The organism is Actinocorallia aurea (genome assembly GCF_054783995.1).
This window is the reverse complement of the sequence record NZ_BAAGPQ010000014.1, coordinates 258,267-371,683: the sequence shown is the minus strand read 5'-3', so window position 1 is coordinate 371,683 and position 113,417 is coordinate 258,267. Positions and strand designations below refer to the sequence as shown.

The following is a 113,417-nucleotide window of genomic DNA, read 5'->3' as shown; positions in this document are numbered from 1 at the left end:
TCGTCGGCCGCCTGCTGTGGGTGATCGGGCTGTTCGCCGCGGCCTACTGGATGCTCATCCCGCTGTCGCGGCTCGCCCTCATCGAGGAGTGGCCCGGCGCCGTCCTGCTGCGCTGGACGGCGAGCTGGCTGTTCCTCGTCGAGTTCCTGCCGCTGCTCATGATCGTGTCGCTGCTCTTCCCCGACGGCAAGCCGCCGTCGCGCCGGTGGCGGCCGGTGCTGTGGCTGTCGGTCGCGTTCATCGCCTACAACGTCGGCTACGCCTGGGTCCGGCCGGTGGACTTCGGCGTGGGGCCGTACCGGGCGGTGAACCCGTTCGGGATCGAGGCCGTCGGGCGGCTCGACTGGATCCACCCGAACGTCATGGAGCCGATCACCGTCGCCGTCGCGTTCCTGGCGATCGGCTCGCTGGCCGCCCGGTTCAAGGCAGGCGACCCTGTCGCGCGGCGGCAGATCGCGCTCATCGCCTATCCGCTGCTCGGCACCGCGGTCGCCGGGTTCGCCGACATGCTGTGGCGGGACATCCCGTTCTGGCTGTTCGCGACCCTCACCTGCACGGCGGTCACCCTCGTGCCCGTCGCGCTGGCCGTCGCGATCCTGCGGTACCGGCTCTACGACCTCGACGTGATCGTCAACCGGACCCTCGTCTACGCCACCCTCACCGTGATCCTCGGCGCCGTCTACTTCGGGCTGATCTTCGTGGTGAGTCTGCTCGTGGCCACCCAGGCCGCGGGCCTGTTCGGCGCGCTGACCGTGGGCGCGCTGTTCCAGCCGGTGCGCAGCCGCGTCCAGCTCTCGGTCGACCTCATGCTCGGCATCGAACGCGATCCGTACCGGCTCGCCGACCGGCTGAGCAGATCCGTCCAGCGCGCCGAGGACCCGTCGGCCGCGCTCGCGGCGGCCGTCCGGTCGGTGCGGCGCGGCCTCGGCGTCTCGGGCGTCGCCGTGGAGATCGACGGGGTCGTGGCGCACACCGACGGGCTCCTGGAAGGCGGGCCGAAGGAGGTCCCGCTCGTCTGGCACGGCGAGCCCATCGGCCGGCTGCTGCTGTACGGGCGCGGCAGCTCCGACCACCGGCTCGTCGGGGTGCTCACCAGGCATGTCGCCGACCTCGCGCACACCGTGCGGCTGCTGCGGGTCTCGCAGCAGACGGTGATCGACACCCGGGAGGCCGAGCGGCGGAGGCTCAGCCGCGACCTGCACGACGGCCTCGGCCCCACCCTCGCGGCGCTCGCCCTGTCGGTGGACACCGCCCGGGTCAGGCTGACGACCGACCCGGAGGCCGTCGAGCCGTCCCTGACGGCCCTGCGGGAGCGGATGACCGAGGCGATCGGCGACATCCGCGAGCTGGTGCACGGCCTGCGCCCGCCCGCGCTGGACCGGCTGGGCCTGCTCGGCGCGGTCCGGGCCCTCGCCACCGACCTGCCCGAGCCGCGGGTGGACGTGGCGGCCGACGACCTCGGCGAGCTGACGCCCGTCCTTGAGGTGACGGTCTACCGGATCGTGCAGGAGGCGCTGACGAACGTGCGCAGGCACGCGCACGCGACCAGCGCCGAGATCCGGCTCACCCGCACCGCCACCCATCTGGAACTGGTGATCAGCGACGACGGGCGGGGCCTGCCGCGCCAGCCGAACTCCGGGCTCGGCCTGACCTCGATGCGGGAGCGGGCGACCGAGCTGGGTGGGACGTTCACGATCGCGTCCCGCCCGACCACCGGCACCACGCTGACTACCCGGCTGCCCCTTCCGGCGTCGTGAGCATGGCGGCGAGCTGCTCGCGAGTCCCCGTGAGCAGCTCGTCCACCGCGTCCGAAGGCTCGGCCGCGGCGACCTCCTCGACCAGGGCGAGGACCGCGCGCATCGCGGCGGGCCCGACCGCGTCCGACGCGCCCGGGTCGGGCGAGCCGTCCAGCTCGTGGTCGACCCAGGCCGCGGCGCGCAGGCACATCACCCGCGGGCCGAGCGCGCCCAGCTCCTCCCACAGCGCCGCCGCACGCCGGTAGGCGGCCCCGGACTCCTCGACGAGCCCGGCTCCGCCCAGCTCGTCGCCCGCGTACCAGGCGAGCTCCGCCTGGAGCTCCGTGCCGTCCTCCGCCTCCGCGGCGGTCGCGGCGCCCGCGAGGAACTGCTCGGCGGCGCGCCGGTGGTCGCCGGTCTCGCGCAGCGCCAGGCCGTACTGGCGCCGGGTGAACGCCAGAGAGCCGCCCTCGTAGGAGACCTCGAACCTGTCGGCGACCTGCTCGAACAGCCCGACCGCCTCGCCGCACCGGTCGAGGGCCAGATAGCCGCGGGCGGCGTTGCAGACATTGTGGACATGGTCGGGCTCGTGCACGCCCTCCCACAGGCGGGCCGCCTCCAGCGCGGCGTCCACGAGATCGGCGGCGCGGCCCTGCTGCGGGGCCAGGATCTCCACGAGATGGGATGCGAGCGGGGCGAGCTCATCGGGGCCGAGCGCGGGCCCCGCCAGCCGCAGCGTCTCCCGGAGCAGCGCCTCGGCGCGCGCCGCGTCGCCCGCGTTCGCGGCCTGGCCCGCGAGGAAGTGGGTCGGCATCGGCAGCAGCCAGTACCGCCCGGTCGCGACGTACCGCTCCCGCGCCTCGGCCAGATGCGGCCCGGATCCGTCGTGGTCGCCCGCCCGAAGGCGGATCCGGCCCAGCAGCTCCGCGTAGTGCGCGGCACGCGCCGCGACGGCCAGCTCCTCCGCGAGCGCCTTCTCGGCCTCGGCGGCGGCCGACGCGCGCGCGACGGACTCGGGGTCCTCCTCGCGCATCTCGACGAAGGCCGTGAACGGCACCGCTCGCCTGACCTCCAGGTACAGCGGAGCGGTCAGGACGCCGTCCTTCCAGGCGGCGTCGGCCTCCGCGGCGACCGCGTGCGCGGCGTCGGAGCCTTCGGGGTCGCCCGCCCGCAGCAGCGCCATGGCCCGGGTGGCGAGGGCCCTCAGCCGCAGCACGGGCAACTCCGCGAGGTCGGGCAGCAGCGCGGCGAGCCCTTCGGCCACCGCTTCGGGGGCCGACTCATCGTCGGTGCGCAGGAGCTCCAGCCGGATCTCCGGCGTCGGCTCCGGCCCGCCGCGCGTCGCGACCCGCCGCCAGGCCCGTCCCGCGCCCGGGTGGTTCAGCTCGCTCAGCCCGCGCGCCTCGGCCAGCAGTTCCTCGAAGGCGTCCGGCGGGACCGGTGCCGCGGGAGTGCGGACCGCGACCGGCACCGTGCTCCCCCGCGAGCCCAGCGGAAGGCGCTCCAGCAGCGGTTCGGCGTCGAACCGGGCGGCGAGCGCGGCCGTGCGGTGGGTGTTGCCGAACCGGGTGTCGAAGCGGCCCGCGAGCTCGAACGCCTCGGGCTCGGCCGCGGCCAGGACCGACCCGACGGTCCCCTCGGCCAGCGGCAGGTCGGCCAGGCCGAGCGCGGCGAGGCGGCGCAGCAGCACCACCGCGCCGGACAGGAACTCCAGGCGCACCCGCGGATCCTCGCCCGCGGCGGTCAGCCACGCGGCGTGCTCGGCGAGGATCTCCAGACCGCGCCCCTCGTTGCCGGTCAGCGCGCAGAACTCGATGTGGCAGCCGACCGGCCCGCGCAGGCTGTCGATCCTGCGGACCATCGGATAGCCCTTGAGGTGCGCCGAGCGGGCCTCGTCGGCCTTCCCCTCGCGCACCAGCGGGAGCAGGGCCTGGCCGAGCGTCGCGTGCGGCTCGGACGCGCACGTCTGCTCACCGTCCAGCACCGGAGCCCAGTACCGCAGCGCCCCGGCGTCGTCACCGGCCCACGCCCGCCAGTCCCCGAGGGCGTTGCTCTCGCAGGCGTGGCAGTCGGCGTAGCCGTCGCGGACCGCCGCGACCAGCTCCTCGAAGTGCCGGGCCGCCGCCTCCTGGTCGCCGGCCGTCTGAGCGAGCTGGCCGCGCAGGCCGTGCGCCGGGCGGAGGCTGATGCCGCGCTCCCGGTATCTGCGCTCCAGCTCCTCCATCCACCGCAGGACCGTCGGGACCGGCACCGCAGGGTTGTTGATCAGCGCCGACGTCATCCACTTGAGGTCCCAGTAGACGGTCCGCTCCAGGCCCGGGATCTCGGCGCCGTGCGCCTCAAGGATCTGGAGCAGGCGGCCGATGTGGACCGGGAGCCTCGCCCGCTCGGCGGAGTACTCGTGCGCGTGGACGAGCGTGACGAGGACGTCGGACTCCAGCTTGCGCGACGGGCACGCCCGCGCGTGCTCCGCGAGCCGCTCCAGCCGCTCCAGCCGCTGGCGGCCCTCCAGTGGCAGGGAGCGGGCCTCGCCCAGCGCGCGGGCGATCTCCTCGACGGTCATGCGTGTCCTCCCTCAGGCCCCGCGGTCCTGGCCGCCCAGCCCAGCAGGGCGTCGAACGCCCGGTTCACGAGCGCGATGTCCGCGGGGCGCAGCGGCCGACCCGTCATCAGCAGGGCCTGCCCGTACAGTGCCTCGACGGCCGCGGTGAGCAGACCGGGTTCGGTGATCGCGGCAAGCCTGCGGACGGCGGGGCTGCGGTGGTTGAGCACCAGGCGGGTCCGGGGCGCGCTGTCCTTGAGCGCGCCGAGGATGTCGGCCCACAGGTCGTCGGACTCGGCCTCGACACCGGCGCGGGCCCGCTCCCGGCGGGCCTCGCGCGAGTCGAGGTGCAGCGCGGAGACCGACACGGGCGCGAACGACCGCAGCACCACGTCGCAGTCCAGCGGATCGAGCGCGGCCCGCGCCGCGGCCAGGAACGGCGCGAGCGCCAGCTCGTCGGCCGGGTCCACCGGGTCGAGGGCAGCGGTCACCGCGTCCGCGCCCAGCTCCCGCACGACGGTGCCGGGCAGCACCCGGGGCAGCAGCGCGACGAGCTCATCGTCGTAGGTGTAGCCGCCGTTGACCACGCCGAGGCCCTGCGCCGAGGCGATCGCGGCGACCTGCCGGAACTCCTCGACGGTCGGGGCGACGTGCACCACGTCCCGGCCCCGGACGAACTCGGGCAGCGCCACCGGCCCGTCGGTGGTCTCGAAGCGCAGGAACGGCAGCATGATCGTCAGCAGTTCGACATCATGCCTGGCCAGCGCCTTGACGCCGAGGCTGTGCACGCCGAGGAACCGCGCTAGGCGGCCGGGCTCCTGGGCCGCCATGCCGGTCAGCCAGTCGCGCAGCCGCGCGCCGAGCGCGTCCCGGACCGCCGCGAGGGTCTCGTCCTCGTACAGGCCCTCGCGGGACGCGGTCGGGCGCAGCGTGTCGGTGTCGATGACGCACCGGACGAAGAACGCCCAGTCCGGCAGGAGGCCGGTGACCGCGTCGCCGAGCAGCATGCCCTTCAGGTAGACCCGGTGCCGTCCGGTGTCCGCAGGGCCCGCCGGGCTCGGCAGCACGTAGGCCGCGCCGCGCACGCCCGCCAGCGCCACGTCGAGTTCGACGACGTCCAGCGGGGCGAAGCCCAGGGTGTCGGCGCCGTACTTTAGCAGCGCCTGCCTGCGTTCGGCCGGCGAGGCGAACGAGCGGTCCCAGACCGCGCCGCCGCCGGTGATCGCCACGGAGCGGCCCGGCCCTTCGAGCGTGACGGGGAACGGCAGCAGCGAGCCGTAGTCGCGCGCCAGCTCGGCCACCCGGTCGAACGCGAACCAGTCCTCGGCGCCCCTGCGCGGGGTGAGGAAGACCGTCGTGCCGGGCTCGGCCCGCTCGGCGGGGCGCACCCCGTAGGTGCCGTCCGATGCAGCCCGCCACTCGACCGCGCCCGCCGCCGGATCGGCCGCCGACCGGGTCACCACCCGGATCTCCTCGGCGACCGTGAAACAGGCGAGCAGGCCGATGCCGAACTGGCCGAGGAACTCCCGGCGGGCGCCCTCGATCTCGTCCCGCTTGGACGAGCGGCCGATCGTCGCCAGGAAGCGGTGCACGTCGGCCTCGGTCAGGCCGATGCCCGGGTCGTCGACGCGCAGGCCCGCCCCGTCGGCGGTCAGCGTGATCGCGGCCGGGGCGTCCGGCTCGGTGCGCCGGCGGGCGGTGACCGCGTCGACGGCGTTCTGGAGCAGCTCGCGGACGTAGACCCGCGGACTGGAGTAGAGGTGATGGGAGAGCAGGTCGACCAGACCGCGCAGGTCGACCTGGAAGGTGTGTCCACCCGACTGATCTAGCGACATAGCGGGCAACTGTAGCGAAGACCCGCCTGCCCGACCGCTGGATTCTCCGCGGGAAACGACGAAGCCCGGCCCCTCGGGGACCGGGCTCGCGACGTGACGCCTCAGGCGCTCTTCTCGCGCGGCTCGCGCTTGGCGCGCTCGCGCGGGACCAGCGTCGGGTTGACGTGCTCCAGCACCGACTCGCGGTTGATGATGACCTGGGCGACGTCCTGACGCGACGGCACCTCGTACATCACCGAGAGCAGCACCTCCTCCAGGATCGCCCGCAGGCCCCGGGCCCCGGTGCCGCGCAGGATCGCCTGGTCCGCGACGGCCTCAAGGGCGTCGTCGGTGAACTCCAGCTCCACCCCGTCCAGCTCGAACAGGCGCCGGTACTGCTTGATCAGCGCGTTCTTCGGCTCGGTCAGGATGTTGATCAGCGCCTCGCGGTCGAGGTTGTGGGCGCTGGTGATGATCGGCAGGCGTCCCACGAACTCGGGGATCATGCCGAACTTCAGCAGGTCCTCGGGCATGACCTCGGAGAACACGTCGCTGTTCTTGGCGAAGTCGACCTTCGAGCGGATCACCGCGCCGAAGCCCATGCCCTGCTTGCCGACCCGGCCCTCGATGATCTTCTCCAGGCCGGAGAAAGCGCCACCGCAGATGAACAGCACGTTGGTGGTGTCGATCTGGATGAACTCCTGATGCGGGTGCTTGCGCCCGCCCTGCGGCGGCACCGAGGCGGTGGTGCCCTCCAGGATCTTCAGCAGGGCCTGCTGCACGCCCTCGCCCGAGACATCACGCGTGATCGACGGGTTCTCGCTCTTGCGGGCGATCTTGTCGACCTCGTCGATGTAGATGATGCCGGTCTCGGCCTTCTTGACGTCGTAGTCCGCGGCCTGGATCAGCTTCAGCAGGATGTTCTCGACGTCCTCGCCGACATAGCCGGCCTCGGTCAGGGCCGTGGCGTCCGCGATCGCGAACGGCACGTTGAGCAGCTTGGCGAGCGTCTGCGCGAGCAGCGTCTTGCCGGATCCGGTCGGGCCGAGAAGCAGGATGTTCGACTTGGCCAGCTCGACCCCGTCGTCCCGGGACTCGCCGGACTGGATCCGCTTGTAGTGGTTGTAGACCGCGACGCTCAGCGCCTTCTTGGCCTTCTCCTGCCCGATGACGTAGCCGTCGAGGAACTCGTAGATCTCACGCGGCTTGGGCAGGCTGTCCCACTTGAGGTCGGAGCTCTCCGAGAGCTCCTCCTCGATGATCTCGTTGCAGAGATCGATGCACTCGTCGCAGATGTACACACCCGGGCCCGCGATGAGCTTCTTGACCTGCTTCTGGGATTTGCCGCAGAAGGAACACTTCAGCAGGTCGCCACCGTCACCGATGCGTGCCACCCGGTTGTCTCCTTTACATGGGGCCGCCTGGGGTCCCGGTGAGCCGCGGGCCTTTCGGCCACGGCCCTCGGGGAGAGAGGCTGCTTCGACGGTACCGTCTCCGGGGCGCCGGGACACATCCCCGACTCCGGGGCGGTGACCACGAAGCCGGGGGGTTCCCGAACTTAGCGCCGTCTTACGAAGACACTACCTCCACTCGACGCTTCTTGCTGACGAAGACGTCGTCGATCAGACCGTAGGCCTTGGCCTCGTCCGCGGTGAGGATCTTGTCGCGCTCGATGTCGCCGCGGACCTCTTCGACGGACTTGCCGCTGTGACGGGCGAGGATGGTCTCCAGCTGCTCGCGGATCCGCATGATCTCGCGCGCCTGGATCTCGATGTCCGAGCCCTGGCCGTAGGTGCCCTCGGTGGCCGGCTGGTGGATGAGGATCCGCGAGTGCGGCAGAGCCGCCCGCTTGCCCTCGGTGCCCGCCGCGAGCAGCACGGCGGCCGCGGAGGCGGCCTGGCCGATGCAGACGGTCTGGATGTCCGGCTTGACGAACTGCATCGTGTCGTAGATGGCCGTCATCGCCGTGAACGAGCCGCCGGGCGAGTTGATGTAGATGCTGATGTCCCGGTCCGGGTCGATGGACTCGAGGGTCAGCAGCTGCGCCATGACGTCGTTGGCGGAGGCGTCGTCGATCTGCACCCCGAGGAAGATGATGCGCTCCTCGAAGAGCTTGTTGTACGGGTTCATCTCCTTGACGCCGTACGCGGTGCGCTCGACGAAGGAGGGGATGATGTACCGGCTGTCGACCGGCTGCACGCCGCCTGCGCGGATGTCCATCTGACGATACCTCTCCATCATCAAGAGACCGGGCCCTCGGAGGGAACCTCGTTGGCGCTGGTGATCACGTGGTCCACCAGGCCGTAGGCGCGAGCCTCGTCGGCGGTGAACCAGCGGTCGCGGTCGGAGTCGGTGGTGATCTGCTCGACGGTCTGACCGGTGTGGAAGGCGATCCGCTCGGCGAGCGTGCTCTTCACGTAGAGCATCTGCTCGGCCTGGATCTTGATGTCCGAGGCCGTGCCGCCGATGCCGCCCGACGGCTGGTGCATCATGATGCGCGCGTGCGGGAGGGCGTAGCGCTTGCCCGGGGTGCCCGCGCACAGCAGGAACTGGCCCATGGACGCCGCGAGGCCCATGCCGACCGTCACGATGTCGTTGGGCACGTACTCCATGATGTCGTAGAGCGCCATGCCGGCGGTCACCGAGCCACCCGGAGAGTTGATGTAGAGCGTGATGTCACGCTTTCCGTCCTCGGCCGACAGCAGCAGCAGCTCGGCGCACAGACGGTTGGCGATGTCATCGTCGACCTGCTGGCCCAGCACCACGATCCGCTTGCGCAGGAGCTGCTGGTGCAGCGCCTCCTGCGCCATCATCGCGGGCACCCCGCCCTCGCGGGCGACGATACCGCCCTCGCGGGCGACGACCGGCTCGTGGAAAGTCGGAGGCTTGCTCACCCTGTTCCTCCGTAGGTGTCTAGCGTTCAGTCCCTGAACATTCGGATGCTTGGACACTAACGCGCCCCGCAGGGGGGCCACGCCATACGGGCGTCCTTTTCGCTGGCGGCGTATCCACGCCTCTTTTACCGTCCGTGTGTTTAGCCATGGGAGCGGCTGAACATCGACGGGCCCACCAATACGGACGCCCCGTGCTCCATTAGCGGAACACGGGGCGGGCGGTGAAGATTCCGGCCTTTTACTGCTCGGCGGCCTTGCCCTCGGTGGACTCGGCGGCTTCAGCCGACTCGGTGGACTCCGCGGCCTCGGCGGCGGGGGCCTCGGCGGCGTCGGCCTCAGCGGCCTCCTCCTGCTCCGGCTCGCCGTTGATCTCGCGGCGCAGCTGCTCGATGTCGAGCTCGTTGCCGGCCGAGTCGGTGATCTTGACGTGCTCGACCACGAGGTTCAGCGCCTTGGAGCGCAGCACCTCGGCGACCAGCGCCGGGATCTGGTTGTTCTCGGTCAGGAACTGCGCGAGCTGCTGCGGCGGCAGGCCCATCTGCATGGCCTGGCTCACCACGTACTCGCTGAGCTCCTCGTTCTCGACGCCCAGCTCCTCGTTCACGGCGAGCTGGTCGAGGATGAAGCCGCCCCGGACCGCCTTGGCCGCGGCCTCGGCGAGCTCGGCCTCGAACTCCTCGGCGGTCTTGCCCTCTTCCTCGAGGTAGGCCTCACGGGTCATGCCGGAGAAGCCGAGCTGCTGGTCGAGCTGCTCGTTGCGGCGCTGCAGCTCGGTGCCGACCACGGACTCGGGGACCGGGATCTCGACCTGCTCCAGCAGGGCCTCCAGCGCGTTGTCGCGCGCCTCGGAGATCTGGTTCAGCTTCTTCTGCCGCTCAAGGCGCTTGCGGACGTCGTCCTTCAGCTCCTCGATCGTGTCGAACTCCGAGGCGAGCTGCGCGAACTCGTCGTCGGCCTCGGGCAGCTCCTTGACCTTCACCGAGGAGACGGTGACGGTGACGTCCGCCTCCTCGCCGGCCCGGGAGCCCGCGACGAGGGTCGACTTGAAGGTGGCGGACTCGCCCGCGGACAGACCGGTGACGGCTTCGTTCAAACCGTCGATGGCGCCCTCGGAGCCCACCTCGTAGGTGAAGCCCTTGGTCGCGGCGTCCTCGACGTCCTCGCCGTCGACGGCGGCCGACAGGTCGATGGTGACGCTGTCCTTCTCGGCGGCGGCGCGCTCGGCGACGGTCAGGGTGGCGAAGCGGTCACGCAGGTTGTCGAGGGTCTGCGCGATCTCCTCGTCGGTGACCACGGCCTCCTCGACGGTGACGGGCAGGCCGTCGTAGGCGGGGACCTCGAAGCTCGGGCGGATGTCGACCTCGGCGGTGAACTCCAGCTCCTTGCCGTCGTCCAGACGGGTCACCTCGACCTCGGGCTGGCTGAGGACGAAGAGTTCCTTCTCCTCGATCGCCGCGCCGTACAGGCCGGGCAGAGCGTCGTTCACGGCCTCCTGGAGGACGGCGCCGCGACCGACGTACTGGTCGATCAGGGCGGCCGGGGCCTTGCCAGGACGGAAGCCCTTGAGCCGCACCTGCTTGGCGAGCTCCTTGTAAGCCTTGTCGAGGCTCGGCTTGAGCTCTTCGAACGGAACTTCGATGGTGAGCTTCACCCGGGTCGGGGTCAGCTCCTCGACAGCGGTCTTCACTGGGGCAGGTCTCCTTGAATCCGGCGGATGCACACGGCTCGGCGCGCCGGGGGCCGTGCTCGACGAGCCCCGCGCGGCGCGAGCGGCCGCCGGTCTCACTCGATAGATTCGGGCGGCAACACATGCCTATGCGGCGTCAAGTCTAGAGGGTGGACACCACCGCACGTAACAGGGAGGTGGTGGCCCCCGCCCGGCTCCGCAGGTCGCCTGGCGCGCGGAGCTTATTGGCCCACCGAACGGCGCACAAGACGGCTAGACTGACGTCTGCTGCCCGAAACGGGCGGCGGCGGGCTGTAGCGCAGCTTGGAAGCGCACTGCCTTTGGGTGGCAGGGGTCGTCGGTTCAAATCCGTCCAGCCCGACGTTAAGGCCCCCGGACCGCAGGGTCCGGGGGCCTTGTCGCGTCCTGCGGGGTGTCAGACGCCCGCGTCGGCGAGGCTGCGGCCCTCCGCGCCGGTCCTGCGCAGGTAAGCCGCCCAGGTGAGGATCACGCAGACGGTGTAGAAGCCCGCGAGGACCAGCAGCGCCGGGACCACCGACTTGGCCTCGGTCAGGGAGATCCGGAAGGTCTGCTGGATCAGGACGCCGCCCAGCGCGCCGACCGCCGAGGAGATCCCGATCGCGGCGGCGGCCTTGCGGCGGGCCAGCGCGACCGCCGACTCGACGGCGCTCGCGTCCTGCCCGTCGACCTTCTCCAGCGCCTTCTTGCGGAAGATCGCCGGGATCATCTTGTAGGTCGAGCCGTTGCCGATGCCCGTCGTGGCGAAGACCAGCAGGAAGGCCGCGAGGAACAGCCCCCAGCTGCCCTCGTTGACCGCGAACCAGACCGCGGCGATGCCGCACGCCATGACGAGGAAGTTGAAGAACGTCACCCGGGAGCCGCCGAGCCTGTCGGCGAGCAGGCCGCCGATCGGGCGGGCCACCGAGCCGACGAGCGCGCCCAGCCAGATGTAGTGTGACGCCTGCACCTCGGGGAACTGGTTCTTGATCAGCACGCCGAAGGAGAAGGAGTAGCCGATGAAGGAGCCGAAGGTGCCGATGTAGAGGATCGACATGATGATCGTGTGCGGCTCGCGGGAGATCCGGCCCATCTCCCCGATCGTGTAGGCGCTGGTCGCCGTCCGCAGGTTGTTCATGAAGAAGTAGGCGCCGGCGGCGGCCACGAGGACCAGCGGCATCCACACCCAGCCGACCGCGACGAGGCCGAACGCGACGATCAGCGGCGGCATCGTCAGCTGGGTGACGCTGGTGCCGATGTTGCCGCCCGCGGCGTTGAGGCCGAGCGGCAGACCCTGCTTGTGGCTCGGGTAGTAGTGCGTGATGTTCGACATCGACGACGCGAAGTTGCCGCCGCCGAGGCCCGTCGTCGCCGCGATGAGCAGCAGCGCCCAGAAGGGGATGTCCGGGTTGCTGATCGCGTAGACGAACAGCGCGCAGGGGATCAGCAGGAGCGTCGCGCTGATGATCGTGAAGTTCCGGCCGCCGAACCTGGCCGGGCCGAACGTGTAGGGGACCCGCATGAAGGCGCCGACGAGGTTCGGGATGGTCGTCAGCCAGAGCTGCTGGCCGACGTCCAGGGTCACGCCGATCGTGCCGAGGTTGATGACGGCGATGCTCCAGAGCAGCCAGACGCAGAAGCCCAGGTGCTCGGTCACGATCGACCAGGCGAGGTTGCGGCGCGCGACGGCCTTGCCCGTGGTGTTCCAGAAGACCTCGTCGTCGGGCGCCCAGTGCTCGATCCAACGCCCGCCGGCGGTAGGCGCCGCCTCGGGCCTCTGTGCGGTCAGAGCGGACATGCCCTGCCTCCCTGCTGCTCGGATGGGGGTGACCCGGATGTTCCGGTACAGGTCAGAACGGTAGGTAGCCTGCAGAAGCCCGCTGTTGCCGGAACGTCAAACCCCGATTACCTGTCGCGCACACCCCGCTCCTCGGCGATGTCAACTCCTCGGGTCGGCCGCGATCCGATCGTGCGTGGGGCTTAACCGTCCCGTTACACGGGTGTGAAGCGATGGCTGTGAAAGCCGTGCAGGGTGGTTGCGGACGCTCCGGAACCCTGCGCGGGGGCGGCGTGATTCGGGACGGGGGCGCTTTGTCCTCTGGCCGATCTTGCGCCAATCTAACCTTTCAGCTCTGCGAACGACCGAGCAGAACCCCGCGAGGAGAGGCGAAGTGGACGTAGAACAGACAGCGCTGCCCGGCATCGGGCTGCGCCACGAGTTCACCACCCAGGCAGGCCGCCGGATCGGCGTCGTGTCCTACCGGACCGGAAGGCGCGACCTCGTCGTCTACGACCCGCAGGACCCCGACCGGGTGTGCGAGACGGTGAAGCTGAACGACGAGGAGGCCGACGCGCTCGTCGAACTGCTCGGCGCGCCCAGGATCGTCGCCCGCCTCAACGCCCTGCACCGCGAGGTCGAGGGACTCGTCAGCCTCCAGGTCCCGGTGTCCGCCCAGTGGGCCGGCCGGGCCATGGGCGACGCCCAGGTGCGCACGCAGACCGGAGCGTCCATTGTGGCCATCGTCCGGTCGGGCCAGGTGAACGCCTCGCCCGCCCCGGACTTCGTCTTCGCCGCGCAGGACGTCGTGGTCGTCGTCGGCAGCCCGGAGAGCACCGAGGCCGCCGGACACGTCCTGGCCGGCGGATAGGAGCGGCGTGCACGAAATCGCAATACTCTTCCTCGAACTCGGAGCGGTGATCCTGGGACTCGGGATCATCGGCTCGTTCGCCCTCCGGGCGGGCATCTCCCCCATCCCCCTGTACCTCCTCGCGGGCCTGTGCTTCGGGCACGGCGGCTTCGTGCCGCTGGCCACCAGCGAGGAGTTCATCCACACGGCGTCGGAGATCGGCGTCATCCTCCTGCTGCTCACCCTGGGCCTGGAGTACAACGCCGACGAACTGCTCACCAGCCTCAAGGGCAACGCCCGCGGCGGCATCGTCGACCTCGTGCTCAACGCGGCGCCCGGCGCGATCGTCGCGCTGCTGCTCGGCTGGGGCTGGGTCGCGGCCGTCGCCATGGCCGGCGTCACCTACGCGACGTCTTCGGGCATCACCGCGAAGGTGCTCTCCGACCTCGGCTGGATCGGTAACCGCGAAACCCCCGTGGTGCTGTCGCTGCTGGTCTTCGAAGACCTCACGATGGCCCTGTACCTGCCGATCCTCACCGCGATCCTCGCGGGCGTCTCCTTCGCCACCGGCGCGGTGACCGTCGCGATCGCGCTCGGCACCGTCTCGGTCGTGCTCGTGGTGTCGCTGAAGTTCGGCAAGTACATCGAGGCGTTCGTGCGGAGCCCGAACTCCGAGGTGCTGCTGCTCAAGGTGTTCGGGCTGACGCTGCTCGTCGCGGGCATCGCCCAGCAGCTCCAGGTGTCGGCGGCGGTCGGCGCGTTCCTCGTCGGGATCGCCCTTTCCGGCGAACTCGCACACGAGGCGCAGGCCCTGCTGGCGCCGCTGCGCGATCTGTTCGCCGCGGTGTTCTTCGTCTTCTTCGGCCTGAACACCGACCCGGCGACGATCCTTCCGGTGGCCGGCATCGCGATCGCGCTGGCGTTCGTCAGCATCATCACCAAGCTGCTCACCGGGCACTACGCGGCCAAGCGGGCCGGGATCGGCAGGGCCGGACGTGCCCGCGCCGGTGTCGCGCTCGTCCCGCGAGGCGAGTTCAACATCGTCATCGCGGGCCTCGCCGTCGCCGCGGGGGCGCACCCTGACCTCGGCCCGCTCGCCGCGGGCTACGTCCTGATCCTCGCGGCCTTCGGACCGCTCGCGGCCAAGATGCTCCAGCCGCTCATCACCGCCGTGGCCGACCACCCGGAGGAGAAGCTCATCGCGATCTTCCGGATGCGACGGAGTTCCGCCCAGGAGCGGTGACGCCCGCGCCACGCGGCCCCGCCTGCTCGGGCGGGGCCGCGGCGCGCCGCCCCTCGTGCCGGGGCAGCAGCAGCACCGTGTACAGCGCGAGCAGCATCCCGCCCGCCAGCAGGCCGAACCACACAGGATCACCCGGCCACGGCTCGCCGAACAGCAGCGTCGCGCACACCACGAGGTGGAGCTTGCCGACGACGTTCATCACCGCGACGACGATGAGCAGCCTCCGCTCCTGGAGGCCGATGTGCAGCAGGCCCAGCCCGAGCGCGCCGGACAGGACGAACAGATACGGGTACGGGGTGGCCAACAGGGTGGGTAGATCGTCCGGGATGTAGGGGATCATCCCGATGCCCATGACCTCGGCGGTGCCCAGCAGGACTCCCGCGCCGATCCCGTAGGCGACCCCGGTCGTCCGCCGCGTGTGCCGCCCCTCGACCTTGCGGTCGCGCATGCAGAACAGCCACAGCGGCACCAGGATCGACACCAGCACCGCGAGCGTGAACGACCACGCCGCAGGGCTCGGCGGCGCCGACGCCCCGCGCGAGGCGAGCGGCCCGAAGCCCTGGGAGACCGGCAGCGCGAGCAGCGCCAGCGTCCCCGCGAGAAGCGCGAGCACCCGCCCTTCCCGCCCGCTGACCCTCTCGCCGAACCCGGACACGCCCACGACGAGCAGCAGCACGAGCCCGCACACGTAAGTGGGCAGCAGCACCGCCACGGGCGAGGTGTCGACGGCGAACGCCGCCACCACCGTCCCGCTCAGCACCGTCACCAGGCCGACCAGCCACGGCAGGCTCGTCACCAACCGCGCAGCCGCCTGGAACGGCCGCCGCGCCGTCAGCGGCGGCAGATCGCCACCGGTCGCCTTGAAGATCGAGAACCCGATCAGGTAGATCACATGAGCACCACACGCCAACAGCACAGCTTGCACGGTTCCTCCGATGGGGGTGGTTCAGGAGGTCCAGAAGTAGCCACATGCTCACACACCCCACCGACAGAACTGCACGCACCCACCCCAAGCCCTCCCCCGCTTTTTCATCACCCCCCGACAATCAACCCGCCCGCAACCCCCCAGTCAGCCCCCGAGTCCACCCCCAACAACGAACGCACCGGTAGCCCCCACCAGCAAAGACCCCTCCGCTTACCACCCAACCACCAACACCCTGTACTCTGTCCCGGTACGCCTCCACGGGCGCACAACGCGGATGTAGCTCAATGGTAGAGCCCTAGTCTTCCAAACTAGCTACGCGGGTTCGATTCCCGTCATCCGCTCCAACGTTGTCCCAGCTCAGAGCCATGATCACAATAAGTGACCACTGGCTCCAAGATCATTTGTCACTGATCTGTCACTGAGACCCGCCACCACAGCCGGTCACCACCCATCACAAACGGGTATGGGTCGGCGTCGGCGGGACACAGGATTCTCCGAGCGCACGGCAAAAAAATCTTGGGCCCACAGACTGTTTGTCCAGCCTGCCCTCCACCCGCCCCGCCGCGCCGTAGCCCTCGCAGGGGACGATGACAACCCGCGATCGCCACCCGCCAACTCGTCGCCACCTCCGGGTTTCAGCTCCTGGAATAGGTGGCGAGGACAAACCGGGCTGACGGCAACCCTGGCATCCCACGTTGTTGCGCCCCTCTGATGAGGCCGATTCGGACATTCCCGATTCCGACCCCGCGCGGCCGCCCTCACCTCTCCCGGATGCGCCGCCACCACCAGCCCGCCTGCGCCACCCACGCGCTATGCGGACCGGGATCGGGCAGTGTTCGGCGCTCGAACTCCTCAAAAATCGGCACCACCTGCCGTTGGAGATCCTTCCTCGCTTCCGGCGGAAGGCACCGCAGCGCCTCATTGAGGACTTCGAGCTGGTCCTCGATCTCCAACCCCGGTTCGTGGACCTCGGAAGCCGCGAGGAAGCGACCGCTCCGCTCCAGGATGGCTCTTGAGCGCAGCAGGGCATCAGCGACCGCGCCACGCCACAGGTGATCGGCCTCGAGACGGCGGATCGCGGCGCGGGTCGCCTCCGAGACACCTCGGATCGTGCTCGTCTGATCATGCCAGGCGAACAATGGCACATGCAGCAGGTCTTTTGGGTGCCTACGCGGCATGGCCCTTTCTGATCGTCATTCCGCCATGATGCCAGATTCGGGTGGGCTGGCGGCCGACTGCTTCCGGACCGGCGAGCGGCCAGATAGCTCCAGAGATCCCAGGCCGCCGCCGGCGCATCTCACACCTAGCCACCAAGCCGAGGGGCTGCGACGATCACGAAATCTGGGCCAGATCCGTGTTGCGACCCCTCCAAGGGGCGATGAGGGCTTGCGGAGCACGACGATGACCGTCATGACCTTGGCGTGTGTCCTCATCGCTGACGTTCTCGGGGAGGTGCGCGGTGATGGTCCTCATCTCTACGTGGGCCGCAGCTATGCGCCAAGAGCGAGAGCTGCACCAAAGATCTTGTCTGGCATCGGGCAGGTCAGCTTGGCTATGCGCAGTTGAAGCGGCACCACCTTCCTTGACCACCGCAGCAAGATCATCTAGCTGGAAGAGTGGGTCGGTTTCTCCGAGATCTCCCATCGCACGGAGCACGCATCCCGGTGACAATGGGTTCATGCGCGTTCTGGTGATCGGTGGGACTTGGTTCCTCGGGCGCGCCGTGGTCGAGGAGCTTCTCAGTCGGGGGCATCCGGTCTGGACTTTCAACCGCGGTGTGACGGACGAAGACGTGCGTGGGGTCACCGCGATCAGAGGAGATCGCGCTGTGCGGGCGGATCTTGAAAAAGCCGCGGGCGCGGGGCCGTTCGATCTTGTCGTTGATCCGTCCGGCTATCTGCCGGAGGAGGTGCGGCTGGTCGCCGATGTGTTCGGGGCTGTATCGCCGCGGCTTCTCTTTGTCTCGACGGTCGATGCGTATGACGGGTGGCCGGAGTACCCGGTGTCGGAGTCGTCGCCGCTTCACTCTCCTGTCGCCGATGTCGAGAACTCTCCCTACGGGCATCGGAAGGCGGCATGTGAGTTGCTGCTGAGGCAGGTGTGGCCGGGTGACTTGTTGGTCGTTCGGCCGGGGGTGATCCTTGGGCCGAGGGAGCCGAAGGGCAGGTTGCCGTGGTGGTTGAGGCGTGTTGCGCGCGGTGGATCGGTCTTGGGGCCTGGGGATCCTGAGCGGCCCATCCAGCCGGTCGACGTGGACGATGTCGCGGCGTTCGTGGTGAGGCTGGCGGAGTCCTCGTGGGCGGGGGCCGTCAATGTGGCGGCTCCTCCTGGGCACACCACGATGGGACGGTTGCTCGCGGCGTGCGCGCACAGGACCGGGGGCGACGTTGACTTCCGCTGGGTCGCGGATGAGGCGCTCGTGGCGGCCGGGGTGCGGGACTGGACGGAGCTGCCGATGTGGCGTCCTGCCGCCGGCACGTGGCAGGTGAGCGTGGATTTGGCCCTGTCGCTCGGCCTTCGGCTGCGTCCGGTCGAGGAGACCGTGCGGCGCACGTGGGAGTGGCTGCGGGCCGGAGGTGAGGTCGCGGCGCATTGGCGTACGGCAGAACACGGAATCGACCCGGTGAAGGAGGCGGCGCTCATTCCCCGCTGGTGAGGCCGCGGCGGACCGGTGGGGCGTCGAGTGCGCGTCCCGCTGGAGCCTGGACGAATTCACGGATGCTCGGCCGCCGTCGGACCGGACGGACAGACCGTGCTCGCGCTCGGGGACAAGGCCGCTGGCAAGACGACGACCGCGTTCCTCCTCTCCCGCTCCAAAGGCTGGTCGCTCCTGGCGAACGACCGGGTCTTCGTCCGCCCCGATGCGCAGGGGCGGATCCAGGTGCTGCCCTGGCCGTCGGCCGCGGCCATCGGGTTCGGGCTGCTGGAGGCGTGCGGCTGGTACGAGGCCGTCCGTGAGCGGGCACGACGCGGCGAGCAGATGCACCCGACACAGAAGCAGCAGGTCACCGACGCCCTCATCGCCGGAAGCCGCACCCCTCTCCGCAAGCCCAACGGACACGAACTCAAGCCCCAGTTCTGGCCCGACCAACTCCGCGACTGGCTCGGCCTGCCGCTCGCCACCACCGGAACGGCCAGCCACATCCTCTTCCCCACCGTCCAACCTCACACAGCACCCGCAAGGCTCAAAGGAGCCCGCGACATCGACACCGCCGACATGTTCACCGCAGCAGGAGACGACCGCTACCCCGACGTCTTCGGCCTCACCCCGACCGACCTCGCCCCCGCCGAAGACCTCCTCAAACCCCTCAACGCCCTCGACCGCCACACCGTCCTCCTCGGCCACGACGTCGACGACAACCAGGCCTTCCTCCAGGACCTGGTTTCACAAGAATGATCTTCGCCCACTCCGAGCGAGAGAGTGCCGTTGTTCGGGATCAAGCCGGAGGCTTCGCCGCCGCCGACTGCCCCCTCACTCCGCTTAGGGCGTGGAGCATGGGCGCCGATCCCTCAACGGCGGACAGAAGGAGCAGCCAAGTTCTTCTCTGAGAAGGCGCGCCCTCTCACGGCATACGCTCAAGTGCATGGCAGAGCAGCTTGAGATCCATGTGACGGCAGGCGACCGGGCGGAGGCCGAGCGGATCGTGGAGGCCGCCGTCACCAGCAGGGCGGCTGCGGGCGCGCAGATCAGCGGACCGATCTCATCCACCTACTGGTGGCAGGGCAAGATCGAGCGGAGCGAGGAATTCCTCGTTCTCATGAAGACGTCGAAGGCACGGCTGGACGATCTCGTGCGCATCGTGAAAGAGGCGCACTCCTACGACACACCGGAGATCGTCGCGGTGCCGATCGAAGGCGGTCTCGCCGACTACCTCGGCTGGATCAGTGAAGAGACAGCTGCTCGCCCTGAGGCCGGCTAGCCGCGTAGTCCGAGCGGAAGTCCCGGGCCGCCTGCTCAGGGGACGATGCGAACTCCGCGAAGACCGTGTCCAGGCGTTCCCAGCCGAGCGGTGCGTTCAGCTCCGCGGTGGCGGCGAAGGCCGACCTCGCGCACTCCACCGCCTCGTTGACATCCCCGAGCCTGTAGCGCGCGAGAGCCAGCTCCGCGTTGACGACGCAGAGCTTCTTCACCTCGGTCTCCGGACCGAGGTAGAGCTCGATCTCGTCGACGGCTCTGACGATCTCGTCTTCGTCGCGAAGCCGGGAGTGGACGGTCAGCCGCATCGAGGCGAACCGGCCCGGGTCCAGGAAGCACGTCCACGGACGGGCCGAAACGTCGGCAGCCGCATACGCCGCCTCGGCGGCCTGAATCGCGGGCTTCGCGGTGCCCGTGTCCTTGAGCTTCGCTGACTCCTCCGCCAGGCGGCCGAGCAACCACGCTCGGGTGGCTGGGTCGGCTGACGTGCTCAAGCCGGCGAGGGCGGTCTGCAAGGAGCCGATGGATTTGATCGTGTCACCGCCGGTCATGAAGGACCGGTATCCGCTCATGCACGCCGCGATCTCGGGATCTGAAGCGTGCCGTGCCGCTATCGTCGCCAGCCGCGAGTGCGAGACCGCTGGCTGCCGGTCGCCTTGCTCCCACGCGAACCACGCGGCCAGGACCGCGCTTTCCCCCGCTACGACGGCCAGGCGGCGCCGGTTCTCGTCGGACAAGCCGCTCTCCAACAGCACGGTCACCTCTTTGAGGTGTTCAAGGACCGCAGGGTAAAGCGCCTTCGCCGGACGATGCTCCTCCAAGCGATGAAGTCCCCGAGTCCTGTCCTCCAAGTGCGCGATCGTCGTCTCGTCAGGCTTGTGCGTCCCCGAGAGAGCCCGAACGAGACGATCGACCGGATCAAGCGACAATCCGGCAGCCGTGGTTCCCGCGAGCTGGAGCAGAGTCCTTCGATCCACTCTCTGATTCAGCCTCCCTACGATCCAGGCCAGCGTGAGGCAGTCGTCCGAGACTTCGGGGGCTGCTGCGGCCGGGCCCGAAAGCTCCGCCGACCACACGCGCCGGTACAGCTCTTCATAGACCGGACCAGGGCGATGAGATCCACTCTCGTGATAGCGAATCTCCCGGACGATCGAAGCCCTGCTCGGCAGAGATGCCCGGGTTTTCGGATCCGCGGCCTGTTCCAACCGCCGGGCGAGCTCGTTCTGGGTCCAGCACAGACGGCGGCGCTTCGCTCGGATGCTCTCCGCCCACAGTTCTTCCCCGAACGCATTCTCGCTCATACCGGCTCACCTTGGGCTCGGACGGACAACGGTCTCCGCTGATCTCCTGCGATCCCACTCAGTCTCCTCCTGACAGCACCGCGTCGCAGCTTGTTCGCTTTAGGTGTCTATCGAGGCGCAAGCCGAGAAACAGTCCGCAATTCGGAGTTCGCCGTCCGCGCCGCTGAACCTCCGTCAAGCACAAGGCCCGGAGGCCGACATGACCGACACCGATCTCGTGTCCGATGACACTGCGCTGCGCTGGATCTACGAACAGGGGGACCTCAGCTGGCGCCGAGTCTTCCGCGGCAGCCCTTGCCAGGTGAAAGAAGCGCGGCGCTTCGTCTCCGAGACGCTCGATGGAAGCGGAAGCGAGACGGAGGCTTCGACGATCGTGGCAGAACTCGCGACCAACGCCATCCGCCACACCCCCTCCGGTGCCGGCGGTTGGTTCGGCGTCGAGGTCACCAGGAACGCCACCCTCGTCAAGCTGTCCGTCACGGACCTCGGCGACGGGAAGGGGCTGAACTGGAACAACTCAGAACTCCTCGACGAAGGCGGACGTGGGCTCTTCGTCGTCCGCCAGATGGCGAGATCCGTCGGGGCGGCAAGGCTCCAGGGGCTCGGACACGTCGTCTGGGCGACGCTTCACACTGCAGAACGGCGAATGTAGCCACAGGCCGGATCCGAGCGATCGCGACGTGTCGCCGACGTCACGACCGCAGCTGGACGTGCACGGCACGGTCGATAGACCGGTCGCGCGGCTTGGTCGGGCCGAGCAGGCCAGGCTCCAGCGAAGATCGGTTCCGGCAGATTTTCCCAGCCCGGCGGGTCGGGCGAGAGGCGTCGTTCGAGCGAAGCCGATTCAGCAGCGCAGTCTGAGCCCGCCCGGCCGGTCCGAAGTTCCCTTCGGGTACCAATTCACAGAACAAGACCGCTTCGCGGGGCAAGAGATAGATAAACCTGGCTTACGCCTTGAACCGCGCGGTTCAACGGACCGGGCGCGGTCTAAAGGAGATGCAGACGGTAGCGGAGACCGGACAGCCCCATCCTGCCCGCCCCAGTAAATATGGCAAATGACCGCAGACCATCCCGAAATACCCCTCTTGGATCAGAAAGGCCTGGCACACCACCCTCTTCTACGCCAAACACCCGATATCACCACAAACGCCGCACTTGGGGAAACGCGATACCAGCTCCCACGGATATCCTTGCCCAACCGCTCCTTGACACCTCCACAACGCCGGATTTCAGCGCCACACCGGCCCCACATGCACAACCGAGGGTCCGCTGAAAAACTCGGCCTCAAAACCCGACAGGCATCCCTTCCAACCAGCGGCTTTACCATGGGGTCCTCATCGCCCCTACGAGGGGTCGCAACGTGGACGCGGATTGGGCGGAGGGTGCAGGGATCGAGTCCTCATCGCCCCTACGAGGGGTCGCAACCCTATTGGACCATCGGTGGCCTCCGCTGGGGCCTCAAGTCCTCATCGCCCCTACGAGGGGTCGCAACAGGGCGTGCGGCACGGCGGTGTGGGCCGTCTTGGGGTCCTCATCGCCCCTACGAGGGGTCGCAACCTTAAGGCGCTCAATGGACGCAAGCCCATCATCCTCGTCCTCATCGCCCCTACGAGGGGTCGCAACATCTCGACGCGGCCGATGAACCCGACCTGGTTCTTCGTCCTCATCGCCCCTGCGAGGGCTCGCAACCTAACAAGGCGTCTCGGGACACCGCACGGCGTGTCGTCCTTCATCGCCCCTGCGAGGGGTCGCAACACGAGCGGCTCCGACGACGGAGACCAGTCCGAGAGGTCCTCATCGCCCCTGCGAGGGTCACAACAGGGAAGCCGGTCCCGAGCGATCAGGGACCGGCCTCGCGGGTGGCCGAACCGCCACGGCGGCTATGCGGCGGTCGGGCCGTGGATGAGCCGAAGTGTTGTTCGATGAGTTGGGTTGCTAGGACGGCGCGGAGTCTGTCGATTTCGGCGTTGGCGGCTTCGAGTTGGGCCTTCAGGTCTGCGGTTGCGTCTTCGGGGATTTCGATGTTGCGGATCTTCTTGAGAGCTGTGAGGGCGGTTTCGTCGGCGGTGGGGAGGGTGTGGAGGTAGCGCTCGGTGGTGGTGATCTTGGTGTGGCCTAGGCGTTCCTTGACGATCTGGAGGTCGGCGCCGCCTGCGAGGAGCCAGGAGGCGTGGGCGTGGCGGAGGTCTTGGAAGCGGGGGAAGAAGCCCAGGGCTGCGGCTTCGCAGGACGGGTGCCAGGTGCCGTTGCGGAACCAGGTGGCGTTCATGTGGGGGTCCAGGTCGACCACGCGGGGCTTGCGGGGGCTGTCCTTGCCGGCGGCTCTGCGGTTGGCGCGGTATTGGGCGACCGCCGCGCGGCAGTGTTCGCAGCGGCACTTGCCCAGGCCGTAGGCCGTGCTCGTGCCGTGGAGGTAGACGCGGCCCTTCTCGTTGGGGTCGGTGTAGCCGAGGGACCTGGGGACCGGGATGATCTCGACGACCGGCTTGTAGTCGAGGCGGCGGGAGAAGAGGTCGTCCTTGCCTAGCTTCTCGTCGTCGGCGTGGGCCTTGAGCTTCGTGACGATCTGGTCGCTGAGTTTGAGCTTTCGCCACTTGCGGCCCTTGGGGTAGTCCTTGACGAAGTGGCGCTTGCCCTCCGGGTGGACTTCGGGCGACAGGTACAGGACGACGCGGCTGACCGTGAGGATGTGCGTGCGGAAGTCGAGGTCCTTGACGCGGAGTTCGGCCAGCTCACCCCAGCGCAGGCCGCTCTCGATGGCCGTCTCGACGAGGAGCCGGGAGGTCGTGTCGGGGAGGGCGAGGTAGATCTGGTCGAACTCGTCGGCCGTGATGATGCGCAGCGGCTTTTCGGGGACCGGGTCGGTCGGGACGCCCCTGCTCGGGTGCAGCAGGATGACCCCGTCGTTCACCGCCGTGGTGAAGATGGCGTTGAGGACCGAGCTCTTGCAGTAGGCGATGCGGCGCTTGCCGACTCCCTTCTGCTTGAGCTCGGTGATCCAGGAGCGGACGTCCTCCGAGCTGATGTCGCACATCCGCATGTTCTCGAAGTACGGGAGGATGTGGGTGCGCAGTGCGCTCAGGTAGTCCTGCTTGGTACTGAGCTCGATCCGGTGGTTCGGCAGCCACGTCTCCATGACGTACTTGCCGAATCTCTGTCTGCCTCGCCGCGGGTCCCATGTTCGACCTTCGGCGATCTTCGCCACCGCGGCTTGCCATGCCCGTTCGGCTTCCTTGAACGTCTTGAAGGTCCCGGCGGTCTGCCGGACCCCCGAGGCGTCGTCGTACAAAGCTTGGAAGCTTACGCCGCTCTTGCCGACTCGTTCTCGGGTGAAGCCCGTGAGAGCCCTCCTCGCACCATGATCATTTGTCACTCATTTGTCACTGGGACTGCCTGCGACCCAGCAATACGATCTTGCTCGTGCACGGTCGACGCGGAGGGCCTGGACCACCCGGTCACCCTGCGGGCCGGTGACGCGTTCCTGCTCACCCGGCCCCGACGGTTCGTGCTGTCCACATCGCCGCAGGCCACCGTGCAGTCGGCGTCCCCCTTCTTCCGGGAGACGGGGGGCAGGACGGCGGAGGTCGGTCCCGTCGACCAGCCGGTGACCGCCCGGCTCATCGGCGGCAGTTTCACCTTCGACCGACGCGCCCGCGAACTGCTGCTCGACTCGCTGCCGCCGCTGATTCATCTGCCCGCCCACGCCGAGGGGGCCGACATGGTCCCCCACCTGCTGAGCCGGATCGAACGCGAGACCGCACGGGGCGGAATCGGCGCGGACCTGGTCACCGAGCACCTGGCTGTCGTCCTGCTCATCGACCTCATCCGCTGCCACCTCGCCCATCAGCGAGAAGGGACGGGGTGGCTGCACGGTCTCAGCGAACCCGTCGTCTCCGCGGCGCTGCACGCCATCCACGCCGACCCCGCGCACCGCTGGACGGTGGCGCTCCTCGCCGACGCCGCGCACGTGTCCCGCTCGACCCTCGCCACCCGGTTCAAGAGGACGGTCGGGCGAGGCCCCCTGGAATACCTCACCCGCTGGCGCCTCGAGTTGGGAGCCCACCGGCTCGCCGCCACCTCGCAGACCATCGCCGCCATCGCCGGGGCCGTCGGCTACGGCTCCGAGGCCGCCTTCTCCCTCGCCTTCAAGCGCGAACTGGGAACATCGCCGGGCCGCTACAGGAAGCAGGCCCGCACGCATGAGGCGCGAACGGGCCGCTGACTCGGCGGCTTCACCGATCGCGCCGTCCCGCGCGGACCTTTCCCGGCCGCCTAGCCGGTGTGGGCCTCTGAAGCGTGCCGGCGGAGTGCTCCGGGGTGCTCGGGGCTGCGGCTATGACTGTGTCGAGGATCGCCTGCGAGGTGTGCAGGGCGGTGATCGCTTCGGCTGTGCGGTCGCGTTCGCGGCGCAGTTCGGCGACGAGGTCGGGGCAGCGCGGGGCGAGGGTGGGGCCGTCGTCGCGGACGCAGGGGAGGACCTCGGCGGTGGTGCCGGCGGTGAGGCCGGCTCCGGGCTCGGCCGGGTCGTGCGCGGCACCGGGCCGGGACTGCTGCTCGCGCACGGCGCGGGCGGCGGGATCGACCCCAACTACGGGGCCGTCATGGACGTGCTCGCCGCGCACCGCACCGTCGTCGGGCCCGACTACCCCGGCACCGGCCGCACCCCGCGCGCGGAGACCCCGCTGACGCTCGACGGGCTGGTCGCCACGGCCGTGGAGGAGGGGGTGGAGACCTTCGCGATCTCCGGCTACTCGCTCGGCTGCCCCGTCGCCGTGCGCGCCGCCACCCGGCATCCCGACCGGGTGACCGCCCTGGTCCTCACCGCGGGCTTCGCCCACCCGAACCCGCGGCTCCTCCTCGCGGCGCGGCTGTGGCGCGACCTGCTCCGGGCGGACGACCTCGACGCGGCCCTTGAAGCGACCGCGGCCTCGGTCCCGCCCGGCACGCCGCCGGCGCGCGCCGCGCCGACTTCGCGACAGGGCATCTGCCGTTCGCCGAGCGGCCCGAGTGGGCCGCCCGCCTCAGTGGTTTCCTCCTCGAAACCCGCGTCTGACGCAGGTTGTGGCGGCTCGGGCGGAATCGTCCGAGCCGCCTTCGTGGCGAAGGGGCCGGCCGGTCGCGCGGCCGGGTGCGGGGTGTGGGGGGATGCGGGCTGATCGGATGGTTCGGTGGGGTTCGGCGGTGTACGGTCGCGAGCGGGCGGCGTGGGTGGAACGCCGGTTTCGGTGGGTCGGTGGACGGAGGTTCGGGGTGGGCGTGTCTCGGGTGCTGGCGGGGCGGTACGCACTGGGGGACGCGGTGGGGAGGGGGGCCGTGGGGGTCGTCTACCGGGGGGTGGACCGGGAGAGCCGGCGGGTCGTGGCGGTGAAGGTGGTGGACGACGGGCTGGTGCGGGGGCTGGGGTCGGCGGCGACCGTGGTGCGCGAGGTGTGGGGGCTGGCGGAGCTGCGGCATCCGGGCCTCGCGGAGATCCGGGACGTGGGGAACGACCCGAAATGCGGCGTCTGTGTGGTCTCGGAGTTCGTGGAAGGGGAGCGCGTCGACTCACTCGCTGAAGGGGCGCTGCATCCTGACGCGGTACTGGAGGTCGCCGAAGGGCTCCTGGCCGTCTTGGCCGAAGGACACGCGCGGGGCATGACGCACGGGGATCTCAAGCCCTCCGACGTGCTCGTGGTGCGGCAGGGCGGACGGCTGCGCGTGAAGGTGACCGACTACGGGCTCGTGCGGGTCCTGTCCGGGACGGGGACGCGGTTCACCCAGTCCGGGGAGATGATCGGCGGGGCGGCCTGGACGCCGCCGGAGGAGGCCGAGCGCGGCGCGGACGGGGCCGCGTGGAACCCCGTGGGGGAAGTGGCGCCGGGCGGGCCCGAAGGCGACGTCTACTCCGTCGGGTGCCTGCTGTACGGGCTGCTCACCGGGCGGGCGCCGTTCCGCGGCGACGTCCAGGGAGTCCTGCACCAGCAGGTGCACCGGACCGCCGAGCCGCCGTCGCACGCGGTGCCGGACCTTTCGCCGCACTGGGACGCGCTGCTCGCGCGGGCCATGGCCAAACGCCCGCAGGACCGCTTCCCCGACGCCGCCGCCATGCGCGACGCGTTGGAGCCGCTGCGCGCGGCAGCCCCCCACCGGCCGGCCGCGGCGACCCCTCCCCCGCCGCCCGCGACACGGGACACGCCTGCGAAGCGGCGCAGGAGCCGTGCGCTCTGGCTGGTGCCGGTCGCCGGTGTCGCCGCCGCGTCGGCCGTGGCGTACGTGCTCACCGCGTCGCCGTTCGGCCCCCCGGCGTCGGGCGGGCCCTCCTCCCCGGCGGTCGCGCTTCCGGTGTCGCCGGCGGCGGGCTCGTCGGTCGTCCTCGCCCACATGACCGCGGTCGGCGACGGGGAGGACGTCAAGGCGGTGCGGCTCGCCGTCGACGCCTACAACGCCACGGGGCCGGACACGCGGATCGAGCTGCGGGTGTACGAGCCGAGCGCCGAAGGGATCGAGGCCGTAACGCGGCGGGTGCTCGACGAAGGGGCGGTCGGCGTGATCGGGCCGGGCACCTCCAGCGACGCCGAGGCCGTCGTGCCCGTCCTGGAAGAGTCGGGTATTCCGAGCATCGCCTACGGGACGACCGTCGCGGACCTCGGAGACCGGGGCTTCGCCTACTGGCACCGGCTCGTCGCAGGAGACGACGCGCAGGGCGACGCCGTAGAGGTGTTCCTCCGGACGGGGTTGAAGGCCCGCCGCGTTGCGGTCGTGCACGACGGGACCGAAGACGGGCGGCCGCTCGCCGAACGGGTACGCCAAGGCGTCGAAGGCCACGGGGGCGCGGCCAAGGCGTTCGCCTACTCGCTCTCCGACACCGGCTACGGCGGCGTGATCGACGCAGTCCGGGACTTCAAGGCGGACGCGGTGTTCGTCGCGGGCCACCATCCGGGGGCCGGAAGACTCCTCAAGGCCCTGCGCGCCAAAGGGATGAAAGTGCCCTTCGTCGGCGGCGACGGCGTTTTCGGACAGGCCCTGATCGACACCGCAGAACGCGACGCCGAAGGCGCCTACGTGTCCTGCGCCTGCCTCGTCGACCCCGAAGGCACCTCCTCACCCCCGGCCGGCGAATTCGTCGAGGCCTACCGCTCCTCGTACGGGCTGCCGCCTTCCGCCGCCTACACGGCCGAGGCCTACGACGCCGCGACGCTCTTCGTCAGAGCGATCAGCGAAGGCGCCTCCACTCCCGAAGACGTCAACACCCGACTCGCCGCCACCGACCTCTCCGGAGTCAGCGGCCCCCTCGGCTTCACCCCCGACGGCGAGCCCCGCGACCCCGCCGTCCACCTCTACCGCGTCGACCAGGGCGCCTTCACCCCTCTGGGCCCCGCACCCGAAGCCCGACCCTGACAAAACCCTTCCTTTGCCCACGCCCCGCAACTACCACCAACAATCACCACAAACCAGACCCTCACCGACCCCGCGACCCGCCACTCCCGCCATAGACTGAAGGCAATCGAAATGAAGGAACGGAACATCAAGCAGTATCCGACGTTCCCTCCCGAATTCCGATTCCCGTCAAGGCACCTCCGAGATGGGCCGCCACGGTCCCTATCGGAAACGGCCAAGGCGAGTGAGAAGGAAGACCGCCGGAGACGAGCAAGACGGCTCGCCTCCGGCGTTTCTTTTGCGCCCATGTGCCGTGGCACAAAGGACGTTGGGGGCGGGGATGTGGTCGGGGCCCGGCGGGGCCGGGAAGATCGGAGGATGGGCAGGTCGGAGCGGGTGCGGGCGGTGTCCGCGGGACTCATGGCCACCGGGGCGTTCGGGGTGTCCGCGGCTGTGCTGGTGTGGGGCGGGGCCGGGGAGCGGATGGTCAAGGCGCCGGTCGGGGTCGAGGACGAGTGGGTGCTCGACGGGACCGGGGAGTACCTGAACCTGGCGGACGGGCGGCGGATCACCGGAGCGCGGGTGCGGACCGAGAGGTCGATCACCGGGGTCTCCTCGCTGAGCACGAGCCGGACCGCGGTCTGGGACTCCCTCACCGAGACCGTCGACGCCCGGCGCAGGACCGTCCTCTCGACCGGGACGTGGCGGCTGGCGTTCGACCGGCGGACGGCGGAGCTGTCGAACTGCTGCGGCGCGTTCGTCGCCAAGGACACCGGGGTGCCCCAGACGGGCCTCGGCTACCTGTGGCCGCTCGACGGAGCGCGGGCCGCCACCTACCAGGTCTTCGACACCGTCACCGGCAGGACGTGGGGCGCGGGCTTCGCCGGCGAGGCGACCCTCTCCGGAATGCGGACGTTCAAGTACATCCAGCGCATACCATCGACCACTGTCGGTGAGCTCAAGGGTGTCTCGGGCTCCTTCCTCGGGCTGAAGAAGGGCGCTAAGTATGACGTCGAGAGAGCCTACGCAGCGGTGATCACGGTCTGGGTGGACCCCCGGACGGGCATCCCCGTCGACCGCGCCGAGGAGACGACCGTGACGCTGCGCGCGCAGGGCGCCGAGCCCGTGGTCCTCTCCCACTTCGACGTCCGGCTCACCGGGGACGACCGTCGCACGGCCCTGCGCCGGGCCGAGGACCAGGCCGCCCATGTCCGCCTGGTGCGGGTCGTCGGGCCCGCCTCGGCGGCGGGCGCGGGCGCCGTCCTCGCGGTGGCGGGCGCGGTGCTCGCGCGCGCGGCCCGCCGAGTGCGGAGGCGGAGCGCGTGAGGCGGTTCCTGCGGCCGGTGCTCGGCCTGTGCGCCGTCGGCTTCCTGGCCCGCCGGATCTACCTCGACCGGGCCGATCTGGCGACCGCCCTCGGCGCCCTGTCCCTGTCCGCGTTCGGCGCGGCGCTGGCGCTGGTCGTGCTCGGGCTGGTCGCGATGATGCTGGCGTGGCGGACCGTGCTCGCCGACCTCGGGTCGCCGCTCCCGGTCCCGGCCGCGGCGCGGATCATGTTCATCGGGCAGCTCGGCAAGTACGTGCCCGGCTCGGTGTGGGCGATGGTCGGGATGGCCGATCTCGCCCGCGACCGGGACGTGCCGCCCGCCCGGACGGTCGGTTCCGCGACGATCTCGCTGGCGCTGACGCTCGGCTGCGCGCTCGCCCTCGCGGCGGCCCGGCTGCCCGGCGTGTTCTGGCCGGTGCTGGCGCTCGTCGTGTGCGGCCTGCATCCGCGGGTGCTGGCGTGGGCCCTCGCGGTGCCGTCGCGGCTGCTGAAGCGCCCGGCGCCCGAGCACCGGGCGAGCGGGGCGGGGATGCTGCGCGCCGCCGCCTGGACGGTCCTGGGCTGGCTGCTGTGGGGCAGCGCCGTGTGGGTGCTGGCGGACGCGGTCGCGCCGGGCGGCACCGCGTGGTCGCTGTGGCCGGTAGCCGTCGGCGCCTACGCGCTGGCGTGGGCGGGCGGCATCCTGGTCGTGCTGGCCCCGGCGGGCCTCGGCGTCCTGGACGGGGCGCTCGTGCTCGGCCTGACGCCCGCGTTGGGCGGCTCGGCGGCGCTGGCCGTGGCCGTGGCGGTCCGGGTCGCGCTGGTCCTCGCCGACGTCCTGGTGGCCGGGGCCGGGGTGCTGGCGCCCGCTCAGGCGCGGAAGAGCACCGAGTTGACGTAGCGGGGTTCGGGCCGCAGCGCCCGCCGCAGGAAGCCCCGGTCGAGGTCGCCGACGTGAGCGCGCTGGTGGCCTTCCAGATCGAAGTCCGCGAGCGGGGTCCATTCCCCCGCGACCAGGACCTCTCCCCGGTAGCCCCAGGACGCGAGCAGGTCGACGACCGGGGCGATCGGCTGGTGGCGCGCCTCGAGTTCCAGCAGGATCACCGGGCGGTCCCGCCGGACGGTCTCGGCCGCTCCGCGCAGCGCGGGCAGTTCGTGGCCCTCGATGTCGAGTTTGAGGAACCGGACGTCGGTGAGCCCGAGATCGTCGATCCGGACGCAGGGCACCGGCTGCCCTTCGGGCGCTTCGAGGACCGCGGTGCCGCTGCGGGCCGTGCTCGTGACCTTGGACGTCCCGGCCAGCCTGCTGCCGGGGGTGGCGGCGAAGGACGCGGTGCCGGGGTGCTCGGAGACCGCCGCGGCGACGACCTCGGCCCGGGGGAAGGTCCGGGCGAGCATCCGGGCCATCGACGGGTCCGCCTCGATCGTCACGACCTTGTCCGCGTGGGCCAGCAGCCGCCGGGTCCAGGGGCCGAACCAGCCGCCCGCGTCCACGGCGGTGCCCCCGCGCGGGACGAACTCGGCGAACCGCGCGAGTTCGGGTTCCAGCCGCGGGTAGAGCGCCCGGACCAGCCGGCCGAGCAGGGGCCGGGGCAGGGCTCGGGCGAGGGCGGGACCGGCGGTCATGGTGCTCCTGGGCGGTTCGGCGGTTCGAGGAGGGCGGCGATCCGGCGGGCGGTGAAGTCCCAGTCGAACCGCGCGGCCCACTCCTTGCAGGCTATGTCCAGCTCCGACCTGCGGACGGGGTCGGCGATCTCCTTGAGGGCGGCGCGGACGGTCTCGGCGAACGCCTCGGCGCTCGGGGCGAGCCAGCCGGTGATCCCGTCCCGGACGGAGTCGCGCAGCCCGTCGACGTCGGGCGCGACCGTGGGAACGCCGTGCGCGGCGGCCTCCACGACGCCCAGGCCCCAGCCCTCGCCCGCCGACGCGGCCACGTGGAGCCACGCCTCGGCGAGGAGTTCGGTCTTGCGCTCGTCGCTCACGAACCCCTCGAAGTGGACGGTCCCGGCGAGGCCGCGCGCGTCCGCCAGCGCCTCCAGGCGCTCCCGGTCGGGCCCTTTGCCGACGATCCGGACGACGAGGCCGGGGAACTCCTCCCGCAGCCTCTCGGCGGCCTCCACGACGAGTTCGAGCCGCTTGTGCCGGACCAGCCGCCCGACGCACACGATCGTCGGCTCCGTGGTGCGCTCCCGGCCCTCGGACGTGCCGGACGCGCCCGCGACGGGGTCGGTGCCGTTCGGGACGAGATGGATCTCGCCCTCCCAGCCGAGCCGCGCCCGCATCGCCAGGATCGTCGAGGGGGACACGGCGGCGGTGGTCCGCCGCCGGTACGCCAGGCGGGCCGCGGGTCCCTCCAGGAACCGGCCGAGCCGCGCGACGGGCGCGGGGAGGTACTCGCCGAACTGCCGGTCGTGGACGTGGTGGACGACGCAGACGACGGGCGTCCTGCGGGGCATGACCCACGGGGTGAAGAACGGGATGCCGTTCTGGCAGTCGACCACGCCGTCGAAGGAGAAGCGCCGGAGGGCGAGCCAGGCGAGGACCCGGGGGTAGACGCCGAAGGTGCCGCCCAGCCTCACCACGCGCACCCCGTCGGCGTGGGCGCCGCGGGTCTGGCCGGGGCCGCGGGCCGTCAGGTAGGTGACCGAGGCGCCTTCGGCGGCGAGCCGGGTCGCGACCTGCCAGGCGTAGGTCTCCGCGCCCCCGGCGTCGCGGTGCCAGGGGTCGCGCCAGTTCACGACGGCGATCCGCCGCGGCCGTAGGGAGGTCACGCGGCGGGCCTGATCAGCGCCGGGGCCGCCGCGCGCTCGTCCGGCGCGCTCGTGCGGGCGGGCTTCGGCCGGCGGGGCAGCACGATCCACATCCGGGCCAGTTCGGCGAGGACGGGCAGGCCGTGGTGGAGCACCGAGAACTTCGAGCCCGGCACGTCCTGCCAGGTGACCGGCACCTCCAGGGGGGCCGCGCCGAGGCGGGCGCACCGGGCGAGGAGTTCGACGTCGAAGGCGAACCCCCGGCTGTGCAGGGTGCGGGCCGCCTCGCGCACGAGGTCGCCGTGGAAGAACTTGAACCCGCACTGGGTGTCGCCGACGCCGGGGACGAGGATCCGGGAGAGCCGCCGGAAGAGCAGCGCGCTGCTGGAGCGGACCCTGCTGTGCCTCGCCTGGACGTCCGAGCCCGGATGGGTGCGGGAGGCGATGACGACGGGGTGGGTGCGCAGCAGCGCCAGGAAGGTCCGCAGGACGGTGGGGTCGGTGGCCATGTCGGCGTCGCAGAACCCGACGATCCCGGCGCGCGACGAGAGGAGACCGGCCCGCACGGCGGCGCCCTTGCCCCGCTCGGCGCAGTGCAGGAGCCGGACGTCGACGGTCCCGGCCGGCCAGCCCCGGACGATGTCGGCGGTCCCGTCGGTGCTGCCGTTGTCGACGACCAGGACCGAGGCGCGCACGGGGAGCTGGGCGAGCCTGCGGCAGAGCAGGTCGAGCCCGCGCGGCAGCCGCTCGGCCTCGTTGAAGGCCGGGACGACGACTTCGACCGTGATCGGGCTCATCGGCGGACTCTCTTCCCTGGGGGCAGCCTGAACGTAGTCACGCGGCGGCGTCGAGGTCACTATGGTGCATCACGAGCAATTTTGGTCGGCTCACCAATGAGCCGGGCGGCCCGGCGGGGGCACCCTGGGCTGATGTCGTCCGGACCTGTCTCCGCAACCCATCAGGACTCCCTCGACGGCGTGCGCGGGGTCGCCGCGCTGACGGTGGTGGTGCTGCACGTCGCGGGCGAGTCGGGCGAGACGGCCGGGCTGTCGTTCGTCCCCCGGTTCCTGGGCCACGGCGACATCGGGGTCGCGGTCTTCTTCGTGCTCTCCGGCATGCTGCTGTACCGGCCGTGGGCGAAGGCGCTGTTCGCGGGGAACGCCCGGCCCGCCACGGTCCCGTACCTGTGGCGCAGGTTCTGGCGGATCGTCCCGGCGTTCTGGCTGGCGGTCGCGATCGGCCTGTTCGCGTTCAACCCCGAGCACGTCGGCGAGTGGCGCACGTGGGCCGAGCTGCTCGGCATGGTGAGCATCTACGACTTCTCGCCCTGGTGGCCCGGCACCGGCCCAACCGGCATCTACCACCTGTGGACGATCTCGGTGGAGATGTCGTTCTACCTGGTCCTGCCGCTGCTCGGGGCGGCCCTCGGCGCCTTCGCCGGACGCCGTGCCGCGCCCTCGGACCGCGCGCGGAGGGTCCTGCTGGGCCTGGCCGCCCTGTACCCGGTGCACCTCGTCTACCAGTACTTCACGTACTTCCCGGAGTGGCGGCCGACGCTCAGCATGTGGCTGCCGCGGAGCCTTCCGTGGTTCACGCTGGGCATGGCGCTGGCCGTGGTCGCGGCGTGGGCCGCCGCCGAGCCTTCCGGGCCCGCCCGGCGGCTGTGCCAGGGCGTCGGGGCGGCGCTCCCGGAGTGCTGGACGGCGGCGGGCCTGTTCTACCTCATCTCCTGCACCGAGCTGACGGGGCCGTTCGGGCTGAACTTCGGCTACGACATGTTCTGGCCGTCGGTCTTCCGGGTCCTGCTGTACGGGGCCGTCTCAGTCCTGGTCGTCGCCCCGCTGGCGCTGCGTCCCGACAACCGCCATAGGCTCGCCGTCTTCTTCGGCAGCCGCCCCATGGCCTGGATCGGACGCGTCTCCTACGGGATCTACCTCTGGCACGCGCTCCTCCTGCTCGTCCTCGTCCGGATCCTTGGACCCCGGCTGCACACGCTGCCCTTCGCCTTCGGTGTCCTGCTCGTCCTCACCCTGCTGGTCACCCTCCCGGCCGCCGGGCTGTCCCACCGGTTCTTCGAGGAGCCGGTCCGGCGGCTCGGCACCCGCTGGACGGTGCGCCGCGGCGGCGACCAGCAGGCCGAGCACGGCGCAGCACAGCAGCTGGGCAACGGTCTCCGCCGGCGCGCGCGCTCCCGTGAGGCCGCCCAGAGCGGCGGAGGCCCCCGCAAGGCCCAGTAGCAGGGCGGCGGCCCAGGACGGGGCCAGGCTCGACGGGTCGAGCCGCGGGAGCCCGAGCCTGGGCACGCCGACCCGGGGCAGGAGGACGGCGAGCGCCCCGATCACGGCTCCGGGCCAGGAGGCCGTCCAGTAGCCCGCCGCCGCGCCGAGCGGCACGGCGGCCAGCGCCGGAAGGGCGACCGGGGCGGCCGAGGTCCCCGCGCGCCGGGCCGGACGCCGCCGGAGCACCGCGATCGCGCCGACCAGGACGAGTCCGGCCGCGCCCGCGAGGAGCGCCGCCCGATAGGCCTTGTCCGGGACGAACTCCAGCGTGACCGTGCCCTGCGTCCCGGCCGGGACCCACCACGCCTGACGCCAGCCGTCCAGCTGCACCGGAACGAGTTCGGCGCCCCCGGCGACGGCCTTCCAGCCGGGATTGAAGTTCTCCCCGGAGACGAGCAGCGCGTCCTTGTCGGCGTTCACCTCGACGGTCCGGGAGGTCGCCTCCCACGACGTGGCCCGGGCCGTCCCCGCCGGTTCTCCGGACGGCTCGGGCAGCGCCTCGCCGCCGACGACGAGCCCGTCGACGCGGTACTGCCCGTAGCGCGAGGCGGTGACGCGGTTCACGCCTTCCGCGAGACCCGCCTTCCCGCACGAGGTGAACCGCAGAGGCCGTCCGGCCAGCACGTCGCCGTAGGAGCCCTCGGCGCGGGTGTTCACCTGGACCCCGTTGACGTCGAGGACCGGGCCGAACCCGCACGGCAGCGCGAAGTCGGCGTCGGGCGTGGTGCGGATCTCCGGCACGCCGGGCACCCGGACGTCGGTGATCTGGACGTTCTCGGCGGCCGTGGCGAAGGTGATCCGCAGGCTGTCGGTGCGCAGCGCCGCGAAGCGCAGCACGCCGGTGTCGTCGAGGACGCCGCCGCGCACCGTGCCGTCGCCGCCGGTGACGTACACCTGCATCGGCACCTCGGCCGCGGGCGGGCGCTCGACCGCGATCCGGGTGATCTTCTTGCGGTCGGCCCAGCGGAGCGTCAGGGTCGGCTCGTCGTCGTCCGGGTCGGGAAGCCAGGTGGTGGAGGGGTCGTCGTCGAAGGCTGCGCGGGCCCAGGTCGCGGCCCCGTCGACGGCCTGGCTGCTCGCGCCGGCCTCGGGCAGCGGCTTGAGCCGCGTGTAGTGGTCGACCAGCTCGGTCTGGCGCAGCACCGCGCGGCCGGTCAGCCGCACCCGCCCGGCCGCCGCGGTGAAGGTCCGGTCGAAGCCGTAGGCCTCCTCGCCGCCCTTCTCCAGCGACCAGTGGCAGATCCACCGGTCCGCGCCGCGCATGCACGCCGACGACTCGTCGGACTCGCGGGAGAACGCCCAGAAGGTCGCGGCGACGTCGGGGGCCTTGAGCGTGCGGGAGGCCTGGACGCCGGGGACCCGCACCTCCGACAGCGCGACGGACGCGCCGAGGTCCGCGGCCTCGGCCTTGGTGAAGCCGACGAACCGGATCCGCAGCCACGAGGTCAGGCCCGGCGGGGTGAGCAGGACCTGCTCCTCCCGGTCGGTGCGGACGGTCTGCTCGCGGCTCCCCGCCTCGGTCTCGACCGCGATCCGCACGGGCGCGGGGCCGAGCGCGTCGTCCGGCACGAAGACGGCCCGGGTGCCGGTGACGTCGCGGGCCGCGTCGAAGTCGGCCCGCCACCACTGCCCGGCCGCGCCGGACCAGCCGCCGGACCGCCAGGAGGTGCGCAGGTCGTCGTCGAGGGCCGCGAAGGGCAGGGACCCGGCCTGCTGCTGGGCGGCCAGCGCGTCGGGATCGGAGGCCGACGTCGACGCCGACACCCCGCGCACCCCGGTGTACCGCGCGGTGGTGCGGTAGGCCGTCCACGACGGCTCCAGGTAGTCCGACGGCTCCTCGTCCTCGGTGAGGGTGGGCGACAGACCGGTCCGGAGCAGGCCGAAGTGGCGCAGCCGGGAGCGCAGCGAGTCCGTGCCGACGGTCGCGGCGGGCTCCCCGGAGGGCAGGCCTTCGGCGTCGTCGCCGAGGACGGTCGGGCGGTCGTCGTCCAGGAGGCCCTCGTCGGCGAGGTCGAGGAGGGCCTCGGGCGCCCCGGCGACGCGCAGGAGGTCGTCGGCGCTCCGGAGGGTGACCGGCGGGGCGTACCCGGCCACCTCGTAGACCTCCAGCGCCGGGTACGGCTGGTCGAGGCCGCCGACCGCGTCGTCGGTGCTGTAGCCGCCGGTGGTGGGCGGGCCGAACTCGGCGACCTTCGCCAGGCCCGGCGAGTCGTTAAGGGCCTGATGGACGCGGGCGGGCCAGGCGCCGGTCAGCTCGACCCGGTCCAGGTCATTGCGGACCACCACGAAGCGGACGCCGAGGCGGCCGAGCACCTCGGCGAGGCCAGTGCCGCCGCGTCCCGTGGCGACGCGCCGGTCGACGGCGTCCAGCAGCCGGGTCAGTCCGGTCGATCCGGCCGCGCCGATCTGCCGCTGCACCCAGCGGACGTGCGAGAACTGCTGGAGCGGCTCGTCCAGGGGGCGGCCCCACAGGTATTCGGCGAACCGCGAGCCGGGCAGCGACAGCACGGCCTGCTGCCCGGTCCTGGCGTTGAGCCAGGACGCCGCGTCGGTCCAGTAGGCGGGGACCTGCCTGACCGGGCCGGGTCCGGCGAGCCCGATCTGGACGGCGGGCGCGGCCGTCGCGGCGAGCGCCACGGCGACGGCGGCGACGGCCTTCGGCCGCAGGTGCGCGAGCAGGTGGGCGAGGCCGAGGGCGAGCGGCAACCGCAGCACCGGGTCGAACTTGCGGAGGTTGCGCAGCGCGGCCAGCGGCCCGTCCAGGAGGTCGCGCACGGGCCCCGCGAGGGCCGGCTCCAGCGTGCCGATGTGGCCCGCGGTGAGCACGGCGATCCCGATCAGCAGGGTGATGGCGAGGAAGAACCGCTCGGGGGCGTCGCGCCGCAGGAGGCCCGCGAGCCCGGCCGCCGCGACGAGCGCGGTGAGCAGGATCATCCACGGCGAGGCCGCCAGCACGTTGCCGACGGGCAGGGTCGGGCCGCCGCTGCCGGCCAGCCAGGCGACCCAGTCGGGAGTGCCGCGCAGCACGTTGAGCAGGGAGGTGACGGGGGTGATCGTCTCGGCGTTCTCGGTGTAGGGCAGGAACGAGAACCCGTACCGGCCCATGACGACGAGCGGGACCGTCCACCACAGGGTGGCCGCCGCGACCATGGCCGTCCACCAGCCCAGGAGCCGCCAGCGGCGGGCCTCACCGTCGCGCGTCACGATGAAGACGAGCGGCACGACGAGGACCGCGACGACCGATGCCGCGTTCACCCCGCCGCACAGCGCCACGGCGAGCGCGGAGCGCGCCGCGCAGCCGATCCGGCCGCCGCCGCGCGCGGCGGTGGCCAGCGGCAGCAGGATCCACGGCAGCAGCGCGATCGGCTGGACCTCCGAGGACAGCACGCCGAGGTCGGACAGGACGCGCGGGGCCAGCGCGTAGGAGAGCGCGGCGATCATCCGGGTGTCCGGGGTGCCGATGCCGAGCCGCCCGGCCAGCCGGTACAGCCCGGCGAAGGCGGTGACGGCGAGCACCGCCATCCACAGCCGCTGCACCACCCAGCCTTCGAGCCCGAGCAGTCTGCCGCCGAGGAAGAACTCGGCCATGGGGAACAGGTAGCCGTTGGCCTGGTTCTGGACCTGGCCGAACTGGTTGACGTCCCAGGCGTGCAGCGACCTGGCGACGAAGTGCACGGGGTCCAGCGCGAAGTCGATCTTGGTGTCGGCGAGCAGCTCGCCCGGACGCGTCAGGAAGACCAGGGTGACCAGCAGGAGGCCCGCCGCGCACAGGCGCAGGCGGTGCCGCAGCGGCGGATCGGCCGCCGGGATCGCGGGTTCGGTGCTCACTCGGTCAGCCCTTCTCGGGGTCCAGCACGTACAGCGTCAGGTCGGGCCCGGCCAGGACGGGGGCGAGCCCCGGGAACCGGTCGCCGAACCCGTCGGTCTCGGCGTCGACGACGACATAACGGAAGCCCGCCTCGCGCAGCGGGTCCGTCAGCGGGGCCGCGGACTCCACCAGCGGGGTCAGCGCCGCCGCCCGCGGGTCCTCGGCGGGGACCGTGGTGGCGCCGACCCGGACCGCGTCGTTGAACACGACCTCGCGCGGGAGGTAGCGGACGAGCGGGTCGAGCGAGCCCCGCCCGCCGTTCCACGGATAGGAGCGGTGGGCGTGCCACGGCAGCAGCAGGACGTCGCCGGGAAGGCGGTCGGCCGCCATCAGCTCCCGCGCCTCGGCGAAGGCCGCCGGGTACGGGACCGCCGCGAGCCTGCCGAGCCCGCCGAACAGCAGCCCCGGCAGGAGCACCACCGGCGCGGCGACGGCCAGCGGCGCCAGCCCCGCGCGGAGGCGTCCGACCAGGGCGGCCATCCCGACCGCCTGGAGCAGGGCCAGCGGCGCCGCGAACTGCTGGGCGTCGCGCAGCACCGCGAAGCCCGGCCAGAACCCGATGAGCGACCCCAGCAGGCCCGGTGCGAGCGGCTCGCACAGCGCCACGGCGAGCCCCGTGCCCGCGGCGACGGCCAGCGGACGGCAGGCCCGCGCGCCGAACCAGGTCAGCGCGAGGGCCAGCGCCAGCCGCGGCACCGCGAAGACGGGAAGTTCGTAGCCCGCCGGGACCACCTCGGCGTTCCAGACCCCCGAAAGGCAGAGCAGGCTGCCGACCACGCCGAACGGGGTGTCCGCCCGGGAGGCGAACACCTGCGCGCCGACGGGATCGGCGGGCACGTCGCGCAACAGGGCCGGGAGCAGCCAGGGCAGGCTGAGGGCCGTCCAGACCGCGGCGGTGAACAGCCGCCGCTTCCCGCACGCCAGCACCGCGGGAAGGGTGACGATCATCGCCATGAAACCGCCCGCCGCCGCCGGCAGCAGCGCCGCGACCGTCGCCCGGCGGCGCCCCCGCCGGGCCGCGTCGACCGCCCAGGGCAGCCCGGCGTAGCCGAGCAGCAGAGCCCACTGGCCCAGCAGCAGGCGCTCGGCGACGAAGGGGTTCCAGCAGTAGAAGACCGCGGCGGCCACCCGGGCCCCGGGCGGCAGGCCGCGCGTCAGCCGGACGGCGCCCGCGCAGGCGAGCACGAAGATCGTCAGGAGGACGAGCTTCTGCGCGAGCGAACCGGGCAGGAGCGCGGTGAGCACGGCGGCCAGCAGATCGCTCGGCACCGCGCGCGGCGGCGCTCCGGCGAGGCCGATCAGCGCACCGTCGAACCGCCACCGGGGCACGAACACCATGTCGTAGGCGAGCGTGAACCCCGGTGCGAGCGCGGGCCCGAGCGCGAGAACGCCCAGGCCCGTGCCCAGCAGGTACGGCCAGATGCGGCTCAGGGGGTCCCGTAGTTGTAGAGCTCCGAGCGCGGCGGTTCGACGCGCTCGGATTGGTAGACGACCGCAGTGGTGGCGCCCAGAGCCAGGGCTATCCCTACCACCCCGGAAATCAGATACGTGGTCATTGACTTCCTCGCCCACTCGGTCCCGACAGGTCCCCCGAGCGTAGGGAAGGCCCGGCCGGACATGCATCGCCGTGCGTCCCAATTCCTTTGTCCGTGATGACAAGCGGCCGCGTCGCGGGCCTCCGGTCGGCCCGCGCCCCCTCACGGGGAGGGGGCCGAGGCGTCGGTGATCCGTTCGTACTGCAGCGCCCACCAGACCGTCACGAGGTCGTCGACCCGCTCCAGGTGCAGGCCGCTCAGCTCCTCGAACCTGCGGATCCGGTACCGCAGCGTGTTCGGGTGGACGTGCAGCTTCGCGGCGGCCTCGGCGATGTGGAGGTCGTGGTCGAGGTAGGCGGTGAGCGTCTCGGTGAACAGCTCTCGCTGCGCCGCCGGGATCGCCCCGAAGCACCGGTCGGTGACGAGGCCGGTGAGGTTGGGGCTCTCCAGCACCGCGGCGAGCAGCGGCACGTCCTCGATGTTCACCACGCCCGTCATGCCGAACGCCGAGGAGACCCGCAGCACCGTCGAGGCCTGCGCGAAGGAGAACGACGCCGACGCCAGCGGCATCCGCTGGCCCATCGCGAGGATCCCGTCGCCGTCCAGGCGCGGCCGGTGCGCGATGAGGCCGACGAGTTCGCCCTGGTGGCTCTCGGCCAGCCCGGCGCCGTCGACGCCCGACTCGAACCTGCGGCGCGCCTCGCCCGCCGGGATCCGCGCCCGGAACGCCGCGTAGTGCTCGCCGGGGTCGAGGCCGAACTCCGCGGCGAGCTTCGTCAGCCGCGCGCCGCCGAGCCGGCTGCCGAACAGGTCGGTGAGGAACGCGGCCCTGCGGTACCTGTCCTCCCGCATGATCTCCTGCTCGACCTGGCGGTGCGCCTCGCTCGCGACCTCCAGCGCCTGCACGACCCACGACCACAACTGGGTCGGCTCGTTCGGGACGAACTCCTGGGCCAGCACCGCGAGGGTGCGGGCGCCGTGCACGAGCGCCGGGAACGGCACGCCCGACCTCGCGCGCGCCGCGCCGATCCGCGCGACGACCTCCAGCTCCGCCGCGGACGGCGGGCGGTTCTCGGCGAACGCCGCGGCGGCGGCGCGGATCGCCTCGGTCATCCCGGCGAGCAGATCGGCCTGCGGGACGCCCGCGTACTCGGGGACCTCCCGGTACAGGACCTCGCGCCCGTGCTCGACGAAAGCCATGAGCTGCGGGTCGCCCAGCAGCCCGCGGGGGGTGTCAGGCTCCATGACCACTCCGTAGTGAGAGCGCGGTTGTGTGCGCAGACAAGCAAGGTTGGGAACAGGGCCGATGGCAGCGAATGAGATCCCCGTCACGATCGCAGGACTCAGACTCATCGCCCCTGTCCCCCCGGAGGTCCCCCGCATGCGCAGAACCATCGGCATCGTGCTGCTGGTGCTCGGTTTCCTCGGTGTGGCGCTCGCGGTGCTGCTGCGCTTCCAGGTCGCCCCGAAGCTGATCGCAGCGCCCAACGACCGGTACGGCGTGGCCACGTTGACCGGCCCTTCCGCGACGTACCTCGACCTCGCCACCGGCCGGCCGGTCAGCGCCCCCATGATGATCACTGCGACCACGCGGTCCGTCACCGACCAGAGCACCGACGAGATCGCCGTCTGGGACTCCTTCACCGCGGTCCAGCGGGTGTCGGACGAGGAGGTCATGTCGGCGAGCGAGTGGCGGCTGGCCTTCGACCGGCGCACCGCCGAGCTGAAGACCTGCTGCAGCGCCCACGTGAACGGCAACACGGCGATCTCGCAGTCCGGCCTCGGGCTCATGTTCCCGACGAACGACCGGCTGGAGAAGAAGGACTACACCCGCTTCGACGCCTCGACCGCGCGGACCTGGAAGGCCGAGTACGTCGGCGAGGAGACCGTCGAAGGCGTCAAGGCCTACAAGTTCACCCAGAAGATCGACGGGGCGGTGCTCGGCGCGCCGTCGGACGTTCCGGCCTACCTCTTCGGCGCGGGCGCCAAGGGCTCGGTCAGCGCTGAGAAGGTCTACTACTCCGAGGTGACCGTCTGGGTGGAGCCGCGCACCGGGTCCACCGTGAACCAGGTGCAGAAGATCGACACCCGCCTGCGGAACGTGGCCGACGGCACCGAGGTGTCCGCGCTGGCCGGCGAGTTCACCTTCACCGACGAGAGCCGGGCCGACCTGGTCTCCGGCACCGAGGACTCGCTCGCCAAGATCCAGTTGCTGAAGCTCACCGGCCCGCTCGTCCTGCTCCTCGGCGGCCTGGTGCTGATCGCCGGAGGCGTGCTGCTCCGCCGGTCTCCCGGCCGCCACCAGGCCGGAGGCCGCACCCCTGAGCCGGAGCGGGCGCCCGAGCCCGTCTGACGGGTTCATTCGACGGCCCCCGAGGCCTTCAGTTCGATGATGCGGTCCCAGCCCATCCCGAGGTCCATGAGGATCTCCTCGGTCGGCCCGTCGGCGTGCGAGAGCGCCCGGGCCGGCCGGTCGAGCACCCGGACGTCGGCGTGGCCCTCGGTCCACCAGGCGAGGGTCCTGGCGGGCGCGGCGAGGTCGAGCGGGGGGACCTCGCCGGTCCGCTCCCTGCGCAGCAGGGCCGCCGCGATCCCGACGGCGAGGTGGACGCCCGGAAGGGCGTCGGCCTCGCCGTCCGCGCGTCGACCGGCGCCCGTTCCCGCGTAGACGACCCGGGCGTTGTCCTGGCGGACGTCGGCGAGGTCGACGCCGCAGCGCGCCCGGTCGGCGGGCGCGAGGCAGGTGAGGAAGACGTCGGCGCGCACCAGGAGGTCGTGGAAGACCTCCCGGCCGCCGACGGTCTCCAGGTCGAGGCCCAGGCGGTGGCCTTCCCGGGCCGTCCCGTGCCCGCCGCTTCCGGCGCCGCCGACCACGACGAGGTCGGCGCCCCATCCGGCGAGCACCGCGCCCGCCCACGACGCGGGGTGCGGCCCGGCCACTTCCAGCACCCGGAAGCCCTCAAGCGGCCCGGGTCCCGCGGCGGCCTCGTCCTGCGCCTTCATCTCACGAAACAACAACGGGGGCCCCTCTCGCCCGAAACGTGACCTGCCTCACGTACTAAACAGACAACTACGACAGAACCCCGCCGCCCTGTCAATAGGAAACGTCCCAAAGCCCCAGGTCACGGGCATAACCTCCCACTTCGCGTTCTCCCTCCGGCGCTCCCAAGTTGGGGGCTCCCCGGGGGTTCCGGCAGCTCAGCCCCGGGGCAGCTAGTGAGAATCACATCCGGTGATCATGCGGACGAGGGAGCCATGCCGATCTTCGTGGCCGCGCTTGCGGCGCTCGCCACGCTGTTCGGCGGGTGGGTGGCGGCGCGGACGCGGGACCGGCGGCACCTGGTGCTGGGATTCGCCGCGGGGCTGATGCTGGGCGTCGTGGGGTTCGATCTGGTGCCCGAGGCGATGGAGCAGGCATCGTTCGAGGTCCTCGGGGTGCCGGCGGCGAGCGTGGGGATGGTGGCGGGATTCCTGACGATCCACGTGGTCGAGCGGGGGCTGGCGCTGCACCGGGCGCACGAGGCGGAGTACGGGCAGCACGCACACGACCTGCAGAAGGTCGGCGTGCTGAGCGCGGGCGGGCTGATCCTGCACTCGGCGCTCGACGGCTTCGGCATCGGGATCGGCTTCCAGGCGGGCACCGCGGTGGGCGTCTCGGTGGCGATCGCGGTGATCGCGCACGACTTCGCCGACGGGTTCAACACCTTCACGCTCGCGACGCTCTACGGCTCCCGGGGGCGGCTCCCGCTCATCCTGGTCGGCCTCGACGCGGCGGCCCCGATCGCCGGCGCGGCCCTCGGCACCGTGCTCCCCGTCCCGGAGCAGCTCATCGGCCTCTACCTGGGCTACTTCGCGGGCTTCCTCCTCTACCTGGCGACCGCCGACATCCTGCCCGAGGCGCACGCGCGGCACCCGTCGCGGCTCACCCTGCTGTGCACCGTCGCGGGCGCCCTGGCCATGTGGGCGGTCGTGGGCTTCTCCCACTCCGGGACCCACGCCCACTGACCAGGGCTCCGCCGGTCCTTGCCCGCTACTCCTCCAGCTCGGGCGCCCGGTAGTAGGCGGTGATCCCCGCGGCGTCCCAGCGCGCGGTGTGCGCGCGGAGGCGGCGGACGTGGGACGGCCAGTCGCGGGGGGCGGCCGACCAGGCGATGTCGGCGACACCGGGCAGGCGGGGGAACAGCATGTGGTCGATGTCGTCGAGGGTCCGCAGCGTCTCGCTCCACAGCGGCGCCTCGACGCCCGCGACGTCGGCGCCGGGCACGAGCTCCTCGGGGTCCCACTCGTAGGACCGCCGGACGCTCACGGTCCCGGCCCACCGGAGCCCGAGCTCGGTGTCGTCGGCGTACTTCTGGTCGAGGTAGACCCGGTCGGCCGGCGACATGATGAGCCTCGCCCCGGCCCGCGCCGCCTCGACCAGCGCCGCCGGCACCTCCTCGCTCGTCGGCCTCCAGTACTGCAGGTGGACGCCCGCGGGCAGCCCCGGCGCGGAGGCGGCCTCCTGCCAGGCGACCGCGGTCATGCCGCGCCCGCCCACGAGGGGGAGAGCGCGCGCCATGAAGTGGGCGTAGTCCTCGGCCGTCGTGGACAGGGCCTCGTCGCCGCCGATGTGCAGGAGGCCGCCGGGACTCAGGGCGGCGACCTGCCCGAAGACCTCGTCGAGGAACGCGTAGGTGGAGTCGCGGTGGACGGCCAGCTCGCTGAAGCCGACCTCGACGCCCTCGTACAGCTCGGGCGCGTCCTGCGTCGACAGGAACGGGTAGCTCGACATCGCGGCCTGGGTGTGGCCGGGCACGTCGATCTCGGGGACGACCGTCAGATACCTCTCCCCCGCGTAAGCGACGATCTCCTTGTAGTCGTCCTGGCTGAAGAACCCTCCGGGCGGTCCTCCGACCGCCGTGGTGGCGCCGTGTTCGGTGAGCCGGGGATAGCCGTCCACCTCCAGCCGCCAGCCTTGGTCGTCGCTGAGGTGGAGGTGCAGGACGTTGAACTTGTACGGGACCACCCTGTCGATGAACGCCTTGACCGCGGCCACGTCGAAGAAGTGCCGGGCCACGTCCAGCATCACGCCGCGCCACGCGTACCGGGGGCCGTCCTCGACGGAGACGCACGGCACCGTCCACGGCCCGGGCGCCGGCGCCGGGGACTCGATCGCGGGGGGAAGCAGCTGGCGCAGCGTCTGGACGGCCCGGAAGAGTCCTTCGTCGGTGTGCGCGCGCAGCACCGCGCCCTCCTCGGTGACGTCGAGGAGGTAGCCCTCGTCGCCGAGGGAGGCCGGCCCGTCGAGGAAGAGCGCGAGGGTCGCGGGGGCGCCGGGCCCGGGCCCCGGGAACGGCAGGCCCGTGGCACGGTCCAGGAGGGCGCGCAGAGCGGTGGCGGCGCGGCCGTCCGGCGCCGTCAGCGTGGCGCCCGGGCCGAGCGTGAGCACGCCCTGCCCGGGCACGAGCGAGCGCGGGACGGGGATGAGGTTCGGTTCCACATCCCGCATATTAAACAGGTTTCTTTCCTATTTAAATAAGACCGTGCAGATCACTCCGCATCCGTCCTTGTCACGCCTGCGGACGGGGCCTGCGCCGGCGGCACCTCCGCCCGCGTCGAGCCCTCGGGCACCGGCCCCCACGACAGCGCCGCGACCACCCCGAGCGCCAGCATCGCGATCGCCGCCATGATCGCCAGCACCAGCAGCGGACGGCCCGGACGGCCCTCGACCATCGGCTCGGGAGCCTGGGCCGCCTCCTCGCGGCCGACGAGCCGCATCATCAGCTCCGGCGCCGTCGGCCGGTCCGCGGGCTTCTTGGCGAGCGCCGCCCTGACCAGATCCTTGAGCTGCCCCTCCTCGAGACCGTCGAGATCGGGCTCCTCCTGGACGACCCTGCGGGCCACGTCCAGCGCCTGTCCCTCTCCGAACGCCGGCCGGCCCGTGCCCGCGTACGCCATGAGCAGGCCCCAGGCGAACACGTCCGCCGCCGGGGTCGCCGTCCCCCCGACGAGCACCTCCGGAGCCATCCAGCCCGGAGTGCCGAGCACAGTCCCGGTCGAGGTCAGGCTCGTCGACGCATCCAGCGCGCGGGCGATGCCGAAGTCGATCACCCGCGGCCCCGACAGCGTCAGCACCACGTTCGACGGCTTGAGATCGCGGTGCACCAGCCCCGCCTCGTGGATCGCCGCGAGCGCCGTCGCCGTCCCCACCGCCACCCCGTGCAGGTCCGACACGGGCAGCGGGCCGCTCTCGTTCACCCTCCGCGCGAGCGGCACCCCGCCGATGTACTCGCTGATGATGTAGGGCAGCCCCTTCGGATGCAGGGCGGTGTCCTCGCCGTGCGCCACGATCGCCGCCGTGCAGAAGGAGGCGACCCGGCCGGCCAGCGCGGCCTCGTCGGCGAAGCGCGCGCGGAACACCGCGTCCTCGGCGAGCCTCGGATGGATGGTCTTGACGGCGACGCGCGCGCCGTCCGCCCCCTCCGCGAGATAGACGGTGCCCATGCCGCCGGAGCCGATCCGGCCGAGCAGGGGGTAGCCGCCAACGGACTTGGGGTCTTCCAACGCCAGCGGGTGTATGCCGCCGGGCAATGTGTCCTGCACCTGCGTCCGTTCTGTCGCGCCGTCACTCGTGCCGTCCAAGCGTGCCCGATCCGCGGGTCGGTATCGGGCATCTCGGCCGAATCGTCATCACGCCGTTCCCGTGCCGCCTCCTGGAGACGGTGAGACAGGGCGAACCGGATTCGTTGGCACGAAACAAACACGTCACCGGGGCGTAGCCTCCCGTGCGATCTCGGCTCCTAAGCTGAAGTCAGCTCCGAGAGATCGGGGCCGCGCAGGACCGGAAGCGATGACCGTCGTCGGCTCCTCCTCGACGGACGACGGTGAGTGCACCCGGGACGCGCGGCGGATCGGTGACCCGCGTGCAAGAGCCCCAGGGGTGGGAGGTACTCGCACGCGGGCACCGGCATTTTTTTTGGTCGCGGCTCCGCCGCGACGCGCTCGGGCGCTTGAGATCCCTGAGCCGCCCCTACGGCCCCGGGGGGCCTACGGGGCAGCCCAGGGGCGCCCGAGCGGGAAGATTCGGGAGGGTTCACCTCTTGGCCCGGGTGCTGGGGAAGCGGCTCGGGCCTGGGGCTCGGGGGCGGTTATTTGACGCGGACCTGCCAGCCGATGGGGATCAGGTCGAAGAGCTTCAGGTCGGTGCCGAAGGGGATGCGGGCGCAGCCGTGGGAGTCCGGGTACAGGGGGACGTTCGGTGAGCCGTGCAGGGCGTAGCCGCGGTAGAAGTAGATGGGGTTGTAGAGGGTTCCCAGGGCCGCGTGGCGGACGCCCTTGATCTTGCGCTCGACGCGGAAGTAGCCGCGCGGGGTCGTCGAGACGGCGCCGTCCTCGTAGCGGCCGCTGCCCGTCGAGGTGTGGCTGATCAGCGCGATCTTCCCGTTCTTGTAGACGGTGACGAGCTGGCGCTTGACGTCGACCTCGACCCGGTTCTTCTCCCGCTTCTTCTTCGCGGTGAGAACGGGCGGGAGCTTCGGGTCGTCCAGGGCCTTCCACGTCTTCTTGCCGACCTTGCCGGACGACGTCGTGTCCAGGCCGTTCACCTTCTGGAACGCCCAGACGGCGGCGCGGGTGGTGCCGCCGAACTTCCCGTCGGCCGCGCCCGGGTCGTACTTGAGCTGCTTGAGGCGCTTCTGGAGCTCCTTCACCGCGGTGCCCTTGCTGCCGAGCGCGAGATTCGGCGTCTCGGACGGGGCGGCCTGCGCTCCCCCGGCGAGCGGCCCGGTGACGAGCGTCGCGGCCAGCGCCACAACGGCAAGTTTCCTCACACATACCCCCATGGCTAACGATCTACCTAAAGAGCAAACACGACCACATGCTGGGGAAATGTGTCAACAGTCTGGATACCGAGGGGGATACGACTACCTTCGGTTACCAACCGGATATATTGCATTTGAAGGTTAACAAGTCACCATAGGGGTGTGTTCGGCAACAACATCTACCAAAAGGAGAACCCCGCCCTTGTCGGTGGTTCTCGCCAACAGGTGTACGAACAGCTCTGGAGCGCCGATTCCGCCAAGCGGAGACGCACCCGTATCCGGGGTTCCGTGGTCGCGTTCGTCGCCGGCTACGTCGTCGGCCTCTTCGTGGGCGGCCTTGCCGTCTACTGGGCCCTCGCCTTCACCGTCGGGTTCCTCGCCTACGACGCCGTCCGCTACTTCCGCACGCGTGCCGCGTCGAGGGTCTGGCGGCACGGCGAAGACGGCTCGGCGGACACCGCGCGCGCCCTGCGCCTGCTGGAGCTGGCAGGACGCGGCGAGTTCGCCGTGCTGCACCGAAGAGCCGTCCCCGGCCACGGGACGGTCGCCCACATCGTGGCCTCTCCCGGCCGCCTCTGGCTGGTGCAGAACCTCGTCCACCCGCCCGACATCGACCTGGCCGCCGTGAAGGGCAGGCTCTTCTTCGGCAAGGACTCCCAGCCCAAGATCGTCGCTGCCTGGGAGGCGCTGGCCCGCGACGTGTCCGAGGCCGTCTCCCAGGAGATGGGCGTGCCCGTCAAGGCGTCGGTGGTCGTGGCCGTGCACGGCGGACGGGCGGGCGACTCCCGCATGACGGCCGGCGGCGTCGTGCTGATGCGGCCCTGGCGCGTCCCGCTGTGGATCCGCGCCCGCGCCCGCGACGGAGCGGGCTCCGCCCGGGAAGTCGCCGACGTCGCGCAGACGCTCTTCGGCCCGGGCAAGTAGGCCCGGCCGGGCGGGGTAGGCCCGGCTCGCTAGGGCTCGGGCAGGCCGCGGAGCAGCATCTCCAGGCCCACCTCGAACTCGGCGTCGGGATCGTAGGCGTGACCTTCGGCGAGCAGCCCGGTGACGTTGGGGTACCGCTCGGGGTCGATGCCGTCGGCTCCGCGCATGAACGGGTCGCCCGCCCTGGCGTCCCGGGCGAACCGCCCTTCGCGCAGCAGCGAGCCGACGACGTACGACAGGAACACCGACGCGATCCGGGCCGCCCTGCCCCCGGAGAACCCCGCGGCGCGGGCGACCTCCATGGCGTGCTCGAACAGGCGCAGCGTCGCGGGCGACTCGAAGGTGCGGGTGATGACGAGGTTGGCGGTCCGCGGCCGGTCCCTGGCGATGTCGCGGAAGGCCCGCATCATGCCGCGGGCGCGCTCGCGCGGGTCGGCCCCGGGGTCGTCGGCGAGGTCGAGGTCGGCGACCAGGCGCTCCACGACGGCGTCGAGGAGGGCCGCCTTGTTGGGCACATGGTGGTAGAGCGACATGGCCGCGACGCCCAGGCGGGCGGCCACCTTGCGCATGGACAGGCTGTCGACGCCGTCCGCCTCGATCAGCTCGATGGCGGCGTGGACGATGGCGTCCCGGGAGAGCACGGCACGCGCAGGCTCAGCCATCCATCCCCATCCACCCAGTACGTGACAAGGGAACGATAAGTAGTTTTTCGTCCCTTTAGTAACTTCCATCCCAGCCTATACGGCCCACGGAGAAGGGCCGCCCGGATCCCGTCCGGACGGCCCTCGCGTGCTTTCCCGCGGCGGACGACGCCGCCGCCGGCCCCTAGGAGGCCGCCGCGTCCTTCGCGCGCGCCCGCAGCGCCCGCGCGACGCCGTCACGGCCCTCGACCAGCATGCGGACCAGCGCCGACGGCGGGTTCTCCGCCGCGATGTAGGCCTCGGTACGGTCGACGGTCTCCTGGGTGATGTTCAGGAACGGGTAGGCGACCTCGGCGAACGTCTGGGACATGTCGCTGCTCCACTCCTTCCACACCCGGCCGACCTCGGCGAAGTACTTCTCCGTGTAGGGCAGCAGCAACTCGGCCTGGTCCGGCTCGACGAACCCTCCCAGCGTGGCGCGGAACACCGCGTTCGGCAGCTTCCCGCTGAGGATCCGCTGCCAGGCGGCCTCCTTGGCCTCCGGGGTCGGGATCGCGGCGCGCAGCGCGGCCGCGTGCCGCTCGCCCGCGGCCGTCGCGTCGCGCCGGTGCTCGGCGGCGATCTCGGCCTCGCCCGCCTTGCCGCGCACCACGAGGCGGCGCAGCAGGCCCCAGCGCAGGTCGGTGTCGACGTTCAGGCCCTCCAGCGCGGCCGAGCCGTCGAGCAGGCCCGCGAGGAAGCCGAGGTGCTCGTCGGAGGTCGCCGAACCGGCGAACGCCTGCAGGTAGGCGAGCTGGAAGTCCGAGCCCGGCTCGGCGGCCTTCGCCAGGTCGTACAGCGCGTCGGCCATGAGACCGAGGCCCGTCTCCCGCCACCCCGGGTCGGCGTACTGGGCGACCGCGGTGCGCGCCTGGCGCAGCAGGGTCTGCGCGACGGAGATGTCGCTCACCCCGCTGATGCCCGACAGCAGCAGCTTGACGTAGTCGCGGGTGGCCAGCTCGGCGTCGCGGGTCATGTCCCAGGCCGCCGACCAGGCCAGCGCGCGCGGCAGGCTGTCCTTGATCTCGCCGATCGAGGAGATCAGCGTGCTCAGCGAGTGCTCGTCCAGGCGGATCTTGGCGTAGGTGAGGTCGTCGTCGTTGACCAGCACCAGGTCGGGGCGGCGCTCGCCGACGAGCTCAGGCACCGCGGTCTTGGCGCCGACCACGTCGAGCTCGACCCGCTTGCGGCGCACGAGGCCCTCGCCGGTCTTGTCGTACAGGCCGATCGCGACGCGGTGCGAGCGCAGCGTCGGGTAGTCCGGGACGGCCTCCTGGAGCACCGCGAACTCGGTGAAGACCCCCGCGGAGTCCACCTCGTACGACGGGCGCAGGGTGTTCACCCAGGACGTCTCCAGCCACTCCTTGGACCAGGAGGTCAGCTCGCGGCCCGAGGTCTCCTCCAGGGCGTCCAGGAGGTCGGCCAGGACGGTGTTGCCCCACTGGTGCCGCTGGAAGTACCGGCGGACGCCCTCCAGGAAGTTGTCCAGCCCGACGTAGGCGACGAGCTGCTTGAGCACCGAGGCGCCCTTGGCGTAGGTGATGCCGTCGAAGTTGACCTCGACCGCCCGGATGTCGGGGATGTCGGCCGCGATCGGGTGCGTCGACGGAAGCTGGTCCTGCCGGTACGCCCACGCCTTCTCGGCGTTCGCGAACGTGGTCCACGCGCTCTTCCAGCGGGTCGCCTCGGACTGGCACAGCACCGACATGTACGTCGCGAACGACTCGTTCAGCCACAGGTCGTCCCACCAGCGCATGGTGACGAGGTCGCCGAACCACATGTGCGCCATCTCGTGCAGGATCGTCTCGGCGCGGCGCTCGTAGGCGGCGTCGGTGACGCGCGACCGGAAGACGTAGTCCTCCAGGAACGTGACGGCGCCCGCGTTCTCCATCGCGCCCGCGTTGAACTCCGGCACGAAGAGCTGGTCGTACTTGCCGAACGGGTACGGGAAGTCGAAGACGCGCTCGAAGTACGCGAAGCCCTGCTTGGTGACGTCGAGGATCGCCTCGGCGTCGAGGAACTCGGCGAGCGAGGCGCGGCAGAAGACGCCGAGCGGGATGCGGCCGTCGTCGTAGGAGTCGCGCACGACGTGGTACGGGCCGGCGATGAGCGCGGTGATGTAGGTGGACATCCGCTCCGTCGCCGGGAAGCGCCACACCGCCTTGCCGTCGGCGGGGGCGTCCTGCTCGGGCGCGGTGCCGGAGACGACCTGCCAGCCTTCGGGCGCGGTGACGTCGAACTTGTACGTCGACTTCAGGTCGGGCTGGTCGAAGCAGGCGAACATCCGGTGCGCGTCGGCGGTCTCGAACTGGGTGTAGAGGTACACCCCTCCGTCGACCGGGTCGACCATGCGGTGCAGACCCTCGCCGGTGCGGGAGTACAGGATGTCGGCCTTGACCGTCAGCTCGTTGGCCGCGGCCAGCGACGGAAGGGGCAGCCTGCCCTTGTCCGCGTCGTAGGCGGACACGTCGAGCGACGTCCCGTTGAGGACCGCCTCCGTGACGACCGCGTCGTGCAGGTCGATGAACGAGTCGCCGCCCGGCTCGCTCGACGTGAAGCGGACCGTGGTCACCGAGGAGAAGCGCTCCTCCCCCGTGGACACCGCTCCCGCGCCGTTGCCCTCGGTGACGTCCAACGCCACCTCGTACGCCTCGACGGCCAGTGTCCGGGCCCGTTCCCGCGCCTCGTCGCGCGTCAGGTTGCCTGCCACGTGCCCCTCCCGATGTGTGTGCGTGTGCTCTCTCCGGATCTTTTCATGTCTACCCTGAGCCGGGGAATCAACGGAGCTGGTGACCGGTTCCGCTTAACGGACACTCATGCCGTCACTCGGAGGTAAACCTTGTCGGAGAGCGAGAAGATCACCGTCGACTTCTGGTTCGACCCGCTGTGCCCGTGGGCCTGGATCACGTCGCGCTGGATCCACGAGGTCGCCGCGCAGCGGCCTTTGCAGGTGAACTGGCATGTGATGTCGCTCTCGGTGCTGAACGAGGGCAAGGACGTGCCTGAGCAGTACCGCGAGATGATCCAGCGCGGCTGGGGCCCCGTGCGCGTCGCGATCGCCGCGGAGAAGAAGTACGGCTCCGACGTACTCGGCCCGCTGTACACCGAACTCGGCACCCGCATCCACAACGAGGGCCGCGGGATCAGCGAGGAGGTCGTCGCCGAGGCGATCGCCGCCACCGGGCTGGACGCCTCCCTGCTGGAGGCCCTTTCCAGCGATGAGCACGACGACGACGTACGCGCCTCCCACAAGGTCGGGATCGACAAGGTGGGCGAGGAGGTCGGCACCCCGGTCGTGGCGATCGAGGGCAGCGCCGCGTTCTTCGGCCCGGTCATCACCCCGATCCCCCGCGGCGACGACGCCCTGCGCCTCTTCGAGGGGCTGCGGCTCGCCGCGTCCGTGCCGGGCTTCTACGAGCTGAAGCGCACCCGCACGGCCCCGCCGAGCTTCGACTGAGCAGTCCGGCGGAAAGCACGCGGGCTTCCCGCCAGAACGCAAGACGCCTCCGTGCCCAAGGGCTACGGAGGCGTCTTCTCGTGCACGGTCTTATGGAAGCGCTTACGGCAGCGCTTACGGCAGCGGCGGAAGCTGGCCGGTGGTCTCGTACTCGCTCAGCATGTCGATGCGCCGGGTGTGGCGGGCCTCGTCGGAGTACGGGGTCGCCAGGAACAGCTCGACGAAGCGGGTCGCCTCCTCCAGCGTGTGCTGGCGCGCGCCGATGCTGATGACGTTGGCGTCGTTGTGCTCGCGGGCGAGGGTGGCGGTGTCCTCGCTCCACACCAGCGCGGCGCGGATGCCCTTGACCTTGTTGGCCGCGATCGCCTCGCCGTTGCCCGAGCCGCCGAGCACGATGCCCAGGGACTTCGACTCGGCGGCCGTGCCCTCGGCCGCGCGCAGCACGAACGGCGGGTAGTCGTCGACGGCGTCGTAGACCTCGGGTCCGCAGTCGACGACCTCGTGGCCCGCTGCCTTCAGCCAGCCGACCAGGTGCTCCTTCAGCTCGAAGCCGGCGTGGTCGGATCCCAGGAAAACTCGCATGGCGCAAGTCTCGCAGGTCAGGCCGGAAACGCGAACTCCGGGTCCACCTGTGCGGCGAGGTCCTCCCCGGTCGCCCGGTTCGCCCAGCTCCGCGCGTTCTTCACATGGAACTCCGCGGCCTGGCGCAGGTACTTCGGCCAGTCCTTGACCTGCTCGTCGACGGTCTTGCGGAGCACGTCCATCGCGGCGGTGCCGGCCTCCTCCAGGTGGGCGCCCTCGCGGCCCTGCTCGATCGCGCGGACGGCCGGGGAGTGCCCGAACCAGGTCAGCAGATCGGCGCCGACGTGCTCGCGCAGGTACTCGACGTCCTGCTCGTCGTGGACCTTGTTGCCGACGACCTTGATGGTGACGTCGTAGTCGCGGGCGTAGTCGGTGTACTGGCGGTAGACGCTGACGCCCTTGCGGGTCGGTTCGGCGACGAGGAACAGCACGTCGAACCGGGTGAACAGGCCGGACGCGAAGGTGTCGGCGCCCGCGGTCATGTCGACGACGACGTACTCGCCGGGGCCGTCGACGAGGTGGTTGAGGTACAGCTCCACCGCGCCGGTCTTGGAGTGGTAGCAGGCCACGCCGAGGTCGTCGTCGGTGAAGGGGCCGGTGGCCAGCAGCTTCAGGCCGTCGGCGACGTCGAGGGACAGGTCGGTGTGGAACGGGTCCTTGCCGAACAGGTGGAGCAGGCGCGAGCCCCGGCCGGGCGGGGTGGTCTTCACCATGCTCGCGGCCGAGCCGATGCGCGGGTTGTCGCCGCGCAGGTGGTCCTTGAGCGCCGGCAGGTGGTCGCCCAGCGGCGGCGCGACGCGGTCGTCGGCGAGGCCCAGGGCGGTGCCGAGGTGCTGGTTGATGTCGGCGTCGACGGCCACGACGGGCAGCCCTGTGGCGTGCAGATGACGGATGAACAGCGAGGACAGGGTGGTCTTGCCGCTACCGCCCTTGCCGACGAAAGCTACCTTCACGATGGCCCCCGGTGGAGTTGGTTGTGGAGGAAATGAAAACGGTTGTCACTTCAAAGTGTCGCCGATCACTCACTCCACGCGCAACCGGAACGCGCTTTCCCCTGGACGGAGAAGCCGTTCCGGGGGGTCACCTGCCAGAGAGGGCCTGGGGGACGAAGCCGAAGGGGAGTTCCAGCCGGTGCGCGGCCATCAGTTCGGAGTCCGAGAGCAGGTCGAGGGTGGGGCCGTCGGCGGCGATCACCCCGCCGGAGAGGATCAGCGAGCGCGGGCAGAGCTGCGCGGCGTACGGCAGGTCGTGCGTGACCATGAGGACGGTGACGTCCAGGGACAGCAGGATCTCGGCGAGCTCCCGGCGGGAGGCGGGGTCGAGGTTGGACGACGGCTCGTCCAGCACGAGGATCTCCGGCTCCATCGCCAGCACCGTCGCGACCGCGACCCTGCGGCGCTGGCCGAAGCTGAGGTGCTGCGGCGCCCGGTCGGCGAACCCTTCCATCCCGACCCGCTCCAGCGCCGCGGTGACGCGCTCGTCCAGCTCGTGCCCGCGCAGGCCCAGGTTGGCCGGGCCGAACGCGACGTCCTCCCGGACCGTGGGCATGAAGAGCTGGTCGTCGGGGTCCTGGAAGACGACGCCGACGCGGCGCCGGATCTCCTTCAGCGCCTTCTTGTCCGACGGGTCCACCTCCAGCCCGCCGACGCGGACCGTCCCGGCGCCCCCGTGCAGGATCCCGTTCAGGTGCAGCACGAGCGTCGTCTTGCCCGCCCCGTTCGGTCCGAGAAGGGCGACCCGCTCCCCGCGCGCTATCGACGTGGTGACGCCGAACAGCGCCTGGGTGCCGTCGGGGTAGGCGTAGGCGAGGCCCTCGACCTTCAGTGAAGCGTCCACACGACCATCCAAGCAGCAGTCGCGACCAGCGCCGCGGCGGCGGGCAGGACGGCGCTGGCCGCCCACTGGCCGCGGGTCGCGCCGGTCTCGACCAGGACGGGCATCCGGCCGTCGTAGCCGCGGCTCAGCATCGCCAGGTGCACCCGCTCGCCCCGCTCATAGGTACGCAGGAACAGCGCGCCGAGGGAGCGGGCGATGATCTTGGCGTCGCGCAGGTCGCGGGCCTCGAAGCCGCGGGCGGCGCGGGCGATCTTCATCCTGCGCAGCTCGTCGGTGACGACGTCGAGGTACCGGAACATGAACGTGGCGATCTGGGCGAGCAGCGGGGGCAGGCCGAGCCGCTCGACCCCGAGCAGAAGGGCGCGCTGCTCCGTGCTGGCGGCCAGCAGGATCGACGCGACCACGCCGAGGGTGCCCTTGGCGAGGATCGAGAAGGCGCCCCAGAGCCCGTCGACGCTGAGGCCGACGCCGAGGACCTCGACCTCGGGTCCGCGCGCCACGAAGGGAAGGAAGAGCGCGAAGACCACGAAGGGCGCCTCGATCGCCATCCTGCGCGCGATGGTGCCGCCCGGGATCCGGGCGACCGCCGCCACCGCCGCCAGCAGGAGGGCGTAGAGGGCGAAGGCCCAGACCTCGTGCCTCGGGGTCGCCGCGACGGCGAACACGAAGCCGACCGTGGCGACGATCTTGCAGTGCGGCGGCAGCGCGTGCACCGGGGACTCCCGGTGCAGGTACAGGCCGTGCGCGTGCCCCGCTCCCATGTCAGTCCCGGCCCTCCGCGGCGGTGCGGCGGCGCAGCCCCCAGAAGAGGCCGCCGCCGATCACCACGACGACCCCGACGCCGATGACGCCGGACAGACCGCCCGAAAGCCGGGCGTCCTTCACTCCGGAGACTCCGTAGTCAGCGAGCGGGGACCCGGCGGCTGGGTGGTCCTTGGCCCCCGCGTCGAAGCCCTTGTCCGCGGCGACCTTCTCCAGGCCGTCGGGACTGGACGAGGCGTAGTGGCTGACGAACCCTGCGAGGATGAGGGCGATCAGGAGGCCGGCGGCGGCGAACGCCTTGACGCCGACTCGGGACGTGGTCCTGACGGCGCTCATGCGGCGGCTCCCTGGGCGGTGTCGGCCTGGATGATCCGGAGGGGCTTGGCCAGCCCGCGGGCCCCGTACACCAGGTCGGGCCGGACGGCCAGGGCGCTGGAGACGGTCAGCGTGGTGATCAGCGCCTCGCCGAGGCCGATCAGGAGGTGGACCCCGACCATCGCGGTCAGCATGGAGCCGAGCGGGATGTCGGTGGTGCCGCCGATGGCGTAGACGCCGGTGAAGACGACCGCCGCGAAGGGCACCGAGAGCGCTGCGCCCAGGAAGGTCGCCACCGGGACGCTCGACTTCTTCTTCGGCAGCACCGCGAGCACGCCCTTGAAGACCCCGTAGCCCGCGAGGACGGTCACCAGGGACATGACCGTGATGTTCGTCCCGAGCGCGGTCAGCCCACCGTCGGCGAACAGCAGCGCCTGCACGGCGAGGACCACCGCCACGACGAGCACGCCGGTGTAGGGGCCGACGAGGATCGCGGCGAGCGCCCCGCCGAGGAGGTGGCCGCTCGTACCTGCCGCGACGGGGAAGTTCAGCATCTGGGCGCCGAAGACGAAGGCGGCGGTCACCCCCGCGAGGGGCGCCGTGGCGTCGTCGAGTTCTCGGCGGGCGCCGCGCAAGGCGGCACCCACGCCGATTGCGGCCACGACCGCCGTCGCGGCCGAGACCGGCGCGTTGATGAAGCCATCGGGTACGTGCACGACGAATCCTCCCTGGTAGAACCAACAGATCCTACTTTGTAACGCACCAAATGTTGTTGCAAGAGCTTCGCAATAACAATCGCCGAGCGCTGTCCGCCGGGTGAGGGTCGGGCGGATTGACGCCACAGGGCGGTTTTGCTCGGTACAGTGGCCGCGACATGCTGCAACGCCTGGTTCACCTCCTGCCGCCGACGGCGCGCGCCCAGCTCCGGCGTGTGCCGGTGCTCGTCGCGCTCTACCGCTGGCTGCGGCGTGGCCGGATCCGTGAGCGGTATGTCCTGATCTTCCTTTCGGCGGTCGCGCTCGGCATGTGCGCGGGCACCAAGTGGGTCGGCCAGCAGTGGTTCCCTCCGAGCGCCCTCGTCCTGGTCGTCCTGGCGGGCGGCCTGTTGCTGCGGGTGCGCGCCCTGACCGCGCTCCTCGTGGTCGTCGCGGCGGTCGTCGTCGCCGACACCGCGATCATCGACCGGGGGTTCTCCCCCGGCATCATCGTCACCGTGGGGCTCACCACCGTCCTGGCGCTCGCCCTGTCGCGCAACCGCCAGCAGCTCGGCGTGCAGGGCCTGCGCGGTGAGACCATGCTGATCGAACTGCGCGACAGGCTGAACCGGCAGGGCCAGATCCCCGAGCTGCCCGGCCCGTGGGAGAGCAACGTGGAACTCGCCCAGGCGGGCGGGTCCTCCTTCGGCGGCGACTTCGTCGTCTCCTGCCGGCACCGCTCCGAGGACGGCGAACGCGATCTCCTCGAGGTCGCGCTGGTCGACGTCTCGGGCAAGGGCGTCGCGGCGGGCACCCGGGCGCTGATGCTGTCCGGCGCGTTCGGCGGCCTGCTTGGATCGGTCCCCCCGGACCAGTACCTCGCCGCCTGCAACTCCTACCTCCACCGCCAGTACTGGGACGAGGGCTTCGTCACCGCGGTCCACGTGGTGCTCGACCTCGGCAGCGGGGACTACGTCGTGGAGTCCGCGGGGCACCCGCCGGCGGTCAAGTTCGACGCGAGTGCCGGAACCTGGCACGTCGGGACCGCCAAGGGCGTTGTGCTGGGCGTGGTACCCGACCTCAACTGCGAGCCGGAGACCGGGCGGCTCGGCCCGGGAGACGCGCTCATGCTCTACACCGACGGCCTGGTCGAACAGCCGGGCCGCGACCTCGACCAGGGCATCGACGAGCTGCTGGGCTCGGCCGACCGCCTGGTCGCCCAGGGGTTCCGCAAGGGCGCCCGGGAGATCGTCCAGACTATGTCCCAGGCCCACGACGACGACTGCGCGCTCGTCCTGCTGTGGCGGCGCTGACGACCTGGCGGCCCTCGCGGTAGGAGGCTGATCGTTTGGCGGTTCTGGAGGAACTGGCGCGGCGCTGCGCCTTCGGCGACCTTGCCGCCCTGGCCCGGTCGGGGCACGCCCCGCGCCGGATCGAGGGGATCGCGGAATTCGGCCATCAGCTCCTCCAGCTCGACGCCGAGGACTTCGGGGTGGCCCATCCGTCGGTGCCCCGCGCGCTGGTGGACCGGGCGCTGGCCGTCCGGGTCCCGCAGGAGCCCGGGGAGGCCTACCGGGGGGCGCTGGGGTCCATGCACGCCGGTTTCCGGCTGCTGCTCGAGGTCATCGCGGTGCACTGGGAGCGGCGCGAGCTGGGCGGGGTGGTCGCCGCCGCGCACATCGCGGCCGAGTACCTGCCCGTGCTCGCCTGGGAGCCCGTCCTCGGCCACGCGGCCGACCCGGCGCGGCTGCCCGACCACATGAAGATCGCCGGCAGCCGGTTCGGCGTCGCCGCCGAGAACGACAGGTGCGCCCACACCCGGGGCCTCGTCGCGGCGGCCGAGCGATCGCTGCGCGTCGCCGGGGACCCGCCGGAGGGCTGGCGCAACTACCTCGACCGGCAGCACACCACGGTCATCAAGGCGCTGAGCGTCTGCGCGTTCGAATGCCGCACGCCCTGCTCGGTGATCGAGAACCTCCGCGGCGACGCGCGGGCGGCGCTGGCCGCCCGGTGCCGGCTGGCCCGCGAGTACGCCGACGGGGCGTTCGTCCGGCTGCGGCACGCCGCCCCCGTCGGGCACGGCTTCGGGGTGCCCTCGGAGGAGGAGGTCCTGGACGCCTGGGCCCGGTCCAGCCGGTCGCTGGACAAGCACGCGCTCTTCCGCGAGGAGCCCGCGGGCCCCGACTTCCCCATCCCCGGGCTGCCGCGCGTCTTCTCGGCGGTCGCGGGCGTCCCGATCACCCCCGACACCCTCCTCGCCGACGTCTCGGCCCATCTGATCGGGCTGCTGCACGCCTGACCCGCCGTCCGGCGGCTCAGCCGTCCGACGGATCAGCCGAACGGGAAGGGCGGCCGGTGCGGGACCGCGGCCTCCAGGCCGGCGGCGAGGGCGATCAGCGCGGCGTCCCCGCCCGGCCGTCCCGACAGCAGGACGCCGACGGGCAGGCCGCCGTCCGTCCAGCGCAGGGGCAGCGCGATCGAGGGGCTGCCGGTGATGTTGGCCAGCGCCGCGAACGGGGTGTGCGCGTTCTGCCGGGCGAAGTCCTCCTCCGGCGTCCCCGACGTGAAGTGCCCGACCGGCGCGGGGAGTTCGGCCAGCGCGGGGGTGAGCACGGCGTCGTAGGGCGCCATCAGCGCCAGCGCGCGGTCGGCCTCGGCGGCGAGGGCCGCGCCCAGTTCTGCGAGGGCGGCGGGCCCGAGCAGGCGTCCTCGCTCGCGCAGCCAGCGGGTGAGCGGCTGGAGCAGGTGCTCGCGGTCCTCCGGGACGGGTTCGGCCGCGGCCAGCGCCGTCCAGGCCGTCTCGAAGAGGCGGGCGAGGACCGGGGTGCGGACCGGGGGCAGCTCGACGATCTCGTGGCCGAGGCCGGACAGCAGCCGTGAGGCGGTCTCGTAGGCGGCCAGGCACTCGGGGTGGACCGGGGTCCCCGGAGAAGCGGGCAGGGCCGTCCTGGCGATGCGCAGCCGGCCGGTCGGGCGCTCGGCCGCGTCCAGGAACGGGGTCCCCGGGTGCCCGGCCAGCGCGTCCAGCAGGAGCGCGGCGTCGCGCACGTCACGGGCGATCGGCCCGCTCACCGCGAGCCCGAACCGGTCCGCGGGGACCGGGACCACGCCCCGGCCCGGCTTGATCCCGACGAGCCCGCAGGCGCTCGCCGGGATGCGGATCGAGCCCCCGCCGTCGCTGCCGTGCGCCAGCGGCGCGAGCCCCGCCGCGACGGCCGCCGCCGCTCCCCCGCTGGACCCGCCGGCCAGCCGGCCGAGCGCCCAGGGGTTGCGGACGGTGGGAGGCGCGCCCGCCCCCGCGTGGGAGAAGTCCGTGTAGCAGGTCAGCCCGAACTCCGGGCTCCCCGTCTTGCCGAGCACGACCGCGCCCGCCGCCCGCAGCAGCGCGGCCACCGGGCCGTCGACGGCCGCGGGAGGCTCGCGCCGGGCCAGGCTCCCGTACCCGGTGGGCAGTCCCGCGGCGGTGTGGAGGTCCTTGACCGGGACCGGAAGCCCCAGCAGGACCGGCGGGGAGACCGCCTCGGCGACGATCCGCTCGGCTTTCCGTGCCTGATCAAGGGCATGTTCCGGGTGGTGCGTGACGAAAGCCCCGACACGGTGATCCAGTCGGTCCACGCGCCCGAGATAATGCGCCGTGAGCTCCACCGGGGAGATCTCGCCGGAACGCACGGCGGCCGCCTGCCGCCGGGCCGTCAGGTCATGGATCTCGGTCACGGACCGCACAGTAGCCGAGGCCCCGGCGGGGTGAGGACGGCCGAGTTACCTCCGGGTAAGCATTTCCGCGCCCCGGAGCGGGAAGGTAAACCGATGACGCGCCCAGTGGCGAGAACGGTGAAGGGGTTGAAGCATGGCCATCATCGACCGCGGTGATCCCGGCAGTGCCCGCGGACAGCCTCCCGAGGACAAGCGCCCCGACCTCCGCGCGCTGACCAGACATCCGCTCGCCCGGCTGTGGGCGATCCGGGTGGGCGTCGCGCTCGTCGTCGGCGTCCTCTTCGCGATCGTGTTCGACCTCCGCGTGGGCCTCACGCTCGCGGTGGTGGTGATGATCGCCGACACCGTGCGGAACGCGCGGGCGGGCGGCGGCGAAGACCGCGGCTACCCCGTCTCGGCGGCCGAGCGCCGGACCGAGCGGCAGCTCCGCGCGCTGGCCAAGGACGGCTGGCGGGTGCTGCACGCGCGGGCCGTCCCCCGCGACGGCGACGGGGTCAGCGACGGCAAGATCGACCACCTGGTGATCGGCCCGACCGGCGTCTACGCGATCGACTCCGAATCGTGGGACAAGCGCCTGCCGGTCCGCACCCTCTCCCACACCCGCCTCTTCCACGGCCCCTTCGAGATGAAGGACCGGCTGGACGAGGCCCGCTGGGAGGCCAACCAGGCGGCCCGGCTCCTGAGCAAGGCGATGGCGACGGACATCCCCGTCCAGCCGTCGGTGGCCATCTACGGCCCGGCCGTCCCCTGGCGCGTGATGTCGGTGCGCAACGTCGACGTCTACGCCGGGAACCAGGCAGGGAAGTACCTCCGCAAGCGTCCCAAGGTGCTCACGCCCGAGGACGTCGCGCGGATCGGCGAGGCGGCCGAGCGGGTCTTCCCGTCGAAGTACGACTGACCAGGACCGCCGAGTGATCGCACGGCACCCCGCCGGAGCAGCCGGGGTGCCTTTGCGGGAGTAGTAGGCTGGCAGGCACCGAATCCGATGCCGCCCCCTACCCGGGGCCACCCACCTCTTGATCCACGGTTGGGAGAGTCCCTGACATGCCTCCGCTCAGGTCACGCACAGTCACCCACGGCCGCAACATGGCGGGCGCCCGCGCCCTTCTGCGCGCCACCGGCGTCGCCCGCGAGGACTTCGGTAAGCCGATCATCGCGATCGCGAACAGCTTCACCCAGTTCGTCCCCGGCCACGTGCACCTGCGCGAGGTGGCCCAGGTCGTCGCCGAAGCCGTGCGCGAGGCGGGCGGCATTCCGCGCGAGTTCAACACCATCGCCGTCGACGACGGCATCGCCATGGGCCACGACGGCATGCTCTACTCGCTGCCGTCCCGCGAGCTGATCGCCGACGCCGTCGAGTACATGGTGGAGGCGCACCGGGCCGACGCGATCGTCGCCCTGTCGAACTGCGACAAGATCACCCCCGGGATGCTGCTGGCCGCGCTGCGCCTGAACATCCCCACGGTCTTCGTGTCCGGCGGTCCGATGGAGGCCGGCAAGGTCACCGTCGTCGACGGCGCCGCCAAGACCATCCGCAAGCTCGACCTCATCGACCCGATGATCGCCGCCGCGGACGAATCGGTGTCCCAGGAAGAGCTGGACGAGATGGAGGAGAACGCCTGCCCGACCTGCGGGTCGTGCTCGGGCATGTTCACCGCCAACTCCATGAACTGCCTCACCGAGGCGATCGGCCTGTCGCTGCCGGGCAACGGCACCACGCTGGCCACCCACGCCGCCCGCAAGGAGCTGTTCCAGCGCGCCGGCCGGGTCATCGTGGAGGCCACCCGCCGGTACTACGAGGACGGCGACGCCTCGGTCCTGCCGCGCTCCATCGCCTCGCGCGACGCGTTCGAGAACGCCATGACGCTGGACGTCGCCATGGGCGGGTCGACCAACACGATCCTGCACTTGCTGGCCGCCGCGCACGAGGCCCAGGTCGACTTCGGCCTGAAGGAGATCGACGAGCTGTCCCGGCGCGTCCCGTGCGTCTGCAAGGTCGCGCCGGCGACGAACAAGTACCACATCGAGGACGTGCACCGGGCGGGCGGCATCCCCCGCCTGCTGGGCGAACTGGACCGCGCGGGCCTGCTGCACCGCGACGTCCCGACGATCCACGGGTCCACCCTCGGCGAGTTCCTCGACGTGTGGGACCTCAAGTCGCCGAACGTCACGCCCGAGGCCGTCGAGCTGTTCCACGCCGCGCCCGGCGGGGTCCGCACCACCGAGGCCTACAGCCAGAGCACGCGCTGGGAGTCCCTGGACACCGACGACGCGCAGGGCTGCATCCGCTCGGTCCCGAACGCCTACACCAAGGACGGCGGCCTGGCCGTCCTGTACGGCAACATCGCCCCGGACGGCGCGATCGTGAAGACCGCGGGCGTCGAAGAGGAGCTGTGGACCTTCGAGGGCCCGGCCGTCGTCTTCGAGTCCCAGGACGACGCGGTCGAGGGCATCCTCGGCAAGAAGATCAAGGAGGGCGACGTCGTCGTCATCCGCTACGAGGGCCCGCGCGGCGGTCCCGGCATGCAGGAGATGCTCTACCCGACGTCCTTCCTCAAGGGCCGGGGCCTGGGCAAGGCCTGCGCGCTGATCACCGACGGCCGCTTCTCCGGCGGCACCAGCGGCCTGTCGATCGGCCACGCCTCCCCCGAGGCCGCGGCCGGCGGCGTCATCGCCCTGGTCCAGAACGGCGACCGGATCGTCATCGACATCCCGCGCCGCGTCCTTGAGCTCGACGTCTCCTACGAGGAGCTCGCCGAGCGCCGCGAGAAGCTCCTGCACGACCTCGGCGGCTACCGCCCGGTCGACCGCGAGCGCAAGGTCAGCGCGGCCCTCCAGGCCTACGCCGCCATGGCCACCTCGGCCTCCACCGGCGCCGCCCGCGACATCGGCCAGCTGACCCGGCACGTGTAGTCTGCGGCTCCTTCGTCGCCGCGGGTTCGGGCGCTTGAGATCCCGGGGACTGCCCCTCCGGCCCCTGGGGGCCTACGGGGCAGCCCCCCGGGGCGCCCGAACCACAGTGTTCAGTGGGATTCGACACCTTTTGCGGATGCGGCCCGTCCCGCCTCGGAAGCGTCAGCCGCAGCAGCCGCCACCGCAGCAGCCGCCACCGCCACCGCCGGAGGGCCGCTGGACCGGGGCAGCCGCGCCGCCGGTCATCGCGACGGTCGACAGCAGCTTGACGGTGTCGTCGTGGCCCTGGGGGCAGGCGGCGGGATCCGACGCCTGCGCCATCGGCCGGGAGATCTCGAACGTGTCGCCGCAGGAGCGGCACCGGTAGTCATAACGAGGCATGCCCCGAGTGTAGGCGGGGGCCCGGCGAGCCGGGCCCCCGCTCATGCCGCGGGTTCGGTGACGTAGGCGGCCCACTGGGGGTCGCCGTCGTTGCCGATCAGGCCGATGAGGCGCCAGTGGGCGCCCCGGGGAACGGCCGGGGGGATGTCGAGCGACCAGCCGAGCTCCTCCAGGAGCCGGTCGGCCTTGCGGTGGTTGCACGGGGTGCAGGAGGCCACGCAGTTCTCCCACGCGTGCTTGCCGCCGCGGCTGCGGGGGTGGACGTGGTCGATGGTCTCGGCCTTCTTGCCGCAGTAGACGCACCGGTAGTTGTCGCGCCGCATGAGGGCGGCCCGGGTCAGCGGGATCCGGGTCCGGAACGGGATCCGGACGTACCTGCGCAGCCGGATCACCGACGGCACCTGCATCGACGTGTTCGCCGAACGTACAGAGGAGCCGGAGGAGTCGTGGTGGACGACTTCGGCCTTCTCCCGGAGCACCAGGCACACTGCCCGCCGCAGCGGGAGCGTGGTGAGCGGTTCGTACGTGGCGTTCAGGAGAAGAACCTGCCTCATCAGCCGACCCCCGCCTCGCGGCTGCGGCCGTGCCTGTCTCCCGGTCTGCCCGGCCTTGCCGGCACGCCCGTCAAGGCGTGCCGCGGCCGGGCCCCTGGCTCGGCCGAATCTGTCGCACCCGCCACGAGGACCTCCTCTGGGCGATGTCAACCCCAACTTGTCAACAGTGTGACCAATGGGAAGCGGTTCGCGCTACCCCTTTATGCCCCGATCCGGGGGGCCACAGTCCTGGTCTGCCAGGTCGTAGGCTGATCGTCATGGACTATCCGGTGGCAAAGCGTCAGGACATCGTCGAGCAGATCCACGGGCACCGGGTCGCCGACCCCTACCGGTGGCTGGAGGATCCGAGCGGCACGGACACCAAGGACTGGCTCGCCGCCCAGGACGACCTCTTCCACGCCGAGGTCGACGGTCTTCCCGGCCGGGACCGCCTGCGCGCCCGCATCACCGAGCTGCTCGGCGCGGGCAACGTCTCCTCCCCCGTGTGGCGCGGCGAGCGCCGCTTCTTCATGCGCCGCACCCCCGAGCAGGAACTCGCGGTGCTCTACACCGTCGATCCGGACGGGACCGAGCGCGCCCTCATCGACCCGATCGCGCTGGACGCCTCGGGCAAGACCACCCTCGACGCCTGGCAGCCCGACAAGGAGGGCAGGCTGCTCGCCTACCAGCTCTCCGTCGGCGGCGACGAGGAGTCCCAGCTGTCGATCATGGACGTGGCCACCGGCGACACCGTCGAGGGGCCGATCGACAGGTGCCGCTACTCGGCCGTCGCGTGGCTGCCCGGCGGCGAGTCCTTCTACTACGTCCGCCGCCTTCCCAAGGACCAGGTCCCCGAAGGCGAGGACCAGTACCACCGCCGCGTCTACCTGCACCGCCTCGGCACCGACCCCGAGACCGCCGACGTCATGATCTTCGGCGAGGGCCGGGAGAAGACCGAGTACTACGGCGTCGGGGTGAGCCGCGACGGGCACTACCTGACCGTCAGCGCCTCGGTCGGCACGGCCCCGCGCAACGACCTCTGGTACGCCGACCTCACCTCCGGCGATCTGGCGGCCCCGGAGCTCAAGCCGATCCAGACCGGCGTCGACGCCCAGACCGGCGTCCGGTTCGGCAGGGACGGCCGCGCCTACGTCTTCACCGACCTCGGTGCCCCGCGCGGCCGCCTGGCCGTCGCCGACCCGGCCGACCTTGCCGCGGAGCGCTGGAGCGACCTCCTGCCGGAGGACCCCGAGGCCGTGCTCAGCGACTTCGCGATCCTCGACGAGCTGGACCGGCCGATCCTGCTCGCGGGCTGGACCCGGCACGCGGTCAGCGAGATCACCGTCCACGACCTGGCGACGGGCGAGCGGATCGGCGAGGTCCCGCTGCCGGGCCTGGGCTCCATCGGCGGGATCGTCGAGCGCCCCGAGGGCGGCCACGAGGCGTGGTTCGGCTACACCGACAACATCACGCCCGGGAGCATCCAGCACTACGACGCCCGCACCGGCGAGACGACCCTGTGGGCGGCCCCGCCCGGATCGATCGAGGTCCCGCAGGTCGAGGCCCGGCAGATCGCCTACACCTCGGCCGACGGCACGACCGTGCGGATGCTCGTCCTCGGCAGCCTCGAAGGCGGCCCGAAGCCGACCATCCTCTACGGGTACGGAGGCTTCAACGTCTCCCTGACCCCCGCCTACTCGGCGGGCATCCTCGCCTGGGTGGAGGCCGGCGGCGTCTACGCGATCGCCAACCTGCGCGGCGGCTCCGAGGAGGGCGAGGAGTGGCACCGGGCGGGCATGCTCGCAAACAAGCAGAACGTCTTCGACGACTTCCACGCCGCGGCCGAACGGCTCATCGCCGACGGCTGGACCACCTCCGGGCAGCTCGCGATCTCCGGCGGGTCCAACGGCGGCCTGCTCGTCGGCGCCGCCCTCACCCAGCGGCCCGACCTGTACAAGGCGGTCGTCTGCTCGGCCCCGCTGCTCGACATGATCCGGTACGAGAAGTTCGGCCTCGGGCAGACCTGGAACGTCGAGTACGGCAGCGCCGAGGTCCCCGAGGAGTTCGGCTGGCTGATCGGCTACTCGCCCTACCACCACGTCGACGAGGACACCGCCTACCCGGCGACCCTGTTCACCGTCTTCGAGAGCGACAGCCGCGTCGACCCGCTGCACGCGCGCAAGATGGCCGCCGCCCTCCAGCACGCGGCGTCGACCTCGGGCAAGGGCGGCCCGATCCTGCTGCGCAACGAAGCCGAGGTCGGCCACGGCGCCCGCTCGGTCTCCCGGAGCGTGGACCTCTCCGTGGACACCATGTCCTTCATGGCCCACCAGACGGGCCTGGCGCTGTGACGCGCGCCGTCCGGGCGGGGGCGCGCCCCCGCCCGGACGGCGGCCTCACTTGATCTTCTTCTCGCCGTAGATGTTCACGATGCCGTTGATCATCTCGCGGCGCTGCTCCACCCAGCCGAAGGAGCGGTACAGCTCCAGCGCCGGACCCTGGAGTTCGGTGGTGTCGCCGATGAGGCGGACGTAGCCGAGTTCCAGGGCGCGGGCCTCCAGGGCCTGGATCATCGCCGCCCCGTAGCCGAGGCGGTGCAGGTCGTTGCGGACCCGCAGCCGGACCATCTCACCGGTGTGGCGGTCCACCCTGCGCAGGCCGCCCATGGCGACGGGAACGCCGTCCGGATCGACGCCGACGAGGAAGTCGCCGCCCGTTCCGTCGGCCAGGTAGATGGTTTCGAGGTCGTGCAGATCGGTCTCGTAGTAGACGCCGTCTCCCGGGCGCAGCCCTATGCGGGCCAGCCCTTCGCGGTGCAGCGAGAGCACCGCGGGGTTGTCGGCCGCCGTGTACCGGCGGATCGACAGGTCCCCGAACGTCCACTCGGGCATGGTGGCTGGGCGCCGGAGGAGTGTCCTGGCGCCGCTCCCGATGGCCACCACGGCCGGGCTAGACCTGCTCCGAGGGAGGCGTCTCCCCCGGGTTCATCGGACTCTGCACGGACTGCACCGTCGCCAGCGTCTCGCGCAGGTCGCGGAGCAGCGGGTAGTCCCCGAACTGCTGCTGGGCCGCCGTGGCGAGCTGGCGGGCCCGGTGCATGAGGATGTCGGACCTGTGCTCGGGGTCCAGGTCGGTGATCGCCTCTTTGGCCCTTACCGCCGCGGCGTCGGCGTCGCCCGCGTGGATCGCGCAGTGCGCGCGGTCCAGCTTGACGAGGGTCCGGTCGATGATCTCGGTCGGCGAGTAGAGGGTGAGGGCGTCGCGGAGCGTCGCCTCGCCCTTGGCGTGGTCGCCGAGGTTGGTGTAGGTGTCGCCCTCGTAGAACGACATCTGGCGGTCGGTGAAGCCGAACACCAGGTCGTTCGTCTGGGACTTGCTGAGCTGGTCGAAGACGGCCCTGCCGCGCACGAGGGCGCGCCGGGCCGTCGGGGCGGCGTCCGAGCGGCCGCGCAGCGCGAGCTGCCCGAGCGCCCGCGCCTCGACGGCCGGAGCCATCGCGGCGGCGACGTTCGGGGTCCGCCCGGCCAGGTCCTGGGCCTTGCGGGCCAGGTGCAGGGCCTCCCTGGGGTCGCCGTAGTACAGCGGCAGCAGGGACTCCCGGACCGTGACCCAGGCGCGCAGGCCCCGGTCCCCGGTCTCGTCGGCGGCGGTGCGGGCGGTCCGGAAGAACGAGCGGGCGAGCCTGTGGTCACCGAGGTTGATCATGATCAGCCCGGAGATCCCCGAGAGCTGCGCCGCGATCCGGCACAGCCGCTCCTGGAGCTCGATCGGCTGGCGCTGGTCGCACAGCCTGCGGACCTCGCTGAAGTCCAGCAGGACGTCGCAGAGCATGCGCAGCGAGGGAGTCGACTGGTACGACTGGCCGTACCCGAGGATCGTCTCCTCCCACTGGTCGAGCATGGTCGGCGACACCGTGGCGTTCACGAGGGTGTCGTCCATCTTCCTGCGGAGCTGGTCGACCGCCCCGAGGAACTGGCCGTCCAGGGCCACGCCTGATGATCCGGCCAGCAGCTGAAGTAGCGTCCGGCGAAGCACGACGTCCTCCTCTCCTAGGTCCAACGACCCCGGTCCCTCGATCCCGGGAAGACCTTGACCCGAATGCCGGCGGGCCAGCCAGGCCCGGTCGATGACCGAGCCGATCAGCGCGTCCGCGTCGTCCCGGACGGCGGCTTGCGCGCCGCCGGGCCGATGGTCATGGGTCCGCCCGCAAACGCAGGGGTTCGGGTAACCGAGATCGCCGGGCTCGACGCGGTAGACCAGGCAGAGATAGTGCAGATACTCCGGTCCAGGCCTTTTGTAACCACTCTCGTACGCGGAGAGCAGGGTCTCGCCGATCTTCGGCGGAGGCTTGCCGTCCAGTTCGTACAGAGCCCGCATCTGGGCCACCACATCCGACAGAGCCACCCCTCCGGCCAAGCGGTGGGCTTTGATCCGGCTCGTACTGAAGAGCGGGCCGCACTGCTCGGCGATCTCCGCCGCTATCTGTGCGACGGCGAGGCCGCGCGCCAGACCTTGCGCGCGAATCCAGCGTGCCCGGTCGGCTTCCTTACGGGGGGGTTCCGTCATCCGCGCCGGCCTCCTCACCTCTCGCCGGTTGTGTGCTTCGTCACTACTGTGCACGCCCCCGAGCGCTGGCGACCGGCTTTCTCGGTCAGTTTCGGAATTGATATCCCTACGCAGGGTAAGACGGACACCTTGAACGGCCAACCCACCTCGGGAGATTGCTCCGCGCAACGGGAGTAACACCGATTCCAGAAAGACCCAATCCTCATCCGGAGTAGAAAGATCCTCCTACGGGGGTGGGGCAAACCCTGTCGAACCCGCGAGTAGATCGCCTTGACCGCCGGTCGCCGTGTTGCAATTCTCGCATCGAGGCCGAAGGTGCCTGAGTCGTCGAGGAGGTGCGCGGGTGACGGGAGACGAGCGGATCGGCCATCTGGAGGGGCTCGTCGGCGAACTCGCCGAACGGGGCCTGATGGCCCGGGTCGTCAGGACGCGCTCCGGACCGGCGTTCCTCCGCGTCGTCAACCCGGACGCCGCGAGCCTCACCGAGAACGTCACGTGCGCGCCGGCGCCGGGCTCCCCGGAGCCTTGGTTCTGGTGGAGCTGGGGCGAGCGCCTGCACCGGGTCGACGACCCGGGCGCGGCAGCCCGCAAACTCGCCCGCGTGCTGGAGCCGCACAGCACCCGATAAGCCCGGACGGGTTCCGCGGGGAAGCCCGGGAGCCAGGCGCGGTGGCCCGGAAACGCCCCGCGGAATCCGTCCGCACCATGGAAAAGCCCTATCGATTCACAGCAGTTGTTCGCCCCGATTGTTGTGAATCGTCCCAGGTGGTCATCGGCCTTCCGGAGGGGGGAGCGCCGACGAACCGCCGAAAATGGCCCTCCCCGCGGGGCCGGCCGCCTCACCCGGTGGCTCGGTACGGTCCGATCCAATCTGTCCCCTACGATCGGTAAAGTCCGAAGCCGCACGTCCACGGCGGTGCCGCAGGCCGATCCCGGGGGGAGGGTCCTCCTCTGTTCTTCAAAGACCAGCCGATGCCCGACGACGTCTGCGACGCCAAACCCAGCGTCGCCTGCCGAACGGTCTGGAACGTCTCGCACGGCGAAGACCTCACCCTGTTCTTCCACACCTGGCTCGACGGGATCGTCACCGCGCTCATCTGGGCGTTCCTCGCCTTCTCCGTCGCCCTGATCATCCGCCACTTCGTGCACCGGCTGATCACCCGGATCACCGGGCGGATGGCCAACGGCGCGGTGCCCGGCCGCTTCCGCGAACGGCTGGAGGGCACCCAGCTCCTCGTCCACGAGCGGCGCAGGCAGCGCATGGAGACCCTCGGGTCGGTCCTGCGCAGCATCGCGTCCGTCGTGATCTTCGGAACCGCGCTGTTCACCGTCCTCGGCGAGATGGGTCTGAACCTCACGCCCATCCTGGCCAGCGCCACCGTCGTCGGCGCCGCGGTCGGCTTCGGCGCGCAGAACACCATCAAGGACCTCCTCGCCGGCCTGTTCATGCTCCTCGAGGACCAGTACGGGGTCGGCGACGTCGTCGACACCGGGACGGCCAAGGGCACCGTCGAGTCCGTCTCCCTGCGGATCACCCGGCTCCGGGACGTCAACGGCGTCGTCTGGTACGTCCGCAACGGAGAGATCACCCGGCTCGGCAACGAGTCCCAGAACTGGGGCCGCGCCCTGCTCGACCTGCCCGTCGCGCCCGACCAGGACATCGACGAGGTCCGCGACCTGATCCAGAAGGCCGCCGAGCAACTCGCCGACGACGAGGACTGGAAGGCCTTCGTCCTGGAGAAGCCGTCCGTCTGGGGCGTCCAGGCGCTCACCAACGACGCCATGGTCGTCCGGGTCACGATCAAGACCGTGCCCAACCGGCAGGCCGAGGTCGCCCGCGAACTGCGCGTGCGGGTCAAGAAGGCGTTCGACGAAGCGGGCATCGCACTGGGTTCACTGGTGCCATAGGCTGGAGCCGATGAGCGAGCAGCAGGTGACGTTCTATGAGGCGGTCGGCGGCGAGGACACCTTCCGCCGGCTCGTCCACAAGTTCTACGAGGGCGTGGCCGAGGATCCGGTGCTGCGCCCGATGTACCCCGAGGAGGACCTCGGCCCCGCCGAGGAGCGCCTCGCCCTGTTCCTCATGCAGTACTGGGGCGGGCCGACCACTTACAACGAGCAGCGCGGCCACCCGCGGCTGCGGATGCGCCACCACCCCTTCACGATCGGCGAGCGCGAGCGCGACGCCTGGCTCACCCACATGCGCGCCGCGGTGGAGTCGCTCGACCTCCATCCGCAGGCCGCCGGGATGCTGTGGGAGTACCTGTCCCGCGCCGCGTACAGCCTGGTGAACTCCGAGGGGTGAGCGGGTAGGTCGATCCCCATGACGACGACTACCCCCTGGTGGCACGACGCCGTGGTCTACCAGGTCTACCCGCGCAGCTTCGCCGACTCCGGCGGCGACGGCGAGGGCGACCTCCAAGGACTGCGCTCCCGCCTTCCCTACCTGTCCGAACTCGGCGTCGACGCCCTGTGGCTGACGCCCTTCTACACCTCGCCGCTCGCCGACGGCGGCTACGACGTCGCCGACTACCGCGACGTCGACCCGCGCTTCGGCACCCTCGCCGACTTCGACGCCCTCGTCGCCGACGCCCACCGGCTGGGCCTCCGGCTGATCGTCGACATCGTGCCCAACCACACCTCCTCGGCCCACCCCTGGTTCGTCGAGGCCCTGAAAGGCCGCGGCCGCGACCGGTACATCTTCCGGGAGGGAGCCGAGCCGCCCAACGACTGGCGGTCCAACTTCGGCGGCCCCGCCTGGACCCGCGTCGACGACGGCTCCTGGTATCTGCACCTGTACACCCCCGCCCAGCCCGACCTGAACTGGCGGCACCCCGAGGTCCGCAAGGAGTTCGAGGGGATCCTCCGGTTCTGGCTGGACCGCGGCGTCGACGGCTTCCGCATCGACGTGGCGGCCGGGCTGTTCAAGGACCCGGGCCTCGCCGACATCGGCGGACTCGGCACCCACGCCGTCGGCAGCCCCATGTACGGGCGACCCGAGGTGCACGAGATCTACCGGGACTGGCGGGCGATCCTCGACTCCTACCCGGGCGAGCGAATGGCCGTCGGCGAGGTCTGGACGGAGTCGGCCGACGACCTCGCCCTGTACGTCCGGCCGGACGAGCTGCACCAGGCGTTCCAGTTCCACCTGCTGCTCGCGCCCTGGTCGGCGCGGGCGTTCCGGGAGACCGTCGAGACCTGCCTCGCCTCCCCCAGCGGCCAGGCCCCCACGTGGGTCCTGTCGAACCACGACGTCATCCGGCACCGCAGCCGCTACGGGCCCGAGGAGCGGTCCCGGGCCGCGCTGATGTTCATCCTGGCGCTGCCCGGCTCGGCCTACCTGTACCAGGGCGAGGAGCTGGGCCTGCCCGAGGTCTTCGATCTGCCGGACGAGGCGCGGCAGGACCCGATCTTCTTCCAGGGCAAGGGCCAGGGCCGCGACGGATGCCGGGTGCCGCTGCCGTGGGCGGGCACGGAGCCACCGTACGGGTTCGGCCCCGGCGGGTCGTGGCTGCCCCAGCCGGACTCCTGGGGCTCCCTGACGGTCGAGGAGCAGGCCGGGGACCCCACCTCGATGCTCGGCTTCTACCGGCGCGCCCTGGCCCTGAGGAGGGAGCTGAGGGGCGCGCTGCCCCACGACGTCACCTGGGAGGAGACCACCTCTCCTGACGTCCTGGCCTTCCGCAGGGGGCCGCTGACCTGCGTCGTCAACTTCGGCGACGAGCCCGTGCCGTTCCGCGGCCGGGTGCTGCTGGCCGCGGGCGACGTCGTGGACGGCAAGATCCAGGGCGGAGGAGCGGTCTGGCTCGGGACCTGACCCGCCGACCGGGCCCCGCGACCGCGCGACGGGGCCCGGCCGCGCTCAGCCGACCGTCCAGCAGTTCTTCGCGTAGGAGAACCGCCAGTGCTTTCCGGGCAGCCGGTACGTCTTGGACCTGACCTGCCGCTTGCCCGCGCGGGCGATCACGTCGACCACCCTGGGCTTCACCTTGGCCTTGCGAAGGTTCGCCACCGCCTTGTCCGCACGCGCCAGAGCGCCCTTCTTGGTGGCCGCCTTGACCGTGACGTACAGGGCCTCAGGGTCGCCGCCGAAAGAGCAGCCCTTCACCCCCGTGCAAGGCCGCGGGTTCGGGGTGACGCACCCGGTCGCGGCGGCCTGCCCCTGCACGCCCAGGACGAGCCCGCACCCCACCGCGAGCGCCAGCATGATCCGTCGCAAGGAACCTCCAGTAACAAGATCGCGAGGTCCACAGGGTACGCCTGCCCGGGGTGCGGCCCGGGCGTCATGGCGCGGCCGATACCGGCGCTTTTACCGGCCGGAAAAAAGGGAAGCGGAGGTGCTCCCGGAAGGATCCCGGCGGTCCGTCAGGCTCCGGACGGGCGGACGAACCTGCCGATGTACTCGCGCTCGGCCGCGGTGTACCGGCGCAGCCGCGCGTTCTCGACGTCGAAGGCCACCAGCGTCGAGGTCGCCGTCGCGTAGACGTTGGCGTCGTCGCGGACCTCGTAGGAGAGCTTGAAGGACGCCGCCCGCAGCTCCGTCACCCACGACTCCACCCGGACGGGGTGGATCACCCCGGTCAGCGGGACCTTGTAGTCGATCTCGTGGCGGGAGACGACCATGCCGCGGACAGGTTCCAGACCGGCCTTCACCGGGTCGGTGTGGAACATCTCCAGCCGCGCGTCCTCCAGATACCCGAGGAACTTCACGTTGTTCACATGCATCTGGGAGTCGATGTCCCCGAAACGAATGCGGAACTCGTAGATGTGCCGGTACGAGGTGTCGCTTGCCGGAAGCGTAGCTGTGTCTTCCATGTCCTACCTCGGGGGTATCGGGGCCGGGAACTGCATGATCGTACAGAAAGGGCCGCCCCGACATCTCGGGACGGCCCCCTCACGGTCGCTAGCGGGTCAGTCTGCGGTAGGTGACCCGGTGCGGACGAGCCGCGTCCGCGCCCATCCGCTGGATCTTGTTCTTCTCGTAATCGGCGAAGTTGCCCTCGAACCAGAACCACTGCGACTCGCCCTCCCACGCCAGGATGTGGGTGGCGATGCGGTCCAGGAACCACCGGTCGTGCGAGGTGATCACGGCGCAGCCGGGGAACTCCAGCAGCGCGTTCTCCAACGACGACAGGGTCTCCACGTCCAGGTCGTTCGTCGGCTCGTCCAGCAGCAGCACGTTGCCGCCCTGCTTGAGGGTGAGCGCCAGGTTCAGGCGGTTGCGCTCACCGCCGGACAGGACGCCCGCCTTCTTCTGCTGGTCCGGGCCCTTGAACCCGAACGCCGCGACGTAGGCGCGGGACGGCATCTCGACCTGGCCGACCTTGATGTGGTCGAGGCCGTCGGAGACGACCTGCCACACGTTCGCCTCGGGGTCGATACCGCCGCGGCCCTGGTCGACGTAGGAGATCTGGACCGTCTCGCCGATCTTCAGCGCGCCGCCGTCGGGCTGCTGCTCACCGGTGATCATCCGGAACAGGGTCGTCTTGCCGACGCCGTTCGGGCCGATGATGCCGACGATGCCGTTCGGCGGCAGGTTGAAGGTCAGGTCGTCCATGAGGACCTTGTCGCCGAACGCCTTCTCCAGGTGCTCGGCCACGATCACCGTGCTGCCCAGGCGCGGGCCCGGCGGGATCTGGATCTCCTCGAAGTCCAGCTTGCGGGTCTTGGCGGCCTCGGAGGCCATCTCCTCGTACCGCGCGAGCCGGGCCTTGCTCTTGGTCTGGCGGGCCTTGGCGTTGGAGCGGACCCACTCCAGCTCGTCCTCCAGGCGCTTCTTGCGCTTGACGTCCTTGTTGCCCTCCACCTTGAGGCGCTCGGCCTTCTTCTGGAGGTAGGTGGAGTAGTTGCCTTCGTAGGGGAAGCAGCGGCCCCGGTCCAGCTCCAGGATCCAGGTCGCCACGTTGTCCAGGAAGTACCGGTCGTGGGTGACCGCCAGCACGGTGCCGGCGTACTTCTCGAGGTAGGACTCCAGCCAGTTCACCGACTCGGCGTCCAGGTGGTTGGTGGGCTCGTCCAGGAGCAGGAGGTCGGGCGCCTCCAGCAGCAGCTTGCACAGCGCGACGCGACGGCGCTCACCACCGGACAGGGCGGTGACGGGCGAGTCCCCGGGCGGGCAGCGCAGGGCGTCCATCGCCTGCTCCAGCTGGGAGTCGAGGTCCCAGGCGTTGCGGTGGTCGAGCTGCTCCTGCAGCCTGCCCATCTCCGCGAGGAGCTCGTCGCTGTAGTCGGTCGCCATCTGCTCGGCGATCTCGTTGAACCGCGCGAGCATGCCCATGGTCTCCGCGACGCCTTCCTGGACGTTCTCCAGGACCGTCTTGGACTCGTTCAGCGGGGGTTCCTGCTGGAGCATGCCGACGGTGTAGCCCGGCATCAGCCGCGCGTCCCCGTTCGACGGCTGCTCGATCCCGGCCATCATCTTCATGAGCGTCGACTTGCCGGTACCGTTCGGACCCACCACGCCGATCTTGGCCCCGGGCAGGAAGTGCAAGGTGACGTCGTCCAGGATCACCTTGTCGCCGTGCGCCTTGCGCACACGCTGCATCGTGTAGATGTACTCGGCCATGCCCTCTACCTTATGGCGTCCCAGGCCTTCCCCACGCCGCCCTCAAAGCCACCCTGCTGTCTCCCGGGCCTACACGGGAGCCGTGGAGGCGACGACCTGAAGATCACGGGCCAGCACCTTGGCCTCGATCTCCGAACAGCAGGAGGCGACCCTGAGAACCAGGTCGAAGACCGCGTCGTCGGAAAGCGTGCCGTCATGGCCGTTGACCAAGAGGAACACGCGACAGGCCGCCCAGGCCGTCCGCCTGTTGCCATCCAGGAAGGGGTGGTTGCAGATGAGGGAGTGCAGCAGCGCCGCGGCCTTCTCCTCCACCGATGGGTAGGCGTCCTCACCGAAGACGACGGTCGCCGGGCGTGCCGCGGCCGAGGCGACGAGCCCCGCGTCCCGCACCGCGCCACTGCCCAAGTGGCGGGCGTTGATGGCGGTCAGCTCCTCCGACGTCAGATAGATCACGTGTCGGCCAGCCTTCGGAAGAGCTCGGCGTTCTCGGCGAAAACCCGCTCGACGGCAGCGTTGACGACCCGCTCGCGCGCACGGTCGTTCACATAGCGCTCGGTCGCCTGCACGATGACGGAGTTGATGGAGACATGCTCTGCGGCCGCGAGCGCAGCCGCCTTCGCATGGATCTCATCGGGGATTCTGATGCTCAAGGTAGTCATACCAAAATGATTCCGACCCCCTTGCGCCGTGTCAGGTGGATTTGCGGATGGCGGGGAGGCAGACGCGGTCGCGGCCGGACTCCTTGGCGCGGTAGAGGGCCAGGTCGGCGGAGGCGAGGAGCTCTATGAGGTCCTGGCCGTGGGTGCGGTAGAGGGAGACGCCCACGGAGATCGTCACCGAGACCGTGGTGTCGTCGGCGGGGACGGCGAGGCGGCGGACGCGGGCGCGCAGGCGCTCGGCGACCCGGCACGCCTCGACCGTGTCGGCGCCGGGCAGCAGGACGGCGAACTCCTCGCCGCCGAAGCGGCCGATCACGTCGTAGTCCCGCAGCTGGTGGCACAGGGTCGTCGCGACCGCCACGAGGACCTGGTCGCCGGTGAGGTGGCCGAAGGTGTCGTTGACCCGCTTGAAGTAGTCGATGTCGATCAGCAGCACCGCGAGCGGCTCCTGCGAGCGCTCGGCCCGCGAGAGCTCCGTCTCGGCCTCCCGCTGCCAGGCGCCCGCGTTCAGCAGCCCCGTCTTGGCGTCGGTGCGGGCCGCCGCCTGGAGCTGCTGGTGCATGAGGCTGCGCTGGAGCAGCACCACGGGTGGCAGCGCGAGCAGCAGCAGCGCCGGGGAGATCACGCAGGTGATCGTGACCAGCACCCCCAGGCACAGCTCCACCACGTCGAGTTCGACGTTCTCGCGGTTCCACAGCACGTCGCGCCAGCGGCCCCGCGGGGTGCTCGCCCGCGCGGCGACCGCCACGATCAGCAGGTTCAGCACCGCGAACAGCACCGCGCAGCCGACCGCGACCAGGATCGTCCCCTGGTGGTCGACGATCCAGCGCGGCGCGGCCTCCAGCGGCTCGGGCACCCAACGGTGGAAGACCGCCGACGCCGCCGCGCCCGAAAGGCCCAGCGCCGCGGTGACCAGCACCCTGCGGTGCGGGAGCGCCCGGCGCACCCGGTACTGCAGCAGCAGCTGCATCGGCACCGGCATCAGCAGCGCGTAGATCGGCGGCAGCAGCAGGGCGGCGGGCAGCCACCACGCCGAGAGCAGGTCGCGCGCGACGCCCGCGGGCATCCCGAGCCGGCGGGAGGCCTCGATGCAGACCGCGCAGCACAGCGCGAGCGCGACGCAGGTCAGCGCGTCCCACGGCCGGAACACCGTGGTCGCGAACTGCCACACCACCACCGTGAGGTAGGCGGCGACGATCAGCAGGACATAGGCGATCAGCTGCGGCGGCTGCCCCAGCAAGGCGGATCTCCCGTGGCCCCGGCCGGGCTCCCCGCCGTCGCGGCGATGCTCGTCGGCGGCTGACTGGTGCACTGCCGTCATGCTTCCCCCACCCCGGCCACCTATCACGTTAGGTAACACGATAGTTGCAAGGCGTGCTGTGCGGGGCGGAAAGCGTGACGTTCTTCGACACATCTCGCCCCGCCCACCCCCACTCCCTCCCCAGCCCCACCCACCCCCTTTCCACCGCTCCACGACCCCACCCCCTGACCACATCCAGCCACCCCACCCCACCCCACCCCCTCTTCCTCCCCACCCGATCCCACGCCGCCCCCTCCGCGCCCAGCCGGGCTGGCCGGGCTGGCCGGGCTGCGCCAGGATCGGATCGGATCGGATCGGATCGAGGCGGGGCGGGGCGGGAGCGGGTGGGCGGCGGGTGGGTCAGGCGGCGTTCGGGTGGTCCTCCTGATCTGCTCGGTGGGGTGGGGCGGCCTGCTCCAAAGTGAGGTCGGGCTGGGTGGACGGAGTGCGCAGGACCCGTTGGAAGTGGGCCGTGCCTCGGTTGAGGTCATGGCCCAGGGCCAGGGCCTCAAGGATGACCGAGAGGCGGTGTTCGCCTTCGCGCTCGTACTCGCGGACGCGCAGGCGGCCCTGGACGATCACCGGGGTGCCCGGCACGAGGTCGGAGGCGTGGACGTTCTCGGCGAGGCCGCGCCAGCAGGTGACGCCGAAGAACGTGGGCTCGCCGTTCACCCACCGGCCGGTGGCGCGGTCGTACCGGGCCGGTGTGACGCCGACCCGTAAAGACAGGAAGGGGATTCCGCTGCGGGTGAGGGTGAGCAGGGGGCGTTTGGCCACCCAGCCCACCACCGTCGTCAGCGCCTCGTCCATTGCGGCCTCCCTGCGTGCGGGGCCCGCTCCTCGGGCCCGTCCACACCAGCCTGCACCCGCCGACCCCGCGCCGGGATCACCGAATCACGTTCTGTGGATAACTCCGCCGAGAACGCGGGCACGGCCCGTCAGCGCAGGACGCCTTCGACCGTTCTGCGGTAGTCGGCGTAGGCCTTGAGCTCCGCGGCCACCGGACGCAGCACCAGCTCGTCGGCGACCGACGCGAGCGTCTCGCGCATGCCCGCCTCGATCCGCTCCCCGTGCCGCGCGGCCGACAGCGCCACGACGTTCCGGCAGGCCGCCGCGGTGAGCGCGCCCATTCCGAGCATGCACCCGGTGAGCACCAGCACCCACGGCAGGATCGACAGGTCGCCGATCAGCGCGCTGGGCGAGTCGCCGATCTCGAAGCCGCCGTAGAGGGCCAGCAGCACGGTCCACACGAGGCCGAGAGCGGTCCCGCCGACCAGCACCCGCTGCCACACCTTGACCAGCCACCACCAGCGCGGCACCTGGTTGAACTCCGGGACTGTGGCGCGCAGCGCCGAGCCGAGCGCGTCGGGAAGGCGTCCGGCGTTGCTGCGCGCGGCGGCGCGCATCGACAGGCGCCACGGACCGGGCAGGTCCTCGGTCACACCGTCGGTGACACCGTGCAGCGCGCTGTCCACGCCGCCCTGCTGGGCGCCGAGCGGCCCGGTGAAGGAGTCGCGGAGTTCCTCGCGCAGCTCCGACAGCCGCATCATGCGCAGCGGGTCCCGCCGGAAGCGGCTCGCCCAGCGCCCGAACGGCCAGCCGACGTAGTCGGCGGCGCGCAGCTCGAACGCGCTCTGCATGGCCTCGGCGACGGCGGGCACACCGGCCGCGACCGTCAGCGCGTCCAGCAGCGCCTCGGCGTGCGGGGCGTCCACCTCGGAGGGGATCTCCCCCGCCTCGGCGGGCCCGGCGAACCGCTCGAACCGCTCGATCAGCCTGTCGATGTCGGCGCCCAGCCGCTGCGCACGGGCGTCCTGCGCGGCGACGGTCTCGGCGAGGATCTCGCGCAGCTCGTCCACCCCGCCGCGCGCGACGGCCGACGTGGTGATGATCCGCGGGTCGCTCAGCCCCTCGGCCTCCAGGAGGCGCCGCAGGTCGGTGACGCAGTCCTTCACCTCGGCGGGGTCGAGCCGGTCCACCTGGTTGAGCACGATCAGGGTGACGGCGGCGTGCCGGGCGAACGGGATGATGTAGTCGTGGTGCAGGGACGCGTCCGCGTACTTCTGCGGGTCCACCACCCAGATCAGCAGGTCGGCGACGCCGGTGAAGCGGTCCACCTCGGCGCGGTGCGCGGCCTGGATCGAGTCGTGGTCGGGCAGGTCGATCAGGACGAGTCCGCGCAGCGATCCCTCGGCCCGTGATCCGGACCTGTCCAGCGCGCTGGCGCGGGCGTAGCGGAACCTCTTGTCGATGTTCAGCCAGTCCAGGAGGGGTCCGGCGCCGTCCATGCCCCACACGCAGGCGTGCGCGAGCGACGTCATCGGCCGCCGCATACCGGTCGGTGACAGCTCAAGGCCGCAGACGGCGTTGAACAGGGACGACTTGCCGCTTCCCGTGCCGCCCGCGAGGGTGACGACGGTGTGGTCGCCGGACAGGCGCATCCGCTCGCCCGCGCGCTCCATCAACTCCAGGGCCTCGGCCAGCAGAGCCCCGTCGAGGCGGCCCTCACCCAGCTCGATCAGCCGCTCCAGCGCGGTGACGCGGTCACCCAGCTCCCCGGCGATGGCCGGCTCGGCCTTGGCGGCCTTCGCGGAATCCGGCTTCCCGGACTTCGCCTTGCCGGACTTCGCCTTCTCAGGCTCGGCCGTCTTCGGCTCGGTCTTCGCAGACGCGGTCTTCGCAGACGCGGTCTTCTCGGACTCCGTCTCCGCGGAGTCCTCGACCTCGGAGTCCTCGACCTGGACGTCCTCCGCGAGTTCGTCCGCGGCCTCGTCCTGCAGATCGTCCTGGGGCTCTTCGCCCTCGGCCTCGGCCCCTTCCGGAGCGGAGACGACAGGCTCGTCGTCCCTGGTGGTCTCCGAGCCGACGACGGGCTCGTCGTCCCGGGTCGTCGACGGGGTGGAACGTCCGGATCCGACCGGCTCGGGGGCCTCGAAGCGGGGTCCGGCGGTGTCCTCGGCCTTGACCTCCAGCAGGGCGGCCAGCTCGGACGCCCGGGGGACCCGGTACTCGGCGCTCGTCAGCGGGTCGTCGTCGCCCGGAAGCGCTCGGCGCGGGGAGGCCGACCTGCCTCGGCGGCCGCGCGGTCCGGTCGCGCCCAGCGGATCCTCCTCGGCGACGGGAGCGCGCAGCGCCCGTGCGGCGAAGTCCTCGGCCTCGGTGTCCGCTCTGTCGACGTCGGTGGCGGCGTCCTCCGGCTCCCGCCCGTCGCCGGGCCCGGACTCATCCGAGGGCTGCGCGCCGGGCGGCGCGGGCCAGGCCGAGCGGAGCCCCCCGGGACCGAAGTCGCCGGTGGTGAGCGGATCGTCGTCCGGGGCCGGCGCGGGTGACGGCACCTGCGGCCCGTCCTCCGGAGCGGCCTCGCCCTGGGCGAGCTTGAGACCGCGGGGACCGAAGTCGGCGCTCGTCAGGGGGTCGTCCTTGGGCGGGGGCTGCGGGGAAGCGGGCTCGCGGACCTCGTCCGGGTCGGTCACCGGGCGACCTCCAGGTTGTAGGTGGCCTGGTAGAGGGCGACGGCCAGGCTCTCGTCGGGGATGTCGGCCTGGTCGAGGGCCTGGCTGAAGCGCAGGCTCTCCTCGTCGAACAGCATGGTGATGCGGCTGCGCAGATCGGCCTTGGCCTTGGCGCTCATCCCGCGCAGCGACTCGGGCCCGAACAGGGACTTCAGCAGTCGCTGCGGCACCGCGCTGGTACCGCCCTCGACCACGACGTCGCTGGTCCCGTAACCGAAGATCCCGACCATCAGGACGACGGACAGGGCCTCCTCGTCGAACGAGACGAGCTTGGCGATGGACCGCTTGATCACCCCGTGGGTGCGCACCAGCTCCAGGACGTGGTCCTGCCAGCCGCTGACCGCACGGGTGATCCGCCGCGACAACTCGGGCGAGACGTGTCCGAGCTGCCCGGCCGCGTCGCCGAGGACGTGCACGCCCGCCGGGTCGGCCTGCCAGCGGACGACGGCCTGCTCCGCGCCCTGTTCGGCGCCGGCGAGGATGAGGGACTCCAGGCCCGAGCGCAGCGCGCTCTTCAGCGCGCGTACACGCGGCGCGGAGTAGCGCCGCCGGGAGGAGCCCTTGGCCTCCTTGGCCCGGCCGCGCAGGTGCAGGGTGCGCAGGAGGTCGCCGGTCCCGGCGAAGTCCTGCCAGCGCGCGAGGACCTCGCCCTGGAGCAGGGCTCCGTTGCGGGTGGCCTCGTCGAGTTCGGCGAGTGCGGTGGAGTAGGCGGACTCGACCTCGCGGGCGAGCACGTCGCGCCGGTCGACCTGCTCCTCGATCTGCTTGGCGAGCTGCGGGACACGGGTGCGGAAGCTGTCCAGGACGCCGCCGAGGGTCTCGGCGATGACCTCGTCGCGGGCCTCGACGTCGTCGACGAGCTCCATCAGCCACGCCCGGATCTCCGCGATGTCCTCCTCGGGGAGGCGCGACTCGGTGATCACCGTCTCGGGGATGGTGAACCGGGGCGCGGCGCCGAAGCCACGGTCGTCGAGCATCTCCGCGAAGTGCTCGGCGATCTCCTCCCCACCGCCGCCGGCCACCCGCGAGAGGACGACGCCGAGGGTGGCGCCCTGCTCGCGCGCGCGCTCCAGCATCTTCCAGACCTGGGCGTCGGCGTAGCGGGCGGCGGTGGTGACGCAGATCCACAGGTCGGCCGCGGCCATGAGCTTGGTCGCGAACTCGAAGTGGTCCTCGAACAGCGAGTCGAAGTCGGGGCTGTCCAGCACCGCCAGGCCGCGGGGGACGGCCTCGGTGCGGATCACCACGAGCTGGTCGCCGACGACGGCGTCGGGGGCGGGCCCCTCGACCCGGCCCATGGTCGGCAGGACGCCTGGGGGCCGCTCCTCGGTGCCCATGAACCAGTCGAAGTTGTCCGGATGGCACACCAGGATGGGGCTGGACGTGGTGGGGCGCAGGACGCCGGTGCCGGACACCCGCGAGCCCACCAGGGAGTTCACCAGGGTCGACTTGCCCGCGCCGGTGGAGCCGCCCAAGACCGCGAGGAGCGGCGTCGCCGCGGCCCGCACGCGGGGCAGGACGTAGTCCTCGAGCTGGTCGCGCATCTCCCGGGCGGCCAGCGCCGCCTCGGCGGCGCCGGGGACGTCGAGGGTGAACCGCAGGGCGTCTATCTGGTCGCGCAGATCGACCAGAACCCGGCCCAAGGGGACCGGCCCTTCGGGCGGCGCGGAGATCAACTCGTCGCGCCATGCGCTCTGGTCCGCCGGGGAGGTCACGGATCCCGCCCTATATCCGCCGAAAGATTGCCGATCTGTGCTGCCACGCGTACGACGTCTCCGACGACCACGATCGCCGGTGGCCGCACCCCGCTCGCCGCCATCTCGTCCGCCACGGTGCCGAGCGAGGCGAAGACCGCTCGCTGGCCGGGGAGTGTGCCGTCCTGGACGACGGCCACGGGTGTGTCAGTCGATCGACCATAGCGCATGAGAGCGTCCGCTATCAGGCGCATCCGCTCGACCGCCATCATCAGGACGAGAGTGCCCCCGTTCCGCGCGAGGGCCTCCCAGTCGACGGTCGAGTCCGGGTGCCCGGGTGGCACGTGCGCGGAGACGACGTGGAACTCCTGGGAGACGCCCCGGTGGGTGACCGGGATGCCTACGGACGCCGGGGCGGCGATGGAGCTGCTGATGCCGGGGACGACCGTGACGGGCACTCCGTGCTGGGCGCAGTAGATGGCCTCTTCGCCTCCGCGCCCGAAGACGAAGTTGTCGCCTCCCTTGAGGCGGACCACGAACTTGCCTTGCTTGGCGTGCTCGACGAGCAGTTCGTTGATCTTCTCCTGGAGGATCGCCCTGCCGTAGGGGATCTTGGCGGCGTCGATCACCTCGACGCCGGGGGCGAGCTCGTCCAGGAGGGTGCGGGGGCCGAGGCGGTCGGTGACCACCACGTCGGCCTGGGCGAGGAGTTGCCTTCCGCGCACGGTGATCAGTCCGGGGTCGCCCGGGCCGCCGCCGACGAGGGCCACGCCCACGGGCTTGTGCCGGGAGTGCCGGGCCTTCAGGGTGGCGTCGCGCAGGCCGTCGACGATCGCGTCGCGGATGCCGGCCGAGCGGGTCGGGTCCCCGTCGCTGGTGACGCCGACGGTCGTCTCGCCGACGTACCCGGTGGCGGGGGTCCAGGCGGCGGAGGCCTCGGCGTCGTCGGCGCGGACGCACCAGATGTGGGCGGCCTCGGCGTCCGCGGCGACCCGTCCGTTGACGGCGTGGTCGTCGGTGCAGGCCTGGACGAGCCAGGCCCCGTCGAGGTCGCCGGTCCGGTAGGTCCGCGCGTGCCAGGTCAGCTCCTCGCGGAGGCCTTCCAGCGAGGGGGTGATCTCGGGGGCCACGAGGACGACGGAGGCCCCGGCGGCCAGGAGGGTGGGCACGCGGCGCTGCGCCACCCTGCCGCCACCCACGACGACGACGCGGCGGCCTGCGAGGCGTAGCCCCAGAAGATAAGGCGGCACCGGCGGGCATTCCCATCTACTGAAAATCAAGTCGGCGGCTGCGGCGGCCATCGGCCGGTCAATCCGTTGGGACAAAGGTACTCGGCCCGAGTGCTCGGACTCACCACAAGGGCCCGTCAGCCCATGATCGTGACGTTCTCGGAAGAATCCGGCAATGAAGGGACCGCGCCGGAGGGTGCGGCGGAGCCCGACCGCTCGGCGAGCCCGTGGGAGTCCGGCAGCACCTCGGCGAGTGCGGCGAGCAGCCCGCGGGTCGCGGCGGCGTCCCGGACGGCGATCCGGATCCAGTCGGGTCCGAGGCCCGGAAAGGTGTCGCCGCGCCTTACGGCGATGCCGCGCTCACGCAGAGCGTCCCGGACGCCTTCGCCCGCCCGTACGCAGAGGAAGGAGGCACGGGCCCCAGGGACCACGTGCAGGCCGAGGGCGCGCAACCCGTCCGCGAGGTGCTCGCGCTGTCGGGTGAGGTCCTTCGCCCAGGAGTCGGCCTCCGCGTGCGCGCGCTCTCCCATACAGGCCTCGATCGCGGCGAGCGCGGGCGTGGAGACGGCCCACAGGGGCTGCGCCGCCTCCAGCGCGGCGATCAGCTCCGCAGGGCCGAGCACGTATCCGGCGCGCAGTCCCGCGAGCCCCCACGTCTTGGTGAGGCTGCGCAGGACGACGAGGCGGGAGTCCTCCGCGAGGCTCTCGGGCTCGCCGGGCACGCAGTCCATGAACGCCTCGTCCACGACGACGGTGCGGCCGGGCCGCAGCAGCGCGCGGATCGCCGCGGCGGGATGCAGCACGGAGGTCGGATTGGTGGGGTTGCCGATGACGACGAGGTCCGCGTCGGCGGGCACGGCCTCCGGATCGAACGTGAACGCGCCGTCCAGGACGACCCGGTCCACGGGGTGGCCGGCCGCGCGCAGCGCCGCCTCGGGCTCGGTGAACTGCGGGTGCACCACGACCGCGCGGCGCGGCCGCAGGACCCGGGCGAACAGCACGAACGCCTCGGCCGCGCCCGAGGTCAGCAGCACCTCGCGCACGGGCCGCCCGTGCCGCCGCGCGACGGCCTCCCGGGCACGCCTCCCATCGGGATAGGCGGCAAGCCCGCCGAGGGACTCACGGACGATCTCGGCGAGCCACGGCGGCGGCGTCCCGGCCCGCACATTGACGGCGAAGTCGACAAGCCCGACGCCCACCTCCGCATCCCCATGATGCGAAAGATCCGGCTCGGGGATTTCGGGAGGCTCGGGGATGGGGGATTCGGGCACCGCTCAGCCTTGGAAGTAGAGCAGGGCGTTGGCGGCTGCGGCGGCGACGCCGGCGCCGCCCTTCTCGGTCACGTTGCTGACCTGGGGCAGGCCGCTGCCGCGCAGCTTCGCCTTGGCCTCGGCGGCGCCGACGAACCCGACGGGCAGCCCGATGACGAGGCTGGGCCGCACCCCGCGAAGGATGAGCTCCTCAAGCGCGCTGGCGGCACTGCCGATGACCCACACCGCGCCGGGGCCGACCTCGGAGTAGGCGAGGCGCACCGCGGCGGCCGACCTGGTGATCCCGGCGGCCTTGGCCATCCGGACGGCGGCCGGGTCGTCGATGGGGCAGACCGACGGCCGCTCGGTGATCCCCGCAGCGACCGCGGGCACATCCGTGACGATCGGGGCCCCCGCGCGCAGCGCGTCGTATCCGCGGCGCAGGTGCCGCTCGTCGGTCACGAGGTCGACCGCGTACTCCAGGTCCGCGCTCGCGTGGATGACCCGCTCGGCCACCGCGCGCCACAGCGGCGGCATCGGCGACAAGTCAACCCGGGACCGGAGGATCTCGTACGAGGCGACCTCGATCGGGTGCGGCTGCCGCACGTTCATCCTTTTTCCTCCCTAACCCGAGCCAATGCCACCGTAGCCCGTACCGACCGCCTCTTGGGCACGACCAGCACCCCGCCCCCGAGGTCCTTCCGGCCCTTCCCGCGCTCCCCTGCCCGCGGCGCTCCGCACGGGTCCCGCACGTGGGGCCCCGCCGCGCCCAACAGGGCGGCGGCTTCGGCGACGCTGGGCGTGCCGACGGCCTTCAAAACCGTCTCCGAGGTCTGTGCATCGTGCACACGGGCCAGGGTAGCCGCCGGAAAGATCAACATATTCCAGCCGCGGTTCGCCGCGAGGGCGCGGAGGGCAGGTTCGCGGGCCTTGGCTTCGACGGTCGCCAGCGCGATCACCTGGGACCCGCGCACGCCGGCTTCGGCGAGAACCTGGAGGACCAGCGAGTCGACCTCTTGGAAGGAGACTCCCCTGCGTGCTCCTACGCCGAGCACGTACGCCGGGCCGCCTTCGGTCGGCGTGAGTTCCGTCACCTTCAGCGGGCTCCGGAGACGACGAAGACGGGGTTCGTGGGCTGGAGCCGGTGGGTCCCGTCGGGGAGGGGCGTGAAACGGGCCGCCGAGAGCTGGACGGCCTCGGCGGCGTACCCCTCGGCCTTCAGAAGCGCGAGGACGGGGGCCACCCGCTCGACGGCGGCCAAGGAGACGACCACGGCCCTCAACGCGCGAGGGGCGCACGCCTGGATCGTCGCCAAGCCTCCTCCTCCGACGAAGATCGCGTCCGGCACGGGGAGGTGGTCGAGCACATCGGGCGCGGTCCCGCGCGACACCGCGACCTTCACGCCGTGCCGCCGCACGTTGCGGCGGATCCGCTCGCAGGACTCCTCGTCGCGCTCCACCGCGACCACTGCCGCACCGAGCCTGGCGCACTCGATGCCGACCGAACCGCTGCCCGCGCCGATGTCCCAGACGAGGTCGCCGACGCGCGGTCCGATCCTGCCGAGGACGTGGGCGCGCACCTCGGCCTTGGTGATCTGGCCGTTCCGGTGCTCGAACTCCGTCTCGGGCAGGCCCCAGCCGTCCGGGCCCGGCCGTGCCCCCGCGATCCATCCGGGCGGCCCGGCGGGTCTGCGCGGGTCGTAGACGATGACGACGTTCGGGTCGTTCCAAGGCCGGGTGGTGGCTTCGGCGGGCCGGACGCGCACCACCCTTTCCTGCGCGCTCCCGAGGTTCTCGCAGACGACGAACGCGCGCGGTGTCTGCGGATGCAGTTCCCTGCCGAGTTCGGCGGGCCCGGCTCCGGGCGCGGTCAGCACCGCGACCTTGGGGTGCGCCCGGCAGGCGTTGACCGCCCTGCGGAGGTCCCTGCCGTGCGCGGACACCACGAGGGCGTCGTCCCACGACATGCCCGCTCGGGCGAAGGCGAGGGTCACGGAGGAACGCGCAGGGAAGACATCCAGGGCATGTCCCCGCTCCCGCAGCGCCCGGACGATCCCGAAGAATCCGGGATCACCGCTGGCCAGGACCACGGTGTCGCCTTCGTGTGCGCCGATCGCGTCCAAGGCCGGCTCCAGAGGGCCGAGGACATGGGTCGGCACCTCGGAGGGGACGCCAGGGGCGTCGGCGATGTTGCGGGCCCCTCCGACGACGAGGGTCGCCTCCTCAAGGCGCCGCTGCGCCTCCGGGTCGAGAGGGCCGCCGTCCAGGCCGATCACGGTCACGCGCATGCCGCCACGAGCCTTTCCGCCATCCGGGGGTTGCCCGCCCAGTGCAGGTGAAGGTAGGAGGCGAAGACGCGTCCCTGGACGAATCCCTCGGGGCCTTCGGCGGTCCACTGCCAGGCGGGGGTACCGCCTCGCGGGGGCGTCATCGCGGTCCGGTGGAACTCATGCCCGCGCACCCGCTCCCCCACCCGTGTGAGGGCCGAGTCGGCGACGGCGACGGCACGCCGGTAGCCGAGGGTCAGCTTCGGGGTCATCGCCGCGGTCGCCTCCAGCACGCCGCACATGGCGACCCCGTCCAGTTCTCCGGCCAGGTAGAGCATCCCCGCGCATTCGGCGTAGACCGGGCCGGTGAAGGCGGCGATCGTGTCCATGAGCCGTTTGTTGCCGCCGAGTTCTGCCGCGTACATCTCGGGGAAGCCGCCGCCGATGACGAGCCCGCGTGCGCCCGGGGGAAGGTCCTGGTCGCGCAGCGGGTCGAAGGAGACGACGCGCGCGCCCGCCGCCTCCAGGAGTTCGCTCTGCTCGGCGTACCCGAAGGTGAAGGCGGAGCCTCCGGCGACGGCGATGACGGGCTCGTCGTCCGCCACCCGCGCGACCTCCGCGCCCGGCTCCCACGCGTCGGCGTCCAGCGGCGGCGCGGTCCGGGCGAGCGCGAGCAGCGCGTCGAGGTCGCAGGACGCCTCGATGGCGGCGCCCAGGCGCCGGACCGCGTCCAGCGCGTCCGGACGCCGCTCGGCGACCGGGATGAGGCCGAGATGCCGCGACGGGGCCGCCAGGTCCTCCCGGCGCCGCAGGACGCCCAGGACGGGCACGCCCAGCTCCGCCATGGCCTCCCGGCAGATCTCCTCGTGCCGGTCGGTGCCGATCCGGTTGAGGACGACCCCGCCGATCCTGGCCCTTCCCGGCCCGCCGGAGTCGAACGTCATGAACCCGTGCACGACCGCCGCGACGGACCGCCCCGCCGAGGCACAGTCCACGACGAGCACCACGGGCGCCTTGAGCAGCCGGGCCACGTGCGCGGTGGAAGCGAAGTCGCCGCCTCCCGTCACCCCGTCGAACAGCCCCATGACCCCTTCGACGACCGCGACGTCGCAGCCGTCGGCGGCGTGCCGGAACAGCGGCGCGACGGCCTCCTCGGCGGTGAGGAACGGGTCGAGGTTGCGGCCCGGCCTCCCGGTCGCGAGGGCGTGGTAGCCGGGGTCGATGTAGTCGGGGCCCACCTTGTGCGGGGAGACGGCGAGGCCGCGCGCGCTGAGCGCGGCCATGAGGCCGGTCGCGACCGTCGTCTTGCCCGCGCCCGAGGACGCGGCGGCCACGACGAGCCTGGGGATCACCATTCGATGCCCCTCTGCCCCTTCTGCCCCCGGTCCATCGGGTGCTTGACCTTCGCCATCTCGGTGACGAGGTCGGCGGCCTCCACCAGGCGCGGGTCGGCGTCCCTGCCGGTGACGACGACGTGCTGGCGGCCCGGCCGGGCGGCGAGCGTCGCGACGACGTCGTCGACGTCGATCCACCCCCACTTCATCGGGTAGGTGAACTCGTCGAGGACGTACAGCCCGTACTTCTCGGCGGCGAGGTCGGCCTTGATCCGCGCCCAGCCCTCCCGCGCGTCGGCGGCGTGGTCGGCCTCGCGGCCCGGCCGCTGGATCCACGACCAGCCCTCGCCCATCTTGAACCAGTCCACGGGAGCGCCTTCGCCGGAGGCGCCGAGGGCGAGCAGCGCCTTCTCCTCGCCGATCCGCCACTTGGCCGACTTCACGAACTGGAACACCCCGATCGGCCAGCCCTGGTTCCAGGCGCGCAGCGCCAGCCCGAACGCAGCCGTCGACTTGCCCTTGCCTGGGCCGGTGTGCACGATCAGCAGCGGCTGCGTACGGCGCTGCCGCGTGGTGAGGCCGTCTTCGGGCACGTTCTCCGGGTTGCCCTGCGGCATCAGCCCGCCCTCCGCATCTCTCGGACGACTCCGGCGAGGGATCCCACGCCTGTCAAAGGAACGAGTTCGGCTTCGAGGGCCCTGGCGAGTTCGGAGGCGAGCCCGAGCCTTACCGGGCCGCTTTCGCAGTCCACCACGACCGTCCGCACCCCGGCGAAGGCCGGCGCGACCGTCAGCGGGTCGGGCCCGTGCGTGGCGCGGCCGTCGGTGACGACGACGACGAGGGGCCGCCGCGACGGGTCGCGCAGCGCCTCGGTCCGCAGCACCCGCGCGGCCCGGTCCAGGCCCGCGGCCAGCGGGGTGCGCCCGCCGGTCGGCATCCGCTCCAGCCGCCGCGCCCCGGCCTCCACCGAGGACGTGGGCGGCAGCGCGAGGTCGGCGCCGGTCCCCCGGAAGGTCACCAGCCCCACCTTGTCGCGCCGCTGGTAGGCGTCCAGCAGGAGGGACAGCACGGCGGTCTTCACCTCCGACATGCGCTTGCGCGCCGCCATGGAGCCGCTGGCGTCGACGACGAAGAGCACGAGGTTGCCTTCGCGGCCCTCCCGAACGGCTTTCCTGACGTCCTGTCCCGACACGGTGAGTCCGGGACCGCTACGGCCACGCGCCTTCTGGTGCGGAGCCGCGGCCCGCAGGGTGGCCGTCAGGTGGATCGGCCCTGAGCCTTCCGGTACGGCGCCCGTCACGCGCCCGGTGGTACCGCGTGCCTTGGACCTGCGCCCCGGCGCGCCTTCCCCGACCCCGTCCACGGTGAAGAGCTTCGGCCGGAAGGGCCGCCCCGCCGACGACTGCTGAGGGACGGGCACCGGAGCGCCTTCGCCCTGTCCGTCCTGCCCACCCTGTCCGTCCTGCCCTTCGGCGTCTCCGGCCGGCCCGTCTTGCGGCTCCGGCCCTTCGGCCTCCGGCGGCGCGCCTCCACCCGACGGATCGGGATCGTCGTCGGGCGTGAAGGAGTTCTCCTCCAGCAGTTCCTCAAGGCGCTGCTCGTCGAGGCCGGGGACGTCGAACGGGTCGCGGCGGCGGCGGTGCGGCAGGGCGAGCCGGACGGCGGCGCGCACGTCGTCCTCGCCGACCTCGCGCCGCCCGTCCCAGGCGGCGAGGGCCAGCGCCGTCCGGGCGGTGACGAGGTCGGCGCGCAGCCCGTCGACGTCGAAGCCCGCGCAGATCGCGGTGATCGCGCCGAGCGCGGCGTCGCCGAGCACCACCTCGGGCAGCAGCGCCCGCGCGGCGGCGACCCGCGCGCTGAGCGCCTCCTCCTGCTCCCGGTAGGACAGCGCGAAGCCTTCGGGGTCGGCTTCGTAGGCCAGCCTTCGCCGCACCACCTCGGCCCGCTCGGCGGGGTCGCGGGTGGCCGCGGCCTCGACGGTCAGCCCGAACCTGTCGAGGAGCTGCGGCCGCAGTTCCCCCTCTTCGGGGTTCATGGTGCCGACCAGGAGGAACCTGGCGGCGTGCCGCACCGAGACCCCTTCGCGCTCGACGAACGCGCGGCCCATCGCGGCGGCGTCCAGGAGGAGGTCCACGAGGTGGTCGTGCAGCAGGTTGACCTCGTCGACGTAGAGCACGCCCCGGTGCGCGGCGGCGAGCAGGCCGGGCTCGTAGGCCCGGACGCCCTCGGTGAGCGCGCGCTCCAGGTCCAGCGAGCCGGTGAGGCGGTCCTCCGAGGCGCCGACGGGCAGTTCGACGAGCCGGGCCGGGCGCTCCACGGCGGCGGGCGCGTCGTGGGGGCCGTCGGGGCATTCGGGGTCGGGCGCCGCGGGATCGCAGGAGAAGCGGCAGCCTTCGACGGCGGGCAGGCCGGGCAGCAGCGCGGCCAGCGCGCGCACGACGGTCGACTTGGCCGTGCCCTTCTCCCCCCGGACGAGGACCCCGCCCACGGCGGGTGAGACGGCGTTGAGCAGCAGCGCGAGCTTGAGGTCGGCCATGCCGACGACGGCGCTGAACGGATACGCGGCGAACCGGTGTGACGGCACGGCGTCCTTCCCTCGGGTTTCCTCGCCCGATCGGGTGAACTGAGCACGGCGGCCGGAGTTCCTGGCTCCCGGCGGAGAACGCCGGTCACAGTTGCGGGACAGCCCCGGATTCGCACCGGGTTCCTCAAGGACACGCCGGGAAGAGCATCCCACAAGCCTCGAGCGACCACGAGAAGCCCCCGAACCGGACTCCCGACACCATGGAGGCCGGAAAGATCACTTACACGTAAAAAGTTCGCATTAACGGGGGCAGCTGAACCAGATCGCCTTGCCCGCCACCCGGGGATCGAGCCGCGCCCGCGCCGCCTCGGTGCCCCAGCGGCCTTTGCTCAGCTCGGCGACGATGCTGAGCCCTCTGCCGAAGTCGGCGCGGCCGACCTCCAGCGGAAGATCACGGGTCGGCAGGGCGTCGAACACCGCGCAGGAGAACTCGAACTCGTCGAGGCAGGAGATCCAGAGTTCGTGCGGCGCGTGGTCGGCCGCGTGCTGGTGCGCGTTGGTCGCCAACTCGCTCACCATGAGCCCCGCGTCGTCCACCGCCTCGTCGCCGACGCCCAGCTCCGCCAGGGTCTGCCGGACCAGTCTTCGGGCCGCCCTCGCGCAGGTCGCGTCCGTCGGCAGCGTCCATGCCCAGGTGCGTCCCAGGTCCCTTGCCAGCTCCACAACCGCCCTTTCGCCGGGGCTCAGCGGAGCGCCGAACACTCGGCGTTCCCGAACAGTCACGATGGTTAGGCTGTCGTGGGAATCTCACCGTTGCAACAGAGTTCGCGAAGATTCTTGGTTTCTTATGTACGTAAACGCAAGTCCACAGCAGACTCGTCCCTATGACTTACCGTCCGACCGTACGAGGGCGCCGCTTGGCGCGCGAACTCCGACGCCTTCGCGAGAACCAAGGCCTCACCCTGCAAGACGTCGCCGACCGGCTGGGCTGGTCGCGCGCGACCGTGTCCCGCCTCGAGACCGGCCAGACACGGCCGCGCGACGTCGCCGAACTCCTGGACCTGTACGGGGTGTCCAGCCCCGATCGGGACGCATTGCTCACCCTTTCCCGCGAAGCCCGCCAGATGGGCTGGTGGACGGCCTACGTGGACGTCTTCAGCGGTTCCTATGTCGGTTTGGAGGACGAGTCCTCGGAGATCCGCAACTGGGACTCCCAGCTCGTCCACGGATTGCTCCAGACCGAGGACTACATGCGGGCGGTGATCACCGCGGGCCGGTTCCTGCCGTCGAAGGCCGACATCGACCGCAGGATCCACGCGCGCAAGCAACGCCAAGCCCTTCTGGACCGGGAAGACGCCCCGCATCTGCACGTCATCCTTGACGAGTCGGCGATACGCCGGCCGATAGGCGGCGACTCCGTCATACGGGAGCAACTGCTCGCCCTCGTGACCGCGGCGGACCGCCCGAACGTCACGGTCCAGGTGATGCCGTATGCCTCCGGGGCCCATGCCGGGCTCGACGGCCGATTCACCATTCTGTCGTTCCAGGACGCCGCAGACCCCGATATCGCCTACGTCGAAGGCACCATGGGTGACGTGTACGTGGAGAGCGCAGAGGCAATAACCCAACACAGAACCCGGTTCGAGCGCATCGAAGACGAGGCGCTTTCCCCCGCAGAATCCGTCCGGCTGCTGGCCGAGGCGGCTAAGGAGTAAATCCGTGGCTCAGCTCATCTGGCGCAAGTCCTCGCACAGCGGCAGTGGAGACCAGTGCGTCGAGGTCGCCGCACTCCCCGACGGAGCGCGGGCGATCCGCGACTCCAAGAACCCAGGCCTCCCGACCGTGGCGTTGTCCCCCGCCGGATTCACCGGTCTCCTTCGGGGGCTTTCAGAATAACTGGAACGTGTTCTAGTCTCCAGACTGCGGTCATCGGGGTCATCTGGAGGTAGGACACGTGAAGCTCGGGATCAACGTCGGCTACTGGCAGCGCGACCCGGAGGACGCCACCGAGACGGTGCTCGCCGCGGAGCGGCAGGGGTACGACTCGGTGTTCACCGCCGAGGCGTACGGATCGGACGCCTTCACCGCCCTCGCCTGGTACGGCGCGCGCACGTCGCGCATCAAGCTGGGCACCGCGGTGGTGCAGTTGTCCGCCCGGACCCCCGCCGCGACGGCCATGCACGCGCTCACCTTGGACGCGTTGTCCGGCGGTCGGCTGATCCTGGGCCTCGGGGCGTCCGGCCCGCAGGTCGTGGAGGGATGGTACGGCGTACCGTTCCCCCGGCCGCTGGCCCGGACCCGCGAGTACCTGCGCATCGTGCGCGACATCTGGGCGCGCGAAGCACCCGTCGTCAACGACGGCCCGCACTACCCGCTGCCTTATCCGGGCGGTGCGGGCCTCGGCAAGCCGCTGAAGTCCATCACCCGGCCGCTGCGCCCCGACATCCCCGTCTACCTGGGCGCCGAAGGCCCGAAGAACGTCGCTCTGGCCGCCGAACTGGCCGACGGGTGGCTCCCCCTGTTCTGCGACCCCGAGAAGATCGACGACGTCTTCGGGGCGTCCCTGGCGGGCCGCAAGCCCGGATTCGAGATCACCGCCACCGTCACCACGGTGGTGGCGCCGCTGGAGCAGGCCCTGGCGTGGGCGAAGGTGCCCCTGGCGTTCTACATCGGCGGCATGGGCGCCAAGGACGAGAACTTCCACCTCGACCTCATCGGCCGGCTCGGCTACGCCGAGGAGGCCGCGCACGTCCAGAAGCTGTTCCTGGCGGGCCGCCGAGACGAGGCCATCAAGGCGGTGCCCGACGAACTCGCCGACTCGATCTCGCTGCTCGGCCCGCTGGAGCGCATCGCCGAACGCCTTGAGCTGTGGAAGGCCAGCCCCGTGACGACCCTGCTCGTCGCGGGCGTCAAGGACGAGCCGACCCTCAAGGCCATCCGCGGCCTCGTCGACGCCTAGGACTTCTCGGCCCGCGCGCGGAACGGGCGCATGACCTCGTCGTGCCGGCCCGTTCCGCGCGCGGGCCGCAGCCAGGGTTCCGGAGACGGTGCCGGAACGCCTAATCGCGGATCTCGCGGATCTCGAAGTTGTCGAAGTCCGCGACAACCGACACATCCCAGTTGTCCTGCATCGCGATCAGGCCCACCTGGCCGGTCAGGAGCGGGGTCTCCTCGTCGAGGTGCTCCAGCACGAGGTCGCCGTCGACCCATAGGCGCAGCCGGACGGTGCCCGCCTCCGGGTCGGCCTCGCACGCGGCCTGGATCCGGTTGGTCTTGCCCACGTCGAAGCCCGGGACGTCGTCGGACCTCTCCAGTTCCTTGGGGCTCGGCCCGCTCGCGCCGTCCGGGTAGACGACGCGGCGCAGCACCGCTCGTGTGCCGTCCGTGCGCAGAAGGAACTGGTAGCCGTCGACCTGGGTGGTGTTCGGCGCGAGGCAGACGAGCCCGGTCAGCGCGCTGGGCTTGCCGGACGTCTTGAGGTCGACCGCCAGCAGCGAGCGCTGGGGCACCTCCTTCACCGGCGCGAGCGACTGGAGCACCAGGTCGTACTCGTCGGTCTGGATCCGGTAGGCGCCGTCGTTGTAGGCGCGATTCTTGTCGTAGTCGTCGTTCCAGGTCTTGGTGACCCCGGCGAAATCGTCGCTCCAGTCCTCGACGGATTCCGGGACGCCGCTTCCCCTGCTCACCAGGACCGCCCCGGCCGCCACCGCGACGAGGGCCGTCCCCGCGCCGACCAGGAGGTAGCGGCGGTGGCCGCGGCCCCGCCGCTTGACCGCCGTTGTGCCTGGCGGCGCGCCCTCGACGGGCGGGGGCGACGGCGGCGGCAGCATCGACCACGCGTGCTGCGGCTCAGCCTGCGGCGGAGCCGTCGCGAGGGCCCCCGCGGGCGCGTCGTGCACGGTCGGTCCGGTCGGCCACACGGCCGCCTCGACCGTCGGCGCGACCCGCGCGGGGTCCGCGCCCTGCTGCCCCGTGAGCATCTCCAGCAGCCGCTGGGCGCTCGGCCGCTTCGCCGGGTCGGGGTCCAGCGCGAGCCTGACGAGTTCCAGCACCGCGGGGTCGAGGCCGTCGAGGTTCGGCTCGCCCTGGGTGACCTGGTAGAGGATCGCCGGGACGTTCGACGCGGCGTAGGGCGCGACGCCGGTGCCCGCGAAGGCCACCACGCAGCCCCACGCCCAGATGTCGGCGGCGGGAGTTGCCTCCTCGCCCCGGATCACCTCGGGCGCCATGTAGGCGGGCGTGCCGACGAACGTGCCCGTCCGGGTCGCGTTGGAGGTCGTGTCGAGCGCGCGCGCGATGCCGAAGTCGATGACGCGCGGTCCGAGCTGCGACAGCAGCACGTTGCCCGGCTTGAGGTCGCGGTGCACGATGCCCGCGCCGTGGATCGCCGCCAGCGCGGTCGCGACCCCGACGGCCAGGTGCTCCAGCGTCGAGCCGCGCATCGGTCCCGACAGCCTGATGTGGTCGTCGAGGTTCGGGCCGTCGACGTACTCGGTGACGACGTAGAGCGGGTCGGCGTCCAGGTTCGCGTCGAGCACGCTCGCGGTGCAGAACCTGCGGACGCTGCGCGCCGCCGTCACCTCGCGGTGGAACCGCTCCCGGAAGGACGCCTCGCCGGCCAGCTCGGTGTTGATCACCTTGACGGCGACGCGCATGCCCATGGCGTCCTCGGCGAGGTAGACGGTGCCCATACCGCCCCTGCCGATCCGTTCGAGCAGCCGGTAGGGGCCGATCAGTTGAGGATCCTGGGACATGGGCGCTCCTCGGGGGGCGAGCGGGCCGTGGGTCGGCTCAGGGGACGAGGAGCAACTTACCGGTAGTACGCCGACCTTCGAGATCTTCATGGGCGATTCGGGCATCGGACAGGGGATATGTCCGGCCGATGCGGACGTCGAGGGTGCCCGCGGCCACGTGGCCGAACACCGCCGCCGCCCGCTCCCGCAGTTCCTGGACCGTCAGCGTGTAGTGCACGAGGGTCGGCCGGGTGAGGAAGACCGAGCCGGCGCTCGCCAGCCGCCCGGTGTCCAGGCCGGTGACCGCGCCGCTGGCCGCGCCGAACAGCGCGAGCAGGCCGCGCGGGCGCAGCGAGGCGAGGCTGCCGTCGAAGGTGTCCTTGCCGACGCCGTCGTAGACGACGTCGACGCCCCGCCCGTCCGTCAGTTCGCGTACGCGCGCTGGGAAGTCCGCGTAGCCGATGACCTCGTCGGCGCCCGCGTCACGGGCGAGCTTCTCCTTCTCCGGTGTCGACACCGTGCCGATGAGCCGACCGCCGCGCAGCTTGACGAACTGGGCGACCAGCAGCCCGACCCCGCCCGACGCGGCGTGCAGCAGCGCGGTGTCGCCCTCGCCGATCGGGAACGTGTCGTGGGTGAGGTAGTGCGCCGTCATGCCCTGGAGCAGCGCCGCGGCGGCCTGCTCCGGCGTCACGCCGTCGGGCACGGGCACCGTGCGGTCGGTGTCGGCGAGCGCGAACTCGGCGTAGCCGCCGATCGCCGAGGACGTGACGACCGGGTCGCCGATCTCGAAGTCGGCGACCTCCGCGCCGACCGCCTCGACCGTCCCCGCCGCCTCCTCGCCGATCGTGAACGGAAGGTCCCTGCGGTAGTGGCCGGTGCGGTAGTAGGTGTCGATGTAGTTCACGCCCGCCGCCGCCACCCGGATCAGCACCTCGCGCGGCCCCGGCACCGGGACGGGGACCTCCCGCTCGACAAGGGCCTCGGGTCCGCCGTGCTCGGCGACGACGATCGCGCGCATCGTTCCTCCAGGAGTGACGTCAGGTAATGCCGTGCCCGGAGCAACCCGAGCCGCCCACCCAATCTTCCCTGAGGCCACCGAGGGCCTCGTCCACCGCCTCCTCCACCCGCGCGACGACCTGGGCGGGATCGAAGATCTCGCGGCAGGCGCAGTCCTCGAAACCGACCCGCACCGCCGCGTAGAACATCGAGGCCAGCAGCCGGGGCCGCAGGTCGACCGGGCCGCACACCCCGTTCTCCAGGCCCAGCCGGGAGGCGAGCTCGGCGGAGAGCAGCCGGGCGGTGACCTGGTGGCGGGCGTGCTGGGCGGCGATGAGCGCGGGGTTGGTCTCCAGCACCTGGCGCAGCCTTCGCATCCGCTCCAGCTCGGCGGTCTCGCCGCACACGGCGGGGCGCAGCACCTCCCGCAGCGCCCCGCGCAGCGCCCCGACGGGGCCCTCGCACGCCGGTCTGGCGCGGACCGCCTCCATCGTCCGGGCGTCGAAGTCGGCGACGACGCCGAGGATGACGTCCTCCTTGGCGGCGAAGTAGCGAAAGAACGTCCGCTGGGAGACCGGGACCGCCGCGACGATCTCGTCGATCGTCGTCTTCTCGTAGCCCCGGCTCAGGAACAGGTCGAGCGCGGCGTCGACGAGGGCGAGCCTCGTCCGGTGCTTCTTCAGCTCCCGGAGACCTCCGGGCACCGTCACCGCCGCCACGGCAGCTCCCTCCTCGCGCAACCTCCGACCGCCGTCATGGTAAGGGCGCGCGGGACCGATCGGCGCCGGGTCGAACGGCACGAGCATGGCCGGAATCCGTCCCGACCGGGGCCCGACCTGCGGCGGACGGTGTCCGCCCGCTTGGCGATCCCCGCCCGCATTCGATAGAGTTTTCGAACGATGAGCCAGTTGAGCGAGCCGGTCACCGTGTGGACCGGGCCGGACGGCCTGCCCCGCCGCTTCGTGTGGCGCGACAGGCTCTTCGTCGTCCGCCGGATCCTTGAGCACTGGATCGTCAGCCGGGACTGGTGGCGCGAGCAGCATCCGGAGTCCGCCGATCCCGCGGAGCGGCGGTTCTGGCGGGTCGAGGCGTCCCCGGATCGCGAGAGCGGCGTCTACGAGCTGCGGCACACGCCGGAGACCGACGAGTGGACCCTGTCCCGCGTCTGGCGCTGAGCGCTCACTCCCGCGGGACGGCCGGGGCGGGCGGCACCCGGAGCTGGAGCAGCGTCACGTGGAAGACGACCGCCATCGCCAGCGTCGCCGCGAGGCCCAGCGTGGCCGCGGCGGCGGTGCCGATCTGGACGGCGAACTCGGCGTCGTGGAGGGTCGCGGCGTCCAGCGACGGGAAGAGCTGGGCGAGGCCTATCGCGGCGAGCAGGTTCGACCACCAGGCCATCACCACCACGCTCGCCCCGTGCCTGCGCGGCAGCGCGTACCTGCCGCTGGCCAGCCACACCTCCAGGACGAGGCGGGGCGGCAGCCACAGGTTGGCCAGCGGGACGAACCAGGAGCCGACCGTCCACAGGCGGCGGGTCCGCACCGGGCTGAGGGTCTGCCCGTGCGCCTGCCACAGCCAGGCGAGGAAGAGCACGCCGGTGACGACGGCGAGGAACAGCGAGACGACGAAGACGTCGCGGTAGCCGGCCAGGGTGAGGGAGGCCGATCCCGGGTCGTAGGACAGGGACGTCGTCCCGTCGAGTTCCGAGGCGAGGCGCAGGAGGCTCACCGAGGAGCCCATGGCGAGGAAGGCGTTGAACCCCAGCAGCATGAACAGGCCGATGCCGAGGGCCCGGAAGTCCCGGCGGCGCGACCAGGCGCCGCACGCCGGGCAGCGGACCACCTCGAGCGGGATGATGTCCCCGCACAGGCCACACGGCACGGGTTCTCCTCCGCTCCGCTTTTCCGGCAGTCTACGTGTTGTCGACCTGCACTTTAGTGCGCGCTACCCACCGGTATGGAAACCTACCCGCATGTCCCGCGAGAGCCGCAGCGACACCACGTCTCCCCCGCCCGCGACGCAGCGAGGGCCGTGCGCGGAAGCCGGGGCCGACGAGGTGATCGAGCGGTTCGCCGCCGAGACCGCGCGCGAGGTGGCCGCCGCCTTCGCCGCCGCGTTCGGCCCGCTGCCCAGCCCCGTCGCGGTGTTCCCGCACGTCGAGGACGGGTTCCCGCTGCTGGCGCTGCGCGTGTGGGGCGCGATCGTGCGGGCCTCGGTGCGCCGCGAGCGGCCCGACACGTCCTACACCGGGCTCGCCCGCGCGCTCCTGTGGTACGTCGAGCTGTACCAGCGCGCCGGGATGATCACCCGCGAGGTGCGGCCGCCCGCGGTGGTGCGGATGCTCGTGGCGCTCATCCACGGGTTCATGCTCCAGCGCGCGGTCTTCGGCGACGGCGACCTCGGCCTGTTCCGCGCCGGACTGCGGGCGCTGGCGCTCAGCCCGGCAGCGGAACCCAGCCCTCCGCGGTCCTGAGCAGGAGGCTGCGCGACAGCAGGTGGTCGCCGCGGGCCCACACCCGGTCGGCGACCCAGCGGAGCTTGGCCAGGCCCTGGGCGTCGCGGGAGCCCGTGGCGGTGAAGACGTCGCGGGCCGGGACCCCGACGACGAGGTCGCCGTCGACCTCTCCGGCGAGCTTGTCGAGGAACGCCCCGTCGAGCAGCAGCCCGGCCTCCAGGTCGCCGCCGACGGTGACGGTCACCGCGCGCACGTCGGGGAACCAGTTGAGCGCGAGTTCGGGGCGGCGCGCGCGCAGGTTGCCCGCGGCGCGCTCGCGCAGCAGTTCGGCGCGCAGGCCGCGCTCGGCGATGCGGCGCGGGGTGAGCGGCTCGACCCGGGGCCTGCCGTCGTCGCCCGGAGGCAGGTCGACGCCATAGGACAGGTACATGCCGACCGCGAAGGGCTCCCGGACAGGGGTGTCCTCGGGGAGCGGAGGGAAGTCCAGCCGGACGTCCACCGGGACCCGTGCCCCCGGGATCGGGACGATCAGGTCATACGGATCGGTCATCGGGGGTTCCTTTTCGGCTGGAGATTCGCGCTCAGGGTAGCGGCTGGTGGGGGGCGCCGCCCGGCGGAAGCAAGGGCAGCCCGGCGGGGGCTCCGGAGGTGATGAGGGCGTCGAGGGCGGCCCCGTCCATGTGGTCGGCCACGAGGTCGGCGAGCGCGTCGAGCTGGGCCTCGCGCAGGGCCGCGAAGGACGTGCCGGGCGCGGGCGCGAAACGGCGGCCCGCCAGTTCGGCCGCCTCGGCGAGGAAGGCGCGGCGGAAGGCGTCGTTCTCCAAGGCGCCGTGCCAGGTGGTGCCGAAGACGCGTCCCTGCCTGCACCCGTCCAGGAAGGGGGTGCCTCCGTGGATCGTGACGCGGCCGTGGTGGATCTCGTAGGCGCGCACCGGATGGCCGTAGTGCTCGCCCTCCGGCCGGGCGAGGACCTTGTCCTTCTCGAACCGGACGGTGGTCGGGAGCAGGCCCAGTCCTTCGACGCTCCCCTGGCGGGACTCCACGTCGTCCTCGATGGCGCGGGCGAGCATCTGGTAGCCCCCGCAGACGCCGAGGACCGGCTTGTCCGTCGCGGCGAGGACCTCGGCGAAGCCGCGGTCGCGCAGCCAGGCCAGGTCCGCGACGGTGGCGCGGCTGCCGGGCAGGACGATGAGGTCGGCGTCGGCGAGTTCCCCCGGGCCTGTCACGAAGCGGACGGACACTCCGGGCTCGCAGGACAGGGCGTCGAGGTCGGTGAAGTTGGAGATGCGCGGGAAGCGCAGCACGGCGACCCGCAAAGACTCCTCGCCGTACGGGGTGCCCGTGGCGGGCCTTGCCGCGTCGAGTCCGAGGGAGTCCTCGACGTCGATCCACAGGCCGTCCAGCCAGGGCAGGACGCCGAGGGTGGGGCGTCCGGTGAGGGCCGTGATCTGGTCGATTCCGGGCTGGAGGAGTTCGCGCGCGCCCCGGAACTTGTTGATGACGAACCCGGAGACGAGCGCCTGGTCGGCGGGCTCCAGCAGCCCGACTGTCCCGTAAAGCGCGGCGAAGACGCCGCCCCTGTCGATGTCGCCCACGACGAGGACGGGCAGATCGGCGGCTCTGGCCAGGCCCATGTTCGCGATGTCGCCCCTGCGGAGGTTGATCTCGGCGGGGCTGCCCGCCCCCTCGCAGATGACGACGTCGTACTCGTCGCGCAAGGAGCGGTAGCTCTCCAGCGCGACCTCTCTGAGGCGGTCCTTGAACGCGTAGTACTCCAGCGCGTCCACGTCGGCGATCGGACGGCCCCGTACGACGACCTGGCTCCGCCGGTCGCTGCCGGGCTTGAGCAGGATCGGGTTCAGGTGCGCGGTCGGCTCGATGCCCGCGGCCTGGGCCTGCATGACCTGCGCCCGGCCGATCTCCGCGCCGTCGGCGGTGACCATCGAGTTCAGCGACATGTTCTGCGCCTTGAACGGCGCGACCCGCACCCCGCGCCGGGCCAGCCAGCGGCAGATCCCGGCGACGACGACGCTCTTGCCCGCGTCGGAGGTGGTGCCCGCGACCAGCAGGGCGCCGCGCGGCGGCGCGCTCACCGGCGCCGGCCGAGCGCGAGCGCCAGCGCGGCGCTGACCGCGACCGCGGACACCGAGACCGCCTTCGTCAGCCGCACCGCCCGCCGGATGTCGGCGATCTCGGGCTCCCTGCCGTCGCCGAGCGCGGGCCGGGTCTCGACCTCGCCCGCGTAGGTGTTGGCGCCGCCGAGCCGCACGCCGAGCGCGCCCGCCGCGGCCGCCTCGCAGCGCCCCGCGTTCGGGCTGGGGTGCCGCGCGCCGTCGCGGCGCAGGGTCCGCCACGCCTCGCGCACGGCGCGCAGACGGCCGCCCCGGGCCGGGGCGACGGCCGGGGCCGCGAAGACCGTCAGCGTCCCGGTGAGGCGCGCGGGGAGCCAGTTGAGGACGTCGTCCAGCTTCGCCGAGGCCCAACCGAAATTCGCGTACCGGGCGCTGCGGTAGCCGACCATCGCGTCGAGCGTGTTCACCGCGCGGTAGGCGGCGAGCCCCGGAACGCCCGCGACGGCCCCCCAGAAGAGCGGGGACACCACGGCGTCGCCGGTGTTCTCGGCGAGGGACTCGACCGTCGCGCGGGCGAGGGCCGGGCCGTCGAGGCCGGAAGGGTCCCTGGCGCACAGGTGCGACAGGCGCAGGCGGGCCGCGCCCAGGTGGCCGCCCTCCAGGTGCCGGGCCATGATCTCGCCTTCGCGGCCCAGGGAGGTGCCGCCCAGGACGGTCCAGGTGGTGGCCGCCGTCGTCAGGCAACGGACCACGGGGCGGTTCCGCCCGGCCCGCTCCGCCAGGACCGCCGCGCCGAGCACGGCGCCCGCGCTGATCCCGGTGAAGAGCGCGCCCCGCGCTTTGCCGTCCCGGTAGATCGCCTTCTCCAGCGCCGCCGCGGCCCTGCCGAACCCGGCCACGGGGTGCCCGCGCCGGGGGTCGCCGAGCAGCGCGTCGAGCCCCGCGCCGAGCAGCAGGCCCGCCGCTCGCGCTCTCATGTCCGTCCTCACCACAAGCCACGACCGTAATGCACGACAATCGGGGGCATGTTCGCGGACCGCATCTCCCGAGTGACCCAGGTGGTGACCGATCCGTCCGTCATGGCCGGGTACGCCGAGGACTTCACCGGTAGGTGGCGGGGCCACGCCCGCCTCGTCGTGCGGCCCGGCTCCACGGCCGAGGTCGCCGAGGTCATGCGCATCTGCGCCGGGGAGGGCGTGCCGGTGGTCCCGCAGGGCGGGAACACCGGACTCGTCGGCGGCGGCGTCCCGATGCGGGGCGAGGTCGTCGTCTCGCTGCGGCGGCTGAACACGCTGGGACCCGTCGACAAGGCGGCCCGGCAGGTGACGGCGGGGGCCGGCGTCGTCCTCGCCGACCTCCAGCGGCACGCGCGGGCCGCGGGCCTGGACTTCGGCGTGGACCTCACCCCCCGCGACTCCGCGACGATCGGCGGCATGATCGCCACCAACGCGGGCGGTGAACGGGTGCTCCGCCACGGCACCACCAAGGCGAGCGTCGTCGGGCTGGAGGCCGTCCTCGCGGACGGGTCGATCGTCTCTCGCCTGGACGGGCTCCCCAAGGACAACACCGGATTCGACCTCCCGTTCGCGGCCAGCGAGGGCACCCTCGGGATCATCACGGCGGCCCGCCTGCGCCTGGTGCCCCATCTGACGAGCAAGGCGACCGCCCTGCTCGGCCTCCCCAGCGCCGAAGCGGCCCTGGCGGCCCTGGAACGGCTCCGCGCCGTCGACTCCCTGGAGTCCGCCGAGTTCTTCCTCCCCGAGGGCCTCGCCCTGGTGCGCCGCCACACCGGGCTGCCTTCGCCGACCCGGGAGCAGCACGCCTTCTACGTCCTGGCCGAGTGCGCCGCCTTGCAGGACCCGTCCGACGAACTGCACGAGGCGCTCGCCGACATCGACGCCCCCGAGACCGTAGTGGCCGCCGACCCTTCCGACCGGCACCGCCTGTGGACCTACCGGGAGGCGCACGCCGAGGCCATCCGGGCCTCGGGACCGGCCCACAAACTCGACGTGGGCGTCCCGCTGGCCGCCCTGCCCGGCTTCCTCGCCGACGTCCCGCGCCTCGCCGGAGACTCCGTCCCCGTCCTGTTCGGGCACCTCGCGGAGGCGAACGTGCACGTCAACCTCCTGGGCGGTAGCGCGGACCCGTCCCCGGCCGTCCTCGCCCGGGTGGCCGAACTGGGCGGCACGATCAGCGCCGAGCACGGCGTGGGCCGCGCCAAGGCCGCCTACCTGGGCCTCACCCGCACCCCGGCCGAGATCGCCGCGCTGCGGGCCGTCAAGGCCGCGCTGGACCCGGCCGGACTGCTCAATCCCGGCGTGATCTTCTCCTGACCGCCGCGAATGGTCACGAACAAGGTAAACATGACTTCCATGGCGCCCTCCCTCGACGACCTCACCTGGCCCGTGACCACCTCGCGGCTCCTGATCCGCCGCGCCGTCCCCGCCGACACCCGCCCCCTCTGGGACGGCTACCGGCACCTGGAGTCCATCCGGTGGTGGCTCTCGGGCGGCGACAACGACTTCGCCGCCTTCGCGGAGAAGTACAGCGACCCCGAGCGCCTCTCCGGCCTCCTCGTCATCGAGCGGGACGGGGAGATCATCGGCGACCTCATGCTGCGCCTCGGCGAGGTGTGGGCGCAGCTCCCCGCCCCGCGGGAGCCGCTCGGCCAGGCGGAGGTCGGCTGGTGCCTCTCCCCCGCCGCCCAAGGGCACGGCTACGCCTCCGAAGCGGCCCGCGAACTCCTGCGGATCGCCTTCGAGGACCTGTCCCTGCACCGTGTCACCGCGGTCTGCTTCACCGGCAACGAACCGTCCTGGCGGCTCATGGAGAAGCTCGGGATGCGCCGCGAGCAGCACGCGCGCCAGGACTCCCTGCACTCCTCCGGAGAGCTCCTCGACTCCTACGGCTACGCCCTGCTCGCCGAAGAGTGGCGGGCTCAGGAACCGCCCGCCGCCAGCTCGGCCTCGAAGCCGTCCCTCCACGAGGCGTAGTGCGGCTGCCACGGCAGCTCGTGCTTGGCGCGCGTATTGGCGGCGCCCCTCAACCGGGTGAAGAACGCCACACCCCACGCACCCGTGACGAGACGTGCGACGGGCGTGGGCACGCGGTGCGGAGGCTCGGCGCGCAGGAGACCCGCCAAGGCGGGCAGCCACTCGGACACCGGTGACGGGTCGTCGTCGACGACGTTCAGGGAGCCCGTCACCGACGTGGTGAGCGCGGCGGCGACGGCCCGGGCCGCGTCGTCCGCGTGCACGAAGGAGAAGACCGCGGTGCCCTCCCCCACGAGGGGGATCCTCCGCTCCCTGACCTGCGCGGTGATCCATCCCTCCGGGCCGAACCCCGTGCCCGGGCCGTACAGGTGGCCGAACCTCAGGACGAGCCCGTCGGCGGCGTGGGTGAGGGCCTCCATCTCCACCAGGGCGCGCAGGGTCGTCGCGAACTGCTTCGGCGGGTCGTGCCAGAGCGGCGCGTCCTCGTCGGCCGGGCCGGAGCCGTCGGGGTCGTAGGCGAACGCGACGCCTTCGCCGACGATCCGGGACGTCCCGGCCTCGCGGGCGGCCTCCAGGAGCGTTCTGGTCGCCTCGGTGCGCAGCCGGTTCGTCTGGGCGAACGCGCGTTCCATCCGGCGCGGATCGAGCACGGGCGGGATCGCGGTGAGGAGGTTCACCACCGCGTCCGGCCGCGACTCCCGGACCGCCTTGCGCAACTCGTCGGCCTCCAGCGCGTCGACCGCGAGCGGCCAGACCGCGGGCCCCTGGTCCGGCACGGGCGTGCGCGACAGCGCGAACACCTCGTGGCCCGCCCCGGCCAGCAGCGGCACCAGCCGCCCGCCGATGACCCCTGACGCCCCCGCGACGAGCACCCGCATCGCAGCCCCCTCTCCATTCGGTTACGGAGAGTGATACCCAATCCGGGGCGCGGGCGGGCGGCGTTACAAGAGAACGCCCTCCAGAGTCAGGAGCGCGCGCTTGGCCGTGAGCCCTCCCGCATAGCCCGTCAGCGATCCGTTCGCCCCGACCACCCGGTGGCAGGGACGCAGGATCGACAGCGGATTCGCGCCGATCGCCACGCCCACCGCCCGCGCCCTCGCGGGAGACCCGCCGAGCCCCGCGTTCAGGCGCCCGTAGGTGGTCGTGACGCCGTAAGGCAGGGCGTCCAGAGCGGCCCAGACCTGCCGTTGGAAAGGCGTGCCGCAAAGAACCGGCGTGTAAGAGAAGTCCTTGAGCTCCCCCGCGAAATAGGCGTCGAGCTGGTCGCGGAGGGCGCGGAACGGGCCGTCGTCGCGGGACCCGGGCTCCGCGGGGGTCCAGCGGTGCTCCTGGAGCGTCAGCGAGGCCAGCGCCACACCCTCGTCGGTGGCCTCTCCGACGAGCAGCATCTCGCCGATCGGGCTCGCGACCTTCGTGTGGACCGTCATGAGCTCTTCCTTCGGTTGGCTGTGGCGGGGTGCCACAGGAGGTGGGTCGCGTAGCTCCGCCACGGGGCCCAGGACGTCGGGTCGGCCCCCGCGGCGGCCAGGGCGCGGCGCAGGACGACGTCGCCGGGCGGGAGCACGTCGGGGTCGCCGAGGGCACGCATGCGAATGTAGGCGGCCGTCCAGGCCCCGATGCCGTGCACCGCGAGCAGCGACTTCTCGGCCTCGGTGCGGTCCGCCCCGGGATCGAGCTCGACCTGCCGCGACGCGAGAGCCGCGCCCAGCGCGCGCAGGGCCGCCCGGCGGGAGCCCGGCATGCCGAGCTCGTCCATGGACGCCTCGGCCAGCGCCGCGGAGGCGGGGAACAGATGGGTGAGCGTGCCAGAAGGGGCTTCCAGAGGCGTCCCGTAGGCGGAGACGAGCCTTCCGCCCAGCGTCCTGGCCGCCGCCACGCTGACCTGCTGGCCGAGCACGGCGCGGAACGCCAGCTCGTCGGCGTCGGCGGCGCCGGGAGAGCGCAGGCCGGGGACCTCCGACAGCCGGGGCCCGAGGAGCGGGTCGCCCGCGAAGCTCTCGGCGACGGCATAGGGGTCGGCGTCCAGGTCGAACAGCCTCCGCACCCGCTGCGTCGCCGAAGACAGGTCGCGCAGATCGGCGAGCATCACGGTGCAGTCGAGCCAGCCCGTCTCCTTGCGGGGCTCCAGGACGGTGACGAGGGCGGGACCTCCGGGCAGGGCCAGGGTCCGGCGGTAGGAGCGCCTGCCCGGCTCGCCCGTGACCTCCTCGATCCCGGGGATCGCACGCACCGCCAGGAACGAGAACACAGGGCCCGCCGCGTATCTCCCCCGATAGGCGAGCCTCAGGGGGATGCCGGAGGCCGCCGCGGTAAGGGCGTGGCGCCCGGACTCCCGCAAGGCGCTCGGCGTCACCGCGTAGACCGCGCGGATCGTGTCGTTGAACTGCCGCACGCTGGCGAAGCCCGCCGCGAAGGCGACCTCGGTCACACTCAGCGTTGTCGTCTGGAGGAGGATGCGGGCCGTGTGCGCGCGCTGGGCGCGGGCCAAGGCCAGCGGCCCGGCCCCGACCTCGGCCACGAGCTGCCGCTGGAGCTGCCGGGGGCTGTACCCGAGCCGGGCCGCGAGCCCCGGGACGCCTTCCCTGTCGACCGTGCCGTCCCCGATCAGCCGCATCGCCCGCGCCACCACGTCCGCGCGGATCTGCCAGGCCGCCGATCCGGGCACCGCGTCCGGCCGGCACCGCTTGCACGCGCGGAAGCCAGCGGCCTGGGCGGCCGCCGCCGTCGGATAGAAGCCGACGTTCTCGAACTTCGGCGTGGTCGCGGGGCAACTCGGACGGCAGTAGACACCGGTCGTCCTCACGCCGGTGAAGAACTCGCCGTCGAATCTGCCGTCTCGCCCGCAAACCGCCTGGTAGCGGGCCTCATCCGTCTGCGCCACCCCTCCAGTCTGCGTGATCGGCGGACCCTTGACCGGCGGTTTTCGGACATGACGGTGCCCATGCAAAGGCCCGCCGTGACAGATCGACAGCCACGACGGGCCTGAGAAAAGCGCGCCCAGAGGGATTCGAACCCCCGGCCGACGGATTAGAAGTCCGTTGCTCTATCCAGCTGAGCTATGGGCGCTGGTTTTTGGGAAGCGAGTTTAGGGCACGCGGGCCGCAACCAACAGCAGGTTTCCGCCCGATTCATCCCTGACACGGTCCGGATGAGCGCCCACAGGGGGAAGACGGCCGCGGTCACCCGTGGGAGGGTGTGAAGCGACCGGCGGGGGCAAGGCCCTCCTGCCGGTATTTTGAGGTGATTTCACTCCGTCCTTAGGACGGGCCTGACAGAGTGTGGGCCGCCCCCCTCGCCTGACGTCGTCGACCGGAAGATCTGAGGACCATGTCGGACAGTGACAAGACCCCCAGCGTGAAGCTGCCGGACGCCCGGGACATCAGCCGGACCAGCTTCACCCCGCACGGCATCAACCGCGGCAAGGGGTCGCTGAAGCGTCCGGCCAACAAGGCCGAGCTGCGCAAGCGGCGGATCAAGCAGACCGGCATCGGCGTCCTCGTCCTCGCGGTGGTGGCGGGCGTCGGCGGCGGGGCCTGGGCGCTGACCCGGCCCGAGCAGGACTTCACCGTCAGCGGCGCGTTCGGCAAGGACCCGAAGATCGCCTGGCCGGAAGTGGCGCCGTACGCCAAGGGCACGACCCAGAAACTGATCTCCGGCTCGGGCGACGCGCTGAAAGAGGGCGACACCGCCTTCGTCCACTTCGAGACCTACCAGTGGACCGGCGAGGAGAAGCACGAGGAGAAGTCCAGCAGCTACACCGACGGAAGCGCGACGACCCTTCCCGTCGGCGGCGAGGGCAGCGGCTTCAAGCGCCTGGACGACGCGATCAAGACCGCCAAGATCGGCGACCGCTACCTGCTGACGATCCCGGTCTCCGAGCTGGGCGACACCGCCGCCGAGACCGACCTGGCCAAGGGCGACAACGTCGTGTTCGTCCTCGACGTCGTCAGCAAGCAGTACGAGATCACCGGCGAGCAGACCGACCTGGACGACGACAGCCTGCCCAAGGTCACCGCGGCCGAGAAGATCGGCGACGCCCCGACCGTCGAGATCCCGAAGACCGACCCGCCGAAGGAACTCGTCGTCAAGACGCTGATCCAGGGCACCGGACCGGTCACCCAGAAGGGCCAGACGCTCGTCACCAACTACGCGGGCAAGGTCTGGCGCACCGGCAAGGAGTTCGACTCCAGCTGGACCAACGGCTCTCCCGCCAACTTCCCGATCGGCAACGGCAGCGTCATCGCCGGCTGGGACAAGGCGCTGGTCGGCGTCAACGTCGGCAGCCGGCTCCTGCTGGTGATCCCGTCCGAGGACGGCTACGCCGACGGGAACAAGGACGCGGGCATCGAGAAGGGCGACACGCTGGTGTTCGTCGTGGACGTTCTCGGCGCGGCCTGAACGTGACGGGCGGCCGGCCCCGGGGCAGGGGCCGGCCGCCTCGGCATTCCCGCGGACGGCTCTCGCCGCGCCGCCCCTCCTGTAGTTGTCCACAGGACGGGCAGCGTGATGGGACCGTCATTCCGGTATCGTCTTGCCGTAACGAAAGGGTAACGGGGGCATGGTGAGCGAGTATGGCGACGACGCGCGCACTGAGGCGCAGGGGGAAGGCGAATCTCCTGAGCCCGTAGAGGCTGCCGAGATCGCCGGAGCGGACGATCCGGCCGAGTCCCCCGGAGAGGTCGGAGACGCGGCCGAGAACGGCACGGCCGAGGCCGACGCGGCAGAGGCGAAGGCCGACGGGCCGGGCGAGGACCTGCCGGTGCCGGACGAAGCGGACGAGTCGCACGAGGAGCCCGCGCAGGAGAAGGCCGCGGCCGAGGAAGAGCCGACCGCCGCCTACACCCCCTTCCTCGACGACGAGCCCGAAGCCGACGATGCGCCCGCGAACGAGGCGGCTCTGGCCGAGGCCCCCGAGCCGGCCGAGCCGCACGAGACCGAAGAGCCGACCCGAGCCTTCTCCCCCCTGGAAGACGACGACCTCTACGCCCCCTTCCTCGACGACGCCCCTTCCGCGGAACCCGACGACCCCGCGGACGTCACCCGGGTCGACCCCGCCGAGGTCACCCGCATCGACACCGCGTTCCCGACCGCGGCCCTCGCCTCCCTCGCCGGCTCGGGCGACGACGGTCCCTCCGACCCCGGCCCGCCCTCCTCCTCCGCCGCCTCCCCCCAGCCCGGTCTCCCCCGCAAGCGCGGCAGATGGGTGCGGCGGGTCAGTTGGAGCGTCCTGGTCCTGCTCGGCCTCGGCGTGATCGCGTTCGCGATCGCCTACACGCTCACCCCGGTGCCCGAGACCCAGCAGTTCAGCGCCCGCGAGCAGCTCAACGTCTTCTACTACTCCGACGGCAAGACCGTCCTCGTCGAGGAGGGCACCAACCGGCGCCCCGTCGACCTCTCGGAGATCTCCCTGCCCGTCCAGCAGGCCGTCATCTCCGCCGAGAACCGCAGCTTCCAGAGCGACCCGGGCGTCTCCTTCTCCGGAACGTTCCGCGCGCTCTGGTCGACCGTCACCGGCAAGCAGGTGCAGGGCGGCTCGACCATCACCCAGCAGATGGTCCGCAACTACTACAGCGGCCTCAGTCAGGAGCGGTCGATCTTCCGGAAGCTGAAGGAGGTGATGGTGTCGCTGAAGGTGAGCCAGTCCAAGGACAAGGACTGGATCATGCAGCGGTACCTCAACACCATCTACTTCGGCAGGCAGAGCTACGGCATCCAGGCCGCCGCCCAGTCCTACTTCAAGGTCGACGCCAAGGACCTCGATCCCGCGCAGAGCGCCTTCCTCGCCGCGGCGATACAGCAGCCCACCCCCTTCAGCAAGGTCACCAAGGACAACCGCGCGGCCGTCGAGGAGCGCTGGCGGTACGTGGTGAGCGGCATGGTCAAGGCCGGCGACCTCACCCAGGCCGAGGCCGACGCCCTGAAGTTCCCGACGCCCGTCAAGGAGCAGCAGAAGAACATCTACAAGGGCCAGGTCGGCTACATGGTCAACGTCGCGAAGAAGGAGCTGCGCGAGGAGCGCGGCATCAACGACGAGGACCTCGCCCTGGGCGGCCTGCGCATCGTCACCACCTTCCGCAAGCCGCTGATGGACGCCGCCGTCAAGGCAGTCACCGACAACGCCCCGGCGGACATGCCGAAGGCGCAGCGCGTCGGCCTCACCTCCGTCGACCCGACCAACGGCGAGGTCGTCGCCATGTACGGCGGGCGCGACTACCTCAAGGAGGCGATGAGCAGCTCGTTCGGCCTCAAGGCGCAGGCCGGCTCGGGCTTCAAGCCGTTCGTGCTGGCCGCCGCGCTGGAGTCCGGCGTCCGGCTGTCGGACACCTACAGCGGCGCGGCGCCCCTCGTCGTCAACGGCTCGTCCATCAAGAACTCCTCGGGCCACAGCTACGGCTACCTCAACCTCGTGCAGATGACCCGGGACTCGGCGAACACCGCCTACGTGCGGCTCGGCGAGGAGGTGGGCCTGGACAAGGTGGCGAAGATGGCCGAGAGCCTCGGCATCCCCGAGTCGCAGCTCACCGCGAACGGCGCGAACACCGCGCCGACGTTCCCGCTCGGTGTCTCCGACGTCAGCCCCGCCCAGCAGGCGGGCGCGTACGCGGCCTTCGCGAACGAGGGCGTCTGGTACAAGCCGCACGTCATCAAGTCGATCACCGGCCGCAAGGGCGTCGAGCGCAAGGTGCAGAACGAGGGTGTCCGCGTGATGAGCAAGGACACCGCGGCCGACGCGACCTACGCGATGGAGCAGGTCGTCAGCAGCGGCACCGGCACCGCCGCGAACCTGTACGACCGCGACGCCGCGGGCAAGACCGGCACCACCGACGGCGGTGCCGCGGTCTGGTTCAACGGCTACATCCCGCAGCTGTCGACGTCCGTCGGCATCTTCCAGAGCAAGGACATGTCGAAGTCCCTCGACCTGTCCCCGTACTCGGCGTACGGCGGTGTGCTCCCCGCGATGATCTGGCGGCAGTACATGGAGACGGCCACCCAGGGGATGGAGGTCAAGGACTTCCCCGACCCCGTCACCTACGATTACACCCCGCAGTACCAATACAACCCCGACACGACCCCGACGGGCCCCGGCGGCGGCGGCACCGGCACCCCGACCGAGGACGAGGGCACCGGCGAACCGACCGGCGAGAACCCGGACGATCCCGGCCAGACCGACCCGGGTGCCGATCCGGGCACCGGCGAGGACGACGGCGCCGATGACGGAGCCGTGGACGGCGGCGACGACGGGGCCGACGACCCCGTCGTGGAGCCCGGCCCGGTACCCGAGGACGGCGGGAACGCGGAGCCATGATGCGCGGACGGCCGCGGCGGTGAACGCCGCGGCCGTCCGCGTGTGCGCGCCCGCGTCACTTGCCGCAGGCCGCGCCGATCTTTTCGGGCTGGTCGCGCACGAGCGCGCTCAGCCGAGCGGTGTCGCCCTTGTCGGCGAGCGCCGGACCCGCTTCACGCCAGGAGGCGGCGAGCGTGCCGAGCACCCCGCTGAGCTCCTTGTCGTCGGACTTCTTGGCGAGTCCGTCGAGCGTCCCCGCGAAGTCCGTCGCGGCCTTCGCCCAGGCGGCGTTGTCGTTGGGCGGCAGTCCCTTCAACTGCGCCTCGAGCCCCTCCACCGCGGTCTGCGTCTCCTCGCACACCTCGGTGCGGTTGCCGAACGCCCCCTCGACGACCGAGCAGCCCGGTACCGCCGCCACCGTGACCAGCACGACGGCCAAGACCCCGCGAAGCATGCGACCCCCTTGTGCGAAATGTTTGAGAACGCCCACATGATTCCCTAAACGGATCTCCGCCGCGAGGCTCCCGCCGAGCTCCGCGCGCCGGTCCCGCAGCCCCCCGGACAGCGAGGAGCAGCGCCGCACACTCCGGTAGCGTAAGGGGGTCCGCAGGACGTCTGAGGAGTTGCATAACGTGGCCGACGAATGGCAGCCCGCCACCGAGCTGGAGACGCGCCTGGCCGGTGCGCTCGGCGATCCGGAGCGGTACTTCCGGTTGCTCGCCGACGCCGAGGTGGTCGTCCCGCTCGCACCCGAGACGGCCGGGCATGTGCTCGCTGAAGCCGTCCAGCCGACCTGGCCGACCCAGGAACTCGACGACCGCACCCACGTGCTCGTCTACACCTCGCCCGAGGCCATGCGCGCGCGGCTCGGCCCGGGGTTCCGCCACCACCTGCGGTTGAAGCTCACCGACGTCGCCGCCGCCTGGCCCGAGCCGCGCTGGTGGCTCGCGGTCGACGCGGGCCTGTCCATCCAGGCGCTGCTGCCGTCGTGGCTGCTGCGCCAGCTCACCGAGGGCGACCCCCGGCCGTTCGTGCTCGGTTCGGGCACGCCCGCGCTGCCGTCCGGGCGTGAGCCGCGCGGCATCGCCGCCGCCGACCCGACCCGCACGCTCCCGCCCGCGGCCTTCTCCGACATTCCGGGCGCGGAGTCCGCACGCCGCGACGCCGGCCTCGGACGCCACGCGTCGCCGCTGCCCGACGCCGAGATCCGCTACGGCCTCGGCCCGGCGTCCGCCGGCCCGCCGCGCGCCGTGAACGGCTCTGCTTCCCCCGACGGCCTCTTCGAGGCGCTCGGCCCCCGCACCCCCGCCGACGACGCCCCCGCGACCCCGCCCACTCAGGCCGACATTTCAGGATCCGTCCAGGACTCGGCCGACCCCCGCGCGTCCCGCATCCGCCTCTTCGGCGCCACTCCCGTCTCCGACGAGACCACCACCGACCTTCCCCCCATCACCCCCGACACCCGCCCTCCCTTCACCTCCCCCGCAGACGCACCCCTCGCCTTCTCCACCGACGCCCCGCGACCGTCCGCCCCGGACACCGCGTCCCCCTCCGAACGCCTCCCCGCCGACCTTCTCGGCTCCCCCCCCCCCCCCCCCCCCCCCCCCCCCCCCC

At 71.8% G+C, this 113,417-nt stretch carries 97 protein-coding genes, 3 tRNA genes, 2 pseudogenes, 1 CRISPR repeat array and 1 riboswitch (1 of these 104 only partly in view); of the genes and pseudogenes, 38 read left to right on the top strand and 64 right to left on the bottom strand.

Annotation, left to right across the window (positions count from 1 at the left end; genetic code table 11):
* Positions 1-1,757, top strand: partial view of a sensor histidine kinase gene (locus ACYVOM_RS19495; protein WP_460304837.1) — the 3' portion only. Its footprint begins 187 nt before the window's first position; the window shows 1,757 of its 1,944 coding nt (coding positions 188-1,944); its start codon lies beyond the left edge, outside the window; it ends in the stop codon at positions 1,755-1,757.
* On the opposite strand, the gene ACYVOM_RS19490 is transcribed toward ACYVOM_RS19495, so the two are convergent.
* The 6 genes from ACYVOM_RS19490 to tig all read right to left on the bottom strand — a co-directional run bounded on the left by ACYVOM_RS19490 (position 1,729) and on the right by tig (position 10,673).
* The gene (locus ACYVOM_RS19490) at positions 1,729-4,299 is read right to left on the bottom strand and encodes a hypothetical protein (protein WP_460304836.1); all 2,571 of its coding nucleotides are present in this window, start codon (positions 4,297-4,299) and stop codon (positions 1,729-1,731) included. The two genes, ACYVOM_RS19495 and ACYVOM_RS19490, sit on opposite strands and share 29 nt — an antisense overlap.
* Complete coding sequence (locus tag ACYVOM_RS19485; RefSeq protein WP_460304835.1) at positions 4,296-6,113, bottom strand: HSP90 family protein; 1,818 nt, start codon at positions 6,111-6,113, stop codon at positions 4,296-4,298. The genes ACYVOM_RS19490 and ACYVOM_RS19485 overlap by 4 nt, the downstream gene beginning before the upstream one ends.
* A gap of 101 nt (positions 6,114-6,214) precedes the next feature.
* Positions 6,215-7,486 (bottom strand): ATP-dependent Clp protease ATP-binding subunit ClpX, encoded by a 1,272-nt coding sequence (gene clpX / locus ACYVOM_RS19480; RefSeq protein WP_460304834.1) that lies wholly within the window; start codon positions 7,484-7,486, stop codon positions 6,215-6,217.
* 175 nt (positions 7,487-7,661) lie between these two features.
* Positions 7,662-8,330, bottom strand: a complete 669-nt coding sequence (locus tag ACYVOM_RS19475) for an ATP-dependent Clp protease proteolytic subunit (protein ID WP_460304833.1) — start codon at positions 8,328-8,330, stop codon at positions 7,662-7,664.
* 2 nt (positions 8,331-8,332) lie between these two features.
* The gene (locus ACYVOM_RS19470) at positions 8,333-8,905 is read right to left on the bottom strand and encodes a ClpP family protease (protein ID WP_460304868.1); all 573 of its coding nucleotides are present in this window, start codon (positions 8,903-8,905) and stop codon (positions 8,333-8,335) included.
* Between the two features lie 319 nt (positions 8,906-9,224).
* A complete protein-coding gene (tig, locus tag ACYVOM_RS19465; protein ID WP_460304832.1) occupies positions 9,225-10,673 on the bottom strand; it encodes a trigger factor in 1,449 nt (482 codons plus the stop codon).
* A 287-nt stretch (positions 10,674-10,960) separates the two neighbouring features.
* Between tig and ACYVOM_RS19460 the strand changes: the two genes are divergently transcribed.
* Positions 10,961-11,034 (top strand) — tRNA-Pro (locus ACYVOM_RS19460).
* Between the two features lie 54 nt (positions 11,035-11,088).
* Here the strand turns inward: ACYVOM_RS19460 and ACYVOM_RS19455 are convergent.
* Entirely contained in the window at positions 11,089-12,468 is a 1,380-nt protein-coding gene (locus tag ACYVOM_RS19455) for an MFS transporter (protein WP_460304831.1), read from the bottom strand.
* Positions 12,469-12,841: 373 nt separating this feature from the next.
* Here ACYVOM_RS19455 and ACYVOM_RS19450 point away from each other — a divergent pair, with 373 nt between their 5' ends.
* Together ACYVOM_RS19450 and ACYVOM_RS19445 are read left to right on the top strand one after the other, a co-directional pair.
* On the top strand, positions 12,842-13,318 hold the full coding sequence (locus ACYVOM_RS19450) for a cation:proton antiporter regulatory subunit (protein ID WP_460304830.1): 477 nt from the start codon (positions 12,842-12,844) through the stop codon (positions 13,316-13,318).
* A 7-nt stretch (positions 13,319-13,325) separates the two neighbouring features.
* Entirely contained in the window at positions 13,326-14,540 is a 1,215-nt protein-coding gene (locus ACYVOM_RS19445) for a cation:proton antiporter (protein WP_460304829.1), read from the top strand.
* Here the strand turns inward: ACYVOM_RS19445 and ACYVOM_RS19440 are convergent.
* Complete coding sequence (locus tag ACYVOM_RS19440) at positions 14,494-15,432, bottom strand: hypothetical protein (protein WP_460304828.1); 939 nt, start codon at positions 15,430-15,432, stop codon at positions 14,494-14,496. The genes ACYVOM_RS19445 and ACYVOM_RS19440 overlap by 47 nt on opposite strands.
* A gap of 303 nt (positions 15,433-15,735) precedes the next feature.
* On the opposite strand from ACYVOM_RS19440, the gene ACYVOM_RS19435 reads away from it, so the two are divergent.
* Positions 15,736-15,809, top strand: a tRNA-Gly gene (locus ACYVOM_RS19435).
* 414 nt (positions 15,810-16,223) lie between these two features.
* Here the strand turns inward: ACYVOM_RS19435 and ACYVOM_RS19430 are convergent.
* Positions 16,224-16,643, bottom strand: a complete 420-nt coding sequence (locus ACYVOM_RS19430) for a hypothetical protein (protein WP_460304827.1) — start codon at positions 16,641-16,643, stop codon at positions 16,224-16,226.
* A gap of 500 nt (positions 16,644-17,143) precedes the next feature.
* On the opposite strand from ACYVOM_RS19430, the gene ACYVOM_RS19425 reads away from it, so the two are divergent.
* The 3 genes from ACYVOM_RS19425 (at position 17,144) to cutA (ending at position 19,385) form a co-directional block, all read left to right on the top strand.
* On the top strand, positions 17,144-18,121 hold the full coding sequence (locus ACYVOM_RS19425; RefSeq protein WP_460304826.1) for an NAD-dependent epimerase/dehydratase family protein: 978 nt from the start codon (positions 17,144-17,146) through the stop codon (positions 18,119-18,121).
* A gap of 96 nt (positions 18,122-18,217) precedes the next feature.
* Positions 18,218-18,862, top strand: a complete 645-nt coding sequence (locus ACYVOM_RS19420) for a hypothetical protein (protein WP_460304825.1) — start codon at positions 18,218-18,220, stop codon at positions 18,860-18,862.
* 187 nt (positions 18,863-19,049) lie between these two features.
* Positions 19,050-19,385, top strand: coding sequence for a divalent-cation tolerance protein CutA (gene cutA / locus ACYVOM_RS19415; protein ID WP_319816576.1), 336 nt, complete (start codon positions 19,050-19,052; stop codon positions 19,383-19,385).
* Here the strand turns inward: cutA and ACYVOM_RS19410 are convergent.
* Positions 19,348-20,682 carry an XRE family transcriptional regulator gene (locus ACYVOM_RS19410; protein WP_460304824.1) on the bottom strand — a complete coding sequence of 445 codons (1,335 nt, stop codon included), beginning with the start codon at positions 20,680-20,682 and terminating at the stop codon, positions 19,348-19,350. The two genes, cutA and ACYVOM_RS19410, sit on opposite strands and share 38 nt — an antisense overlap.
* A 199-nt stretch (positions 20,683-20,881) precedes the next feature.
* On the opposite strand from ACYVOM_RS19410, the gene ACYVOM_RS19405 reads away from it, so the two are divergent.
* Positions 20,882-21,334 carry an ATP-binding protein gene (locus ACYVOM_RS19405; RefSeq protein WP_460304823.1) on the top strand — a complete coding sequence of 151 codons (453 nt, stop codon included), beginning with the start codon at positions 20,882-20,884 and terminating at the stop codon, positions 21,332-21,334.
* A 678-nt stretch (positions 21,335-22,012) separates the two neighbouring features.
* Positions 22,013-22,437: direct repeats of the CRISPR family, unit length 30 nt; unit sequence GTCCTCATCGCCCCTACGAGGGGTCGCAAC.
* Between the two features lie 85 nt (positions 22,438-22,522).
* Here ACYVOM_RS19405 and ACYVOM_RS19400 read toward each other — a convergent pair.
* Positions 22,523-23,971, bottom strand: a complete 1,449-nt coding sequence (locus tag ACYVOM_RS19400) for a tyrosine-type recombinase/integrase (RefSeq protein ID WP_460304822.1) — start codon at positions 23,969-23,971, stop codon at positions 22,523-22,525.
* A 69-nt stretch (positions 23,972-24,040) separates the two neighbouring features.
* Here ACYVOM_RS19400 and ACYVOM_RS19395 point away from each other — a divergent pair, with 69 nt between their 5' ends.
* The 5 genes from ACYVOM_RS19395 to ACYVOM_RS19375 all read left to right on the top strand — a co-directional run bounded on the left by ACYVOM_RS19395 (position 24,041) and on the right by ACYVOM_RS19375 (position 30,245).
* Positions 24,041-24,904: an AraC family transcriptional regulator gene (locus tag ACYVOM_RS19395; protein ID WP_460304821.1), complete on the top strand. Its 864-nt coding sequence runs from the start codon at positions 24,041-24,043 to the stop codon at positions 24,902-24,904.
* Between the two features lie 142 nt (positions 24,905-25,046).
* Entirely contained in the window at positions 25,047-25,838 is a 792-nt protein-coding gene (locus ACYVOM_RS19390; protein WP_460304820.1) for an alpha/beta fold hydrolase, read from the top strand.
* Positions 25,828-28,059, top strand: a complete 2,232-nt coding sequence (locus tag ACYVOM_RS19385) for a bifunctional serine/threonine-protein kinase/ABC transporter substrate-binding protein (protein ID WP_460304819.1) — start codon at positions 25,828-25,830, stop codon at positions 28,057-28,059. Before ACYVOM_RS19390 ends, ACYVOM_RS19385 begins: the two co-directional genes overlap by 11 nt.
* A gap of 357 nt (positions 28,060-28,416) precedes the next feature.
* Entirely contained in the window at positions 28,417-29,364 is a 948-nt protein-coding gene (locus ACYVOM_RS19380) for a porin PorA family protein (RefSeq protein ID WP_460304818.1), read from the top strand.
* A complete protein-coding gene (locus ACYVOM_RS19375) occupies positions 29,361-30,245 on the top strand; it encodes a lysylphosphatidylglycerol synthase domain-containing protein (protein WP_460304817.1) in 885 nt (294 codons plus the stop codon). The genes ACYVOM_RS19380 and ACYVOM_RS19375 overlap by 4 nt, the downstream gene beginning before the upstream one ends.
* Here ACYVOM_RS19375 and ACYVOM_RS19370 read toward each other — a convergent pair.
* Genes ACYVOM_RS19370 through ACYVOM_RS19360 form a run of 3 tightly spaced genes read right to left on the bottom strand, consistent with a single transcriptional unit; the run spans position 30,215 to position 32,891 of the window.
* Positions 30,215-30,970 carry an FkbM family methyltransferase gene (locus ACYVOM_RS19370; protein WP_460304816.1) on the bottom strand — a complete coding sequence of 252 codons (756 nt, stop codon included), beginning with the start codon at positions 30,968-30,970 and terminating at the stop codon, positions 30,215-30,217. The two genes, ACYVOM_RS19375 and ACYVOM_RS19370, sit on opposite strands and share 31 nt — an antisense overlap.
* The gene (locus ACYVOM_RS19365; RefSeq protein ID WP_460304815.1) at positions 30,967-32,115 is read right to left on the bottom strand and encodes a glycosyltransferase family 4 protein; all 1,149 of its coding nucleotides are present in this window, start codon (positions 32,113-32,115) and stop codon (positions 30,967-30,969) included. Before ACYVOM_RS19365 ends, ACYVOM_RS19370 begins: the two co-directional genes overlap by 4 nt.
* The gene (locus ACYVOM_RS19360) at positions 32,112-32,891 is read right to left on the bottom strand and encodes a glycosyltransferase (protein WP_460304814.1); all 780 of its coding nucleotides are present in this window, start codon (positions 32,889-32,891) and stop codon (positions 32,112-32,114) included. The genes ACYVOM_RS19365 and ACYVOM_RS19360 overlap by 4 nt, the downstream gene beginning before the upstream one ends.
* Positions 32,892-33,023: 132 nt before the next feature.
* Between ACYVOM_RS19360 and ACYVOM_RS19355 the strand changes: the two genes are divergently transcribed.
* Positions 33,024-34,331, top strand: a complete 1,308-nt coding sequence (locus ACYVOM_RS19355; protein WP_460304813.1) for an acyltransferase family protein — start codon at positions 33,024-33,026, stop codon at positions 34,329-34,331.
* Between the two features lie 819 nt (positions 34,332-35,150).
* On the opposite strand, the pseudogene ACYVOM_RS19350 reads toward ACYVOM_RS19355, so the two are convergent.
* The 3 genes and pseudogenes from ACYVOM_RS19350 to ACYVOM_RS19340 all read right to left on the bottom strand — a co-directional run.
* A pseudogene (locus ACYVOM_RS19350) lies at positions 35,151-38,201 on the bottom strand (alpha-(1->3)-arabinofuranosyltransferase domain-containing protein); the annotation flags it as partial.
* Positions 38,202-38,205: 4 nt separating this feature from the next.
* On the bottom strand, positions 38,206-39,579 hold the full coding sequence (locus ACYVOM_RS19345) for a hypothetical protein (RefSeq protein WP_460304812.1): 1,374 nt from the start codon (positions 39,577-39,579) through the stop codon (positions 38,206-38,208).
* 359 nt (positions 39,580-39,938) lie between these two features.
* Positions 39,939-41,021 (bottom strand): PucR family transcriptional regulator, encoded by a 1,083-nt coding sequence (locus ACYVOM_RS19340; RefSeq protein ID WP_460304811.1) that lies wholly within the window; start codon positions 41,019-41,021, stop codon positions 39,939-39,941.
* Positions 41,022-41,157: 136 nt separating this feature from the next.
* On the opposite strand from ACYVOM_RS19340, the gene ACYVOM_RS19335 reads away from it, so the two are divergent.
* Positions 41,158-42,129, top strand: a complete 972-nt coding sequence (locus ACYVOM_RS19335) for a PorA family protein (protein ID WP_460304810.1) — start codon at positions 41,158-41,160, stop codon at positions 42,127-42,129.
* A 5-nt stretch (positions 42,130-42,134) separates the two neighbouring features.
* Here ACYVOM_RS19335 and ACYVOM_RS19330 read toward each other — a convergent pair whose 3' ends face one another.
* The gene (locus ACYVOM_RS19330; RefSeq protein ID WP_460304809.1) at positions 42,135-42,794 is read right to left on the bottom strand and encodes a CoA transferase; all 660 of its coding nucleotides are present in this window, start codon (positions 42,792-42,794) and stop codon (positions 42,135-42,137) included.
* Between the two features lie 237 nt (positions 42,795-43,031).
* Here ACYVOM_RS19330 and ACYVOM_RS19325 point away from each other — a divergent pair, with 237 nt between their 5' ends.
* Positions 43,032-43,781: a ZIP family metal transporter gene (locus ACYVOM_RS19325; protein ID WP_460304808.1), complete on the top strand. Its 750-nt coding sequence runs from the start codon at positions 43,032-43,034 to the stop codon at positions 43,779-43,781.
* Between the two features lie 25 nt (positions 43,782-43,806).
* Here the strand turns inward: ACYVOM_RS19325 and ACYVOM_RS19320 are convergent, their stop codons facing one another.
* From ACYVOM_RS19320 to ACYVOM_RS19310, 3 genes are all read right to left on the bottom strand, one after another.
* The gene (locus tag ACYVOM_RS19320; protein WP_460304807.1) at positions 43,807-45,255 is read right to left on the bottom strand and encodes a beta-N-acetylhexosaminidase; all 1,449 of its coding nucleotides are present in this window, start codon (positions 45,253-45,255) and stop codon (positions 43,807-43,809) included.
* A gap of 50 nt (positions 45,256-45,305) precedes the next feature.
* A complete protein-coding gene (locus ACYVOM_RS19315) occupies positions 45,306-46,319 on the bottom strand; it encodes a serine/threonine-protein kinase (RefSeq protein WP_460304806.1) in 1,014 nt (337 codons plus the stop codon).
* A 584-nt stretch (positions 46,320-46,903) separates the two neighbouring features.
* Positions 46,904-47,584 carry a L,D-transpeptidase family protein gene (locus ACYVOM_RS19310; protein WP_460304805.1) on the bottom strand — a complete coding sequence of 227 codons (681 nt, stop codon included), beginning with the start codon at positions 47,582-47,584 and terminating at the stop codon, positions 46,904-46,906.
* Positions 47,585-47,863: 279 nt separating this feature from the next.
* On the opposite strand from ACYVOM_RS19310, the gene ACYVOM_RS19305 reads away from it, so the two are divergent.
* Complete coding sequence (locus ACYVOM_RS19305) at positions 47,864-48,499, top strand: hypothetical protein (RefSeq protein ID WP_460304804.1); 636 nt, start codon at positions 47,864-47,866, stop codon at positions 48,497-48,499.
* Between the two features lie 29 nt (positions 48,500-48,528).
* Here the strand turns inward: ACYVOM_RS19305 and ACYVOM_RS19300 are convergent, their stop codons facing one another.
* Positions 48,529-49,161, bottom strand: a complete 633-nt coding sequence (locus ACYVOM_RS19300) for a TetR/AcrR family transcriptional regulator (protein ID WP_460304803.1) — start codon at positions 49,159-49,161, stop codon at positions 48,529-48,531.
* A 163-nt stretch (positions 49,162-49,324) separates the two neighbouring features.
* The gene (pepN, locus tag ACYVOM_RS19295; protein ID WP_460304802.1) at positions 49,325-51,889 is read right to left on the bottom strand and encodes an aminopeptidase N; all 2,565 of its coding nucleotides are present in this window, start codon (positions 51,887-51,889) and stop codon (positions 49,325-49,327) included.
* A gap of 129 nt (positions 51,890-52,018) precedes the next feature.
* On the opposite strand from pepN, the gene ACYVOM_RS19290 reads away from it, so the two are divergent.
* Positions 52,019-52,636: a DsbA family oxidoreductase gene (locus ACYVOM_RS19290; RefSeq protein WP_460304801.1), complete on the top strand. Its 618-nt coding sequence runs from the start codon at positions 52,019-52,021 to the stop codon at positions 52,634-52,636.
* A gap of 114 nt (positions 52,637-52,750) precedes the next feature.
* Here the strand turns inward: ACYVOM_RS19290 and ACYVOM_RS19285 are convergent, their stop codons facing one another.
* The 6 genes from ACYVOM_RS19285 to ACYVOM_RS19260 all read right to left on the bottom strand — a co-directional run bounded on the left by ACYVOM_RS19285 (position 52,751) and on the right by ACYVOM_RS19260 (position 56,847).
* Positions 52,751-53,218, bottom strand: a complete 468-nt coding sequence (locus tag ACYVOM_RS19285) for a ribose-5-phosphate isomerase (RefSeq protein WP_460304800.1) — start codon at positions 53,216-53,218, stop codon at positions 52,751-52,753.
* Positions 53,219-53,235: 17 nt separating this feature from the next.
* A complete protein-coding gene (locus ACYVOM_RS19280; RefSeq protein WP_460304799.1) occupies positions 53,236-54,171 on the bottom strand; it encodes an ATP-binding protein in 936 nt (311 codons plus the stop codon).
* A 127-nt stretch (positions 54,172-54,298) separates the two neighbouring features.
* Entirely contained in the window at positions 54,299-55,054 is a 756-nt protein-coding gene (locus tag ACYVOM_RS19275) for an energy-coupling factor ABC transporter ATP-binding protein (protein ID WP_460304798.1), read from the bottom strand.
* A complete protein-coding gene (gene cbiQ / locus ACYVOM_RS19270) occupies positions 55,039-55,815 on the bottom strand; it encodes a cobalt ECF transporter T component CbiQ (protein WP_460304797.1) in 777 nt (258 codons plus the stop codon). The genes ACYVOM_RS19275 and cbiQ overlap by 16 nt, the downstream gene beginning before the upstream one ends.
* A 1-nt stretch (position 55,816) precedes the next feature.
* Positions 55,817-56,152 (bottom strand): PDGLE domain-containing protein, encoded by a 336-nt coding sequence (locus ACYVOM_RS19265; RefSeq protein WP_460304796.1) that lies wholly within the window; start codon positions 56,150-56,152, stop codon positions 55,817-55,819.
* On the bottom strand, positions 56,149-56,847 hold the full coding sequence (locus ACYVOM_RS19260) for an energy-coupling factor ABC transporter permease (protein ID WP_460304795.1): 699 nt from the start codon (positions 56,845-56,847) through the stop codon (positions 56,149-56,151). The genes ACYVOM_RS19265 and ACYVOM_RS19260 overlap by 4 nt, the downstream gene beginning before the upstream one ends.
* A 158-nt stretch (positions 56,848-57,005) precedes the next feature.
* On the opposite strand from ACYVOM_RS19260, the gene ACYVOM_RS19255 reads away from it, so the two are divergent.
* Together ACYVOM_RS19255 and ACYVOM_RS19250 are read left to right on the top strand one after the other, a co-directional pair.
* On the top strand, positions 57,006-58,139 hold the full coding sequence (locus ACYVOM_RS19255) for a PP2C family protein-serine/threonine phosphatase (RefSeq protein WP_460304794.1): 1,134 nt from the start codon (positions 57,006-57,008) through the stop codon (positions 58,137-58,139).
* A gap of 35 nt (positions 58,140-58,174) precedes the next feature.
* A complete protein-coding gene (locus ACYVOM_RS19250) occupies positions 58,175-59,125 on the top strand; it encodes a hypothetical protein (protein ID WP_460304793.1) in 951 nt (316 codons plus the stop codon).
* A gap of 32 nt (positions 59,126-59,157) precedes the next feature.
* Here the strand turns inward: ACYVOM_RS19250 and ACYVOM_RS19245 are convergent, their stop codons facing one another.
* On the bottom strand, positions 59,158-60,540 hold the full coding sequence (locus ACYVOM_RS19245; protein ID WP_460304792.1) for an amidase: 1,383 nt from the start codon (positions 60,538-60,540) through the stop codon (positions 59,158-59,160).
* A gap of 133 nt (positions 60,541-60,673) precedes the next feature.
* Here ACYVOM_RS19245 and ACYVOM_RS19240 point away from each other — a divergent pair, with 133 nt between their 5' ends.
* Positions 60,674-61,438, top strand: a complete 765-nt coding sequence (locus ACYVOM_RS19240) for a nuclease-related domain-containing protein (RefSeq protein WP_460304791.1) — start codon at positions 60,674-60,676, stop codon at positions 61,436-61,438.
* A gap of 146 nt (positions 61,439-61,584) precedes the next feature.
* A complete protein-coding gene (gene ilvD, locus ACYVOM_RS19235; RefSeq protein WP_460304790.1) occupies positions 61,585-63,453 on the top strand; it encodes a dihydroxy-acid dehydratase in 1,869 nt (622 codons plus the stop codon).
* Positions 63,454-63,615: 162 nt separating this feature from the next.
* Here ilvD and ACYVOM_RS19230 read toward each other — a convergent pair whose 3' ends face one another.
* Positions 63,616-63,834 carry an FmdB family zinc ribbon protein gene (locus tag ACYVOM_RS19230; protein ID WP_460304789.1) on the bottom strand — a complete coding sequence of 73 codons (219 nt, stop codon included), beginning with the start codon at positions 63,832-63,834 and terminating at the stop codon, positions 63,616-63,618.
* 41 nt (positions 63,835-63,875) lie between these two features.
* Entirely contained in the window at positions 63,876-64,388 is a 513-nt protein-coding gene (locus ACYVOM_RS19225) for an HNH endonuclease (RefSeq protein ID WP_460304788.1), read from the bottom strand.
* Between the two features lie 257 nt (positions 64,389-64,645).
* Here ACYVOM_RS19225 and ACYVOM_RS19220 point away from each other — a divergent pair, with 257 nt between their 5' ends.
* The gene (locus ACYVOM_RS19220; protein ID WP_460304787.1) at positions 64,646-66,718 is read left to right on the top strand and encodes a prolyl oligopeptidase family serine peptidase; all 2,073 of its coding nucleotides are present in this window, start codon (positions 64,646-64,648) and stop codon (positions 66,716-66,718) included.
* Positions 66,719-66,763: 45 nt separating this feature from the next.
* Here ACYVOM_RS19220 and ACYVOM_RS19215 read toward each other — a convergent pair whose 3' ends face one another.
* Positions 66,764-67,258 carry a GNAT family N-acetyltransferase gene (locus ACYVOM_RS19215; RefSeq protein ID WP_460304786.1) on the bottom strand — a complete coding sequence of 165 codons (495 nt, stop codon included), beginning with the start codon at positions 67,256-67,258 and terminating at the stop codon, positions 66,764-66,766.
* Between the two features lie 58 nt (positions 67,259-67,316).
* Positions 67,317-68,933 carry an XRE family transcriptional regulator gene (locus ACYVOM_RS19210; protein ID WP_460304785.1) on the bottom strand — a complete coding sequence of 539 codons (1,617 nt, stop codon included), beginning with the start codon at positions 68,931-68,933 and terminating at the stop codon, positions 67,317-67,319.
* Positions 68,934-69,276: 343 nt separating this feature from the next.
* On the opposite strand from ACYVOM_RS19210, the gene ACYVOM_RS19205 reads away from it, so the two are divergent.
* From ACYVOM_RS19205 to ACYVOM_RS19190, 4 genes are all read left to right on the top strand, one after another.
* Complete coding sequence (locus tag ACYVOM_RS19205; protein WP_460304784.1) at positions 69,277-69,561, top strand: hypothetical protein; 285 nt, start codon at positions 69,277-69,279, stop codon at positions 69,559-69,561.
* Between the two features lie 344 nt (positions 69,562-69,905).
* A complete protein-coding gene (locus ACYVOM_RS19200) occupies positions 69,906-70,841 on the top strand; it encodes a mechanosensitive ion channel family protein (RefSeq protein WP_460304783.1) in 936 nt (311 codons plus the stop codon).
* Between the two features lie 10 nt (positions 70,842-70,851).
* The gene (locus tag ACYVOM_RS19195; RefSeq protein WP_460304782.1) at positions 70,852-71,238 is read left to right on the top strand and encodes a globin; all 387 of its coding nucleotides are present in this window, start codon (positions 70,852-70,854) and stop codon (positions 71,236-71,238) included.
* A gap of 18 nt (positions 71,239-71,256) precedes the next feature.
* Entirely contained in the window at positions 71,257-72,750 is a 1,494-nt protein-coding gene (locus ACYVOM_RS19190) for a glycoside hydrolase family 13 protein (protein WP_460304781.1), read from the top strand.
* 45 nt (positions 72,751-72,795) lie between these two features.
* Here ACYVOM_RS19190 and ACYVOM_RS19185 read toward each other — a convergent pair whose 3' ends face one another.
* The 18 genes from ACYVOM_RS19185 to ACYVOM_RS19100 all read right to left on the bottom strand — a co-directional run bounded on the left by ACYVOM_RS19185 (position 72,796) and on the right by ACYVOM_RS19100 (position 91,989).
* Positions 72,796-73,152, bottom strand: a complete 357-nt coding sequence (locus ACYVOM_RS19185) for a hypothetical protein (RefSeq protein ID WP_460304780.1) — start codon at positions 73,150-73,152, stop codon at positions 72,796-72,798.
* 146 nt (positions 73,153-73,298) lie between these two features.
* Entirely contained in the window at positions 73,299-73,748 is a 450-nt protein-coding gene (locus ACYVOM_RS19180; protein WP_460304779.1) for an acyl-CoA thioesterase, read from the bottom strand.
* An 88-nt stretch (positions 73,749-73,836) separates the two neighbouring features.
* Positions 73,837-75,498, bottom strand: coding sequence for an energy-dependent translational throttle protein EttA (ettA, locus tag ACYVOM_RS19175; RefSeq protein WP_460304778.1), 1,662 nt, complete (start codon positions 75,496-75,498; stop codon positions 73,837-73,839).
* A gap of 69 nt (positions 75,499-75,567) precedes the next feature.
* Positions 75,568-75,951: a type II toxin-antitoxin system death-on-curing family toxin gene (locus ACYVOM_RS19170; RefSeq protein WP_460304777.1), complete on the bottom strand. Its 384-nt coding sequence runs from the start codon at positions 75,949-75,951 to the stop codon at positions 75,568-75,570.
* Entirely contained in the window at positions 75,948-76,148 is a 201-nt protein-coding gene (locus ACYVOM_RS19165; RefSeq protein WP_460304776.1) for a YlcI/YnfO family protein, read from the bottom strand. Before ACYVOM_RS19165 ends, ACYVOM_RS19170 begins: the two co-directional genes overlap by 4 nt.
* Positions 76,149-76,188: 40 nt before the next feature.
* Positions 76,189-77,478 carry a GGDEF domain-containing protein gene (locus ACYVOM_RS19160; RefSeq protein ID WP_460304775.1) on the bottom strand — a complete coding sequence of 430 codons (1,290 nt, stop codon included), beginning with the start codon at positions 77,476-77,478 and terminating at the stop codon, positions 76,189-76,191.
* Between the two features lie 339 nt (positions 77,479-77,817).
* Entirely contained in the window at positions 77,818-78,267 is a 450-nt protein-coding gene (locus tag ACYVOM_RS19155) for a single-stranded DNA-binding protein (RefSeq protein ID WP_460304774.1), read from the bottom strand.
* 128 nt (positions 78,268-78,395) lie between these two features.
* The gene (locus ACYVOM_RS19150; protein ID WP_460304773.1) at positions 78,396-80,930 is read right to left on the bottom strand and encodes a GTPase family protein; all 2,535 of its coding nucleotides are present in this window, start codon (positions 80,928-80,930) and stop codon (positions 78,396-78,398) included.
* Complete coding sequence (locus ACYVOM_RS19145) at positions 80,927-82,684, bottom strand: GTPase family protein (protein ID WP_460304772.1); 1,758 nt, start codon at positions 82,682-82,684, stop codon at positions 80,927-80,929. The genes ACYVOM_RS19150 and ACYVOM_RS19145 overlap by 4 nt, the downstream gene beginning before the upstream one ends.
* The gene (gene cobA / locus ACYVOM_RS19140) at positions 82,681-83,913 is read right to left on the bottom strand and encodes a uroporphyrinogen-III C-methyltransferase (protein ID WP_460304771.1); all 1,233 of its coding nucleotides are present in this window, start codon (positions 83,911-83,913) and stop codon (positions 82,681-82,683) included. Before cobA ends, ACYVOM_RS19145 begins: the two co-directional genes overlap by 4 nt.
* Before the next feature lie 116 nt (positions 83,914-84,029).
* Positions 84,030-85,148, bottom strand: coding sequence for an Rv2231c family pyridoxal phosphate-dependent protein CobC (cobC, locus tag ACYVOM_RS19135; protein ID WP_460304867.1), 1,119 nt, complete (start codon positions 85,146-85,148; stop codon positions 84,030-84,032).
* Between the two features lie 18 nt (positions 85,149-85,166).
* Positions 85,167-85,754: a precorrin-8X methylmutase gene (locus tag ACYVOM_RS19130; protein ID WP_460304770.1), complete on the bottom strand. Its 588-nt coding sequence runs from the start codon at positions 85,752-85,754 to the stop codon at positions 85,167-85,169.
* Positions 85,751-86,236, bottom strand: a complete 486-nt coding sequence (locus ACYVOM_RS19125; protein ID WP_460304769.1) for a cobalamin biosynthesis protein — start codon at positions 86,234-86,236, stop codon at positions 85,751-85,753. The genes ACYVOM_RS19130 and ACYVOM_RS19125 overlap by 4 nt, the downstream gene beginning before the upstream one ends.
* Positions 86,237-86,238: 2 nt before the next feature.
* Positions 86,239-87,429, bottom strand: a complete 1,191-nt coding sequence (gene cbiE / locus ACYVOM_RS19120; protein WP_460304768.1) for a precorrin-6y C5,15-methyltransferase (decarboxylating) subunit CbiE — start codon at positions 87,427-87,429, stop codon at positions 86,239-86,241.
* Entirely contained in the window at positions 87,420-88,763 is a 1,344-nt protein-coding gene (locus ACYVOM_RS19115; RefSeq protein WP_460304767.1) for a cobyrinate a,c-diamide synthase, read from the bottom strand. Before ACYVOM_RS19115 ends, cbiE begins: the two co-directional genes overlap by 10 nt.
* Positions 88,757-89,359, bottom strand: coding sequence for a cob(I)yrinic acid a,c-diamide adenosyltransferase (gene cobO, locus ACYVOM_RS19110; RefSeq protein ID WP_460304766.1), 603 nt, complete (start codon positions 89,357-89,359; stop codon positions 88,757-88,759). Before cobO ends, ACYVOM_RS19115 begins: the two co-directional genes overlap by 7 nt.
* Positions 89,359-91,278 (bottom strand): VWA domain-containing protein, encoded by a 1,920-nt coding sequence (locus tag ACYVOM_RS19105; protein ID WP_460304866.1) that lies wholly within the window; start codon positions 91,276-91,278, stop codon positions 89,359-89,361. The genes cobO and ACYVOM_RS19105 overlap by 1 nt, the downstream gene beginning before the upstream one ends.
* Before the next feature lie 103 nt (positions 91,279-91,381).
* Positions 91,382-91,452, bottom strand: a riboswitch (cobalamin riboswitch).
* Between the two features lie 114 nt (positions 91,453-91,566).
* Entirely contained in the window at positions 91,567-91,989 is a 423-nt protein-coding gene (locus tag ACYVOM_RS19100) for an ATP-binding protein (protein ID WP_460304765.1), read from the bottom strand.
* 194 nt (positions 91,990-92,183) lie between these two features.
* On the opposite strand from ACYVOM_RS19100, the gene ACYVOM_RS19095 reads away from it, so the two are divergent.
* The 3 genes from ACYVOM_RS19095 to ACYVOM_RS19085 are packed head-to-tail and all read left to right on the top strand — an operon-like array spanning position 92,184 to position 94,225.
* Complete coding sequence (locus ACYVOM_RS19095) at positions 92,184-92,981, top strand: helix-turn-helix domain-containing protein (RefSeq protein WP_460304764.1); 798 nt, start codon at positions 92,184-92,186, stop codon at positions 92,979-92,981.
* A gap of 4 nt (positions 92,982-92,985) precedes the next feature.
* Positions 92,986-93,162: a DUF397 domain-containing protein gene (locus ACYVOM_RS19090; protein WP_460304763.1), complete on the top strand. Its 177-nt coding sequence runs from the start codon at positions 92,986-92,988 to the stop codon at positions 93,160-93,162.
* A gap of 58 nt (positions 93,163-93,220) precedes the next feature.
* The gene (locus tag ACYVOM_RS19085) at positions 93,221-94,225 is read left to right on the top strand and encodes an LLM class F420-dependent oxidoreductase (RefSeq protein WP_460304762.1); all 1,005 of its coding nucleotides are present in this window, start codon (positions 93,221-93,223) and stop codon (positions 94,223-94,225) included.
* Between the two features lie 100 nt (positions 94,226-94,325).
* Here the strand turns inward: ACYVOM_RS19085 and ACYVOM_RS19080 are convergent, their stop codons facing one another.
* From ACYVOM_RS19080 to ACYVOM_RS19070, 3 genes are read right to left on the bottom strand one after another with little or no spacing between them, the layout of a single operon-like run.
* Positions 94,326-96,020 carry a serine/threonine-protein kinase gene (locus ACYVOM_RS19080; protein WP_460304761.1) on the bottom strand — a complete coding sequence of 565 codons (1,695 nt, stop codon included), beginning with the start codon at positions 96,018-96,020 and terminating at the stop codon, positions 94,326-94,328.
* Positions 96,021-96,057: 37 nt separating this feature from the next.
* The gene (locus ACYVOM_RS19075; RefSeq protein WP_460304760.1) at positions 96,058-97,020 is read right to left on the bottom strand and encodes a quinone oxidoreductase family protein; all 963 of its coding nucleotides are present in this window, start codon (positions 97,018-97,020) and stop codon (positions 96,058-96,060) included.
* 19 nt (positions 97,021-97,039) lie between these two features.
* Positions 97,040-97,717 carry a TetR family transcriptional regulator gene (locus ACYVOM_RS19070; protein ID WP_460304759.1) on the bottom strand — a complete coding sequence of 226 codons (678 nt, stop codon included), beginning with the start codon at positions 97,715-97,717 and terminating at the stop codon, positions 97,040-97,042.
* Between the two features lie 180 nt (positions 97,718-97,897).
* Between ACYVOM_RS19070 and ACYVOM_RS19065 the strand changes: the two genes are divergently transcribed.
* A complete protein-coding gene (locus ACYVOM_RS19065; protein WP_460304758.1) occupies positions 97,898-98,173 on the top strand; it encodes a DUF6504 family protein in 276 nt (91 codons plus the stop codon).
* 4 nt (positions 98,174-98,177) lie between these two features.
* Here the strand turns inward: ACYVOM_RS19065 and ACYVOM_RS19060 are convergent, their stop codons facing one another.
* Positions 98,178-98,879, bottom strand: coding sequence for a DUF4328 domain-containing protein (locus ACYVOM_RS19060; protein WP_460304757.1), 702 nt, complete (start codon positions 98,877-98,879; stop codon positions 98,178-98,180).
* Positions 98,880-98,970: 91 nt separating this feature from the next.
* Between ACYVOM_RS19060 and ACYVOM_RS19055 the strand changes: the two genes are divergently transcribed.
* Complete coding sequence (locus ACYVOM_RS19055) at positions 98,971-99,471, top strand: hypothetical protein (protein WP_460304756.1); 501 nt, start codon at positions 98,971-98,973, stop codon at positions 99,469-99,471.
* Here ACYVOM_RS19055 and ACYVOM_RS19050 read toward each other — a convergent pair.
* The 3 genes from ACYVOM_RS19050 to ACYVOM_RS19040 are packed head-to-tail and all read right to left on the bottom strand — an operon-like array spanning position 99,434 to position 102,502.
* A complete protein-coding gene (locus ACYVOM_RS19050) occupies positions 99,434-100,003 on the bottom strand; it encodes a DUF1444 domain-containing protein (RefSeq protein WP_460304755.1) in 570 nt (189 codons plus the stop codon). The two genes, ACYVOM_RS19055 and ACYVOM_RS19050, sit on opposite strands and share 38 nt — an antisense overlap.
* 31 nt (positions 100,004-100,034) lie before the next feature.
* Positions 100,035-101,546 (bottom strand): cobyric acid synthase, encoded by a 1,512-nt coding sequence (locus tag ACYVOM_RS19045; RefSeq protein WP_460304754.1) that lies wholly within the window; start codon positions 101,544-101,546, stop codon positions 100,035-100,037.
* Positions 101,543-102,502 (bottom strand): cobalamin biosynthesis protein, encoded by a 960-nt coding sequence (locus ACYVOM_RS19040; protein ID WP_460304753.1) that lies wholly within the window; start codon positions 102,500-102,502, stop codon positions 101,543-101,545. The genes ACYVOM_RS19045 and ACYVOM_RS19040 overlap by 4 nt, the downstream gene beginning before the upstream one ends.
* A 48-nt stretch (positions 102,503-102,550) precedes the next feature.
* Here ACYVOM_RS19040 and ACYVOM_RS19035 point away from each other — a divergent pair, with 48 nt between their 5' ends.
* Positions 102,551-103,858, top strand: coding sequence for an FAD-binding oxidoreductase (locus tag ACYVOM_RS19035; RefSeq protein WP_460304752.1), 1,308 nt, complete (start codon positions 102,551-102,553; stop codon positions 103,856-103,858).
* 39 nt (positions 103,859-103,897) lie between these two features.
* Positions 103,898-104,518, top strand: a complete 621-nt coding sequence (locus ACYVOM_RS19030; RefSeq protein ID WP_460304751.1) for a GNAT family N-acetyltransferase — start codon at positions 103,898-103,900, stop codon at positions 104,516-104,518.
* On the opposite strand, the gene ACYVOM_RS19025 is transcribed toward ACYVOM_RS19030, so the two are convergent.
* The 4 genes from ACYVOM_RS19025 to ACYVOM_RS19010 all read right to left on the bottom strand — a co-directional run bounded on the left by ACYVOM_RS19025 (position 104,464) and on the right by ACYVOM_RS19010 (position 107,584).
* Positions 104,464-105,396, bottom strand: a complete 933-nt coding sequence (locus tag ACYVOM_RS19025; RefSeq protein ID WP_460304750.1) for an NAD-dependent epimerase/dehydratase family protein — start codon at positions 105,394-105,396, stop codon at positions 104,464-104,466. The genes ACYVOM_RS19030 and ACYVOM_RS19025 overlap by 55 nt on opposite strands.
* A gap of 63 nt (positions 105,397-105,459) precedes the next feature.
* Entirely contained in the window at positions 105,460-105,945 is a 486-nt protein-coding gene (locus tag ACYVOM_RS19020; RefSeq protein ID WP_460304749.1) for a methylated-DNA--[protein]-cysteine S-methyltransferase, read from the bottom strand.
* Positions 105,942-107,399 (bottom strand): AlkA N-terminal domain-containing protein, encoded by a 1,458-nt coding sequence (locus tag ACYVOM_RS19015; protein WP_460304748.1) that lies wholly within the window; start codon positions 107,397-107,399, stop codon positions 105,942-105,944. The genes ACYVOM_RS19020 and ACYVOM_RS19015 overlap by 4 nt, the downstream gene beginning before the upstream one ends.
* A 111-nt stretch (positions 107,400-107,510) precedes the next feature.
* A tRNA-Arg gene (locus ACYVOM_RS19010) sits at positions 107,511-107,584 on the bottom strand.
* A 261-nt stretch (positions 107,585-107,845) separates the two neighbouring features.
* Here ACYVOM_RS19010 and ACYVOM_RS19005 point away from each other — a divergent pair.
* Together ACYVOM_RS19005 and ACYVOM_RS19000 are read left to right on the top strand one after the other, a co-directional pair.
* On the top strand, positions 107,846-108,916 hold the full coding sequence (locus ACYVOM_RS19005; protein ID WP_460304747.1) for an FKBP-type peptidyl-prolyl cis-trans isomerase: 1,071 nt from the start codon (positions 107,846-107,848) through the stop codon (positions 108,914-108,916).
* A gap of 160 nt (positions 108,917-109,076) precedes the next feature.
* Positions 109,077-111,824, top strand: a complete 2,748-nt coding sequence (locus ACYVOM_RS19000; protein WP_460304746.1) for a transglycosylase domain-containing protein — start codon at positions 109,077-109,079, stop codon at positions 111,822-111,824.
* Positions 111,825-111,879: 55 nt separating this feature from the next.
* On the opposite strand, the gene ACYVOM_RS18995 is transcribed toward ACYVOM_RS19000, so the two are convergent.
* Complete coding sequence (locus ACYVOM_RS18995; RefSeq protein WP_460304745.1) at positions 111,880-112,257, bottom strand: hypothetical protein; 378 nt, start codon at positions 112,255-112,257, stop codon at positions 111,880-111,882.
* A gap of 178 nt (positions 112,258-112,435) precedes the next feature.
* On the opposite strand from ACYVOM_RS18995, the pseudogene ACYVOM_RS18990 reads away from it, so the two are divergent.
* Positions 112,436-113,417, top strand: a pseudogene (locus ACYVOM_RS18990) (hypothetical protein); the annotation flags it as partial.

Excerpts from the sequence above, each read along its gene's own strand:
- ACYVOM_RS19490 (WP_460304836.1), bottom strand. The coding sequence starts at position 4,299 with ATGACCGTCGAGGAGATCGCCCGCGCGCTGGGCGAGGCCCGCTCCCTG.
- ACYVOM_RS19485 (WP_460304835.1), bottom strand. The coding sequence starts at position 6,113 with ATGTCGCTAGATCAGTCGGGTGGACACACCTTCCAGGTCGACCTGCGC.
- ACYVOM_RS19475 (WP_460304833.1), bottom strand. The coding sequence starts at position 8,330 with ATGGAGAGGTATCGTCAGATGGACATCCGCGCAGGCGGCGTGCAGCCG.
- ACYVOM_RS19470 (WP_460304868.1), bottom strand. The coding sequence starts at position 8,905 with ATGATGGCGCAGGAGGCGCTGCACCAGCAGCTCCTGCGCAAGCGGATC.
- ACYVOM_RS19455 (WP_460304831.1), bottom strand. The coding sequence starts at position 12,468 with ATGTCCGCTCTGACCGCACAGAGGCCCGAGGCGGCGCCTACCGCCGGC.
- ACYVOM_RS19430 (WP_460304827.1), bottom strand. The coding sequence starts at position 16,643 with ATGCCGCGTAGGCACCCAAAAGACCTGCTGCATGTGCCATTGTTCGCC.
- ACYVOM_RS19425 (WP_460304826.1), top strand. The coding sequence starts at position 17,144 with ATGCGCGTTCTGGTGATCGGTGGGACTTGGTTCCTCGGGCGCGCCGTG.
- cutA (WP_319816576.1), top strand. The coding sequence starts at position 19,050 with ATGGCAGAGCAGCTTGAGATCCATGTGACGGCAGGCGACCGGGCGGAG.
- ACYVOM_RS19410 (WP_460304824.1), bottom strand. The coding sequence starts at position 20,682 with ATGAGCGAGAATGCGTTCGGGGAAGAACTGTGGGCGGAGAGCATCCGA.
- ACYVOM_RS19405 (WP_460304823.1), top strand. The coding sequence starts at position 20,882 with ATGACCGACACCGATCTCGTGTCCGATGACACTGCGCTGCGCTGGATC.
- ACYVOM_RS19395 (WP_460304821.1), top strand. The coding sequence starts at position 24,041 with ATGATCATTTGTCACTCATTTGTCACTGGGACTGCCTGCGACCCAGCA.
- ACYVOM_RS19385 (WP_460304819.1), top strand. The coding sequence starts at position 25,828 with ATGCGGGCTGATCGGATGGTTCGGTGGGGTTCGGCGGTGTACGGTCGC.
- ACYVOM_RS19380 (WP_460304818.1), top strand. The coding sequence starts at position 28,417 with ATGGGCAGGTCGGAGCGGGTGCGGGCGGTGTCCGCGGGACTCATGGCC.
- ACYVOM_RS19370 (WP_460304816.1), bottom strand. The coding sequence starts at position 30,970 with ATGACCGCCGGTCCCGCCCTCGCCCGAGCCCTGCCCCGGCCCCTGCTC.
- ACYVOM_RS19360 (WP_460304814.1), bottom strand. The coding sequence starts at position 32,891 with ATGAGCCCGATCACGGTCGAAGTCGTCGTCCCGGCCTTCAACGAGGCC.
- ACYVOM_RS19355 (WP_460304813.1), top strand. The coding sequence starts at position 33,024 with ATGTCGTCCGGACCTGTCTCCGCAACCCATCAGGACTCCCTCGACGGC.
- ACYVOM_RS19345 (WP_460304812.1), bottom strand. The coding sequence starts at position 39,579 with ATGGTGTTCGTGCCCCGGTGGCGGTTCGACGGTGCGCTGATCGGCCTC.
- ACYVOM_RS19340 (WP_460304811.1), bottom strand. The coding sequence starts at position 41,021 with ATGGAGCCTGACACCCCCCGCGGGCTGCTGGGCGACCCGCAGCTCATG.
- ACYVOM_RS19335 (WP_460304810.1), top strand. The coding sequence starts at position 41,158 with ATGCGCAGAACCATCGGCATCGTGCTGCTGGTGCTCGGTTTCCTCGGT.
- ACYVOM_RS19325 (WP_460304808.1), top strand. The coding sequence starts at position 43,032 with ATGCCGATCTTCGTGGCCGCGCTTGCGGCGCTCGCCACGCTGTTCGGC.
- ACYVOM_RS19300 (WP_460304803.1), bottom strand. The coding sequence starts at position 49,161 with ATGGCTGAGCCTGCGCGTGCCGTGCTCTCCCGGGACGCCATCGTCCAC.
- ACYVOM_RS19285 (WP_460304800.1), bottom strand. The coding sequence starts at position 53,218 with ATGCGAGTTTTCCTGGGATCCGACCACGCCGGCTTCGAGCTGAAGGAG.
- cbiQ (WP_460304797.1), bottom strand. The coding sequence starts at position 55,815 with ATGGGAGCGGGGCACGCGCACGGCCTGTACCTGCACCGGGAGTCCCCG.
- ACYVOM_RS19265 (WP_460304796.1), bottom strand. The coding sequence starts at position 56,152 with ATGAGCGCCGTCAGGACCACGTCCCGAGTCGGCGTCAAGGCGTTCGCC.
- ACYVOM_RS19255 (WP_460304794.1), top strand. The coding sequence starts at position 57,006 with ATGCTGCAACGCCTGGTTCACCTCCTGCCGCCGACGGCGCGCGCCCAG.
- ACYVOM_RS19240 (WP_460304791.1), top strand. The coding sequence starts at position 60,674 with ATGGCCATCATCGACCGCGGTGATCCCGGCAGTGCCCGCGGACAGCCT.
- ilvD (WP_460304790.1), top strand. The coding sequence starts at position 61,585 with ATGCCTCCGCTCAGGTCACGCACAGTCACCCACGGCCGCAACATGGCG.
- ACYVOM_RS19230 (WP_460304789.1), bottom strand. The coding sequence starts at position 63,834 with ATGCCTCGTTATGACTACCGGTGCCGCTCCTGCGGCGACACGTTCGAG.
- ACYVOM_RS19225 (WP_460304788.1), bottom strand. The coding sequence starts at position 64,388 with ATGAGGCAGGTTCTTCTCCTGAACGCCACGTACGAACCGCTCACCACG.
- ACYVOM_RS19220 (WP_460304787.1), top strand. The coding sequence starts at position 64,646 with ATGGACTATCCGGTGGCAAAGCGTCAGGACATCGTCGAGCAGATCCAC.
- ACYVOM_RS19215 (WP_460304786.1), bottom strand. The coding sequence starts at position 67,258 with ATGCCCGAGTGGACGTTCGGGGACCTGTCGATCCGCCGGTACACGGCG.
- ACYVOM_RS19210 (WP_460304785.1), bottom strand. The coding sequence starts at position 68,933 with ATGACGGAACCCCCCCGTAAGGAAGCCGACCGGGCACGCTGGATTCGC.
- ACYVOM_RS19200 (WP_460304783.1), top strand. The coding sequence starts at position 69,906 with ATGCCCGACGACGTCTGCGACGCCAAACCCAGCGTCGCCTGCCGAACG.
- ACYVOM_RS19195 (WP_460304782.1), top strand. The coding sequence starts at position 70,852 with ATGAGCGAGCAGCAGGTGACGTTCTATGAGGCGGTCGGCGGCGAGGAC.
- ACYVOM_RS19190 (WP_460304781.1), top strand. The coding sequence starts at position 71,257 with ATGACGACGACTACCCCCTGGTGGCACGACGCCGTGGTCTACCAGGTC.
- ACYVOM_RS19180 (WP_460304779.1), bottom strand. The coding sequence starts at position 73,748 with ATGGAAGACACAGCTACGCTTCCGGCAAGCGACACCTCGTACCGGCAC.
- ettA (WP_460304778.1), bottom strand. The coding sequence starts at position 75,498 with ATGGCCGAGTACATCTACACGATGCAGCGTGTGCGCAAGGCGCACGGC.
- ACYVOM_RS19160 (WP_460304775.1), bottom strand. The coding sequence starts at position 77,478 with ATGACGGCAGTGCACCAGTCAGCCGCCGACGAGCATCGCCGCGACGGC.
- ACYVOM_RS19155 (WP_460304774.1), bottom strand. The coding sequence starts at position 78,267 with ATGGACGAGGCGCTGACGACGGTGGTGGGCTGGGTGGCCAAACGCCCC.
- ACYVOM_RS19130 (WP_460304770.1), bottom strand. The coding sequence starts at position 85,754 with ATGAACGTGCGGCAGCCGCACCCGATCGAGGTCGCCTCGTACGAGATC.
- cbiE (WP_460304768.1), bottom strand. The coding sequence starts at position 87,429 with ATGCGCGTGACCGTGATCGGCCTGGACGGCGGCCCTCTCGACCCGGAG.
- ACYVOM_RS19115 (WP_460304767.1), bottom strand. The coding sequence starts at position 88,763 with ATGGTGATCCCCAGGCTCGTCGTGGCCGCCGCGTCCTCGGGCGCGGGC.
- cobO (WP_460304766.1), bottom strand. The coding sequence starts at position 89,359 with ATGCCGCAGGGCAACCCGGAGAACGTGCCCGAAGACGGCCTCACCACG.
- ACYVOM_RS19105 (WP_460304866.1), bottom strand. The coding sequence starts at position 91,278 with ATGGCCGACCTCAAGCTCGCGCTGCTGCTCAACGCCGTCTCACCCGCC.
- ACYVOM_RS19080 (WP_460304761.1), bottom strand. The coding sequence starts at position 96,020 with ATGTCCCAGGATCCTCAACTGATCGGCCCCTACCGGCTGCTCGAACGG.
- ACYVOM_RS19075 (WP_460304760.1), bottom strand. The coding sequence starts at position 97,020 with ATGCGCGCGATCGTCGTCGCCGAGCACGGCGGACCCGAGGCCCTTGTC.
- ACYVOM_RS19065 (WP_460304758.1), top strand. The coding sequence starts at position 97,898 with ATGAGCCAGTTGAGCGAGCCGGTCACCGTGTGGACCGGGCCGGACGGC.
- ACYVOM_RS19055 (WP_460304756.1), top strand. The coding sequence starts at position 98,971 with ATGTCCCGCGAGAGCCGCAGCGACACCACGTCTCCCCCGCCCGCGACG.
- ACYVOM_RS19050 (WP_460304755.1), bottom strand. The coding sequence starts at position 100,003 with ATGACCGATCCGTATGACCTGATCGTCCCGATCCCGGGGGCACGGGTC.
- ACYVOM_RS19040 (WP_460304753.1), bottom strand. The coding sequence starts at position 102,502 with ATGAGAGCGCGAGCGGCGGGCCTGCTGCTCGGCGCGGGGCTCGACGCG.
- ACYVOM_RS19035 (WP_460304752.1), top strand. The coding sequence starts at position 102,551 with ATGTTCGCGGACCGCATCTCCCGAGTGACCCAGGTGGTGACCGATCCG.
- ACYVOM_RS19030 (WP_460304751.1), top strand. The coding sequence starts at position 103,898 with ATGGCGCCCTCCCTCGACGACCTCACCTGGCCCGTGACCACCTCGCGG.
- ACYVOM_RS19025 (WP_460304750.1), bottom strand. The coding sequence starts at position 105,396 with ATGCGGGTGCTCGTCGCGGGGGCGTCAGGGGTCATCGGCGGGCGGCTG.
- ACYVOM_RS19020 (WP_460304749.1), bottom strand. The coding sequence starts at position 105,945 with ATGACGGTCCACACGAAGGTCGCGAGCCCGATCGGCGAGATGCTGCTC.
- ACYVOM_RS19005 (WP_460304747.1), top strand. The coding sequence starts at position 107,846 with ATGTCGGACAGTGACAAGACCCCCAGCGTGAAGCTGCCGGACGCCCGG.
- ACYVOM_RS19000 (WP_460304746.1), top strand. The coding sequence starts at position 109,077 with ATGGTGAGCGAGTATGGCGACGACGCGCGCACTGAGGCGCAGGGGGAA.
- ACYVOM_RS18995 (WP_460304745.1), bottom strand. The coding sequence starts at position 112,257 with ATGCTTCGCGGGGTCTTGGCCGTCGTGCTGGTCACGGTGGCGGCGGTA.